Annotated in this window: 125 protein-coding genes and 2 pseudogenes (1 of these 127 cut by a window edge); 66 read left to right on the plus strand and 61 right to left on the minus strand. The window is 53.6% G+C overall.

What is annotated here, in order from left to right; translation table 11 throughout:
• Positions 1-53 precede the first annotated feature (53 nt).
• The 6 genes and pseudogenes from ABUA09_RS02640 to ABUA09_RS02665 all read right to left on the minus strand — a co-directional run.
• On the minus strand, positions 54-887 hold the full coding sequence (locus ABUA09_RS02640) for an MBL fold metallo-hydrolase (RefSeq protein ID WP_279204362.1): 834 nt from the start codon (positions 885-887) through the stop codon (positions 54-56).
• Positions 888-892: 5 nt separating this feature from the next.
• Positions 893-1099, minus strand: coding sequence for a DUF896 domain-containing protein (locus tag ABUA09_RS02645; RefSeq protein WP_033117654.1), 207 nt, complete (start codon positions 1097-1099; stop codon positions 893-895).
• A 12-nt stretch (positions 1100-1111) separates the two neighbouring features.
• Positions 1112-1909, minus strand: coding sequence for a YlmH family RNA-binding protein (locus ABUA09_RS02650; RefSeq protein WP_058116712.1), 798 nt, complete (start codon positions 1907-1909; stop codon positions 1112-1114).
• Between the two features lie 4 nt (positions 1910-1913).
• Positions 1914-2396, minus strand: a complete 483-nt coding sequence (ybaK, locus tag ABUA09_RS02655) for a Cys-tRNA(Pro) deacylase (protein ID WP_349949071.1) — start codon at positions 2394-2396, stop codon at positions 1914-1916.
• A 32-nt stretch (positions 2397-2428) separates the two neighbouring features.
• The gene (locus tag ABUA09_RS02660) at positions 2429-4648 is read right to left on the minus strand and encodes a tetratricopeptide repeat protein (RefSeq protein WP_349949072.1); all 2220 of its coding nucleotides are present in this window, start codon (positions 4646-4648) and stop codon (positions 2429-2431) included.
• A 110-nt stretch (positions 4649-4758) separates the two neighbouring features.
• Positions 4759-5829, minus strand: a pseudogene (locus ABUA09_RS02665) (SEL1-like repeat protein); the annotation flags it as partial.
• 735 nt (positions 5830-6564) lie between these two features.
• Here ABUA09_RS02665 and ABUA09_RS02670 point away from each other — a divergent pair.
• The 21 genes and pseudogenes from ABUA09_RS02670 (at position 6565) to cpaB (ending at position 29232) form a co-directional block, all read left to right on the plus strand.
• Positions 6565-7701, plus strand: a complete 1137-nt coding sequence (locus ABUA09_RS02670) for a MarR family transcriptional regulator (RefSeq protein ID WP_009258069.1) — start codon at positions 6565-6567, stop codon at positions 7699-7701.
• 16 nt (positions 7702-7717) lie between these two features.
• Positions 7718-8269, plus strand: a complete 552-nt coding sequence (locus ABUA09_RS02675; RefSeq protein ID WP_009258068.1) for a hypothetical protein — start codon at positions 7718-7720, stop codon at positions 8267-8269.
• A 249-nt stretch (positions 8270-8518) separates the two neighbouring features.
• Positions 8519-8914 (plus strand): hypothetical protein, encoded by a 396-nt coding sequence (locus tag ABUA09_RS02680; RefSeq protein ID WP_009258067.1) that lies wholly within the window; start codon positions 8519-8521, stop codon positions 8912-8914.
• 40 nt (positions 8915-8954) lie between these two features.
• The gene (locus ABUA09_RS02685) at positions 8955-9665 is read left to right on the plus strand and encodes a hypothetical protein (protein ID WP_009258066.1); all 711 of its coding nucleotides are present in this window, start codon (positions 8955-8957) and stop codon (positions 9663-9665) included.
• 11 nt (positions 9666-9676) lie between these two features.
• On the plus strand, positions 9677-10669 hold the full coding sequence (locus ABUA09_RS02690; RefSeq protein ID WP_009258065.1) for a hypothetical protein: 993 nt from the start codon (positions 9677-9679) through the stop codon (positions 10667-10669).
• Positions 10669-12045: a C39 family peptidase gene (locus ABUA09_RS02695; RefSeq protein WP_071698952.1), complete on the plus strand. Its 1377-nt coding sequence runs from the start codon at positions 10669-10671 to the stop codon at positions 12043-12045. Before ABUA09_RS02690 ends, ABUA09_RS02695 begins: the two co-directional genes overlap by 1 nt.
• A 36-nt stretch (positions 12046-12081) precedes the next feature.
• A complete protein-coding gene (locus ABUA09_RS02700) occupies positions 12082-15147 on the plus strand; it encodes a VirB4 family type IV secretion system protein (RefSeq protein WP_071698951.1) in 3066 nt (1021 codons plus the stop codon).
• Positions 15148-15432: 285 nt separating this feature from the next.
• A pseudogene (locus ABUA09_RS02705) lies at positions 15433-16179 on the plus strand (SPL family radical SAM protein); the annotation flags it as partial.
• A 150-nt stretch (positions 16180-16329) separates the two neighbouring features.
• Positions 16330-16857, plus strand: coding sequence for a DUF5697 family protein (locus tag ABUA09_RS02710; protein WP_009258061.1), 528 nt, complete (start codon positions 16330-16332; stop codon positions 16855-16857).
• Positions 16858-17520 (plus strand): DUF6100 family protein, encoded by a 663-nt coding sequence (locus ABUA09_RS02715; RefSeq protein WP_009258060.1) that lies wholly within the window; start codon positions 16858-16860, stop codon positions 17518-17520. It begins immediately after the preceding gene.
• Between the two features lie 285 nt (positions 17521-17805).
• Positions 17806-18792, plus strand: a complete 987-nt coding sequence (locus tag ABUA09_RS02720) for a hypothetical protein (protein WP_009258059.1) — start codon at positions 17806-17808, stop codon at positions 18790-18792.
• Positions 18793-18809: 17 nt separating this feature from the next.
• The gene (locus tag ABUA09_RS02725) at positions 18810-20726 is read left to right on the plus strand and encodes a VirD4-like conjugal transfer protein, CD1115 family (protein ID WP_195309070.1); all 1917 of its coding nucleotides are present in this window, start codon (positions 18810-18812) and stop codon (positions 20724-20726) included.
• A 24-nt stretch (positions 20727-20750) separates the two neighbouring features.
• Complete coding sequence (locus tag ABUA09_RS02730; protein WP_349949073.1) at positions 20751-22346, plus strand: S1 RNA-binding domain-containing protein; 1596 nt, start codon at positions 20751-20753, stop codon at positions 22344-22346.
• A gap of 180 nt (positions 22347-22526) precedes the next feature.
• Complete coding sequence (locus ABUA09_RS02735) at positions 22527-23723, plus strand: AAA family ATPase (protein ID WP_044941035.1); 1197 nt, start codon at positions 22527-22529, stop codon at positions 23721-23723.
• A 1-nt stretch (position 23724) separates the two neighbouring features.
• Positions 23725-24372, plus strand: a complete 648-nt coding sequence (locus ABUA09_RS02740) for an RloB family protein (protein ID WP_044941033.1) — start codon at positions 23725-23727, stop codon at positions 24370-24372.
• Positions 24373-24511: 139 nt separating this feature from the next.
• Complete coding sequence (locus ABUA09_RS02745; RefSeq protein WP_110503329.1) at positions 24512-24976, plus strand: DUF4320 family protein; 465 nt, start codon at positions 24512-24514, stop codon at positions 24974-24976.
• 8 nt (positions 24977-24984) lie between these two features.
• Positions 24985-25485, plus strand: a complete 501-nt coding sequence (locus tag ABUA09_RS02750) for a hypothetical protein (RefSeq protein WP_009258053.1) — start codon at positions 24985-24987, stop codon at positions 25483-25485.
• A 72-nt stretch (positions 25486-25557) separates the two neighbouring features.
• Positions 25558-26127 (plus strand): DUF6550 family protein, encoded by a 570-nt coding sequence (locus tag ABUA09_RS02755; protein ID WP_044941030.1) that lies wholly within the window; start codon positions 25558-25560, stop codon positions 26125-26127.
• Between the two features lie 80 nt (positions 26128-26207).
• Positions 26208-27902, plus strand: coding sequence for a DUF8193 domain-containing protein (locus ABUA09_RS02760; protein WP_044941027.1), 1695 nt, complete (start codon positions 26208-26210; stop codon positions 27900-27902).
• Positions 27874-28371, plus strand: coding sequence for a prepilin peptidase (locus tag ABUA09_RS02765; protein ID WP_044941025.1), 498 nt, complete (start codon positions 27874-27876; stop codon positions 28369-28371). Before ABUA09_RS02760 ends, ABUA09_RS02765 begins: the two co-directional genes overlap by 29 nt.
• A gap of 15 nt (positions 28372-28386) precedes the next feature.
• A complete protein-coding gene (gene cpaB, locus ABUA09_RS02770) occupies positions 28387-29232 on the plus strand; it encodes a Flp pilus assembly protein CpaB (protein ID WP_044941020.1) in 846 nt (281 codons plus the stop codon).
• Positions 29233-29270: 38 nt separating this feature from the next.
• Here cpaB and ABUA09_RS02775 read toward each other — a convergent pair whose 3' ends face one another.
• Positions 29271-30698, minus strand: a complete 1428-nt coding sequence (locus ABUA09_RS02775; RefSeq protein ID WP_024729870.1) for an ATP-binding protein — start codon at positions 30696-30698, stop codon at positions 29271-29273.
• A 108-nt stretch (positions 30699-30806) separates the two neighbouring features.
• Here ABUA09_RS02775 and ABUA09_RS02780 point away from each other — a divergent pair, with 108 nt between their 5' ends.
• From ABUA09_RS02780 to ABUA09_RS02970, 39 genes are all read left to right on the plus strand, one after another.
• The gene (locus ABUA09_RS02780) at positions 30807-31613 is read left to right on the plus strand and encodes a CpaE/TadZ family protein (RefSeq protein ID WP_044941019.1); all 807 of its coding nucleotides are present in this window, start codon (positions 30807-30809) and stop codon (positions 31611-31613) included.
• Positions 31606-33036, plus strand: coding sequence for an ATPase, T2SS/T4P/T4SS family (locus tag ABUA09_RS02785; RefSeq protein WP_044941016.1), 1431 nt, complete (start codon positions 31606-31608; stop codon positions 33034-33036). Before ABUA09_RS02780 ends, ABUA09_RS02785 begins: the two co-directional genes overlap by 8 nt.
• A complete protein-coding gene (locus ABUA09_RS02790) occupies positions 32985-33917 on the plus strand; it encodes a type II secretion system F family protein (protein WP_044941014.1) in 933 nt (310 codons plus the stop codon). The genes ABUA09_RS02785 and ABUA09_RS02790 overlap by 52 nt, the downstream gene beginning before the upstream one ends.
• Positions 33914-34792 carry a type II secretion system F family protein gene (locus ABUA09_RS02795; protein ID WP_024729866.1) on the plus strand — a complete coding sequence of 293 codons (879 nt, stop codon included), beginning with the start codon at positions 33914-33916 and terminating at the stop codon, positions 34790-34792. Before ABUA09_RS02790 ends, ABUA09_RS02795 begins: the two co-directional genes overlap by 4 nt.
• A gap of 329 nt (positions 34793-35121) precedes the next feature.
• Positions 35122-35268, plus strand: a complete 147-nt coding sequence (locus ABUA09_RS02800) for a hypothetical protein (RefSeq protein ID WP_169897207.1) — start codon at positions 35122-35124, stop codon at positions 35266-35268.
• Between the two features lie 64 nt (positions 35269-35332).
• Positions 35333-35554, plus strand: coding sequence for a DUF6133 family protein (locus ABUA09_RS02805; RefSeq protein WP_009258044.1), 222 nt, complete (start codon positions 35333-35335; stop codon positions 35552-35554).
• A gap of 86 nt (positions 35555-35640) precedes the next feature.
• A complete protein-coding gene (locus ABUA09_RS02810; RefSeq protein WP_044941009.1) occupies positions 35641-35979 on the plus strand; it encodes a hypothetical protein in 339 nt (112 codons plus the stop codon).
• Positions 35980-36047: 68 nt separating this feature from the next.
• Positions 36048-36464: a zinc-finger-containing protein gene (locus ABUA09_RS02815; protein WP_009258042.1), complete on the plus strand. Its 417-nt coding sequence runs from the start codon at positions 36048-36050 to the stop codon at positions 36462-36464.
• A gap of 16 nt (positions 36465-36480) precedes the next feature.
• Complete coding sequence (locus tag ABUA09_RS02820) at positions 36481-37056, plus strand: sigma-70 family RNA polymerase sigma factor (protein WP_044941006.1); 576 nt, start codon at positions 36481-36483, stop codon at positions 37054-37056.
• Between the two features lie 62 nt (positions 37057-37118).
• Positions 37119-37820 (plus strand): hypothetical protein, encoded by a 702-nt coding sequence (locus ABUA09_RS02825; protein WP_009258040.1) that lies wholly within the window; start codon positions 37119-37121, stop codon positions 37818-37820.
• Positions 37817-38305 (plus strand): hypothetical protein, encoded by a 489-nt coding sequence (locus ABUA09_RS02830; RefSeq protein ID WP_044941004.1) that lies wholly within the window; start codon positions 37817-37819, stop codon positions 38303-38305. Before ABUA09_RS02825 ends, ABUA09_RS02830 begins: the two co-directional genes overlap by 4 nt.
• Before the next feature lie 168 nt (positions 38306-38473).
• Complete coding sequence (locus ABUA09_RS02835) at positions 38474-39079, plus strand: hypothetical protein (RefSeq protein ID WP_044941001.1); 606 nt, start codon at positions 38474-38476, stop codon at positions 39077-39079.
• Between the two features lie 169 nt (positions 39080-39248).
• Positions 39249-39761, plus strand: a complete 513-nt coding sequence (locus ABUA09_RS02840; RefSeq protein WP_238723748.1) for a single-stranded DNA-binding protein — start codon at positions 39249-39251, stop codon at positions 39759-39761.
• A 109-nt stretch (positions 39762-39870) separates the two neighbouring features.
• Complete coding sequence (locus ABUA09_RS02845) at positions 39871-40686, plus strand: hypothetical protein (RefSeq protein WP_044940996.1); 816 nt, start codon at positions 39871-39873, stop codon at positions 40684-40686.
• 32 nt (positions 40687-40718) lie between these two features.
• Positions 40719-41792: a DUF932 domain-containing protein gene (locus ABUA09_RS02850; RefSeq protein WP_009258035.1), complete on the plus strand. Its 1074-nt coding sequence runs from the start codon at positions 40719-40721 to the stop codon at positions 41790-41792.
• A 41-nt stretch (positions 41793-41833) separates the two neighbouring features.
• A complete protein-coding gene (locus tag ABUA09_RS02855; RefSeq protein ID WP_349933138.1) occupies positions 41834-42679 on the plus strand; it encodes a hypothetical protein in 846 nt (281 codons plus the stop codon).
• A 98-nt stretch (positions 42680-42777) separates the two neighbouring features.
• Positions 42778-43317 (plus strand): sigma-70 RNA polymerase sigma factor region 4 domain-containing protein, encoded by a 540-nt coding sequence (locus ABUA09_RS02860; protein ID WP_044940989.1) that lies wholly within the window; start codon positions 42778-42780, stop codon positions 43315-43317.
• A 35-nt stretch (positions 43318-43352) separates the two neighbouring features.
• Complete coding sequence (locus ABUA09_RS02865; protein ID WP_044940987.1) at positions 43353-43601, plus strand: hypothetical protein; 249 nt, start codon at positions 43353-43355, stop codon at positions 43599-43601.
• A 96-nt stretch (positions 43602-43697) separates the two neighbouring features.
• Positions 43698-44381 (plus strand): YkgJ family cysteine cluster protein, encoded by a 684-nt coding sequence (locus ABUA09_RS02870; protein WP_110503322.1) that lies wholly within the window; start codon positions 43698-43700, stop codon positions 44379-44381.
• Between the two features lie 181 nt (positions 44382-44562).
• Positions 44563-45003 carry a DUF7659 family protein gene (locus tag ABUA09_RS02875; protein WP_044940982.1) on the plus strand — a complete coding sequence of 147 codons (441 nt, stop codon included), beginning with the start codon at positions 44563-44565 and terminating at the stop codon, positions 45001-45003.
• Positions 45004-45015: 12 nt separating this feature from the next.
• Positions 45016-45471, plus strand: coding sequence for a hypothetical protein (locus ABUA09_RS02880; RefSeq protein ID WP_024729853.1), 456 nt, complete (start codon positions 45016-45018; stop codon positions 45469-45471).
• Between the two features lie 32 nt (positions 45472-45503).
• Positions 45504-46274, plus strand: a complete 771-nt coding sequence (locus ABUA09_RS02885) for a methyltransferase (RefSeq protein WP_009258028.1) — start codon at positions 45504-45506, stop codon at positions 46272-46274.
• 120 nt (positions 46275-46394) lie between these two features.
• Positions 46395-47000: a DUF6809 family protein gene (locus ABUA09_RS02890; protein ID WP_044940979.1), complete on the plus strand. Its 606-nt coding sequence runs from the start codon at positions 46395-46397 to the stop codon at positions 46998-47000.
• Between the two features lie 30 nt (positions 47001-47030).
• On the plus strand, positions 47031-47387 hold the full coding sequence (locus ABUA09_RS02895) for a hypothetical protein (protein ID WP_044940976.1): 357 nt from the start codon (positions 47031-47033) through the stop codon (positions 47385-47387).
• A gap of 43 nt (positions 47388-47430) precedes the next feature.
• Positions 47431-48111, plus strand: a complete 681-nt coding sequence (locus ABUA09_RS02900; RefSeq protein ID WP_044940973.1) for a hypothetical protein — start codon at positions 47431-47433, stop codon at positions 48109-48111.
• Positions 48104-48598 carry an adenylosuccinate lyase gene (locus tag ABUA09_RS02905; protein ID WP_044940969.1) on the plus strand — a complete coding sequence of 165 codons (495 nt, stop codon included), beginning with the start codon at positions 48104-48106 and terminating at the stop codon, positions 48596-48598. Before ABUA09_RS02900 ends, ABUA09_RS02905 begins: the two co-directional genes overlap by 8 nt.
• Before the next feature lie 37 nt (positions 48599-48635).
• The gene (locus ABUA09_RS02910) at positions 48636-48797 is read left to right on the plus strand and encodes a hypothetical protein (RefSeq protein WP_157838658.1); all 162 of its coding nucleotides are present in this window, start codon (positions 48636-48638) and stop codon (positions 48795-48797) included.
• Between the two features lie 64 nt (positions 48798-48861).
• Complete coding sequence (locus ABUA09_RS02915) at positions 48862-49731, plus strand: hypothetical protein (RefSeq protein WP_044940966.1); 870 nt, start codon at positions 48862-48864, stop codon at positions 49729-49731.
• Positions 49732-49768: 37 nt separating this feature from the next.
• On the plus strand, positions 49769-50317 hold the full coding sequence (locus tag ABUA09_RS02920; RefSeq protein ID WP_009258022.1) for a hypothetical protein: 549 nt from the start codon (positions 49769-49771) through the stop codon (positions 50315-50317).
• Positions 50318-50434: 117 nt separating this feature from the next.
• Complete coding sequence (locus ABUA09_RS02925) at positions 50435-50686, plus strand: type II toxin-antitoxin system RelB/DinJ family antitoxin (protein WP_009258021.1); 252 nt, start codon at positions 50435-50437, stop codon at positions 50684-50686.
• On the plus strand, positions 50683-51072 hold the full coding sequence (locus tag ABUA09_RS02930) for a type II toxin-antitoxin system death-on-curing family toxin (RefSeq protein WP_009258020.1): 390 nt from the start codon (positions 50683-50685) through the stop codon (positions 51070-51072). The genes ABUA09_RS02925 and ABUA09_RS02930 overlap by 4 nt, the downstream gene beginning before the upstream one ends.
• Positions 51073-51246: 174 nt before the next feature.
• Positions 51247-51684: a hypothetical protein gene (locus ABUA09_RS02935; RefSeq protein ID WP_009258019.1), complete on the plus strand. Its 438-nt coding sequence runs from the start codon at positions 51247-51249 to the stop codon at positions 51682-51684.
• 18 nt (positions 51685-51702) lie between these two features.
• The gene (locus tag ABUA09_RS02940; protein WP_044940963.1) at positions 51703-51942 is read left to right on the plus strand and encodes a hypothetical protein; all 240 of its coding nucleotides are present in this window, start codon (positions 51703-51705) and stop codon (positions 51940-51942) included.
• Positions 51939-52310, plus strand: coding sequence for a hypothetical protein (locus ABUA09_RS02945; RefSeq protein ID WP_157838657.1), 372 nt, complete (start codon positions 51939-51941; stop codon positions 52308-52310). The genes ABUA09_RS02940 and ABUA09_RS02945 overlap by 4 nt, the downstream gene beginning before the upstream one ends.
• On the plus strand, positions 52279-52881 hold the full coding sequence (locus ABUA09_RS02950) for a hypothetical protein (protein WP_044940960.1): 603 nt from the start codon (positions 52279-52281) through the stop codon (positions 52879-52881). The genes ABUA09_RS02945 and ABUA09_RS02950 overlap by 32 nt, the downstream gene beginning before the upstream one ends.
• A gap of 13 nt (positions 52882-52894) precedes the next feature.
• The gene (locus ABUA09_RS02955) at positions 52895-53167 is read left to right on the plus strand and encodes a hypothetical protein (RefSeq protein ID WP_044940957.1); all 273 of its coding nucleotides are present in this window, start codon (positions 52895-52897) and stop codon (positions 53165-53167) included.
• A gap of 56 nt (positions 53168-53223) precedes the next feature.
• Positions 53224-54357: a DUF4313 domain-containing protein gene (locus ABUA09_RS02960; RefSeq protein ID WP_044940955.1), complete on the plus strand. Its 1134-nt coding sequence runs from the start codon at positions 53224-53226 to the stop codon at positions 54355-54357.
• Entirely contained in the window at positions 54354-54677 is a 324-nt protein-coding gene (locus ABUA09_RS02965; protein ID WP_044940953.1) for a hypothetical protein, read from the plus strand. The genes ABUA09_RS02960 and ABUA09_RS02965 overlap by 4 nt, the downstream gene beginning before the upstream one ends.
• 75 nt (positions 54678-54752) lie before the next feature.
• Complete coding sequence (locus ABUA09_RS02970) at positions 54753-55451, plus strand: hypothetical protein (RefSeq protein WP_192933245.1); 699 nt, start codon at positions 54753-54755, stop codon at positions 55449-55451.
• 245 nt (positions 55452-55696) lie between these two features.
• On the opposite strand, the gene ABUA09_RS02975 is transcribed toward ABUA09_RS02970, so the two are convergent.
• From ABUA09_RS02975 to ABUA09_RS03105, 27 genes are all read right to left on the minus strand, one after another.
• Positions 55697-55879, minus strand: a complete 183-nt coding sequence (locus ABUA09_RS02975; RefSeq protein ID WP_009258011.1) for a helix-turn-helix domain-containing protein — start codon at positions 55877-55879, stop codon at positions 55697-55699.
• The gene (locus ABUA09_RS02980; RefSeq protein ID WP_044940951.1) at positions 55869-56282 is read right to left on the minus strand and encodes a sigma-70 RNA polymerase sigma factor region 4 domain-containing protein; all 414 of its coding nucleotides are present in this window, start codon (positions 56280-56282) and stop codon (positions 55869-55871) included. The genes ABUA09_RS02975 and ABUA09_RS02980 overlap by 11 nt, the downstream gene beginning before the upstream one ends.
• 727 nt (positions 56283-57009) lie before the next feature.
• A complete protein-coding gene (locus tag ABUA09_RS02985) occupies positions 57010-57306 on the minus strand; it encodes a winged helix-turn-helix domain-containing protein (RefSeq protein ID WP_024729837.1) in 297 nt (98 codons plus the stop codon).
• Between the two features lie 18 nt (positions 57307-57324).
• The gene (locus ABUA09_RS02990) at positions 57325-57693 is read right to left on the minus strand and encodes a metal-dependent transcriptional regulator (RefSeq protein ID WP_080744451.1); all 369 of its coding nucleotides are present in this window, start codon (positions 57691-57693) and stop codon (positions 57325-57327) included.
• A 91-nt stretch (positions 57694-57784) separates the two neighbouring features.
• Positions 57785-59401 carry a nickel ABC transporter substrate-binding protein gene (locus ABUA09_RS02995; protein ID WP_044940945.1) on the minus strand — a complete coding sequence of 539 codons (1617 nt, stop codon included), beginning with the start codon at positions 59399-59401 and terminating at the stop codon, positions 57785-57787.
• A 16-nt stretch (positions 59402-59417) separates the two neighbouring features.
• The gene (locus tag ABUA09_RS03000) at positions 59418-60119 is read right to left on the minus strand and encodes an ATP-binding cassette domain-containing protein (protein ID WP_227127341.1); all 702 of its coding nucleotides are present in this window, start codon (positions 60117-60119) and stop codon (positions 59418-59420) included.
• The gene (locus tag ABUA09_RS03005; RefSeq protein WP_044940939.1) at positions 60107-60895 is read right to left on the minus strand and encodes an ATP-binding cassette domain-containing protein; all 789 of its coding nucleotides are present in this window, start codon (positions 60893-60895) and stop codon (positions 60107-60109) included. Before ABUA09_RS03005 ends, ABUA09_RS03000 begins: the two co-directional genes overlap by 13 nt.
• Positions 60888-61694: an ABC transporter permease gene (locus tag ABUA09_RS03010; protein WP_044940936.1), complete on the minus strand. Its 807-nt coding sequence runs from the start codon at positions 61692-61694 to the stop codon at positions 60888-60890. The genes ABUA09_RS03005 and ABUA09_RS03010 overlap by 8 nt, the downstream gene beginning before the upstream one ends.
• Positions 61691-62644, minus strand: a complete 954-nt coding sequence (locus ABUA09_RS03015) for an ABC transporter permease (RefSeq protein ID WP_044940933.1) — start codon at positions 62642-62644, stop codon at positions 61691-61693. Before ABUA09_RS03015 ends, ABUA09_RS03010 begins: the two co-directional genes overlap by 4 nt.
• A gap of 122 nt (positions 62645-62766) precedes the next feature.
• Positions 62767-63825: a helix-turn-helix domain-containing protein gene (locus ABUA09_RS03020; RefSeq protein ID WP_050001710.1), complete on the minus strand. Its 1059-nt coding sequence runs from the start codon at positions 63823-63825 to the stop codon at positions 62767-62769.
• Positions 63826-63880: 55 nt separating this feature from the next.
• The gene (locus ABUA09_RS03025; RefSeq protein WP_050001709.1) at positions 63881-64168 is read right to left on the minus strand and encodes a DUF4491 family protein; all 288 of its coding nucleotides are present in this window, start codon (positions 64166-64168) and stop codon (positions 63881-63883) included.
• A 58-nt stretch (positions 64169-64226) separates the two neighbouring features.
• Entirely contained in the window at positions 64227-65957 is a 1731-nt protein-coding gene (locus tag ABUA09_RS03030) for an ABC transporter ATP-binding protein (RefSeq protein ID WP_044940930.1), read from the minus strand.
• A 3-nt stretch (positions 65958-65960) separates the two neighbouring features.
• The gene (locus tag ABUA09_RS03035; RefSeq protein WP_044940927.1) at positions 65961-67712 is read right to left on the minus strand and encodes an ABC transporter ATP-binding protein; all 1752 of its coding nucleotides are present in this window, start codon (positions 67710-67712) and stop codon (positions 65961-65963) included.
• A 60-nt stretch (positions 67713-67772) separates the two neighbouring features.
• Positions 67773-68399, minus strand: a complete 627-nt coding sequence (locus ABUA09_RS03040; RefSeq protein ID WP_024738452.1) for a TetR/AcrR family transcriptional regulator — start codon at positions 68397-68399, stop codon at positions 67773-67775.
• A 200-nt stretch (positions 68400-68599) separates the two neighbouring features.
• The gene (locus tag ABUA09_RS03045) at positions 68600-68887 is read right to left on the minus strand and encodes a winged helix-turn-helix domain-containing protein (RefSeq protein WP_227127344.1); all 288 of its coding nucleotides are present in this window, start codon (positions 68885-68887) and stop codon (positions 68600-68602) included.
• A gap of 26 nt (positions 68888-68913) precedes the next feature.
• On the minus strand, positions 68914-69324 hold the full coding sequence (locus ABUA09_RS03050; protein ID WP_207734068.1) for a metal-dependent transcriptional regulator: 411 nt from the start codon (positions 69322-69324) through the stop codon (positions 68914-68916).
• Positions 69309-71057 carry an ABC transporter ATP-binding protein gene (locus ABUA09_RS03055; RefSeq protein WP_044940918.1) on the minus strand — a complete coding sequence of 583 codons (1749 nt, stop codon included), beginning with the start codon at positions 71055-71057 and terminating at the stop codon, positions 69309-69311. The genes ABUA09_RS03050 and ABUA09_RS03055 overlap by 16 nt, the downstream gene beginning before the upstream one ends.
• Before the next feature lies 1 nt (position 71058).
• Positions 71059-72828 carry an ABC transporter ATP-binding protein gene (locus tag ABUA09_RS03060; RefSeq protein WP_044940915.1) on the minus strand — a complete coding sequence of 590 codons (1770 nt, stop codon included), beginning with the start codon at positions 72826-72828 and terminating at the stop codon, positions 71059-71061.
• 124 nt (positions 72829-72952) lie between these two features.
• Positions 72953-73903 carry a helix-turn-helix domain-containing protein gene (locus tag ABUA09_RS03065; protein ID WP_044940914.1) on the minus strand — a complete coding sequence of 317 codons (951 nt, stop codon included), beginning with the start codon at positions 73901-73903 and terminating at the stop codon, positions 72953-72955.
• A gap of 13 nt (positions 73904-73916) precedes the next feature.
• A complete protein-coding gene (locus ABUA09_RS03070; RefSeq protein ID WP_044940911.1) occupies positions 73917-75299 on the minus strand; it encodes an ABC transporter ATP-binding protein in 1383 nt (460 codons plus the stop codon).
• A gap of 12 nt (positions 75300-75311) precedes the next feature.
• Complete coding sequence (locus ABUA09_RS03075; RefSeq protein WP_044940909.1) at positions 75312-75986, minus strand: energy-coupling factor transporter transmembrane component T; 675 nt, start codon at positions 75984-75986, stop codon at positions 75312-75314.
• Between the two features lies 1 nt (position 75987).
• The gene (locus ABUA09_RS03080; RefSeq protein WP_044940906.1) at positions 75988-76593 is read right to left on the minus strand and encodes an MptD family putative ECF transporter S component; all 606 of its coding nucleotides are present in this window, start codon (positions 76591-76593) and stop codon (positions 75988-75990) included.
• A gap of 217 nt (positions 76594-76810) precedes the next feature.
• On the minus strand, positions 76811-77098 hold the full coding sequence (locus ABUA09_RS03085) for a winged helix-turn-helix domain-containing protein (RefSeq protein ID WP_044941604.1): 288 nt from the start codon (positions 77096-77098) through the stop codon (positions 76811-76813).
• Between the two features lie 27 nt (positions 77099-77125).
• Positions 77126-77494 (minus strand): metal-dependent transcriptional regulator, encoded by a 369-nt coding sequence (locus ABUA09_RS03090; RefSeq protein WP_044941603.1) that lies wholly within the window; start codon positions 77492-77494, stop codon positions 77126-77128.
• On the minus strand, positions 77494-79248 hold the full coding sequence (locus tag ABUA09_RS03095) for an ABC transporter ATP-binding protein (protein ID WP_044940904.1): 1755 nt from the start codon (positions 79246-79248) through the stop codon (positions 77494-77496). The genes ABUA09_RS03090 and ABUA09_RS03095 overlap by 1 nt, the downstream gene beginning before the upstream one ends.
• Positions 79238-81034, minus strand: a complete 1797-nt coding sequence (locus ABUA09_RS03100; protein WP_044940902.1) for an ABC transporter ATP-binding protein — start codon at positions 81032-81034, stop codon at positions 79238-79240. Before ABUA09_RS03100 ends, ABUA09_RS03095 begins: the two co-directional genes overlap by 11 nt.
• Before the next feature lie 170 nt (positions 81035-81204).
• Positions 81205-82179: a helix-turn-helix domain-containing protein gene (locus ABUA09_RS03105; RefSeq protein WP_157838656.1), complete on the minus strand. Its 975-nt coding sequence runs from the start codon at positions 82177-82179 to the stop codon at positions 81205-81207.
• Positions 82180-82348: 169 nt separating this feature from the next.
• Here ABUA09_RS03105 and ABUA09_RS03110 point away from each other — a divergent pair, with 169 nt between their 5' ends.
• From ABUA09_RS03110 to ABUA09_RS03130, 5 genes are read left to right on the plus strand one after another with little or no spacing between them, the layout of a single operon-like run.
• Positions 82349-83299, plus strand: a complete 951-nt coding sequence (locus tag ABUA09_RS03110; protein WP_227127342.1) for an ABC transporter permease — start codon at positions 82349-82351, stop codon at positions 83297-83299.
• Positions 83296-84096, plus strand: a complete 801-nt coding sequence (locus ABUA09_RS03115; RefSeq protein ID WP_044940895.1) for an ABC transporter permease — start codon at positions 83296-83298, stop codon at positions 84094-84096. The genes ABUA09_RS03110 and ABUA09_RS03115 overlap by 4 nt, the downstream gene beginning before the upstream one ends.
• Complete coding sequence (locus ABUA09_RS03120) at positions 84089-84880, plus strand: ATP-binding cassette domain-containing protein (RefSeq protein ID WP_044940893.1); 792 nt, start codon at positions 84089-84091, stop codon at positions 84878-84880. Before ABUA09_RS03115 ends, ABUA09_RS03120 begins: the two co-directional genes overlap by 8 nt.
• Complete coding sequence (locus tag ABUA09_RS03125; protein WP_192933243.1) at positions 84865-85575, plus strand: ABC transporter ATP-binding protein; 711 nt, start codon at positions 84865-84867, stop codon at positions 85573-85575. The genes ABUA09_RS03120 and ABUA09_RS03125 overlap by 16 nt, the downstream gene beginning before the upstream one ends.
• 24 nt (positions 85576-85599) lie before the next feature.
• On the plus strand, positions 85600-87228 hold the full coding sequence (locus ABUA09_RS03130) for an ABC transporter substrate-binding protein (protein WP_044940887.1): 1629 nt from the start codon (positions 85600-85602) through the stop codon (positions 87226-87228).
• A 70-nt stretch (positions 87229-87298) separates the two neighbouring features.
• Here ABUA09_RS03130 and ABUA09_RS03135 read toward each other — a convergent pair whose 3' ends face one another.
• From ABUA09_RS03135 to ABUA09_RS03225, 19 genes are all read right to left on the minus strand, one after another.
• On the minus strand, positions 87299-87697 hold the full coding sequence (locus ABUA09_RS03135) for a winged helix-turn-helix domain-containing protein (RefSeq protein WP_050001708.1): 399 nt from the start codon (positions 87695-87697) through the stop codon (positions 87299-87301).
• A gap of 37 nt (positions 87698-87734) precedes the next feature.
• Entirely contained in the window at positions 87735-88112 is a 378-nt protein-coding gene (locus tag ABUA09_RS03140) for a metal-dependent transcriptional regulator (protein WP_044941600.1), read from the minus strand.
• A gap of 79 nt (positions 88113-88191) precedes the next feature.
• Positions 88192-89910 (minus strand): ABC transporter ATP-binding protein, encoded by a 1719-nt coding sequence (locus ABUA09_RS03145; RefSeq protein WP_044940883.1) that lies wholly within the window; start codon positions 89908-89910, stop codon positions 88192-88194.
• Positions 89904-91694, minus strand: coding sequence for an ABC transporter ATP-binding protein (locus ABUA09_RS03150; RefSeq protein ID WP_044940881.1), 1791 nt, complete (start codon positions 91692-91694; stop codon positions 89904-89906). The genes ABUA09_RS03145 and ABUA09_RS03150 overlap by 7 nt, the downstream gene beginning before the upstream one ends.
• A 175-nt stretch (positions 91695-91869) precedes the next feature.
• Entirely contained in the window at positions 91870-93528 is a 1659-nt protein-coding gene (locus ABUA09_RS03155) for a nickel ABC transporter substrate-binding protein (RefSeq protein ID WP_044940878.1), read from the minus strand.
• The gene (locus tag ABUA09_RS03160; protein ID WP_349173251.1) at positions 93525-94343 is read right to left on the minus strand and encodes an ABC transporter ATP-binding protein; all 819 of its coding nucleotides are present in this window, start codon (positions 94341-94343) and stop codon (positions 93525-93527) included. The genes ABUA09_RS03155 and ABUA09_RS03160 overlap by 4 nt, the downstream gene beginning before the upstream one ends.
• On the minus strand, positions 94334-95122 hold the full coding sequence (locus tag ABUA09_RS03165) for an ABC transporter ATP-binding protein (protein ID WP_172748790.1): 789 nt from the start codon (positions 95120-95122) through the stop codon (positions 94334-94336). The genes ABUA09_RS03160 and ABUA09_RS03165 overlap by 10 nt, the downstream gene beginning before the upstream one ends.
• Entirely contained in the window at positions 95103-95921 is an 819-nt protein-coding gene (locus tag ABUA09_RS03170; RefSeq protein WP_044940869.1) for an ABC transporter permease, read from the minus strand. The genes ABUA09_RS03165 and ABUA09_RS03170 overlap by 20 nt, the downstream gene beginning before the upstream one ends.
• Positions 95918-96871, minus strand: coding sequence for an ABC transporter permease (locus ABUA09_RS03175; protein WP_044940867.1), 954 nt, complete (start codon positions 96869-96871; stop codon positions 95918-95920). Before ABUA09_RS03175 ends, ABUA09_RS03170 begins: the two co-directional genes overlap by 4 nt.
• Positions 96872-97038: 167 nt before the next feature.
• The gene (locus ABUA09_RS03180; RefSeq protein ID WP_080744449.1) at positions 97039-98013 is read right to left on the minus strand and encodes a helix-turn-helix domain-containing protein; all 975 of its coding nucleotides are present in this window, start codon (positions 98011-98013) and stop codon (positions 97039-97041) included.
• A 207-nt stretch (positions 98014-98220) separates the two neighbouring features.
• Positions 98221-98619, minus strand: coding sequence for a winged helix-turn-helix domain-containing protein (locus tag ABUA09_RS03185; RefSeq protein WP_050001707.1), 399 nt, complete (start codon positions 98617-98619; stop codon positions 98221-98223).
• 37 nt (positions 98620-98656) lie between these two features.
• Positions 98657-99025 (minus strand): metal-dependent transcriptional regulator, encoded by a 369-nt coding sequence (locus tag ABUA09_RS03190; protein ID WP_044940864.1) that lies wholly within the window; start codon positions 99023-99025, stop codon positions 98657-98659.
• A gap of 16 nt (positions 99026-99041) precedes the next feature.
• Complete coding sequence (locus ABUA09_RS03195) at positions 99042-100790, minus strand: ABC transporter ATP-binding protein (protein ID WP_044940862.1); 1749 nt, start codon at positions 100788-100790, stop codon at positions 99042-99044.
• Positions 100791-102575 (minus strand): ABC transporter ATP-binding protein, encoded by a 1785-nt coding sequence (locus ABUA09_RS03200; RefSeq protein ID WP_044940859.1) that lies wholly within the window; start codon positions 102573-102575, stop codon positions 100791-100793.
• A gap of 15 nt (positions 102576-102590) precedes the next feature.
• Positions 102591-104057: an ABC transporter ATP-binding protein gene (locus ABUA09_RS03205; protein WP_044940857.1), complete on the minus strand. Its 1467-nt coding sequence runs from the start codon at positions 104055-104057 to the stop codon at positions 102591-102593.
• A 1-nt stretch (position 104058) separates the two neighbouring features.
• Positions 104059-104832 carry an energy-coupling factor transporter transmembrane component T gene (locus tag ABUA09_RS03210; protein WP_044940855.1) on the minus strand — a complete coding sequence of 258 codons (774 nt, stop codon included), beginning with the start codon at positions 104830-104832 and terminating at the stop codon, positions 104059-104061.
• 115 nt (positions 104833-104947) lie between these two features.
• Positions 104948-105550, minus strand: coding sequence for an MptD family putative ECF transporter S component (locus ABUA09_RS03215; protein ID WP_044940852.1), 603 nt, complete (start codon positions 105548-105550; stop codon positions 104948-104950).
• A 128-nt stretch (positions 105551-105678) separates the two neighbouring features.
• The gene (locus tag ABUA09_RS03220) at positions 105679-106659 is read right to left on the minus strand and encodes a helix-turn-helix transcriptional regulator (protein WP_044940849.1); all 981 of its coding nucleotides are present in this window, start codon (positions 106657-106659) and stop codon (positions 105679-105681) included.
• Between the two features lie 139 nt (positions 106660-106798).
• Positions 106799-107383 carry an SLOG family protein gene (locus ABUA09_RS03225; RefSeq protein ID WP_044940846.1) on the minus strand — a complete coding sequence of 195 codons (585 nt, stop codon included), beginning with the start codon at positions 107381-107383 and terminating at the stop codon, positions 106799-106801.
• Between the two features lie 103 nt (positions 107384-107486).
• On the opposite strand from ABUA09_RS03225, the gene ABUA09_RS03230 reads away from it, so the two are divergent.
• Positions 107487-107822, plus strand: coding sequence for a helix-turn-helix domain-containing protein (locus tag ABUA09_RS03230; RefSeq protein WP_009257986.1), 336 nt, complete (start codon positions 107487-107489; stop codon positions 107820-107822).
• A 33-nt stretch (positions 107823-107855) separates the two neighbouring features.
• Here the strand turns inward: ABUA09_RS03230 and ABUA09_RS03235 are convergent, their stop codons facing one another.
• From ABUA09_RS03235 to ABUA09_RS03270, 8 genes are all read right to left on the minus strand, one after another.
• Positions 107856-108269 carry a hypothetical protein gene (locus tag ABUA09_RS03235; protein WP_009257985.1) on the minus strand — a complete coding sequence of 138 codons (414 nt, stop codon included), beginning with the start codon at positions 108267-108269 and terminating at the stop codon, positions 107856-107858.
• A gap of 5 nt (positions 108270-108274) precedes the next feature.
• Positions 108275-109186 (minus strand): ParM/StbA family protein, encoded by a 912-nt coding sequence (locus ABUA09_RS03240; RefSeq protein ID WP_044940840.1) that lies wholly within the window; start codon positions 109184-109186, stop codon positions 108275-108277.
• A 195-nt stretch (positions 109187-109381) separates the two neighbouring features.
• Complete coding sequence (locus ABUA09_RS03245; RefSeq protein ID WP_044940839.1) at positions 109382-109714, minus strand: hypothetical protein; 333 nt, start codon at positions 109712-109714, stop codon at positions 109382-109384.
• A gap of 292 nt (positions 109715-110006) precedes the next feature.
• On the minus strand, positions 110007-110246 hold the full coding sequence (locus tag ABUA09_RS03250; protein WP_024729795.1) for a hypothetical protein: 240 nt from the start codon (positions 110244-110246) through the stop codon (positions 110007-110009).
• Positions 110247-110248: 2 nt separating this feature from the next.
• Entirely contained in the window at positions 110249-110785 is a 537-nt protein-coding gene (locus ABUA09_RS03255) for a hypothetical protein (protein WP_044940837.1), read from the minus strand.
• 22 nt (positions 110786-110807) lie between these two features.
• A complete protein-coding gene (locus ABUA09_RS03260) occupies positions 110808-111440 on the minus strand; it encodes a hypothetical protein (RefSeq protein ID WP_050001706.1) in 633 nt (210 codons plus the stop codon).
• 14 nt (positions 111441-111454) lie between these two features.
• On the minus strand, positions 111455-113914 hold the full coding sequence (locus ABUA09_RS03265; RefSeq protein WP_044940835.1) for a hypothetical protein: 2460 nt from the start codon (positions 113912-113914) through the stop codon (positions 111455-111457).
• On the minus strand, positions 113911-114243 hold the 3' portion of the coding sequence (locus tag ABUA09_RS03270; protein ID WP_058722707.1) for a hypothetical protein. The gene runs 1782 nt beyond the window's last position; 333 of the gene's 2115 nt are visible here — the last part of the coding sequence; its start codon lies off the right edge, out of view; the stop codon is at positions 113911-113913. The genes ABUA09_RS03265 and ABUA09_RS03270 overlap by 4 nt, the downstream gene beginning before the upstream one ends.

Here is a 114243-nt window from a genome sequence, read left to right on the forward strand (position 1 = left end):
TTGGGGACCGGCCCTCTTTCTGTTTGCCCCCGGAAAGGCGGGAACGCCGCCCCTCAGAGCTCTACCACCGAGCCTGTGGAGAGCGCGTGGAGCCGCTCCCCCAGCACGGGGCGCAGCAGCTCGAAGGCGGGGGTGCCGGTACAGTGGCCGGTCCAGATCTCACCGATTCCCAGTTCCAGGAGCCGCCGGCCCAAAGCGACCGCCTCCTCCGGCGGCACCCCCAGGGAGGCGGCGCCGGAGGCGCCCATCAGATGGAAGCCGCCCAGAAAGGCCCGGACAGGGAGGCCCGGGAAGGCGGCCATGGCCTCCTCCGTCACCGTATCCGCTCCGGCGTGGGAACAGCTGCTGAAAAGGATCAGGCCGGAGGTGGTGACGAAGACCAGGCTCTGCTCGTGGGCAAAGTCGTCAGGGGTCAGCACGGACCCGGTTTGGCGGTACATATGCACCCGCTCTCCCCGGCTCTCCAGGCCCGGCGTATTGTGGGGCAGGAGCCAGACGCCGGGAAAAAGCTCGGTGCGCGCCGTGACATAGTGAAGCCGCGCTCCGTGGGAGAGGAGCTCCTGGGGCACGCCCAGATATTTTCTGGCGTCGCCCCGCAGGACATAGCTGGGCTGCGCGGCCTCCTCCCGCAGATAGAGGGGCGCGGAGGGGTTGCGCTGGAAAAAGGCGCAGAAGCCGCCGGAGTGGTCGTAGTGCCCGTGGGAGAGGACGGCGGCGTCCACACGGGACAGATCGACGCCCAACCGGGCGGCGTTGTCCAGCAGCGCGGCGGAAGAGCCGGCATCCAGCAGGATGCTGCGTCCCCCGTGCTCAATCATGAGGGAGAGGCCGTGCTCACAGAGGAGCCCCTCCGGGGCGGTGTTCTCCATCAGAACCGTTACCCGCACGGCGCTCACTCCCCCTTCCTTCTGAGCTTTTGTTTCTCCCCTTGCCCATTGACGAGATAGGTGTTGTCCAGATGGGCCTGGAGGCTCTGCCGGACCGAAGCGCGGTATTCGCCCCGCAGCGCCTCCCGCTCTGCGGCCTCCTCGGCGGTGAGCGCCCGCTCCCGGGAGAGGCGGGAGAGTTCGCTGATACGGTCGATCTTGTGCTGTTCCATAGGGCTCCCTCCTTAAATATAACGTTCGATCACGATCATGATCCGCCCCTTTTTGGAGGGACCGGATATCGTGCTGAGCACGCATTTGCCCAGCCCCCGGCAGACGAGTACGTCCCCCTCTCCCACCGGACGGTCCGGCTTGTCGCACTCCCTCCCATTGAGCATCAGCTTTTTTGACGAGATGAGATCGGCCATTTTGGAGCGGCTTATGGAAAAGCCGGAGGCGGCCACCGCGTCCAGCCGCAGGGTGGCCACGGTGTCCCGGATCTGTTTGACCTGCCTGACCGGCGGCGTGAGGTCCGCCGGGGCCATGGGAGAGACCCTGACCCGCTGCCGCCCCACCTGATCCAGCTGGGAGAGGAGCACGTGCTCCAGCTCCCGGAGCAGAACGGCCTGACAGCCCTCCTCCCCCACCAGCAGATCCCCCACCTTTTCCCGGGTGATACCCAGGCCCAGAATGGAGCCCAGATAGTCCCGGTGGGTGAGGCCGCAGCCCGGCGGGCAGGCGATGCGCACCGCGGAGAGGGGACAGTCCGCATCCAGCCGCCAGTCCTCGGGAGACATCCAATCCGGGAGAAAGACGCACAGCTTTCGCTCCGCGTCCCCGAAGCCGCCCCAGAAGAAGTGTGCCGGGTGGCCGGAAGCGGCGATGAGCCGCTCCGCTGCGGCCTGCTCTGTCAGGGAGAGAAACTGCGTGTGAGCGGGGATGTTTCGGGTGCGGCACAGCTCCAGCTTGTCCAGCGCCCTGGCAAGGAGAAGGCGCTCCTCGGGGTCTGCGGAGAGCTTTCCCAGCAGTTCGGTCTTGTTCATGGCGTCATTCCTTTATAATATCGGCAAAGCCGGCGCCCACCAGGCCGACCAGATCCCCCGGGGCAAGCTCCACCTGACATCCGATTTTGCCCGCGCTGACCAGGATGGCGGCCTGGTCGGCGGCACTCTGGTCCAGCACGGTTTTGAACCGCTTTTTCATCCCGATGGGGGAACAGCCGCCCCGCACATAGCCGGTGAGGGGGGTGAGCTCCTTGACATGGATCATCTCAATGGACTTTTCTCCCACTGCCCTGGCCGCCTTTTTCAGGTCCAGCTCGGCCAGCACCGGCACCACAAAGACATAGTTTGCCTTTGTGGCACCCCGGGTCACCAGAGTTTTGAACACGGAGGCGGGATCGCGCCCCAGCACGGCGGCCACTGTGGCCCCGTCCACCGCCATACCCTCCTGGTGAGGGTACTGGTGGGGCGTATAAGGGACTTTTTTCTGCTCCAAAAGGCGCATGACGTTGGTTTTTTCTTCCGACATGGAAATTCCTCTTTTCTATGGCTTGACGGAGATCAGTCGCCTTTGCCGAAGAGCTTTTGGAAAAAGCCCCCGCGTTTTTCTCCGCCCTTTCCCGGGGCCTTGCCGGACAGCGCCCGTAGACAGGCGGCGGCCTCTTTCACACCTGCGTCGGCGGCCTTCCGTAGCCAGAATCGCGCTTGCTCCGGGTCGGCGCGGAGGCCCTTCCCGTCCCGATACCACTTGCCAAGGATGAACATGGCGTCCTCATCCCCCAGCCGGGCGGCCTTCTGGTAGAGCTCAGCCGCCCGGGCTATGTCCGTGGCGGTCCCACGTCCGGACGCATAACAGTCGGCCAGATGATAGACGCCGGCGGGAAAATCCTGCTCTGCGGAGCGGGAAAACCACTGAAAAGCCAGAGCATCGTCCCGTTCCACACCGGAGCCGGTATAGTAGAGGCTGCCCAGATTGCTCTGGGCGGCGGCGTCCCCCTGCTCCGCAGAGCGGCGGTAGAGCTCCGCCGCTTTTGAAAGGTCCTGCGCAAGACCGTGGAAGCCGTTTTCATAGCACAGGCCCAAATTGCACTGGGCGGGGGCATAGCCCTGCTCCGCCGCCCGGCGGAGCAGCTCCAGGCCTCTTTTCTCGTCCTTCTGCATGCCGCTTCCATCAAAACAGCACCGGCTGAGCAGACTCATGGCGCGAGACTGCCCCTTTTCCGCGGCCTTTTGCAGCCATATGACCGCCTGGGCGGGGTCCCTGTCTACGCCGATGCCCCGCAGGTAGCAGAAGCCCAGGTTGCACTGGGCATAGGTGTAGCCCATCTCCGCGGCCTTGCGGTAGAGCGCGGCGGCTTTGGGCTTATCCTCGGGGAGGCCCTGTCCCAGCTCACAGCACAGGCCCAGACTGGCAATGGAGGGAGCGTAGTCCTGCTCTGCGGCCCGGCGATAGAGCTCCACAGCCTTGGCGTCATCGGTCTCCACGCCGTCGCCGTTTTGATAGCAGTCTCCCAGCAGATCCAGTGCCCGGGGGAATCCCCTCCGGGCGGCCCGGTCCAGCCACTCCACGGCCCGGCCGCAGTCCACCTCTGTCCCACTGCCGGTGAGGTAGCAATAACCCAGATTACACTGCGCGGCCAGATCTCCTCGCTGGGCGGCCTGTGTATAGAGGGCTACGGCCCTGGCCTTGTCCTCCGGTACGCCTTCGCCCCGCTCATAGCACAGCCCCAGACTGCACAGGGCGGGGGGATACTCCAGGTCCGCCGCCTTCTGATACCACTGCACGGCCTTTTCGGCGTCCGCCTCCACGCCGTCACCGTCCCGGTAGCAGCTTCCCAGCAGGCTCATGGCCCGGGCGGAACCCTGCTCCGCAGCCCGCTCCAGCCAGGGAATGGCCTGCTCGGGGGCCGGGTCCATGCCGATGCCCGTGAGACAGCAGTACCCCAGGTTGCACTGGGCAGAGAGGTTCCCCCGTTGGGCAGCTTGGGTATAGAGGGCCACGGCCCTGGCCTTGTCCTCCGGCACGCCCTCGCCCAGCTCATAGCAGAGACCCAGCCCGCACAGCGCGGGGGGATACCCCTGATCGGCGGCCAGTTGATAAAGCCGTGCCGCCTCGGCGTCATCCCGGGGGACGCCGTCGCCATCCCGGTAGCAGTCGGCCAGGATGCTCTGGGCCCGGGGAAAGTCCAGCGCGGCGGCCCGCCGGAGCCACGCCGCCGCTTGGGCGGCGTCCTTCTCCACCCCATCCCCATTTAAATAGCACACAGCCAGATTGCATTGGCCCGGCGCATAGTCCCGCTCTCCTGAGCGGCGGTAAAGGTCGGTGGCACGCTTGAGGTCAACCTCTACCCCGGTGCCCATCTCGTAGCAGAGCCCCAGATCACACAGGGCGGGGGGATAGTCCTGTGCGGCCGCCTTCCGGAACCACTCCACCGCTTTTTGCGCATCCGCCGGCGTGCCCTCCCCGTCCCGGCAACAGCAGCCCAGCAGCCGCTGGGCCCGGGGAAAGTCCTGCTCCGCGGCCTGTGTGAGCCACCGGACAGCCTGGACGTCGTCTTCCTCCACCCCGATGCCGGTGAGGTAGCAATAGCCCAGATTGCACTGCCCGGGGGCATAGCCCAGCTCTGCTGCCCTGGTGTACCAGCGCACGGCCTGGGCCTTGTCCTCCTCCAGACCGGCCCCCATCTCATAACAGAGACCCAGCTCGCACACGGCGGGGGGATAGTCGTCCTCCGCCGCCTGGCGAAAAAGCGCCGCCGCTCCGGCCTGATCGGCCTCCACACCGTCGCCGTCCCGGAGACAGCAGCCCAGGATATACCGCGCCCGGGCGAAGTCCTGCCCGACGGGCCCTTTTGCAGCCACGCCACCGCCCGGGCTTCGTCCTTTTCCACGCCGATGCCATTGAGAAAACACACGGCCAGATTGCATTGGGCCGGGGCGTAGTCCTGCGCGGCGGCCTTTTGATAGAGCTCCGCCGCCCGGACCAGGTCTTGCTCCACGCCGTCGCCATTTTCACAGCAGAGGCCCAGATTGCACTGGGCGGGGGGATACCCCTGCCCGGCGGACGCCTCATAGAGCGCCATGGCCCGGGGCTGGTCCTGGGCCAGGCCGGAGCCGGTCTTGCAGCAGTCGGCCAGGATGCATTGGGCCCGGGCGAAGTCCTGGGCTGCAGCCCGCTCCAGCCACTCCACGCCCTGGGGGGCGTCCGCCTCCATGCCGATGCCATTGAGGCAGCACACGGCCAAGTTGCACTGGGCGGGGGCGTAGCCCTGCTCGGCGGCCTTTCGATAGAGCTCCACCGCCCGGGCCGGGTCCTGGTCCACGCCGGTGCCGTTCTCCCAGCACACACCCAGGATGCTCTGGGCCCGGGGGAAATTCTGCTCCGCCGCCTTTGTCAGCCAGTGGACGGCCTCCTCCGGGTCGCGGTCCACGCCGATGCCATTGAGACAGCATACGCCCAGATTACACTGGGCGGGCGCGTGGCCCTGCTCGGCGGCCAGAAGATAGTATTCCGCCGCCTTGACCGGGTCCTGATCCACACCGGAGCCGTTTTCCAAGCACAATCCCAGGCTGCATTGTGCCCCCGCATAGCCCTGGTCGGCGGCCTGGGTATAGAGCTCCACAGCCCTGCCCTGGTCCTCCTCCACGCCTGTGCCCATCTGATAGCAGCGGCCCAGGGCCTCTATGGCCCGGAGGTCGCCGGACTCCGCCGCCAGGGAGAACCAGTGGGCGGCCTGAACCATGTCGCTGTCCACCCCGTCCCCCTCAGCGTACCGCACGCCCAGGTCGTACTGTACGGAGGTATCTCCCAGCTCTGCCTGCTCCAGCATGGCCTGAAAGTCCTGCTGGGCCTTCTGCACATTCTGCATGGCTTTGAGAATGAGCTGCGTATTGACAAAGACGACGTCCTGGGGATTGGAAAACTCCTTCTGCTCCCCGCGGTCGTCGGATTTGGGATCCATCTGCTCCACCTGCTTTCTATGTATAGGAGTAAGAGGAACGCGGACCACGCCGCGCCTACAAAATCCATTTTACAACGAGAGCACGTGCAACACAAGATAAAAAGGGATGCCCGGCGGATCGTGCCCGGGAATCCCGGCGGGAGGAAAGCCGGGGTGAGGTAGAAGAAAAAATAACCCCGTTTGGCGACAAACCCTCGCCACCAGGCGAGGATTCGTGCCGCAAGAGGGTGCTCGGAACCGGGAGAGGCGGTTAAGGCCCAGATTTCCGGAAATAGAAAAGGCCGCCCGCAGAGCAGCCGCCAAGCCGGAGCAAGGGCGTGGGTTAATAACATCTTTTTGCTCAGAGAATAAAAAGATGTCGGAGCAAAGCGGGCTTTGCTCCGACATGGCACGCCCGAGAGGAGTCGAACCTCCGGCCTACCGCTTAGGAGAACAAATAACTCTTTGTCCTACGATTCCCTTACACTACATTCCGCTTCGTTTTGTGTCAATTTAGCCCAATGAATTTTTGGTTTCTCACGCCGTTTTGTGTCATTCTGCACAGTTTCAAGGCGCTGGAATACCTTTCGCGCAATTAGCAAAAAATTAGCAGACGGCATTTTTGAGCTTTTGTAAAAACGCAAATTAGCAGATTATTAGCAGAGCGGCCCGCCCGGGGTGTGTTATTTTTATACGCATCCCGGGCTATTTTATCATTTTTATGCAATAGAATCAATCTTAAAATAGGAGGTTTCCATGCCGGCTTATCAATTACAGATCAAACAGGTCGTGGATTACCCACGATGCCGGATTTATCGGCAATTCGTCCATCGGCTGATGGCAGACCGGAGCATTCGCACAAGCGGAGGCTCTGGTCTTTTTTATTTTACCGTACTTTGCAGCTACGCAAACTTCCGCACTTCATACCGCCGCATTGATGGTATTAGCTATACCATCTATCCGGGCGAATGGGTCTGCACACTCAAGGAAGTGTCCCAATGGTTTCGCACACGGTTTCAATGCCAGGCGTTGACAGTGCTGGAACAACTGCAGAAACAGCACTTTATCACTTTTCATACACTGGATCGCGGCAATGTGATCCGCTATAAAATTTGCGACTGGGCGCGGCATAACACGGTGCTTGAATATAATGCTCCCTGCCAAAAGGATACCGGCTTTTTCTTTCTGCCCGTTTCCGTTGTCACAGATCTCATCAGCACAAGCCGATGCTCCGAAATGGATATTATTCTGGACCTCTGGGTTTCAGCCGTCTACAACGATAATCAGGTACAGGGGTCAGACCTGGGGCCAGTAGTCTATTTCCGCAACGGCACCGGCAATCCTCTTGTTGCCTACACTGAACTGGCTGTCCGCTGGGGGGTGTCCCGGGCGACAGTCGGCCGCGTCCTCAAAAAGCTGGCCGCACTGGACTATATCTCCCTTATGTCCTTCCCGGGCCGACACGGCAGCGTGGTCTATTTGAAAAATTACCTGTCCACCATGTTTGAAATATCGGATGTTATGGTGGACAAAGAGGAGGTCGCTATGACGCTCAACATCCATTTGGAACTCCCCGATGAATCAGGCTCCAGCCAAAACACACCAAGTATAGAGCATGAGGTTATCGTTTCAAACGAACTCAATAGCGTTTCAAAATCGCACATTGAAATTATCATCCAAAAGATGGCTCAAATCCTGATGGCACAAGGGATTTCGTGCTTTGGTTGTCCCCTCTCCCGCTATAAGTTATATCCCTTATCGGGCGACTGCCGGGAAGATTTACTACCCCGCGCACGGGAACAGTCAACGCTCTGTTTTGGCTTGTCCATTCTGTGCGGGAACAGGCAGGTCACCACTTTTGAACTTACACTCTCTCCCGTCGCGGAGAATTGAATAAGGAGGTCTTACCATGAAGAAATTTGTTGAAAAAGATGTCGCAGAAAACCCGCTGTACCATGATACCTGGAAACTGTTGAAAAAATACCGCGATGTGGTGTGGAGCCTGGAAATTTCTGTCCAGCATGTGCGTTCCAAGTTTGAGATCGAATACGGCACATCCATCGAGGAATTTCTGGATTCCATCTATCTGGCCGGCGCCGATCTGAATGGGAGCGATATTGAACACCATGCTAAGTGCATTGAGCGCAGCCACAAAATGCTGAAACTTTTGGATTCAGCAGTCGAATTGCTTCGTACCCGCCACAAGAACGGCGAGGCCTATTACTGGCTGCTTTACTACTCCTTCCTCTCCCCGCAGCAACTCAAAAATGTGGAGGAGATCATCGAGAATTTGCGTCCGCATATCCGGGACATCTCATTCCGTACTTACTACCGCAGGCGCAGGGAAGCCATTGACGCACTCAGTTCCGTACTATGGGGGTACACCTCCAAAGACAGTTTGGATATGCTGGAACAGTTCTTTCCAGCGCCAAAACCAGATGAAAAGGCCAAGGGCAAATAATTGGCAGAATACGGGAATGAAATTGGCGCATTCCTGCCCTTGAGCCGTAAATCCTGGTGTGCTAAACTGAATATGCTCAAACTTGCACCCAAAACTGAATGCAGGCAGTGAACGGCACCTTTTTCAAGGTGCTTTTTTGCTGCCCTAATGACCGGCCGATTGGGGAGGGAGCCCGCATCTATTACAAGAGCTGCGGGCTCCTCTTTTGTTTGAGTCCCGCATATTACATTTGGATTGGAGGTCCGAAAATTGAAAAAACGCAAGATTCCTCACCAAAAGCGAAACGGCGATACCAGCCCTCCGCGCCGTTTTTCCATTGGCAGAATCGCTTATATGGCGTTTCTGTGTCCCACCGTCTCATTGATGTTCAGCCAGCCGGCCTTTGCCGCAACCGATGTTTGGACAAAGGCCACAGAAATCATGCAGGATGTCTACACGCAGATCCTCGCTATCTCCACGATTGCGGCCATTGTGACCGCTTCGGTAGCATTGCTGCTCATGAATTTCTCCCGTTCTGGTAAAACGGTGGATGAAAGCAGAGCTTGGCTCAAACGAATTGTTATCACCTGGGCCATCTTAAACAGTCTGGGCTTTATCATGTCCTATATCGTCCCCTTCTTTGAGGGTGGTCAGTGGGCAGGTTGATCGGCATCACATTGATACCCGACGAAAGGAGGCATGACCTATGGGTATTCTGGACGGCATTGTTGAATGGATTGCAGAGCAGGTCATGGCGGGCCTTGACTTGATAACCACCTCGGTTTTGGGGGCACTGGGCTGCGATATGGCGGTATTTCTGCGCTACTTTCCCGCGGCCGAAACGATGTACAGCGTTTTTGTGGCACTGGGCATCGGTATCATTCTCCTTAACTGGGTGTGGCAGCTGTTCAAGAACTTTGGCCTGGGAGCCGGTATTGAAGCGGAAGACCCGCTCAAATTGAGCATCCGGTCCGTCATTTTTATTCTTTTAGCGTTCTTCTCCAATGAGATTGTCAGCATGATCCTGACCATCGGCGGCACACCGTATAACTGGATTATGGATTCGGAGCTGCCGGCACTCAGTTTTGCGGATTTCAATTCTGTCATGCTGGTCATCATCGGGGTGTGCGCCAATGGGGCTGTGGCCCTTATCACTCTGATTTTAGTCATCATTCTGGCGTGGAACTACCTGAAGTTGCTGCTGGAAGCGGCAGAGCGATATGTATTGCTCGGCGTGCTGGTCTATACGGCTCCAGTAGCCTTTTCCATGGGGGCAAGCCAGACAACATCAAACATCTGGAAATCCTGGTGCCGGATGCTGGGCGGTCAGATTTTTCTTCTGCTGATGAACGCCTGGTGCCTGCGCCTGTTCACGAGCATGGTTGGTTCGTTTATCTCCAACCCGCTCTCTTTGTAAGGAGGGCCATTTTGAAAAGACTCAAGAAAATTTTGTTCCTTGCGCTGATGGTCGCAGCTCTCTCCTGTCTGTTCTGCCAGCCTGCTTTCGCTATTTCGGAGGAAGAAGTCCAGGCACAAGTGGACGCCGTAGGCAAAGAAGCCGTTTCGGGGAATGTGCTGATCTGGTTTATGTGCGCAATCGGATTTCTTAAAGTATCACAGAAGATCGATTCTTTTATGGCAAGTCTGGGCGTCAATGTCGGCCATACCGGAGGCAGTATGCTGGCGGAGGCTATGATTGCGGCCAGGGGATTCAGCGGATTTAAGAGCTTTGCCAGCAATCACTTTGCGGGAGGCCGCAGCAGTCATTCCTCCCATGTCCGTGCAAACGGTGGCGGAAAAGGCGGTGCTGGATTCGGCGCTGGTTTTGCCAGCGGTGGCTTGGCCGGCGTGATTAAAAGGAATGTTACCAATAATGCGGTCAAAACGGCCACAACGCCCCCGGATGCCAAGCCCTCCGGATTAAGTGGGCTGGTCGGCGGCGCTGCAGGCGGCATCGGTGGACATATCTACGCCTCCTCCGTAAGCAAAGGAGGCAATTTTGCCAACAATGTCATAGGATCGGTTGCTACCGGGAGTATCACCCAGATGGGAACTATGACCGGGGATAAAGCTGTAGAAGCTCTGCATTCCTACATGGGTCATGCGGCATTGGAGCCCGGGGCCGAGAATATTCCCACTTATCAGAATGTGGAGATTGGCGGCGGCCGCATTACCGGCACAGAAGTCACTCCGGAGCATCCAGAAGGCATCGCTTTTGGTATGTATCATGCAGACCAGTATGTGGCGCCGGAAGGCCAATACACAACCGTTCACGCTGTAGATGGTACTGCCTGGTATAAGCAGTATGCCGCGGATGCGGTTGAAAAATCCCCCTATATGGCACCGGACGGCTCGATTGCCTATCACGAATCCATCGTGAAGAAACTGCCGCCTACTCCCAAAAGAAAGGACAAACTCTAATGGCTGAAGAACAAAAAAACAGCTCCGCCGAAACAGTAGATGCTGCGGCCTCTGCCGCACATACGGTCAAAGGCGCTATCAAAGCTGGCAAGGCCATCTCTGGAGCAGCGAAAGGCGCTGCCGCCGCCGGCCCCTATGGGGCTGTGGCTGGGGCCGTCTGGGCCGGCCGAAAGCACATCGGCAAAATCATTGCCGTCATTGCCATTCTGCTTTTGCTGCCTGTCCTTTTCCTCCTGATGCTGCCCGGCCTGATTTTTGGAGGGCTGGTCAATGCCTTTTCACCAGCTGATCCTGACACGCCTATCCTCAACAGCGAAACCGCCATCGTAGAAAACGCCAACGACATTACCTTTGCCATCAACGCCATTCTGGGTGAGGCGCTGGATGATGTGATGGCCCGTATCGAAGTGGACTTTGCCTCTTCTGGCGCCGACAAAATGGAGGTCAAAAACCCCTATTCTTCCGGCCTGGTCTACAACGCCAACCTCATCGTTTCACAGTATTGCGCTGCCCGGGATGAAGACTTTGAGAGCATTTCGCTGGATGACCTGTCCACTGTCCTGCGGGAGAACAAAGAGCATCTATACTCTTATACCAGTGTGCGGGAGAGCCGTGAGGTCACATCCGAAGATCCGGAGACCGGTGAGGAAACCATCTCCACCGAGATCTGGATGATCTATACCATTCGCTACAACGGCGAGTCTTATCTTGCCGACCATGTTTTCGCGCTTACGGATGAGCAGAAAGAACTGGCGTCCGATTATGCCTCTAACCTAAGTCTCTTTTTAGGCGACGGCCTGCTGCAAAATGTGGACGAGTGGACAGGGAACAGTATCCCCTCCCTTGGAGATGTAACCTTTACCGACGGCGGGACCCCGGTTGTTTATTACAATCAGCTGGATGAACGCTATGCCAGTCAACCCTATGGCACCGATAACATCGGCGGCTATGGGTGCGGGCCCACCGCCATGGCAATCGTGGTTTCCTCCCTCACGGACGATATGGTAGACCCGGTGGAAATGGCAAAGTGGTCATATGACAATGGCTATTGGTGCAAAAGCAGCGGCTCTTATCACGCATTGATCCCTGCTGCTGCGGAGGAATGGGGCCTTCCGGTATCCGGCTGCACGACTTCCGAGCCCCAGCGGATTCTGGACGCTCTCGCAGATGGCAAGCTGGTCGTGGCAATTATGTCCGAAGGCCATTTTACCTCATCCGGCCACTTCATTGTTCTCCGTGGCGTAAAAGACGGCCAGATCATGGTGGCTGACCCGGCCAGTTACAAGCGAAGCGGGCAGTTGTGGGATCTGTCCATCATCTTAAATGAAGCAAGCCGCCGTGCGGCAGCAGGCGGTCCTTTCTGGATTATTGGCTGACCGCACCGCACCCCGGCATCAGAAACGAGGTAATACATGAGCAACAAGAATGACCATGATATTTATATCATACCGCCGAACTTCATAGAAACAGGCACTTTTTTTGGCGGTATGTTCCGTGCGCGGAATGTGATTGAAGCCGGCATCCTGGCACTTGCCATTGGGACGCCGGTTTTTTTGTGCCTTCCATTTGGGCTGACCGCCCGCATTATTGCTTTATGCCTGACTGCGCTCCCGGTGGCATTGGTTGCCCTCATTGGCATTTCAGGGGAAAGTCTCTCGCAGTTTCTGATCACTTTTCTGAAATACCTGCGGAATCGCCGCGTTGTCGGCGGTGACGGTGAACAGCCCTGTGAAAAAACGGCTCCCTCCAAATCAGCCGGCAAGCATCTCAAACAGAAGCCTCCAAAGGAGAGAAAGCCCAAGGCGCCGAAGCGCCGGCGGTCTGGTGAAGCAGATTTCCCCGCTGAGTTTGATGAAGTCCGCGGATATGAAATCCGTGAAAAGCTCCGGCCCAAGAAAAATGCTAAAAAGGATCGTCCTGCCAAGGGCAATAAGGCAAAAAAGAACGCAAAAAAGCGCCATGAAAAGGAACGCCTGCCCAAACGCCCCGCCCGTGTCAAGGAGCAGAAGCCCGCCTGCCTCAATCCAGTGGCGGATTATCTGCCCATTGAGAAAGTGGAGAACGGCATTATCTATACCAAAGACCATCGCTTTGTCAAGGTGGTCGAAGTTGTCCCCATCAACTTTATGCTGCGCAGCGCCCGGGAACAGAGGAATATCATCTACTCCTTCGTTTCGTACCTGAAGATCTCGCCCATCAAGCTCCAAATCAAGGTTCTGACCCGCCGTGCGGACATCAACCGCCACCTGGACACGGTGCGCCAGGAGATGGCCCATGAGGAAAACGAGCAGTGCCGCTTGATGCAGGAGGATTACCTGAACTTTGTGCAGCAGGTCGGCTCCCGGGAAGCTGTGACCCGGCGGTTTTTCCTGATTTTCGAGTATGAGCCCTGGGCCAATACCCGGCGCTCCGAACAGGAAGATGAGGCAATCCAATCTCTCCAAAGTGCTGTCCACACGGCATCCAATTACCTGCGTCAATGCGGCAACGAGGTCGTTGTCCACGAAAACGAGGACGAATTTACCGTAGATGTTTTCTATAATTTGTTGTGCCGAAATGAAAGTGCGGTCAAGCCCCTGTCGGTACGGGCACAGGAAATTGTGGCACAGTATCTCGACAAGGGGCGGGAGGGCGAGATTGACCGCATCCCGGCGGCTGAATTTGCTGCTCCCAAAAGCATCGACTTCACCCATGGACGGTATCTCTGCATAGACGGGCTGTACTATACTTATCTGCTCGTCCCATCAGATGGTTACAAAACACAGGTGCCCGCGGGCTGGCTGAGTTTGATCGTCAATGCCGGTGATGGCATTGACCTCGATATGTTTCTTTCACGCCAACCCAAAGAGCGCATTATTCAGCGGGTCGGCCAGCAGCTCCGCATCAACCGGTCAAAAATCAAGGATGCCAGCGACACGAACACGGACTTCGATGATATAGACGGCGCTATTCGGAGCGGCTATTTTCTGAAGGAGGGCCTTGCGAATAACGAAGATTTCTATTATCTCAACTTGTTGATTACTGTGACTGCCCCTTCTGTGGAGGACCTGGAGTGGAAGGCCAGCGAAATAAAAAAGCTCCTGCTTTCGCAGGATATGGATGTCTGCAACTGCCATTTTCGGGAGGAGCAGGCATTTTGTTCTGCCCTCCCGCTGGTTTCCATGGAAAAGGGACTGTTCGAGCGTGGTAAGCGCAACCTGTTGACTGGAGGCGCGGCCAGCTGCTATCCGTTCACTTCGTTTGAGATGTGCGATGACAATGGAATCCTTCTGGGGGTCAACAAATATAACAGTTCCCTCATCATCGTGGATATTTTCAACTCTGCGATTTACAAGAACGCCAATATGGCGATCCTGGGTACCAGCGGCGCAGGCAAGACCTTTACGATGCAGCTCATGGCGTTAAGAATGAGGCGGAAAAACATTCCCGTTTTCATCATTGCACCGTTGAAGGGGCACGAATTCCACCGTGCCTGTGCCAATGTAGGCGGGGAGTTTATCCAGATTTCCCCGGCCAGCCCGCACTGCATCAATGTGATGGAGATCCGCAAGGTGGATCGGTCGGTCAGTGAGCTTCTGGACGGGCCGGGAATCCAGCTCTCCGAACTGGCCGCCAAAATCCAGCAACTCCACATATTTTTCAGTCTGTTGATCCCTGATATGTCTCACGAGGAACGACAGCTGTTGGATGAGGCTCTGATCCGCACCTACAATTCCAAAGGTATCACTCATGACAACGCCTCATTGGAAGACCCGGCCAATCCGGGCTACTACCGGGAGATGCCGGTGCTGGGCGATTTATATGAGATTTTGAAGGCCGCCCCGGAAACCACTCGCATGGCCCATATCCTCAACCGTCTGGTGAATGGCTCCGCCAGTACCTTTAACAAGCAGACCAATGTGCGGCTGGATAATAAGTACACCGTACTGGATATTTCCTCGCTTACTGGTGATTTGCTGACTGTGGGGATGTTCGTGGCCCTTGATTTCGTTTGGGACCGCGCCAAAGCTGACCGCACCGAGGAAAAAGCCATTTTTATTGACGAGTGCTGGCAGCTTCTTTCCGGCGCAGGCGCCACGGGTACCAGGCTGGCCGGTGATTTCGTTTTGGAAATTTTCAAGACGATTCGCGGCTTCGGTGGATCAGCGATCTGCGCCAGCCAGGACCTTAACGACTTTTTCAATCTGGACGAAGGCCGTTTCGGGAAAGGCATCATCAACAACAGCAAGACTAAGATCATTCTCAATCTGGAGGATGACGAAGCGGAGCGTGTCCAGGAAACCCTCCATCTCTCTGACGCAGAAACGATGGAGGTCACACACTTTGAGCGCGGCAGCGGTCTGATCTCCACCAATAACAACAATATCATGGTGGAGTTCAAGGCCAGTCCATTGGAAAAAGATCTCATAACCACAGACCGCAGGGAACTGCGGGAGCTTTTGGAGCGCAAGCGCCAAGAACAAGCTGATTCCGCTTAAAAGGCATTTTCTCTGGGAGGTGCGGAAGCGCCTCCCTTTATTGCGCGGAGTAGTGTAAAGAACATGGTTGGATGCTTTACCAACAGACGGCGGGGCAGTACCGTCCTCCGCAACCATTTAGAATTTTATATGAGGTGAGTCCAATGTATTCGACAATAAAGTAATCAAACAATGAATTTAGAGGTGATATAAAGCGAGTTTAAGAGTTTCTTTAAGCAAGTTGGAGGCAATGAAGGCGACAAATGCAAATATAACACCCGTTTAGATACTTACGGCTGCGGCTGTCAACACAACTGTAACTACTGCTATGCCCGTTCATTGCTTCATTTTCGTGGATTATGGGATGCGGCGCATCCTCGTGTTGCAGACATTGAAAAGGTCCGGCGGAAAATCCGCAGTCTCCCATCCGGAAGCATCATCAGGCTTGGAGGCATGACAGACTGTTTTCAGCCCTGTGAACTCCAGTACCACACTACCTACCAGACCATCCAGGAGATGAATCTATGCAGGGTAAGCTATCTCATCGTCACGAAGTCTGCACTTCCCGCTGCCCCGGAGTATTTAGAGATCTTGGACAAGGAACTGGCCCATATTCAAATTACCGTGACCTGCCTGGACGATGCACAAACCGCCCAATTTGAAAAGGCCAGTCCTCCCAGCCAGCGCATCCGCGCAATTCAGGCTCTGCAAGCGGAAGGGTATGATGTGGCAATCCGATTAAGCCCCATCATCGAGGAATACATGGATTTCGACAAGCTGAATGATTTGGGAATTGAGCGGTGTGTGGTTGAATTTCTGCGCGTCAATTCGTGGATTAAGCAGTGGTTTCGGGGTGTTGATTTCTCTAAATATACCGTGCGGCAGGGAGGCTACCATCATCTTCCTTTGAAAGAAAAGCAGCGGATCGTGGAAAAAATCCATATTCCGCAGAAGACAATCTGTGAAGATGTAACGGAACACTATCAATTCTGGAGGGATTTTGTAAATCCCAATAAAGAGGATTGCTGTAATCTCCGGAAAACGCATCATTGACAGTTCCAATACGCCTATAAGACGCCTTTTTTTCCTACTATTCTCGAAAAACGCCGGATTGACGCTCTAATGGCGTCTTTCCACAATTCCTATTTAACAATGCGCTTTGAAGGCGTCTGATTGGCGCCTTTAATAAAGGAGGTGAGCCCCATGAAGACCAGGGCTGAAATCTATGGGAACGAGGCTACGGACTTGCTACGGATCGTGACGATGTACCCCGGCCTCTGTGAACACCAGCTTCTTTGTTTTCACCCTGGCAAAGAAGATACTACAAAGGCCCTGCTCTCTCATTTGGAGAGGCAGGGCCGCATTTTTCAAACAGACGGCGGTGGTTATTTCCTGGCAGGGCAAACACCAAAAACTGACCATGCGCTTGTCCGGGCAGTGTGGGTCCTGCTGGACTTCATCCGGCAGGTAGATTACCACGCTCCGGCTGATTTTCCCGTTAAACTCGTGTTTTTTGCCGACGGTGAATTATATGAGATTGCTTATATTGCCGCCGGGCAGGAGGCACTTGTCTGCCATGCTCTGCGGGGCAACAAAGGGGGAAGCCGCCGTATCATGCTGGTCGATACTCCGGCGCAAATCGCCCAAATCGACTGTCCGGGCATATCCGGATTTTGTACTGTAGACGAGGAAGGCCAGACAAATTATTTCAAGAAAGCAGGAGGCACATGATTGGATCGAAAACTAATATCCCACCGCATTGGAAGCATTCTCGACGATATATCCCGTCTGAGTAATGCGCTGTACGCGCTGGACACCACTGACATCCAGCGTTACCCCGACAACTATGAAACACTTTCCATAGATGCCGCTTTACGGGCAGAGCGGATTGCCTGCCGGCTGCGGCATCTGATTTATTCCAGCACAACCATCCGCAAAGGTGACTATCTCAAATCCGCCGGTGCAACGCACGGCATCACTGTCAACTGCGAGGACAGGGTGCTGGAGGTGACGCTGCCCTGTTTGCTGCCAAAGCGCAAACAGCGGCAAAGCGATGAGTTCCTGTTGGACCCGCTCTATTTTGTCCTTGATCAATACGCAAGAGAACACCCACTTCCGTATTACCGCGATTGCGTTGTCTGTTTCGCCCAGGTCTATGACCGGGCACTTCCCGACAGGCGGATACGCGATTACGATAATTTATCGGAAAAGCAATTACTGGATCTTCTCTCTTCCTTTGTGATGGCTGATGATACCGGCCTGTTGTGCGATGCCTATAACACGGCCGAACTGGGCGACCAGGATTGCACAAAAATCTATATCATGGAGAAGCAGCGTTTTCCGCAATGGCTGACGGAGCATAAAACGAGTCTACAATCCATCTCGGATTTTTGACCATTTTGGGCCTTCTCCGGCCCGACATCCAGCGAAGCGGCTGAAACGCCCGATTTTCCGGGCTTTTTCCCCTCATGGGGAGGCCCATTTTTACCGAAGTCCTCAGTCATTACGGTAAAAATCCTGTGCTTTCAAGGGAGGTGACTACTTGGGAAAAGCACCAACTATTTTCCACAGCCGGATACGCTTCCGTTCCGGCTTTTATCGCTGACCGCTATTTCGGGAGAGTTCCCCACCAGCCAGCTCAACCGCCTTCCCGCCAGCCCTTACTACTTGGAGGCGGTCGTGACTGCGCTCAAAAAGGCCGGACTGCTGCGCACCTACTACCGGGATCGGCTCCGGGGCTATCGGCTGGGGATCAAAGCCAAGTCAGCTCTGCTGGACGGATGGCCCGAGCGTTTTACATTCTGCCTTACAGGAGACGCAGAAACCAACCGGCTCAAAAGCGAAGCAAACCGGAGGTTTCGGCTCCACCGCCTCGCGGAAACCTATATTACTATGGGCAATGCCGGGGTATTGCTCTACCCGGATGAAAAGCCGAAGGTCTTTGCCCAGACCGGTTTTGGCGGCGAAACTGTAACATATCCCGCGTTTTACAGTTCACGCGAAGTCAAGGAGTTGGGGGCTGATGCCACCCAGATCCGAAGCTCCCGCTTCGCAGGGGTGCTGCTGGTCCCCACCGGCATCTTTGTGACCTACAATAGCGGGAGCGCTCTGATGAAGTGGCGCTACAAATCCGAACTGCGGGTAAAAACACTCCTCTGGAACATTCTATGCCAGCAGCGTCTGGCCCAGCAGTACCGTGTCGAACAGGTACATGGACTGGTATTGGGGGACAGCATGGACCTGGCCTACCAGATACTCACCAGTACCGGTGGGGCCAAGCATGACTACTTCATGCTGGACGGCAGCTACGACCACTTTTATTTCCTAACCAATGACCATCAGGGGGAGGTGATACTGGCGTTACTGTGTGACCCTGTGAAAACCGCGGAACTTGACCGCATTCTGTCACAGGGCCTCTACGCCGGCAATCCCGGCAGGGCCATGGAGCAGGATGCCGCAGAGCCGGATGGAACGCCGGTGCTGTTCGGTTACTTCTGCGATCTGCCGCGGATCGTGCGTTTCAACACCGCCCTCGAACTGATGGAACGCCCCGGTACGCTGATCTGCTTTGATTTTCAAGCAGATGTGCTGCGCCGCTATTGCAGTGACCGGGTACACCTGCAAACCATTGACTTTACAAAATTCGAGGGGAGGTTGTTCCCATAAACAAAAAGAAACTAATCATAGGCCTGGCAGCAGCGCCGGCCGCCGTATTTGCGATTCTATACGCAGGCGGTTTCCTGGCACAGCTGTTTGGCAATTACGCGGCGTGGAAACAGGGCGGCGGCATCCCCGGAGACGGAACTTCTCCGGCGATGGCGTCGCCTGATTTTTTTACCTGTCTGGCCTCCGTGTTTCATCCACCCTATGGAGTGTACGGTGTCCTGATCTGCATCGGCCTGTTGGCAATTTTGCTGCTCATGGTCATGCGCATGGGCTACAGCGATACCGGCGAATATGATACTGACCGGAATTTCATTTACTCGGCCAAGGGCACTTACGGTACTTCCGGCTGGATGAGCCGCAAGGAGATGGCCGGTGTGTTGGATCTGGTGCCTGACCTGCGCAAGCATAAAGGCGTTGTACTGGGAATGCTGGACAACAAGGCTGTCTGTATTCCCGAAAATCCCCATATCAACGGCAATCTGGCTGTGTATGGCTCCAGCGGCAGCATGAAAACCCGGTCCTTTTGCATGAATCGTATCCTTCAGGCGGCGGTCCGCGGAGAATCCCTGATTATTTCAGATCCGAAAAGTGAGCTCTACGAAAAATCCAGCGAGTATCTGCGGGATCAGGGGTACTGTGTCAAGGTGTTCAATTTGGTCAATCCGGAAAACTCGGACAGTTGGAACTGCCTTTCCGAAGTGGAGGGGCAGGAACTGATGGCGCAGCTTTTTGTAGATGTCATCATTAAGAACACCATCAACAACGGCAAGGGTGACCATTTCTGGGATTCCTGTGAGATGAACTTGCTGAAGGCCCTCGTCCTCTATGTGGACCAGAGTTATGCTGAACAAAACCGCAATATCGGAGAGGTGTACCGGCTGCTGACTTTAAGCGGCGAGTCCGATTTGGACAGCCTGTTTGAGAACTTGCCGCCCACCCATCCGGCCAAAGCGCCATACAGCTTGTATAAGCAGGCCAGCGATACAGTTCGTAGCGGCGTCATCATCGGCCTCGGCTCCCGTCTGCAGGTGTTCCAGTCGGAACTCATCAAGAAAATCACCACCCGGGATGAAATTGACTTGGAGCTGCCCGGCCAAGAGCGGTGCGCCTACTTCCTTGTTACCAGCGACCAGGACAGCACCTTTGACTTTCTGGCAAGCCTGTTCCTGTCCTTCTGCTTCATCAAGCTGGTGCGGTATGCAGACAAGAACTGCGAAGGAGGCAAACTGCCGGTACCGGTGCATGTCCTGGGTGAAGAATTAACAGCCTGCGGCACCATTCCAGACCTCTCCCGCCGGTTAAGCGTCATTCGTTCAAGAAATATCTCTATGAGCTGTGTGTTTCAGAACTTGGCGGGCTTGCAGAATCGGTATCCTCTCAATCTCTGGCAGGAAATTCTGGGCAACTGCGACGCGCAGTTGTTCCTGGGCTGCACAGATGAATTGACGGCGGAGTTTATTTCTTCCCGCACGGGACTGGCTTCTGTGTCGGTATCCAGCAAATCCAAGCAGCTGGGTACCTGGCGTATCTCCAACTACACGCCGGAATACCGGGAAACCTCTGGTGTCGGCAAGCGTCCTGTCCTCACCCCGGACGAAGTTCTGCGGCTCCCTATCAAGCAGGCGCTGGTCATCATCCGGGGGCAAAAAGTTCTCAAGGTAGACAAAATGGACTATTCCAAACATCCGGAGGCATCCAAGCTCCGTTCCTGCAAGGCATCCGCCCATATCCCCGAATGGCGCAGGCTGGAACAGGAGCAACCGAAACCCTCTGCGGCGCAGCCAAAGCCGCAGGCTCCCGCGCCTAAAAAGCCAGTGAAGAAAAAGCCGAAGGCGGCCAGCACATCTACCAACACCAAGCAGACCGCAGCCGTTCCTACCGCAGAGGCTCCGAATGGCATCATCACGACAGATAAGGACTCGATCCTTTCTTAATACAAAACATAGGAGGTTAATTTTATGGCAACCAAGAAAAAAGTATTGCTGGAGCAGGAAACTCCTGTTCCTGAAAACACCGCCCCCGCGGACGGTACCATTTCTTCCGCCGGCCCCCCGGCTGATGCGGCGGCGCCGCCTGACAGTGACGATTTGAGTGCGCTGCTGGCCTCTATGGGTCAGACCAATGACAGCGCCTCTACGGATCAACCTGATGGCGACGCCACTTTGGAAGGCTCTGACCCTCCCCTTGAGTTTATGGAAACGGAGGCGTCTGATGAAGCTGCCCCCGAGGGTGACGGCACGGCCTCTGGCGCCCCTTCCGATTCGGATGAGCCTGCCGGATCGGCGGCCGGTGAGGATGGCGACGGTGAGGAAGAGACTCCTTCCAATTTGTCTGCTGAAGGTGCAAATGGCATCCCGGCGGAGACGGTTTCCGAAACTGCTGGGGAGCCGGCTCCCCCCAAGCCCAAGCGGGCACCCCGGCGGAAAAAGGCGGCGCCTGTGGAAGATCCCGTACATGGCGAGAATGAGGACTCTGCGGAGGCTCCGGCTGCTGAAGAGCAGGCTGTGGAATCTTTCGCCTCTGTTGAGAATACGGCGCCGCCTGATGAGGGAGAAACACCCATTTCAGAGGATACCACTCCCCAAGAGGAGGCGCCGGTAGATACTGCGTCTGCTCTGCGCCGGACCGCCGTAACACACCGCAGTGACGCCTCTATCCTGACCATCCGCAGTCGTGAAGAGGTGGAAACACAGGAAGACCGCGAGGATGTCATTTGGCACGAGATCCACAACGCCTACCGCACCCGCCGCATCCTCACAGGTCAGCTGGGCGGCATTGAGCAGCTGGACAACCGCAAAACTGTGGCCGTAGTGGATTACAAGGGATTCCGCATCATTATCCCCATTAAGGAGATGATGATCAATCTGGGCCGCAGTCCTTCCGGCCAGGAGTATGCCGACCTGATGCTGCGTCAAAACAAGATTTTGGGGAATATGCTGGGGGCGGACATTGACTTTGTGGTGCGCGGCATCGACTCCAAGACCCGCAGCGTTGTCGCAAGCCGCCGTGAGGCTATGATGCGGAAGCGTCAGACCTTTTATTTCGATTTGGACGCCGAGGGGAAGTACCGCATCTACGAGGGGCGTATTGTTCAGGCCCGGGTCATCGCTGTTGCGGAGAAGGTCATCCGCGTCGAGGTATTCGGCGTTGAAACCTCAATTCTGGCCCGTGATTTGGCTTGGGACTGGATCGGCGATGCTCACGAGCGTTTCTCCGTGGGCGATGAAGTGCTGGTCCGCATTCTCAATGTGCGGCGCAACAGCCTTGAAGACCTCGGAATCCGTGCCGACATCAAGAGCACATCTGAAAATACCGACCGGGACAATCTCCAGAAGTGCCGAATCCAGGGTAAATACGCCGGAAAAGTGACCGATGTACACAAGGGTGTGGTTTATGTCCGGCTTGCCAATGGCGTCAATGCGGTAGCTCATTCCTGCTATGATTACCGGATGCCCGGAAAGAAGGATGATGTATCCTTTGCCGTCACCCATTTGGATGTGGAGCGCGGCATCGCTCTTGGAATCATCACCCGGATCATCCGGCAGAATCTGTAAACCGAAAACCGCCTGGGAAGTATCAAATAACTGCTTCTCGGGCGGTTATTTTATTATTTCAATCCTAACGCATATACAGCCTTCCAACCCTCTCTATTTTTAATTTTATTTTCCGTTTGCGTTGATTTTTCACAAAATGCGGGATATAATATATAAAAACGCTGAATTAGGAGGTTGTTTATGCTGATTCAATTTAGTGTAGAGAACTATCTGTCTATCAAAGATAAAGTTGTCTTATCCCTGCTGTCCAGTAGGGACAATGAGCATCCAGAGCATCTCATCGCAGATGGAAACAAAAACTATCTGAAATCCGCTGTTATCTATGGAGCCAATGCTTCTGGGAAGTCTAATGTCTTGAACGCATTCTGGTTTATGGTAAACTATGTGCTGACTTCTCATAACCAGCAGCTCCATAAAACGATTGCGCGTTCACCATTTAAGTTCGATCCTGAAACACCTGCTCGCCCCAGTAGTTTTGAGGTCATCTTTACCACAGAAGGCGTTCGATATGCGTATGGCTTTTCTGTAACAGATAAGGCTGTCACGGAGGAATACCTATACTACTATCCCAACGGCAGACAGGCGCTTATTTTCGAGAGAAAAAACACCAAGGATTTCCGTTTTACGGTCGATGTTGATGAGCAAAACACACTCAAGGAGCGCACCTCTGCAAACAAGCTCTACTTGTCAGTTGCATCAAACTGGAGTTACGCCAAAGTGATCCCTGTCCTGGAGTGGTTTGCCTCCTGTCAAATCATCACGAAGAATTCCGTGGCGGATGCCTATGGAATCGAAGCGGAGCAGTTGAAAGATGATGACTACCGGCGTGTAATCGCATCTATGCTGCGTGTTGCAGATTTGGGAATACAGGCGCTCCAAATGCGCGATTCAGACCCTGCGCCTTCTCAACGCAGTGACATTTTTGCAAATATTGATGCCATTCATACGGTACATGACGCCAACGGAAATGCGTGTTCCTATGCCTTGAATATGGCAGAGGAATCTGACGGCACCAACAGTTATTTCAAGCTGATCGGTGTTGTGAAAAAGGCTTTAGACCAGGGGACGCTTCTTGTGGCTGATGAAATGGACGCACACCTCCATCCACTTCTGACCAAGCATCTGGTGTCCCTTTTCGACAGCACAGAATTTAATCCCAAGGGTGCTCAGTTGATCTTCACATCACACAGCACCAACCTTCTTGATTTGGATTTCTTGAGAAGAGATCAGATTTGGTTTACAGAAAAAGATGAGCAGACCGCAGCCACAGACTTGTTCTCCCTTTATGATTTTTCCATTCGCAAGGACACCAAAGTAGAAAAGGGATATTTGATCGGCCGTTTTGGTGCAATTCCTTTTATCAAGGGAGGGCTGTAAAATGGCACGGGGACAGATTGAAAAGCGTGGACAGCGACGCAGGAAATTAAAACCCGTCATTCTGATTGTGACGGAGGGCTCGCAAACCGAGCCAAAGTATTTTGAACATTATCGCAGCCGCCAGACCAACATTGATATTCGCGTGGTCGGCAGCCACACCAAAGGGGGCGAAACCGATTACCTCGCTCTGATTCGGAAAGCTGTGGAATACCAAAGCAAAAATCAGCTTTCTATATCCAATGGCGATGCTGTATGGGTCGTTGCAGACGGTGATGTGAACTATAATACCCCTGATCCTATCGCGGCCAAAGACAAATTGCTCTCCAAAGCACAGAAAATGGCTGATGCAAAGGGCATTCATATTGCGCTCTCTAATCCTTGTTTTGAATTTTGGTATCTGCTTCACTTTCAGTACACCACTAAGTTTTTCAAGGATTATCCTGCAGTAAAGAATGCCTTGACCACTTACCTTCCGGATTATGAGAAAACCGGCGATGTGTATTCCCAGTTGTCTGCTCATACAACCAATGCTCTCCAGAATGCCAAGCGTGTAGAGCAATATCATCTTCAAAATGGCAGCAGCAAACCGTTTGGAATCGCCGTCAATCCATTCACCGATATTTATCAACTGGTGGAATCGCTGCTGTAATTGGCACAGGATTGTCCTTGCATTGGCACAGCCTTGCCCTTGAGCCGTAAATCCATATCTGTTATACTTGGTACAGTCAAAAATTTGTAATGCAGCCGCTCCGGCCGGGAGCGGCTGTTTTTATTTCTGAGTAAAGGTGGTGGTTTTTATCCATAGCATACTGCAAAAGCTCCGCAGTGCATTAAAAAATGAGCGGGGCGAGGCCAACTACTTTTCCACGGTGGTGTTTATCTTCATTGCCGTTGTTTTGCTGGCCTTTATCATCGACTTGTTCGGCATTATCTCTACAAAACAGGAGCTTGACCATGCAGCCGATCAGATGGTCAAGCAGATCCAGTTGTCCGGCGGCATCAACAGCGAGACGGATGCTCTCTTTGATTTCCTCTGTTCGGAGATCGAGGGGGCCGACAATATCACCTATTCGATTGACGCCACATATAAATCTCCCACACCTTCCGGGATGTCCCGGGCCATCCAGTTGGGAACGCCCTTCTATATTACCATTGAGGGGGATGCCAAGCTGGGCGGCTTCTGGAATCTGGATCTGGTCAACATCACGGTGGTGGCCCGCGGCTCCGGCGTTAGCGAACATTACTGGAAGTGAGGTGGCCTATGAAGCGTTTATTCTCACAGCTGCACCGGCCGCTCCGCAACGAGCGGGGGGAGATCACCTTCTTCGCCTGCTTCTTTGTGGTTGGAGTTGTCATGCTCATTTCTTTCCTGCTACTGTATGCTTCGGTGAGAATTACTTGCATCAACATCCGCAACGGGGCTAAAATGGAGCTGAACAATCTGAGCGCCACCATCTACGCAGATACTTACCGCTCCCAGAGGGAAACCAATTTTGAAGAGTATTTACGCACCCTCTACTCCAGCCGGGACTACACAGAAATGCTGGAGGCCACAGTTGCCGGCGGCCTTGCTGAAAAGGTCCCTCTCTCTACCGATGACTACACGGTTTCCGACATCAGCCTTGAATTCAATGTGGTGGGCGACCGTGTGGAGTACATCTTTTACTGTGATGTTGACTTCTATGTGCGGATGTTTGGACACAGTTACCCCACCATTACCCAGCGGGTAGAACTGACCGGCTACCACAACACCAAATTTTAGCCGTGCTGTTGAAAATTCAGCCAGAACTACAGTATAGGCTTTATATAACAGCAAAAAAGGAGTGTATCACACATGAAGAAGTTTTTCCAATCCAAAGGCTTTATCGTTACTTCGCTGGCCGTCCTCTGTGTTGCCATCCTGGGTGTCTGCTGGTTTGCCAGCCGGGATCGCACAGAAGATTTCAAGCCGGAAGAATCCCCGCCCAGCAGCACGACCAGCGATTGGTCGGATGGCGGCACACAGACAGACGGTGAGAGCGGCGCCGGAGCCTATGCGCCCGGCCAGTCCTCCAGTCCTGAAGAGGAGTACCCCAAGGTGACCTCCGAAACTGAGGATGAAGTCGTGATCGACTTCACGGACACGGAGAAACCGGAAACAACGCCCCCGCCCGCGCCAGAAGGGAAAACCGAGCGGGAAGACCCCGGTGAAGATCATCCGGTCAATCCTGACCCGGAAGTGCCCAAGGTCACCACTCCCCCTGCGGAAAAGGAGCCGGCCAATAATGAGCCGGCCCCCGGGGCCAGCAATGGCAGCGGCGCTGTGTATGATCCAGTGTTTGGGTGGATTGTCCCCGGTAATGGACAAGAAACTATTGGAGATAGCGATGGAGACATCAACAAGCAGGTCGGCAATATGGGCTGACCAATCTATAACTGAATATACCCCTGATTGGCCGTCACAGAATTGTGGCGGCCTTTCTATTTTAAGAAGAACGGAGTGTGATGTATTTGAAGCGACTTCTCGCCCTCCTGTGCAGCCTTGCCCTGGTATTTTGTTTGCTCCCTTCCACCGCGTTTGCAGAGGGCGGTAACGGAAATATTGACGGTGGTGGCGGCAGCATGGGCCAAGGCACATCCTCTAATTTCTGGAATCCTGGAAATGATGGTGTGCGAATCACCGTTGTGGATGCCGATAGCGGAAACGCAATATCCTCACCGATTGATTTTACAAATCGATCTCAAAATAATGTCGTTCACTTTGGAAAAGTGAACAAGTTGCAGTATCTTGCCGGCACTGCACTTACTCCCCAATCAGGCGCAGGTTATGACTATACAAGGCCAACACAGTCTATGCCCACCATCGTCAGCAGTAAGGGGCAGAGCAATATTGAGGCCATCAAGCGGTATTTTTGTTCGGAGTATGCCTGCCAGATGGTTGCCCAGGCGGCCGGTGTGGACTATGAGCGGATGATCGCTGGCGACTATAAGCTGCTGATTGAGCCCATTGCTTACTTTACGCATAACGGCCAGTATTACTGTATGACCGCTACAGAGGCGGCGCTGTATGACCAAAAATCTGGCGGGGCGCTTCGGAAAACCATGACTTCCCTCACCCACAAGAATCTGCCTCTGTCGATGTTTTTGGAATTTAGCGATCTCGGCCTGCCCGCATGGACAGGCAGCACCACAAGCAAGCAGAGCAACGCTGACATCATCAGCAGTCTGGGCGTCGGCATTGTCTGGTTTGATGAGCGCCCGCCCGAAGGGGAAATTGAAGCGCCCGATGTAGAATATCGGGTAGACACGGATGTGATCACATCCGTTACTCTGCGGACGGATACAGATTTAACACCGGACAATCCGGCCTCGGTGACCTTCCATATTCTCGGCACCACCTACCGGGTCAACGATATAGTCATCCCGGCAGACGACAGCCAGGTGGTCTGGGTCAAATGGCACACGCCCTCCACTCCACAGTCGGTAACCATCACGGTTTCCGTCAGCGGGGCCTATACCGCACAAGATACCTTTGTTGCGGAGATCGTGGACTTGAACGAACATATCCCTCCAGATCCGACAGCAACGGATACCAACCCCAACTACACCGTGTCCTCACTCCCCAATGAGCCGCAGAAGCTCACTGCCAACTGGGGTGTATGGAGCTGCTACTGGGTACCGGTTTGGGTTTGGTGTGACCACGATGACTGGGGGCACTGGGTCGATGAAGGCTATTGGGAGTACGAGTACACCGGCTATTCTGCCTCCATCAGCGGTGTGATGTCCCTGATGCCGGATGATATTGTGCCCACGGCCTCTGGGAAGTCAATGAAAAGCGGGTATGGCGTCAAGCAGGATGTGACAGCCACCCTTTCCACCGACGCGCCCACCAGCCACATCACCCATCCACAGACGGCATTTTCCGTGTTTCCCGAGTTCCAGTACGAAACATACTTACGCCTTCTGCAGCGGGTGTCCAGCGGCCGGAGTGCCAAATTCACCTTCCAGCCCAATGAGTTCTCTACCTATAACCGGACTGTGCATTTCAGTCCGTTATGGTTCCCGGATTCCACAGACTACACCGTGTTTACACAGGTGTGGGACACCTGGACCCCTGATGGAATGTTAAGCATCAACCTGAACGACTATGTTTCAATCGATGGGAGCCTTTATGATGATTGGTACACCAACCGCGAGTAGCCTGTGGCCGACATACCTGCTCACCGTTTTCTCTGTTGTGGCTGGTTTTGCTGTTTACGATATTCTATATAGGCGGGTGCCGGATCGGGCGCTCGCCTTTTTTATGCCCTTCGCCGCTCTGGCTCCGTTGCTCAAGGTCTGTTTCATTGGGGACTGCGGGCAGCTCTGGCCTGCCGTTGCCGAGGCTTTGGCGGGGGCGTTGCTTGGCTTTTGCATCCCTCTGGCTGCTGCCATGGCAACGGGTGGAACTGGGCTTGGGGGAGGCGACATTAAATTCTGTGGGATACTCGGGCTGATTTACGGTCCTTCCGGGATGGCTCTGGTTTTCTTTGTGGCCGCAGTCTTTGCCATGCCGATGGTCCTTCTGTTCCGAAGGCTCTCCCGGCCCCGCCAGCCCATCGCCATCCCGTTCTTACCTTTTCTTGCCTGCGGCTGCTCGATTGCAACGCTGGCTGAACTATTTTTATGACAGGAGAATGTGCTTATGAAACTCAACAACCGATTTATTTTCGGTATTTTGTCTCTGGTTTTGGCAGCAGTCATTGCTTTTGTGGCTCTGCCCACCATTGCCCGGCAGACCAACGGGAAAACGGAAATTGTCCGTATCACCCAGCCTGTGCTCAAAGGCGAGCAGGTCACAAAAGAAAACGCTGAGGTTGTGGAGGTAGGCGGCTACAACCTTCCCGTCAATGTGGCTCACAGTCTTGATGATGTGGAGGGCCTGTATGTGACGGCGGATCTGGCTGCGGGCGACTATATTCTCACCAGTAAGGTGAGCAGCGTCCCGGTTTCCTCCGATGTGGCGCTCAACGACATCCCCTCTGGTAAGGTTGCTATCTCTCTGACCGTAAAAACACTGGCCTCCGGGCTGTCGGATAAGCTCCAGCCCAATGATATTGTCCGCATCTATCACTTCCTGGAGACTGCGGAAGAAGTACCCGAACTGCGTTTTGTCAAGGTCCTTTCCGTCACGGATTCTGATGGCATCAATGTGGACAATACCAAGGAGCCCGCAGAAGATGAAGAGCCGCAGCAGTCTGCTACCATCACAGTGCTGGCAAGCCCGGAGCAGGCCCGCATCATCACTGAGCTGGAGAACGACGGCGTAGCTCATGTGGCCCTGATCTCCCGCAACAATGACCAGCTGGCTGAAGAACTGCTGGCCGAACAGGACAAGACGCTCCAGGAAATTTACTTCCCGGAAACGCTGGTGGAGGAAAACGCTGATGCGCAAAGCAGCGAGCCTGCCGCCGAAGGAGACGCCGAAAACACCGAAGGGGGCGAGCCTGAAACCGTCTCCCCTGAAAGCGGCCAGGAGGATAGCAAATAACCAGGGCGGTGAATCGCTTCACCGCCCTGGTTTTACCATTAGGTATTTGTTTGGATGAGTTTGTCCTCGTTGATCAGGAACAGGCTGGGATTCTGCCCGGCCATATCAAGCAGCCGTGGAGTAAAGCCGCTCTTGGAAAACACCCCGTAGAGGAACTGATAGCCTTTGAATGCTGATTGGATTTCTGCGGACACCTGCACTTTGTCCCGCAGGGCAAAGAAAACCGGCGCATCCACTGGCTTGACATGGAACTTGCATTCGCCGGCAAAGACCTGATGATTCTGGTGGTCTACCGCCATTACATCGATTTCGGTATCGCTGTCAAGGTCATTCAGCCAATAGGCCCCTATACGGGATGGCGTAAATGGAATTTCCCTGTTTCTGCACAAGTCCGCAAAAACGGCCCTGCAGACATCCTCATAAGCAAAGGCTACAAACTTTTGTTCAAAATCTTTTTCGATCTCGTCCATGACGAGCCGGGAGTTATCCAATTCCAGTTCTCCCTTATACGGGTAGACATACCGGAACCAGAAGCGCACAAAGTTATCTTGTATGAAGTAAAGCCCTTTGCGGGACTTCTCTGGATTTTTCTCCGTCACAGGCGTGTCCTTGACGATAAAGCCCAAATCGCTGAGGGTAGAGAGATAAGGCGTCAGGCCGGAAGTCTCGATCCCCATAGCGCCGGCGATTTTACCCAGCTTATGATTGCCCTCCGCTATCACTCGGATAATGGAAAAATAGTTTACGGCCGAGGTCACTTCATCTTTCAGCAGGAAGTTGGGCTCCTCATATAAAAAGCCGTTTTTCGAGAGGATAACAGATTCCACTTGCTGCAGCAAATCGTCCCGCTCATTAAAGAACTCCAGATACTTGGGTACGCCGCCTGTGATTGAGTATTGCTTCACCGCATCTTCAAACGAAAGGCTCTGTGCCGCATACACATCCGGGAATGGCAGCGGAGCAAGGCGGATCTGCGCGGTCCGGCGCCCATACAGCGGGCTGTCATATGAGAGGGCATACTTTTGCATCATTCCGATCAGTGAGCCACAGAGGATCAACATCACATTACTGTCCTTGAGGATCTCGTCCCATGCGTTTTGGAGAATGGAGGGGAACGCCGGATTCGATTTGACCAGATACGGGAACTCATCGATCACGAGCACTTTTTTCTCCTCCGGACGGTATTCCGAAATCACACGGAACAAATCCAGCCAATCAGAAAATGCGACTCTCTGCAGCATAGGATTTTTCGTGATCCGTGCGGCAACACTGGCAAGCCGCTTCATGCTCTGGGATTCTACTTCCTCTGTTGCGAGAAAGTAAAAAGCGAGCTTGTCTTTGATGAACTCTTTGATAAGCGTCGTTTTTCCCACGCGCCGTCTGCCATAGATAACAACAAAGCCGCCGTCTGTTTGATACGCGGTTTCAAGGGATTCCAACTCCCTGCGTCTGCCGATAAATTTCATATTGCTACCTCCTTTATCATAATCTATTTTATGATAATCTCATTTATATTATACACCTGACAATGAAAAAGTCAAGGGGTATCCCACCTCTTGGGAAAGGAGCTTCCTATGGGAAAAGTCATTACCGTCTGGGGCAGCCCAGGGAGCGGAAAAAGTATGTTTTCCTGCATCCTGGCAAAAGCCCTGACCCGCGACAAGCGGAAAGCGATCATCATCAATGCGGAAATCAGTGTTCCTATGCTCCCGGTTTGGCTACCGGAGCAGATCATTCAGACCAACGCCTCCGTAGGACAGGTACTGAGCAGCGTGGAGATCGACACCTCTTTGGTGGCAAGCCATGTTACCGTGCTCAAAAGTTATCCCTTCATTGGCGTGATGGGCTATGCTGCCGGTGAAAATCCGTTGAGCTACCCGGAAGTCAAGTACGCCATGGTACTCCAGCTGGTCAACGCCGCCGCAAGGCTTGTGGATTTCGTTATTCTGGACTGCAGTTCCAATATGACGAATGTGTTCACGCCTGCCGCCATTGAGTCAGGGGATCTGGTCATTCGTATCCTGACGCCTGATCTCAAGGGCGTTAATTACTTAAAGGCCCATCAGCCCCTGTTGGGAGACGGGCGTTTCCACTACGATCAGCACATGACCTTTGCCGGCATGGCCCGCCCTTTCCACGCGCTGGATGAGATGGGCCATATCATTGGCGGATGGGACGGCCTTCTGCCCTATGGCAAGGAGATCGACCGCTGCGCCACCGAAGGCGGGATGTTCCAGGCCATCAAATACTGCAATCCCAAATATACAGCTTCGCTCAACAAAGTTTTGGATGCGCTGGAGCAGATGGAGCTGGCTGACCATGCCGCAGAGGATGATGGGAACGAAACCGAGCATTTTGAGGAGGAAACTGCCGATGAATAATCTCAATGACATTTTCTTCGCTCCTGCGGCCAATCAGGACCTTACCTATGAACAGATTCTGGAAGATGTACAGCGGTATTTTGCGGAAAACCACGCCGCCACGATTGCAGAGGCCGGCGATGGAAATACCGACCGCGCCTCCTCCCTTTTGAAAGAACTGATGGTGCAGTACATCGTCAAGCGAAAATACGCCATCAAGGGGCTGACCACGGAGGAACTGTGCGAGAAGCTCTATGAGGACATGGCCGGGTACTCTTTCCTGAAAAAGTGGATTTACAAGCCTGGTATTGAGGAGGTCAACATCAATGCTTACAACGACATTGAGGTGATTGAAGCCGGCGGGCGCAGCGTTAAGATCCCGGACAAGTTTTCCTCTCCACAGCACGCTATTGATGTGGTCCGGCGTATGCTCAACGCCTGCGGCATGGTCATAGACGATACCATGCCCAGCGTGATCGGATTTCTGGATAAGAATGTGCGTATCTCTGTGGATAAGACGCCGATTGTTGACCCGGAGGTGGGGATCAACGCTTCCATCCGTATCGTAAATCAACAAACGGTTTCTGCGCAGAAGCTGCTGGACTCCGGCAGTGCAACAGCGGAAATGCTTCATTTTCTGACCGCCTGCATCCGCTATGGCGTATCCGTCTGCATTGCCGGGGCCACCGGCTCCGGCAAAACTACCATCATGGCATGGCTGTTATCCCAGGTCCCTGACAACCGGCGCCTCATCACGATTGAGGAAGGCAGCCGCGAATTTGATCTGGTCAAGCGGGACGAAAAAGGAAATATTCTGAATTCCGTAGTCCATCTGCTCACCCGGCCCAGCGAAAATCCATCCTTGAACATCAACCAGGACTTCCTGCTGGAACGGGTCCTTCGTAAGCACCCGGATGTGATCGGCGTCGGTGAGATGCGGTCTGCGGCAGAAAGCCTGTCCGCTGCAGAAAGCTCCCGTACCGGCCATACTGTCTGCACCACAATCCACTCTAACAGCTGCGCTTCTACTTACCGGCGCATGATGACGCTCGCAAAGCGAAAATATATGATGGGCGATGATGTTTTGATGCAGATCATGGTCGAAGCCTATCCAATCATCGTGTTCACAAAGCAGCTGGAAGACCGAAGCCGTAAAATCATGGAGATCATCGAGGGGGAAAGCTGTGAGGGCGAACGGCTGATTTACCGCACCCTCTATTCTTACAATGTGCTGGACAACACTGTTGATGCAGATGGACGGCCCCTTGTGGTCGGCCGCCACACAAAAGTTTCCGAGATGTCCAGCTCATTGCAGAAGCGTCTCCTGGACAATGGGATTTCCCATAAGGAGCTGGATGAATTTCTTGAGCACGACAAGGAGGTGTTGAACGGATGCCGTGGGTTTACATCATATGCTTCGCCCTCGTCGCCGCTGGACTCCTAACGCTGTTTGGTGTGCGGCCGGGCGATTTCATTGATGCGCTTTTCCGGTCACAGCGCAAGTCGGCCACTCTGACCGATGAACTGAATGTTCTGATGGGAATTCCAGCCAAAGGCTTCTTTAATCAGGACTTTGAATTGAAGCAGATTCTCAAAGGCACCGGGCGGACTGACCGGTATGAAGCAGTCAAACGGCTGTCTCTGATCCTGTTCGCGGTGGGCGGCGCCCTGGCGCTGCTGATTGGCAATGTGTACATGGTCCCGATTTTAGGGATTGGATTTTCACTTGCTCCGATTTGGTATCTGCGCAGCACCGCAGCCAGTTACAAAAAGCATCTGAATGAGGAGCTGGAAACGGCTATCTCCATCATCACCACTTCCTACCTGCGCACGGAGGATCTGATCCGGGCAGTCAAGGAAAACCTGCCCTACATCAATGAGCCGGTGAAGGCCAATTTTGAGGCATTTGTCTATGAGGCAGAGTTGATCAACGCCAATATTACCAGTGCCATCAACAGCCTCAAGATGAAGGTCCCCAACCGGGTATTCTATGAATGGTGCGACATCCTCATTCAGTGCCAGTCTGACCGGGCCATGAAAAATACGCTGCCTACCATCGCCCAGAAGTTTTCTGATGTTCGTGTGGTGCAGTCGGAGCTGGAGGCTATGATGCAGGGGCCGCGCCGGGAGGCGATCACAATGATGTTCCTTGTGATCGCCAATGTACCGCTGCTTTATTTCCTGAATGAAGATTGGTTTCACACGCTGCTCTTCACCACGCCGGGCAAAATCGCTTTGGCAATCTGCGCAGCCATTATCCTGTTTGCCCTGACCCAGATCATGAAACTGAGCAGGCCCATTGAATATGGAGGTGACAGCGCATGACACTTTTAGCTCTCACAGCAGTGATTTGTTTCGGTTTTGCCGTCTACAACCTGACTTGCGCCTTTGCAGACATTCCCACGAAGCGTACCTCCCGTATGATGCTTCTGGCCCGCAAGCAGCAGGGCGTAAAGGCCGAGAAACTGCTGGATGTCTATATCACCAAAATCGCCGGCCTGATCGCTCCGTACCTGAAGCTGGACAAGCTCAAGCGGAATAAACTGCAGCGGGCGCTGGACATTGCCGCCATGGAGCTGACACCGGAAGTCTACACCGCCCGGGCCTGGGTCACAGCCGGGGCAGTCGGCCTCAGTTCTTTGCTGATGGCGTTTTTGATACCGCTTATGGTGCCTGTTCTGATTGGTCTGGCCGTGGCGCTGTGGTTTTCAACCTATTATAAGGTTTTTGACTTTGTGAAAAAGCGGCGCAAGCTCATTGAGAATGAGATCCCTCGCTTTGCCCTTACCATCGGGCAGAATTTGGAAAATGACCGGGATGTGTTGAAGATCCTTACTTCCTACCGCCGGGTGGCGGGCAAGGACTTCGGCGCGGAGCTGGACCAGACGATTGCCGATATGAAGACCGGCAACTATGAAAACGCCCTCATCCATTTTGAAACCCGCATCGGCAGCCCCATGCTGTCCGATGTGATCCGGGGACTGATTGGCGTATTGCGAGGCGACGATCAGAGGATGTACTTTAAAATGATCTGTTTTGACATGAGACAGATTGAGCAGAACAACTTAAAAAAGGAAGCGGCCAAGCGCCCCAAGAAGATCCAGCGTTACTCCATGATGATGCTCATCTGCATCATGATCATCTACCTGGTGGTCCTCTGTACCGAGGTTATGGGCTCCTTGGGCGCTTTCTTTGGATAATCGGACTGCGAATGGAACGGCCCCACATCTGGATGTGAGGGCCGTTTCCTATAAGAGCTCTATGGTTTTCTCTGCAAGATACATCGGAAGATTCGTGATAAATGATGATGCACATTCGAGGTGTCCACATTTTTCTTTGTTTTGCAATTCATTTTTTCACATTTTTCTGAATGTATGAAGCAGAAAAAACACATTTTTCTACCTCTTGCAGTGTAAAGGAGGTAAGTGCTTGTTCTATAGCGGATTTTTGTAGCGGTAGTCAGCTGCCGTCATTTATTTCTGGGCCAGCCTGTCATATACAGGCCGGCCCTTGTTTTAAGGAGACTTTTATGCCTAAGAAAAAATTTTCCCCGTCTGGCGGCGCACGGGAAGAAAAGCGCCGTTTCCGCTGGCTTCTGTATCAAAAGCCGAAAGCCTATCCCAGCCGGCCCATTTCCAATAAAAAGGACATGCTCAAACCGATTCGTCGTTCTTGAGCGGTGAGCAGTCTTTTTATAAAACCATCAACATCAAAACAATAAAATTTCAGGAGGTCTTACCATGAGAAACTTTACCACCCGTATCCAGAACAAGGCGAATGCACTGGCCCTTCGTGCCCGTATGGCGCTTTCCAACCAGCGCGGTGATTTTTACATTTCGGACGCTGTTAAGATCATCATCGCCGTGGTGCTGGGCGCCCTTCTTCTGGCGGCCCTGACCCTCATTTTCAACGACACGGTGATTCCGCGTATCACCAGCGAGATCGAGGGCCTGTTTGGCTAAAATCACCGGCGGGGATCGGTCTGTGGGTTTCCACGGCCGGTCCCCGCTTTTTTAGTTTTTGAAAAAACGACTATTGGAGGTAGAGGATGAAATCATCCTGCAAAATTTATTCTTTCCTGCGGGCCGTTCGCGGCAACTGGCGCAACGCCATCTTTGTAAGCTGCGATTGCGGCGACTGTATGTGCGGCCGGGCAACGCCCTGTTCCGGTTTTCTTCTGGCTGTGGATGAGTGTGGACAGATTATGCTGCTCCCGGCCGAGGACATCCAAAGACTATCCGGGGAAACTGTGGATTCGTCTGAGTGCATCGCCATTTTGTCCCGGCGTGCCTTTGACGCCGCCTTTTCCAAGTACATCGAATGGCACACACCGGACCCTTCCGCCTGTGCGCTCAGACAGCTTTCTCTGGACCCGGGCTGCAATTAACACTGTTTTTTCACACTGAAAGACGCCTTTGCACCGTCATCTATACGCATTTGGAGGTGATGATTTTTATGACGAAGCAAAAACATATCCAATGCCCTTATTGCCATGCTAACGCCTCTCTTCGCCCCGCCAGCACAGTCTATGGCTGTAACCGCCGTTCCCAGGGCAAATATATCTATCTCTGTGATCGCTGGCCGGCTTGTGATGCCTATGTGAGTGCCCATGACCGGACACACCGGCCTATGGGGACTCTGGCAAATGGGGATCTCCGGCACAAACGAATCCTGGCTCACCGGGCGCTGGAACATCTGCAGCAGAGCCGTCACATGGAAAAATGGGAGGTCTACATCTGGCTCCAGGCCAAACTGGGACTAAATGACCAGCAGGCACATATTGGCATGTTTTCTGACGGGATGTGCGATGAGGTAATTCGCCTCTGTTACAAAGCCGCTGCTCCTTTGGGCAATCTGCATTCGGCCGCTTAAAGGGGGGGGTGAAACGATGACCAGTTTAACAGAACAGCAGCAGGAACTTGTTGCCCGGAATCTTCCCATCGTACATTGGGTTATTTGTGACTACATCCATGTTAATCCAACTATTTGCGGTATGGAATATGGAGACTTGTTCCAAGAGGGGTGCCTTTGGCTCTGTAAAGCCGCGTCTACTTATAAGAATGACGGACGGGCCCAGTTTTCTACCTACGCCAAAACGGTCGTTAAAAACGGGCTTCTGTCCTATTGCCGGGCGATCTGCAACAGGAAGAAAAAATTCAGCAGGCTTATTATTGGAGAACATGGAGAACTGGCGGCAGACGGAGAGGCCCTGGAGTCCCGGCCCGACGCCTTTGACACCCAAGTATCTCTGATAGAAACTCTGTCATTGCTGGATGCCTGTAAAAAAGATTACGATGGCGTAACCCGGCTTGGCATTGAGGCGCTTGCCCTCAAACTTCAAGGAATGCGGGTCACAGACATTGCGGAGCTTTATCAGGTGCCGCCCTCCCATGTGGGGGCATGGATCTCGCGTTCCACCGCAAAACTGCGCAGAGACTCCAAGTTTCTGAAAAGCCTGCTCTGAATTTGTTGAAAACCGCGGCCTTTCCGCAGTAAAGGATATATAAAAGAAGGAGGTACTGATGAATGGAACAGAATACCCTATATACTGCAATCGGCCGTCTGGACCGGGAAACGAATGGCTGTGGCCGGTCCTGCCCGGTCATTCGCTTGGGCGGGCAAACTTACATGGTGGATATGCAGGAAATGGTCGTTTGGACCGCCCTAAACTGGCGAATTTCTAAACGAGAGGATATTTCCCTCCAGTGTGACAAGCTGGTGTCCTCTCTGGGAGATTGTATTTCCCGCTCTTGGGATGCCTGCGTAAATCGGCTGCTCACCCGAGGTCTGCTGGTATCTGGCTGCGGTGAAACGGAATACGATGCTCTGTATGATTTGTTGAGTTCTCTCGGCATTATTCCAGCCAGCGGATCAATGCTGATGAGGAGCATCTCATTTGTCAAACTGGTGGCAGGCCGCCGAGTCCCTATTCAACAGGCGCTAAAATTATTCCAAAAAGACCGGCGTACCGACTATGAGACCCGTGTTATGAGGCTGGCCCAGCAAGCTCTGCTGTCCACCGCCGAGATCATCAAGTGTGTAGAGCAGGATGTTGCCTATCTTCCCAATGAGCAGTTCTTGATGGAGGCCGTGTACGGCGACGACGAAACCACCTGCTATAATATCGCCGGCATAATGAAAAACAGCCGGAGCAGTCAGGCAGTAACGCTGGCCGTTGCCAACCTCTACCTGCGCCAGCAAATCATTTTTGAGAGGATTACCACATGAAGAATCAATGGAACCAATTCCCGTTCGTGCTGCGGCGAAAGATTTTGTTGACCTTTTTGGCTGGGCTCGCAAGCATTGCCCTCAGCCTAATCATCTTCATTATTACCACAGACCATATCCTGCTGGTACTGGGCAGCATAATCTTTCTTGCCTCTCTGGTACTGGTTAGGAGCTTATGGAGCACCATCGCCCGGGGCCAGTATGAGATCGTAGAAGGCGTCTGCTCCAGCGTTATCTCTCCTGTGATAAGGCGGTATCGCAAAATCCAACTGATAGATGAACAAGGCGCGGAGCGCACTTTACTGTTAAGTAAGTCCGCCAAGTTTCAGATTGGCGCCCGATATCGTTTCTACTTTCAAACCGGCAGCCGCCCTGTGGTCGGGAATGACTATTTGGACGCGGCTCTCTCCACCAACAGCTTCCTGGGATATGAGGCCCTTGGTGAGCCGGCTGTCCCAGAGGAACAGGCTAAGGAGAACGGCTAAACCTACGGCAAAATAGGAAAGAGATACGGTGCAGGCTCCACAACCACAGCATCGTATCTCTTTTTCTTACTCTTCTATCCGCTATTTTTACAAAGTCTGATTTTGCTGCAGAAAAACGGAGGATTTTCCCTATTTAATAGGTAGAATCTAAAAAGGAGGTCTACCCCCATGTACAAGCCACACACGATTGAGCAATACAAAATCCAACAGTTTCTGGATCATACCTTTGCTATGGAACACTTTCTGGTCTCTCCATTATCCCGCTCCGCACTCATCCTGGAGGACAGATGCGGTGAGCGGATTGCCTTTTCCTTCTCAGACAACGAAGTGCGTGAAATCCCGATCCCTTCTGCGCCATCCCCGGACAAGGTGACATCGTTCATCCGCAGCTTTCGGGCGCTTGGAGCTAAACCGCATCTGCGCACCTTTGAAGATGTTACCCGCTGGTGGCTGAATCACCCAAATCCGCTGACCTACCAACAGGCTCTCGGCCTGCCGGATGAACTTTACCGCCGTTTTCTTTCCTCCACCCTGATTGAAGACGAAGACGCCCAGCGTCTGGCCGCATCAGGGCTTGTTTCGGAATATGCTTACCAGGACATTCAGCTCTGGTATCTCAACGGCAACACTGCTAACTGCTGGCTCGGCCCCCTCGGTATAGATGGAACAGGCAATCTCTATGCGCTGACCTTCAACTATGGTACACCCCGGGCCAAGGAACTGAAATTCTACCTGTTGGATGATTACTACCGCCACATGAACCACATATTGTAACTCGCCGGGCCAAAATATCTATATATAGTATTATATCACTTGACAAATACAAGATATGGTGTTAAACTTAATTTGTAATTGATTTTTGTGCGTTCCCCATGTGGGATACAGATGAAACATCTGTACCGCAAGGCCAAAAGCCCTGCATTGCACACGCAGTTAAGTTTGTATGCTGTATCAAGTGTCAGTGGTATTGCCACGCCCTTTTCGGGTTGGTATCCGCTGGCACTTTTTATATATAGATAGTAACGCCGATGGCGAAGAAAGGAGTGTTATGGCACAAATCTATGTATTTGGCCGAGTCATGCACGAGCTTACTCCCAAAGAGAGCCAGTCAAAGCAGCCGTATGTTTGTTTTGATTTGATGGAACGCTCCGGAGGTGAACATCCGAACTTCTATCAAGTATGGGCCCGCGGCGACCAGGTTGCCCGGCTCACACGGCTCAAGGTCAAAAAGGGAAGCATGATCTGGCTCACTGGATCGCAGAAACTGGTGGATGTACGGCAAAAGGACGGGGCCACAGTCAAAAAGTTGAAAGTATGGCTGACGGACTTTGGCTTTCTTCCTGGGCAATCTTCCAGAGCAAAAGCGGAACATGAGCAGCATGACTCTGACGCGGCGGCAACCGCTCCAGCCCCCTCTGAGGTAATGGACGGCGACCGCGAATCCCTGCCGGAATAAAATCCGGCACTGCAAGAGGGACCGTATCAAGTTTTCAGAATGAACTGAAGCTTGGTGCGGTCCCTTTTTTTGTTTTCAAGCAAAACTTAAAAGGAAGGACGGTAACAACATGAGTAACGACAAAGGACTTTTGAGCGGCAGCATCACAATCCTGATCGGTGCTGTCATCGCCATCATGGCTTTGGTACGCGGACCCTGGCAAGCGTGGCTTCTGATAGGGGTATTTACCCTCTGGGGGCTTTGGGTCGTGCTGATCCTCCTGCTCCCCTATATGCAGCAGGCCAAGCGCCGCCGTCAGCGTCAGCAGAGGGAACGCCAGCTCCATGCCGAGGGTATCGCGCAGAACACCTTTACGGTGCCGGAGCTTGAAGGGCCTGTACCAGACGATCTGCTGCTCCGCTATGCCAACCACCGGATTTTGACTTATCTGCGTTCCTCTTTTCCCAACGCCTGCTTTGAGTGGTGTGAAAAGAGACCGGCGGATTTGATCCGCAGCAACGGCACAGGGCGTATCCGCCTTTACAATGTGGAGGCGTTCGACCATGCGGACATCACCTTCGGTAAGGACGCAACCATTCGCTGTGACCTGCTCAAGATCGTACCGCTGTCTAAAGCGGGGACGGAACAGGGGGAACAGGCAGACATCCCGCCCAACAAGCAGCCTATCGACCCGCGTATCTGGTATGAGAACAACGGGCGCACAGTCATGGAGACGCTGATTGCTGACCTGAACTCACGCGGCCACAGCAAACTCACACTGAAAGAAAACGGGGACATCTGCATCCAGCAGGGTGAAGAGCTTGTCCCGCAGGAACATCTTTCCAACTTTCCGGCAAAGGTCTACTGGCCTCGTCTGGTGGAAGTGTTTGAGAGCAACGGTCTGGCTGCTGAAACAACAGCGCAGGGCATCCAGGTCTCCTGGTGACCGCCATCGTCATGAGAAGGGAGTGAAATAACATGAAATCAGGGATCAGTCTTGTGGAAATGGCACAGGAAATCCAGCGGCAGAACGATTTGAAGGCCGATTATATGCTGGACACCCGGAGTCTCCGATTGGAGCCTTTTGGTGGCGGGCTGTATCTCAACGCTTACGACCAATCCGGTGATTATGCCGTGGAGCCGCTGGAGGTCAACGCCATCGCACACAGGCAGATCGGAACGCACCTCAAGATCCCGGCAGCCTATTATGACAAGATGCTGGAGGAATACCCCGAGCTGCTGGCGCAGAATGTGAATGCCTGGTTCCAGCGGGAGCCGGCTGTGCGTATGGTTCGCACCATAGACGGCACAGCGCGGGCGTTTCTCAGCAACCGCTACCGGCGTATCGACAACCTCGATATTGCCGGGATTGTCCTTCCAGTCCTTCAGGAGATGGAAGGGATGCACTTCGAGAGCTGCCAGCTCACCGACAGCCGTATGTACATCAAGGTTGTCAACACCCGTTTGGAGGCAGAGGTCGTACCCGGTGACATCGTGCAGTCCGGTATTATTATCAGCAATAGCGAGGTAGGCCTGGGCTCGGTGAGCATCCAGCCGCTGGTCTATCGTCTGGTGTGCAGCAACGGTATGGTGGTAAACGACGCCCAGACGCGCCGCAACCATGTAGGCCGTGTCAATGAGGCTTCGGAGAACTACCAGCTGTATTCGGAAAAGACGCTGGAGGCCGATGACAAAGCCTTCGCCATGAAGATCCAGGACACGGTGCGGGCCGTAGTAGATGAGGTGCGCTTTACCCGTGTGGTCAACATGATGCGGGAAGCCAAGGACGCCCCCATGAATACTGCCGCTGTCCCTGGCATTGTGAAGCTCGTAAGCAAGGATTTTCACATCACGGACGATGAAAGCTCCGGTGTGCTGCAGCGGTTGATTGAAGGCAACGATCTGACCTTATATGGTCTGTCCAACGCCGTAACGCGCCACAGCCAGGATGTTAAGGACTATGACCGGGCAACCGCGCTGGAAGGCATCGGCTACAACATTCTCTCCATGCCGGCACGGCAGTGGAGCCGAATCAACCAGATGGCCGCTTAAATAGCTGCCATCCATCAAAAAATTAACAGGAGGAACGAACTATGTACGAACAGAACACTTCTATGGTGGCCGCAAACGAGCAGAACAAATTCTTGCTTCCGGCGATGGTGGAGGGCGACTTCAGCCGCGATGAGATCGCAGAAGATGCGGATGGACTTCAGATGATGAGCTTCCAGCGGGTGAAGATCCCCGCCGGCGGCGCCCTGCAGTTTGAAGTTCCCACGGAAGATCCCGACAATCCGGATTATACCCGGACGCTGGAGGGCATCATCCTCTACAACCACTCTGCCTATACTCTGTGGCCGGAAGGCAGCGAGTATGACGAAGACACCAAACCGCTCTGCTCCTCTGTGGATGGCAAAACAGGGATTGGCGTACCGGGAGGTGCGTGTGCTACCTGCCCCATGAATGCGTATGGATCGGCCAAGGATGGCGGCCGCGGCAAGGCGTGCAAGAATATGAGGCATCTCTATCTGCTGCGCAGTGGTGAGTATATGCCTCTGCTGGTCTCCCTGCCGCCCACCAGCATCAGGCCGTTCAAGGAGTTCCTGAACAGGGCTTTTGTCTATCGCCAGCGTGCCACCTATGGCAGTCTGGTCCAGATCGGCCTCAAGAAAGATAGCAACGGCAGCAATGATTACAGCGTTGCAACTTTCCGCCTTTTGCGTGATTTCCAGGGGGAAGAGCTGGCCCAGATCCGCGCCTATGCCAATGTCTTCAAGGAGCAGATCAAGGCGATCAATATTCAGCGGGCGCTGATCAATGAAGAACAGCAGACCAACGATTGCGACTATGAGATCCCGGAATCTGCCACTGCGGCCCCGGCCTCGGATGGAAGCTATGTGGTCGGCGAGATCAACGGCGACTATGAACAGTTGTCGGCGTAACTATTTTTGTTGCGGCAATGCCGCATGATACATCATCAAGGGACACCTCCGGCGTAAGTCGGAGGTATCCCTTTTTTATTTAGAACGGAGGAAAATTTATGTTGTGTGAAGTACCGTTGACAAAGGAACAGCAGGATTTTGCCGCTGAACACCATGGCCTGGTCTATAAATTTCTCAATGACAACCATCTGCCGGAGAACGAGTTCTATGATGTAGTTATTTTTCCATATTTGAAGGCTGTCAAAGATTACTTTTCTGATGAATCGGCGCAGCACTATTCATTTGCTGCTATTGCTATGCATCGAATGCGTTTATGTATCTACGACTATTTTCGTTCCCAAGCACGCCGCAAGCGTAATGCAGAAGTTATCAGTATCCATCTGGGCCTATATCCGGATGGCGTGCCGCTGGAAGAGGTGCTGCCGGGTCAGGACAGTCTCATGCAGGAATTTGAAATGCAGCAGATGCTTCATGACCTGGCTTCCCATGTTTCCGAACAACAGATGAAAATTGTCCGCATGAAGGGTTACGGCTATGGCATCAGGGAGATTTCCAGCCACGAAAAAATACCGATGAAGCGCATCCAGGAACTTCTTGATGAGGTCCATGCTGTGTTTTTGAGGTTGTGCCGCGAGTAACCATCCACTTACAAACAGAATGGAGGTCGAAGTATATGACGAAATCAAAAAAATCTATTGTGATGCACGGAGCACTTCTGCGTCCGTTGGTGATTGGGCAGGGTGCCCTTCTTCACGCGGGTGGTAAGATCTATCATACCTCCCGTGTGGTAGTCATCCACGATCAGTCGGATGATATGGTACGCTTTGAAACGCTCAACTCCAATTACTGCCTCTCAATGGCCCCTTTTCCGCTGGCGGCCTGCAACCCGCTCCCGATGGTGAGTCTGGCCGCGTGCGCGTAAAGCGGTTGTAAGAAGATACCGGGACAACAGAGCTTGTCCTATATGTTTTGGGCCGTGACGGATTTCCCGCCACGGCCCTTTTTTCGGAGGATTGTCATGGATGATCAAAAAACAATAGTAGTGTCCGTTCATGCCAAAGACTGTGTGGACTACCAGTGCCGCAGGTGTGGACAATGCTGCCGTCATATCAAGGATAGTTTGATGGTGGAGAGCCTGGATGCCTACCGGTTGGCAAACTATTTGCGTGGCTGTGATCCCAACATCTGCACTATAGACGATGTGTTGACCCGATACTGCGAGCCTATGCCGCTGACCCAAGAGTGCTTTCCCATCTTCATGCTGAAAACCACGGGGCCGGACGATTCCTGTATTTTCCTGAAGGATGGATTATGCAGCATCTACGAGGTACGCCCACGGACCTGCCGGCTCTATCCCTTTTCTGTAGGACCCGGCGAGCGGGGCCGTGATTTTGAATACTGCCTCTGCTTTGACCGCAATCAGCAGTATCATTTCAACGGCGGAAAGGTTTCCGTCAAAGACTGGTTTTATCGCAATTTCCCCAGAGTGGAGAAAGAGTATTTGAAACAGGAATATGCCGCTATCACGGAAATCGGTAAGCGGATGCGCTCGATCTCTCCGGAACTATGCAAACAGATGACCTTCCAAGTGCTGTTTTACCGATATTATAACTTCGATTTGGATCAGCCGTTCCTTGAGCAATACGCGCAGAACACCCGCCTGCTGTTAGAAAAGCTTCGGCAATTCGAGGTGGAAAGGTAGGGTGCTGTGATGATGTATGCCTTGGAGCACCTGACCCGTCAAGGGCCAGGGCCTCAGTGGAAGCAATATGCTGTTTGTGCGAATAAAGACCTTTTAGAACGGATTTGCCGCAGTCAGCCCCGCCCGGATGAATGGCGTGTCAGGCTGTCTGTACAGCGGATGAAAAAGGAGGCCGCATAATATGAAAAATCAATATCAGGAGCTGCGGAATCGCCAGCAGGAGGAAGTCAACGCTTTTCCCATGTTTTTTGCGTTCGATAAACAGCAGTTCGCAGAGGGAATGCGCCGGCTCGGCCTGCGCCCTTCCGACATGAATCAGGTGTATGCTATCGCTGGCACCGGTGGATTTTACCGCAAAAGCGATGCGCCGAAGCTACATGAAATGTTTGCCCGGCACCGCAAGGAGCTTGAGGAGGCCATTGCCGCTGATAAAGCTGGAGACAATTTCATTTATGAAATGTTCCTGACTGAACTTTCCAACCACGAATACGGCTATACCGGCGATGTTCAAGACACGCTTGATGCCCTGGGTATCACTCCCCAATACATGGAGGCCATGCCTCAGCTGAAAGCTGGTTTGGACTTGGCCTGCCAAAAAGTAATGCAGAATGACTGTTTTTAAGGAGGCCATGTGATGGAGCAGCAACACTATTTCCCACCGCTTCATGGCGCTGTGGATTGTGAAAAATGCGAGGTGCGGGATTGCTGGTGCCGGGGAAAATTCCAACGGAATCGGCGCGATATGCCCCACACATCTGGAAGGTGCCCCAGGCTGCCTGATCTCTGCGGTTTTGTAGAAAAGGAAGAACGCGAGCTGTATAAAGCGACTTTTATGCTCGTTCATGCAGAGTATGGCGTCGGCGGTCTGCATTTGACGCTCACGATTCCCGGTCACAAGAGAAATCGGAAGGTCTACCAGACCAAAAGCGGGTACTGGTACTGCAACTTGACCAGCGAGAAGGGGTGTCCAGAACGGCAGGTATTGAATTTGGAGGGCTACCAGTCCAAAGAAGATATTCTGCGGCACATGAAAAGCCTTCGGACCGACTACTGCATTCTTCGCTGCAGTATGGAAGGTTTCACTGTCTAAACTGTACCAAACCACATAAATGGAGGATACCCATGAGTAAGCTGACCAAAAGAGAAATTCAGCTCCACGATCAGGCGGTTTGTCTCCTGCAGAAAGAACACCTTTCCCACGAAGATAAGCTTTTTATCTTTGAAAATTTCCGGGAAGACGCGGAGCACATCAATAGCAAGTCCGGTGCATTTTTTACTCCTTTTGGACTTGCCAACGATTTTACTCTCCAGATTCCGTGCCTATACGGAAAGACGATCAGAATTATCGACCTGTGTGCTGGAATCGGCGTACTGAGCTATGCGGCACAGCTGGAATGCAGTGACCGCAGCCGCTGCTATGCCGATATTACCTGTGTAGAACTGAATCCGCACTATGTTGAGGTTGGTAAAAAAGTTGTGCCAGAGGCCACATGGATATGCGCGGATGTTCTTGATCCCTTTCTGCCTGACCTCTTGGGCCAATTTGACTTCGCGATTGCAAATCCGCCGTTTGGCCGAATTGCAAACAATTACCGCAAAAGCTACATGAGCGGCGAATTTGAATATATGGTAATAGAGGCGGCCTCCCGTATTGCAAAGGAAGGTGCGTTCATAATACCGCAAATGAGCGCGCCATTCGTATATAGCGGAACGGAAGACCATCGCTGGCTTCAGGAAGGGCGTGCCAGAACATTTGAAAAAAGGACTGGGATTTTATTGGAGTTTAACCAAGGGATCGACACGGCCTACTATAAAAATGACTGGCATTGCACCGCGCCAATATGCGAAATCGTATGTTGTGACTTTGCAGGGACAGATACCTCTGCCGCCTAAAGGAGCAGGCGGTTTGTCCTCATGAACAACCAAGAAGCCGGTCCCTGTTCTGGGGCCTCACATAAACCGCTACAGGCCCGAAGGCACTGGCGGTTTTTCTCTATATGGAGGTGACGAATTTTGAATTTGCACGAAACAGAATATGGCCGCAGATTTTTTAATTCCCAGCTGCCCAGTCTCATCAAGGCTCTGGAGCGAATCGCCGAAAACCTGTCTGCTCCCAAGCAGTCCTTATCAGCCGATTTTGTCGCTGATCCGGATTTCCTTCATGACCTCTACTATGGAGATTATGAGCCGAGCGTGTTCAAAACACAAAGCGAGCACCAGAAGCAGCTTAACCATAATGCTTCAATGGCAGAGGAACTCCTGCGCCAGAAAATGGGCAATTCCCCGGAAGCCATGGCCGCCTTTGAAGCGTACCAGCTTGCCGCCGGTGAGTGCAGCAGCATTGTGGCCGAGCAGGCTTTTGAGTCCGGTTTTCAGACCGCAGTACAAATGCTGGTAGCCGGGCTTATACCGCCTGAAAACAAATTTGCCGCTGAAGTTCCCCTCACCACGCAAGAGCTCCGGAAGATGGACGGGGAACAAGTATTTTGTCTTGATATGAATGAGGAAGTCAGGGTTGTGGCCCGCAAAAAAGGATTCATTCAAGTCACCAACGACAAAGAGATCCATCGCATAACAGGCTTGACCTTATACCGGCATCGGCCAAGTTGGTGCCAATAAAATTTTAAGAAATGCAATGGAGGACACAATATGAAGCTTTCTGAAGACGAAGCAAAGAGATTTCTTGAGCGTCTTTGCCCTCTGCAGGAGACGGAACAGCAGCTTCTCTGCCCGCGATGCGGCCGCAACGAATTATACTCCGGGCTGTATTTTTTCCTGAACAGTTTGAGCAGATACGCTCATGCATATATCTGCGAAAAGTGCTGGATGGATGAGGCTCTGCGGGAAATAGACGGCAATCCAGTTCCCCTGACCAGTTGGAACGCAGTTCTTCCTTTTGTTTTGAGAGGCGAGATTCCTCCATCGGATAGCCCCTGCCAAGACACCAATGCGTCTGCTGGCCCCGCGCAAACCGGAGAGATTCACAATAGCGTTCAGACTGTGTAAAGCAAAGTCTGACCTTTGTGAAAATTATGAGGCACTGAAAACTATGAAATATGAAGACTATCATCTACCCAGCGGAGTAGACCTTTCTTCCATCACCTATGAGGATATTCGCTGGCAATACGGCGTATTCCGCTGTAACAGCACGGGCTCCGGCCGGTATAAAAAGCGTTTTCCGTGGGACGGTGTAAAAACCAATCTTGGGGAGATTGAAGAAAAGGACTGGTGCAGGCTGGCGGAGGCTGTCATCGAACGCGATGGGGAGACACATCTGCTAAAGCATCTGATCCAATGGTGCAGCGAACACAATTATATCGGGGCATCAGCCGCTGAACTGCGAAAAGAAGCCCTTCAGCTACACATCGACCGGGTTTTTGACAATCCGCAATGGGGCGGCTACCTTCCTTTCAATAAGAGATACCGTCCAGAAGTCTGGCGAGCCGCTCATATCGTATATGTGCGGAACGAATGCTGCCATAAGATTTCCCCCGTTACACAAGAGCAGATCGACCATGCGTACAACGGGACAATCCCCTGCCCACACTGCGGAAGATGGAGTGAATTCATCGTTTTGGGAATCCGGCTTCAGCCGGAGCCACTGGTTCCCTGCTTGAATTGTGATTGTCATGATCCTGATATGGGATGTACCATGCCCAGCATTGATAAAAGTTACGCTTGCCCTTTGGTAAGCTGTGATGATGAGCAAACGGAGGTGCTGGATGAGTAGGTATCTAAAACCGCGGGATTACGGCTATTTGATGGAGGCGGCAGCCTGTACAAAGGTGCTGGAAGATCTGCGCCGCATAGAAGCAAAATATGCCCGGACGGTGGAGAAAGAAGGCGCTGTCCGGCAGGCTGAATTTGAGAAAGTGATGCAATACCACAGCGAGCGGGAACTCCAGGATGACTTCGGATGGGGTTTCATCACCGAGGCTCAATACGACCGGTACCGGCTTCTTTTTCAGCAGGGGCAGGCTGCCATGGAGCAGCTGCCGCCGACAAAGAGCGAACTGGCTCTGCGCCTGGTGCGCCGCATCATGGCGGATATTGACGCAGATCGCCGGGAGTGGGAGTTTTCTGCACTCTCCCCGGAAGATCAGCAAGCTGAACGGGCACGGGCCGAGCAGTCGCAGAAAGAGTGGGAGCGAAAAATCGCGGAGTTGAAACGGAAGCGCGGTATCATCGAGGCCGGCGAGGACATGGAGGAAGGGTGATCACCATTTCGCGTACAGTCTATCAAGGAGGATATGGATGATGAAAATCTTCAAAAGCCAAAAGCCTGCAGTTTGCGGTACTGCCAAGCGGCCCATCCGCCGTTGGCTGCTGCCGCCTAAAAAGCAGCAGGCATATCGCTTTTATTCCACTGCTCATTTTCATGTTTACGAGCGGTGCCGTCATTTTCGACGCGGATAATAAAGGCACATTTATTGATGAATCAAGGGGACTTGCTTTTTCCCCATCAAGGGAGGAATGAACTATGATTTATAAGAAACCGGGTGAGAAATTCTCACATGAGAACATCACCTACACAGTAGGCAGCCGCGTCCTCGCCAATGAAGCGAGTGAGTACAGCGGGCTCTTCGGGCGCATCCTTGAAATTCGCACGGATGATGACCGGGAAACTGAAAATGATACGCCGGACATCTATTGTAAATTTGACCCGCCGTGCCTTTCCGCTGCCCGCCGCGCACTGGAGCAGACTTTTTCTGAACTCTATGGTGCGCCAAAGCGTGTGGGGGATTTAGGGCTGGAACTGGTCATCATGGCGCCTGAAATGTTGACGCCTCTGGCCGTTCCCGAGCAGGCGTATCCCCAAGGTACGCTTTATGTCGTCGTCTCGCACTGGGCCACTGACGGGGAATTTGGCTCTTATGAGGCTCCGTTCACTAATTTAATGGATGCCCAGCGGCAATTTCATGACGATCTGAAAAACGAACTGGAGAGCGGCTGCATTGAGAAATGGCGTGAAAAGAGTCAGTTTGCAGAGGAAGAAACCGCAGAAAGCTATGAGTGCTATCTGGATGGGGAATACTGCGAAAACCACTTTTACCTCTCCATTGAAAAACGGCCTCTGCCGCTGGCTCCTGAATTTATACGCACCGTGGCGGCAGCCTATGAAGATGAGTGCGCACGGGAGGATTTTCTTGATAAAGCTCAAGCTTTGCCGGAGTATCTGGCTCTGACAGAAGATCAGAAAAAACAACTGTTGCACAATGCGGGCATCAAAGGGCGCATCAGCCACTACCTGGATCTCTGCGATACCTATTGGGAGTGTTACTGGGATGCAGTATCCAAGGCCGCACAGGATATTTTACAGGATGATCAGCAGGCATCCTCACAAAAATAGGACGCTGGTGATTTCTGTTGTGAAATGGAGGAAAACTATGGACGAAAAAGAATTACGCAAGGCACTTGAAATTCATTTGGATACCCTTCGGAGAAATCTGGAAGTCGTATCGCTGGAAGTGCTGAAAACAAAGTACCAAAAACCTTATGAAGAACTGCGGGGGCAAATCTGCAAAGCGGCCACCGAATACACCCGTCATGTAGCTCTATGTGATATTCGTATCCGGCGCAGCCTGTTTGACGAGGCCAAAACCTACATTGATGCAGCAATTCAGCAAACACAGTGCCTGAAAAAGATTTCCGAGGCTGCTTTTCAGCGGCAGGATATGGACGAAATTGCAGCCCTGGCCCATACCTTACGAGAGGAAATTGAAAAATCTCTTCACTATTTCTACCTCGATCACATGTGCCTGCTCGTTACCCGCGAGTGCATCGACGATCCCAATAAGGTCCCGGAGATTTACAACAAGGCAACTTCTTGTGTTTGGCGCGATGGTGCGTGGCTGTTAATGGAAGATACCGAAACGGCCATTTTACTTTCCGCTCCCATCATCAACGAGCTGCCTCCCGCAGAAGCTGCCGCATAGATGATACAGCACTCCCTCAAAGACGATTGGTTCCCGTGGCCTTCTTCAATTAAGCATCCTACTCGTTGCATTTGCACATGATATGTAGTATAATTGTAGTGCAAGGAGGTCGATTATATGGATACCAATATGACATTTAGAATAGATAGTCAGGTCAAAGCGCAAATGGCCGCCATCTGCGAGCAGCTGGGCATATCCACATCCACCGCATTCAACATTTTTGCAAATGCCTTTGTCCGCAATAATGGAATGCCGTTTCCTTTAACTCTTAACACACCATCTGCGGAAATTTCAAGGGAGCAGATGTTGGCGGATACCGATGCGGTTTTAAGTTCTTTCGCTGACGACTATAAGAGGATGGCGGAATGATTTGGGTGACGGTTGAAGATGTTATCGCCGTCCATAGCAGGATCATCAAAGCTTCAGGTGGTTTGGACGGTATTCGGGACCGAAATAGTCTGGAAGCCGCAGTCAATGCTCCGTTGCAAACCTTTGCCGGTTTTGACCTTTTTGAAACGGATCTTGCGAAAATAGCCAGAATAGGGTTTGGACTAGCCTCCAATCATGCCTTTCTTGATGGTAACAAACGGATTGGCGCAATGATGACGCAGTTGCTGCTGAAATGGAACGGCTATGTTCTTGAACTGAAGCCCGGCGAACTTGCGGATATGTTTATCTCTATTGCAAATGGCAGTGCGGGAGAACACGAGCTGCAAGCATGGATCATTCAGCACCTAAAAGATTTTTCTGATTGATCTGCCAGTATTGTATCATTGATACTTTCAATGTTGCTCCACAGAAATAAAACTCTACACTTTTTCTTATTTGACAAACGCCTTTCTATTTGGCAAGGGACACTATCACAAAGGGATCGACAAACAGTGTATTTGCTGTTTGCCGGTCCCTTGTTTTTTAAGGAGGTTACCCTGATGAAACAAGAACAACAGGTGCATATTCAAAAATCCAAAGACGCCCTCTCCTACTATCGCCAAATGCAGAGATTATATGCTGCCAGCTGCGGCGGCTATCTCGGTATCCGCGAATGTGACGATACCTACAACGACTGGAACCGCAAAATAATTGATGCCTACCGTGAACGCTATGGCGCCGCCTATTTAGGCCGTATCAACTACAGTGGGAACCAGAGACAGCGGATTGCTGATGGTACTGAAAGCGTCTTTGAAGCCTATACCGGGCAGCCGCTCTATAACTTTTGCTGTGATTTCTGTGTGTCGGCGCCAGACCGCACACTGGAAGAATTGATTCGGCACTGGAATAATGCAGCTGTCCCCCTCTCCGAAAAGAAAGTTGATGCCATTATGGACCGCATTCAGGTATTATGCGGCCAGACTTTCATCTGGTATTAACAGAAAGGGCGGGAAGCGATGAACTATATCGTCTATGGGAAGAAAATTGGAGCCCGCTGTTATGGCGCTATAAATTTGCATGAAGGAAAAGTTGGGGTCGGCCTGGTTTATGCTACGCTGATCCCAGATTGTGGCCGCGCCAAAATGTATGCTGACAAGATGGCTGAGATGGTGCCCGGTTTTATCTTCCAAGTTCGCGGTGCCGGCACTCGCAAGGTCTACTATGAAAAGGCCGGCAAGCCGGAGGAATCGGTATGAGCGCCGGGGAGTCTTCTTTTCTTCTCTGGCTTCGGGAGGTCGTTCAGCCGCAAGCAGACCCCCGTTCCGGGAATGCCGCGGCGCTGGATGATTTCTCGCCGGATGGAATGCGGGAATATTGCTATCCCAAGGAGTTTACGGTGTCCGGCGACGCCTATATGTGGTCGGTTTCAAGCGCCCACACAAAAGGGCGGCATCTCTGCACCCACTACGAAATTTGGTTTTTCGGGCCAGCGTTTGGCTCTGGCCAGAGAATCGCCACCGGCAGTCCTACCAAAGCCAAAATACGGCGCGGTCTAAGAAAAATCTATGATTATTACTACGGAGGAAACTCGAATGAAAACGATCCAGCTCACTTTTCTGTTTGAAGACACAGGCTTCTGCAAGGATGTGTTCCAATCTGTAAACCAACCCTATTACTACTGCAACCGTGATACGGTTGATGGCACATGGTACACTTCTACCCCGGATGATTATCAAAATGATTGCCGCATCCGAAAGGATGTTATCATCGAGATCATCTCGGATGGGCAGGTGATCGCTCTGGATGGAAACGGGGACTTCGAGGGCAAAAAACCATTCATCCCCTTCTATACCTTTAGGGAACGACTGGCACAAGCGTTCTTGAATAAACACCCGGGGCTCCACAGTTATGAAGATATGAAACAAAAGCTCCTGTTCCTGCCGGGCGGGGAGCCTTACTCTGACCCGAGCAGCTGTCAGGATAACTGGATTTTTGCCCTTGATTTTGGGAATGAAACCGAACAGGTCCTGGAATCTGCCGACTGGATGGGCCGGGAGTATCACATTCTTGCCGTCCAGTACACGCACAAACCCACTGGCTTTGTATTTACAAATTATCGTTTTCGGGCGGCTGTTCTCCCACCGAGGGCTTCCAGCCATGATCTTTTGCTTTATGATTGGCACGAGGACCGTTGAAGGAGGATCGTTTATGGGAGTATTGCTGATCCGAGAATTGAATGTTGATGGCTGCGGCGACTTTGCTGATGTACTGGTCCAAACTGACCAGCCGGTAACGCCAGAGCAGATGAAAGAGCTGCACCACGAGCTGACACGCCTTAACAACGAACAGGAGTGCCCAGATACGGATGATGTGGTGGAAGAAGCCGTGAAAAACACTTTGGGCGAGACGGCCCGGTGTATCGACTATGCCCTGCTGGAATATGGCGGGGCCGGCCGTCACTGCGATGAAAATTTTCATTGACTACCTTCGCCGAGTTATCGACAAGCATTTACATCAAATCAAAAAGGAGAATCACCATGAATATATTACATGACAAATCTTCTGTCAAAAGTTCCAGCGCAAAATGGATTGACCGGGGTTATGCCCGGGAAGATGTCCATTCGCTTAGACTCCAATATGTCTACACCCCAGAGCAGCGGGAGGCAAACCGTCAGATTTGCGATGACGGCCCTGACGAGGCGCACCGCAGGATCAAACGGGCAGCTGAGTCAAAAAACGCTGTGATGGCCTCTGTCATGGCGGCCATTGCCAGGGAGTTTATCTGCTATCAGTATGAATCCGAAGATCCGGCGCCTTATGGAAGTTCCCGTTGGGAATTGTTTTTCTGGTGCAACGACTTCAGCAATACACTTCACGGCTATGGGTTGTCCGGGCGTGACTATTCGTATTTCACACTGTCCTTTAATTTAGCCCAAACCGTCGAACAGCGGGCGGCAGTCTGCGGGCGTGTCCTGCAGTTTTTAGAAACCCGCTTTCATTCAAACCCTAATCTTGAGGTTGCGGTGCAGTACACCACATGGTACGACAAAGGAAAGATCAAAGCGGACGCCAAAAAGGTGCAACATCTTCTGGATGGCCGCCAGTACACCTATGGCACCAAGGAAGGCAAATTTGTTGTGGAGAACGGTCAGCTTCTCTTCCACCCCAAGTATGCCAAAAAATATAACTACCGTGTGGACGATTCTGATATTCTCGCTATATGCTGGGAACTGGATCTGACACCCAACATCAGTACAGTTCCAGCCCAAAAACCAATGCCGGCCATGGGTAGGCAAGGGCCTCTTACTTTCCCTTATGAAAAGTATGGCTCTGTCCATCCTATCCAGTTAAAGGTATCCGCCTATATGGACGGCAACCTGGCGATTGCCATGCACACATGGGAAAATGGCTATGCGGAGCCCTGGGCCTCTCTGACGGTCAATCTGGACGGGGAACGGGGGAAAGACTGCGCGTTCATCGATACCAATGGCGATGCCGATTTCCCGGTCTGGCTGATCCGCCACGGATTGGCTATCCCTACCGGAGCAACGCAGCGCAGTGGTTACTGTGAGTATCCAGAGTACCGCTTCCGGGCAGACCGCCTGCGTGAACTGGACCCGGAGGGGTACGCTGAATATCTATCATTGCAGGAAGGGAGGTGCAGCGCATGAAGTACAAGGAAGTCTATTTGGTGCTAAACCAACGCAAATTAGATGCTCCAGGCTTCCACTACTCTGATTACAGCGGGTGGCGGGCTGCCAACCAGTCTTATATGACCCGCCAGCGCCCGCTCTGGATTGTGGCAGAAGACCCGGCTGCTGGCAGACGGATGTGGATCTGCCACGACGGCTCTGCGTTGAGTGTCACCATCTGCAAAATGAATTCAGAAGGGCATAACTGTGGCGTCAGTCATCGCCTCCCCTGCAAAAACCGCACGGAACTGGCTGCAACTCTGCGAACTCTTTTTTCGATGAGCGAATCTGTTGCATAGATTGAACAATTTATGAAGCAGGGGGAAGACCTCGATATAATTTTGAACATAAATTCAAAGTCAGGAGACATTACCATGAAAATCAAATTATATCCCAAAGAATTACTGGAAGCCGCTTGGAAGCAAGACAAAAAGCTTTATGCTCATGGCGATGCAGCGGCCCCTCCCAAATGCCTGCGGTGTGGCTCTCTTCTGGCAGCCCACCTGATGGTCAATGCCCTCAGCCGCTATGCGGATGTGCAGATCTGTGAAGCCTGTGGCATGGATGAGGCCCTTCGGGATGCCGCCCATACGCCCCTGCCCCTTGCGGAGTGGGATGCCGTCAAGTCTGGACATCTGAAGAAAAGCGCAGAAAAGTCCACCTGTTATCTGGTGCAGACCTGCACTTTTTCAGAAGTGTTCAAGCACACCTACAAGCCTCCGATGCAGCTCATCGAACGCCCCGTCAGCGAACTTGCTTATTCCCGTTCGGATTACGATGGATACCGCTGGTGGACAACCTGGCACAATGAGAGCGGCAAAAAGACGCCGCCAGAACTGGTAAAGGAGATCGATGAGTTTCAAAACACCCTGTTCAAGTTACCGGCCTTTAAGACGCTGGAGACCATGAAACGCTTCTGCCGATATGCCGAGACTACCAGTGATCCGACTGAATTTAACCTCTATTCTGAAACGGCACATTTGTACATCCGGATTCGGCTGATCACTCGGTTTCGGGATTACAACGCCTATATCTACTACTATGATAAGGCTGCCGCTGGAGAGGAGCAATAAAATTGCAATAAGCATTTTGCAGAGATTCTTTTCTGAGCGATCTGGTAAAAAGGAAATCGTGGTAGGGTAAGTTTTACCGCAGTGTGGCCTCACCTTTTCGGGTGAGGCCCACAGGTTATGTCGGAATAAGCGCACAGCAGCATCCAACTACTGCTGTGCGCTTGTTTTTTTCCTCTTAGTACATCCTGTTTGAATCCACGGGAAAGGCCCCGAGATCAAAAGGTCTCGGAGCCTTTCTCATAAATTCAAATTCGGAACAGTTTGATGGCTCGCATCAATGTAATGCACTGCTCCTGGTATAGATCCTCATCCAGCCGGCCGTCAATTACAGAATATTTGAGCAGTAAGGGCCGATACATATTCAAAATATCGGTAATTGACTCCAGATCACCTTCTTTTGCCTGAAACAACAGTTGTTCAAATATCATGTTTTTCCACCCCCTCAATACTTTTTCTCAACTTTTGAACAGCACGGTAATAGACTGCAGCTGCGCCTTTATAAGTCAGGCCCAGTCTTACACCAATCAAGTCAAAAGGGCAGTTGTCCAAAACATGCGACAGGAACACATACCGCTCGCGTTCATTCAACCGCTTGAGTGCATAGAAGAGCGCATTACTTTCGATCACATCCCATAGAGGAAGGTGCTCTGTAACCTCTTGTTCCAAAGTCTGTCCTGTGGTATAGGTTGTATCGGTCAGTATTTCACTGTTGCTGTATTGGTTGAGCATGTTCAGGTAATCGCGCCGAGTGCGTTTTACTGCCTGGATTAAGTAACCTGTAAATCTGATTTGTAGTTCTTCCTCTATCTGTCCATTATTTCGATACCGCATGGTCTTGTCCTCCAAATCGTTCAAGAATTTTTGGGAATCTTGAACATTTGGAGGGGATCGGCACCGAACTAATGGGCGTCTTCGTGTTCTATATAAAACAACACAGCCGACCACACACCACAAAGGTGAGCAATCGGCTGTGTGATACACATAAAGAAGTCCGTCACGACTTCCGACGCCCGCAGGAGGAGGCTTGTCGCTTGTCTTGTGATGTTCCCGCCCTGTCCTCCGAAAAGGGCGGCAGAAGAACCATATTCGATAGTAAACTGTGTGTCGAAATGTAAGCAGATGGGCGACGAACCTTTTTATGTGCATGGTTTTCAAACTTTCCATGCGCATTTGGCTCCTTGCCATCTGAACCGCACTTTGCACACGAACCTGCATTGCCCATTAGAGCGGGCAGCAGGTCTGCCAATGATCCAGGTTCAGTAATTTGATTTTTTTGTAGAATTTTGTCGGGAATTAAAAGAAAAGGCGGCCTCATTCATTTAAGAATAAGACCGCCTAACGCAACTTAAAATTCCCTCTGCTATTTCGATTTTTAGTTTTCATACACATTCCTCCCGTTTTCGAAAGTTGCCTATATGGTTAGAATTTATCTCCATTGTATTCGGTAAATCTGACCAAATTCTGACTAAGTTTTCACTTTTTCCATTTTAATTCCAATTTTCAACACGGCAAAAGGGAGCAGCCTTCATTGATCAACAAAGGCCGCTCCCTTTTACTTCTACTTCTCAAAGCGATAACCGTATCCGTGTACCGTTTGAATCGCATTGATATTTAGTTTTTTCCGTATCTTGTAGATCCGGCTGGTAACGCTTTCAAGGCCAGAGGCAAAATCATTGGGCATTGCATACTGGTAAAGCTGCTCCCGGGTAAAAGTCCAGCCGGGGTGTAAGGCCAGATAATATAAAATATTGAACTCCATTGTAGTTAACTCCACAACTTGTTCATTTACATAGACCCTGCGTTGGTTTGGGTCAATACGCAAATTCCCATATTGCAGTACAGCTACCCCCGTCAACAGCCTCACCTCCCGCGACTATTTCTTTTTGTCCATACTTTGCTTTAGATGCCGAAAGCTATTCTCGCTAATCACATGTTCCATGCAGCAGGCCTCCTGTTCCGCTGTTTTTGGATCGACACCCGCCTCCGTCAACAAGCGGGTAAAGAAGCAGTGTTTCTCATAGGTCTGCTCGGCTACCTCGCAGCCCACATCAGTCAGGCGGAGAAAGAAGTCCCCGTCCATGGTGAGGAAACCGCCCTTTTTTAAGGTTGCTACTGCGTGGCATACACTGGGTTTAGACACCCCCATGTGCCGGGCCACATCCACGGAGCGCACCATGCCTTTCTCTTTCTGGAGCATCAATATAGCTTCCAAGTAGTCCTCGCCGGACTGGTGCAACGACAAACAAATCTGCCCCCTTTCCTTTGGAAACACATCCTTTGACAAGGAGCCGGTCTTAGCAGGCCGGCTCCTTGTCTCATATTCTGATAGTCCATCACTCCGCTGGCTGGATCAGCCGCACATCAAAGAACATGGGCGTGCTGGAAAAATCATAGCCCGCGATCTTGTCCGTGTTGTAGACAATCATATCCTTGACGAACAGCAGGGGCAGATCCAACACATTGTCGTTGTCGAAGTTCAGCAGTTCATCGAAAATCTCCTGAACCCTGGCACTGTCATCCGTAGTCTGGAACTCCTCAATCAGAGACAGAAACTCGTCGCTGCCTTCCACAGCGGGGAGACTGGGCACATGGGGAGAGCGGGACAGCATGGGAATGAAGTAGTTGTGAGGACTGGTATAGGGCTGCTCGGTGTTCCACATGATGAGGTCATAGTTTCCGGCAACGCCTTCCTGCCACCAGGTCATCATCTCCTGGCCTTCCGTCTCCACATTGATCCCTACCGCCGCCAGCTGGCTCTTGACCGCCGTAGCCAGGGACTTATTCAGCGCGTCCCCGGAGTCATAGGTGTACTTCAAAGACAGTGCCTGCCCATCCTTTTCCCGAATACCGGTGGACTCATTCAGTACCCACCCGGCTTCATCCAGGAGCGCATTGGCTTTTTCAGGGTCGTAGGTACGGACCACATTCAGCTCCACATCCGTATAGGGGATGCCGTCGGGGAACAGGTGGTCGGCGGGAGTTTCCTCGCCATAGGTCAGCCCTTCAGAAAGGGTTTCCTTGTCGATGGCGTAGGCTACGGCTTCGCGCACTTTCAAATCGGACAGAACGCCGGAGGCGTTGAGCACCAGGTTGCGGGTCTTGGAGTCGCTCTCCGCCACCGCGCCGGCGATATTGGGGAGGGAGGTGGCCTGCTGATAGTCATCCCAAGTCAGAAGTGCGCTGCCGTAGATCAGGTCGATCTCACCGCTCTGGAGCGCCTGAAGCCGGGCGGAGGCGTCGGGAATGTACTTGACAATGACTTCATCATAGTAGGGCTGTTCTCCCCAGTAGTTCTCGTTGCGGACAAAACGGACATAGTCGCCGTCCACGATCTCCTCATACACATAGGGGCCGGTGCCTACCACACCATTCATGGACTGGTAGTTCCCCTCCTCCAGTACGGCGGGAGATACCAGGACCATGGTTTCCGGATAGCAAAAGTCCATCAGATAGGCGAAGTAGGGACCGGGATAGTGGAATGTCACCGTGTACTCGTCCACGACCTCAATGCTCTCCACCTTGGCCACAGCGGAGATATTGCTGAAATTGGGATTGGGGTGTGCAAACTCAAAGTCCGTCTTGACCGCCTCCGCATTGAACGGCGTTCCGTCGTGGAAAGTAACTCCTTCTTTCAGGTGGAAGGTCAGCGCCTTCCCGCCATCAGAAAACTCCCAGCTCTCCGCCAGGCAGGGGACGATCTCCCCGTTCTCATAGTTGACAAGGCCCTCATAGCAGAGCTTTGTGCCGATGTTATTCTGCACATCCATGTTGAGGGGGTAGAGGGTGTTCAGCTCCGCGCTGACCGCAGTGGTCAGGATCTTGGGCTCCTCCGCCGTCTGGCTGGAGGACGGTTCCTGCGAGGTGGAGGGCGTCTCATTTCCACCGCAGCCTGCCAGTGCGCCGCAGAGCAGTGCGCCGCACAGGGCAAGAGAAAGCAATCTCTTTTTCATGGGTTTCTTCCTTTCATTACTGTTTTATGCCAACACGGACAATCTGTCCGGCTTGCATCGTGAGAATGGTGTCGGACAGGCGGTAGGCGCTGTCCATATCGTGGGTAATAAGCAAAAAAGCACAGTCGAACTCCCGATGGTATTGTTCCAGGACACGCATGACGGCATCGGCGGAGATCAAATCCAAACCACTGAGCACTTCATCCAGAATGAGATACTTGGGGCGGATGGACATGGCCCGCACCAGGGAGAGCCGCCGCTGCTCCCCGCCGGATAACTGCCGGGCGGGGACATCCAAAAGCCGCTCCTCCATGTGGGTCAGTTCCATGAGTTCGCCAATGCGCTCCCGGCGCTGCCGCTTTGAGAGGCAGGTCAGATTGACCATCGCCTCCTCCACATTGCTGCGGACAGAGCGCATGGGATTCAGCGTCCCGCTGGCGTCCTGAAAGACCGCCTGGAGTTTTGTACGCCGCTTTCTCCAATTCTCGGCGTTCCAGCCGGAGGTGTCCTCTCCATCCAGGGAGATCGTCCCCTGATCCGGTGGCTCCATGCCGACCAGCAGGCGGGCCAGGGTGCTTTTCCCGGAGCCGGACTCTCCCACCAGTGAGGTGAAGGAACCGGGCTCCAGGTGAAGGGACACATCCCGGAGCGCGGCAAAGGAGAGCCCATGCGCGCCGGCGTAGGTTTTGCTGATGTGCTCGGCAATCAGTCCGTCCATGTCCATCCCTCCCTGTTCACCGGGCGGTTTGCCGCGGCATATTCCTTGGTCCACGCCTGCTTTGGGTGTTCCAAAAGTTCCTGCATCGTCCCCTGTTCGGTCAGCATCCCGTGTTCCATCACATAGACCGTCCCGCAGAGGGCGCGGAGTGCGGCAACATCGTGGGAGATAAACAAGATGCCAGCGCTTTCCCGCTGCTGTTCCAGAAGCTCCAGCAAAAGCGTCCGATTTTCCGCATCCAGTGCGGAGGTGGGCTCGTCGGCTAAAATGTATCTGGGATGCAGGGCCAGCAGCAGGGCGGCCGCCGCCCGTTGCAGCATCCCGCCGGAGAGCTGGGCAGGGTAGCTGTTGAGCACCCGCCGGGGCTGGGACAATCCCAAATCCGCCAAAAGCGTTTCCGCCCGCTCCAGCGATGTTTTCCCGGAGACGCCTGTCCTCAACCGCAGGGTCTCCTCCATTTGCCGCCCCAGCTTGAGCCTGGGGTCAAAGGCGGTCATTGGGTTTTGCGGGATAAAGCCCAGGGTCGTTCCGCACAGCTCCCGACGCTTCCGAGGGGACAGGGCCCATAGCGATTGTCCGTCCACCTGGATCGTACCGCCGCTGACCTGGCAGCCGCCGCTTAAAATGCCGAGCAGGGCCTTGAGCAGCGTGGTCTTGCCCGCTCCGCTCTGCCCGGTCAGGCCCACAGCCTCTCCGGTCTCGAGTTGAAAAGAGATCTGCTTCAAAAGCTGGGCGCCGTTCCGGGCCGTTACAGATAAGTTTTGTACCTCAAGCACGAGCGGACACCCTCCTTTCGATCCAGCGCCCCAGCGTATGGAATGCCATGGTACACACCACGATCATCAAAACCGGGTACAGCGTGAGGCCGGGATAAGAGAGCAGATAGTGGTGCGTCTCCGACACCATGCTGCCCCAGTCCACTACATTGTCGCCCATGCCCAAGCCAATGAATGAAAAGCTGACGATGGACAGCGTCATATCCGCGCAGGAGAGGCAGATAAAGTGAAGGACATCCCAGACCAGATTGGGGAGGATATGGACAAACAGGATGCGGCGCGGCCTTGCACCGGAGGCCACCGCGCACATCACATAGGCTTTCCCCTGCTCAATCCCGGTCCGTGTCTGGACCAGCTTGATGACCCGCAGCATCAGGGAGGCCGACACCGCCACTACCATAGTGAACACGCTGTTGCCCCAGGCGGCAATAAAAATGATCAGGTAAGCGATGGGCGGGATTGCGGTGACCGCATTCAGTACCCCCTCCAAAATCAGGTTTTTGCCGTTCTTTCCGCCGCCCATGAGCAGGCCGGCCAGCGTTCCCAACACGGAAACCGTGACGGAGCCCACCAGGACGATCCCCAGTGTGGTCCGTCCGCCATAGAGCAGGCGGGACAGCACACATCGCCCCAGATTGTCCGTGCCGAGAGGGAACTCCGAACAGGGGGATAGAAATTTCTTGGTCAGATCCACCAGATCGGGATCATTGGGGGCGAGCAGGAATCCAAAAGCACAGACGCAGAGTACCAGAAGCGGCAGAATCAGCCCAGCCTTTGCCACAAAAGAATGTTTTCTCATGCCCGGCCTCCCACGGCCCGCATATCGCTTCTCAGGCCATATTGTAAAAGCTCCGCCGCTGTGTCCAAAAGCACCAGTGTCAGCGCCAACACCAGAACTGCGGCGTGGATCACCGGCGAGTCCCGCTTTACCACCGCGTCAATGATCAGGTAGCCCAGCCCGGACAGGGAGAACACCCGCTCTACAATGGCTGCATTGGCAAGGCACAGCCCCAGCATCTGGGCGAAGCTGGGTAAGAGGTCCACCACGGCGTGGGGGAATGCGTGAAACAGAAGGATGCGCCCTTCCCTCAGTCCGCGGCACCGTAAGTACATGGCATAGTCCTGCTCCATTTCTCGTTCCAAAGAGGCCGCCAGCATCTGCCCATAGAAGCAGATCCCCAGGACCGACAGGCAGAGCGCCACCGGAAAGTAGCGAGCAAAACCGCTGTTCCCCGAGACGCTGATCCAGCCCAGCCGCACCGCAAACAGGTCGATGAAAGCAGTCCCCAGATAGAAGCCGGGCACGGAAATGCCGATCATGGTCAGGAATGAGAGAATCATGCCTCCGGCTTTCTGCCGCCAGAGATACCCCAGCATCCCCACCCCCAGGACCCCAAGGGACATGATTACAGCGGAATAGGCCACCACCGTCAGTGTAACGGGTACTGTTTTCGCCAATTCCTCCGTCACCGGGTTTCCTGTCCCCAGGGAAATACCGAAGTCCATGTGGAGCGCGTCCACCACCCAATCGAAATACTGCACCGGCAGCGGCTTGTCCAGGCCCAGCATGACGCGTGCTTCGTCGATCTGCTCCTGGGTGACGACGGCGGAATTGCGCTTCACATACGCTGTGGCCGGATCAATGGGAGAGAGGCGCATCAGCAGAAAAGAAAGAAGCGTGACCGCAAACAAGGTCAGCAGGACGACAACAGCCCGCCGAATGAGATAGCGTCTGGTCCGCTGTGCCATAAGATCACCTCCAAAAGTTAGTTACTGCTAATCATCTGCCAAGGAAAAAGCGCACCGAACTCGATGCGCTTTCTGGCAGATACCCCCGCGTACAAGGGCATTATAGACGATTTTCTGTTGTTTCACCACTCCCGCAGGACGCTGTCTGCTCCTATCAGACAAAAAGTTTTTCGGTACTCCGTTGGGGTGTGCCCTGTGTACTGCCGGAACACCTCGGAAAACTTACTGGCGTTCTGGTACCCCACCTTGCCGGCGATTTCCGTCACATCCAGCTTCGTTTCCCGCAGAAGCCCTGCCGCTGTGTGCATACGGTAGGCTTGCAGATAAGCATTGATGGTGGTTCCGTACACCTCCTTGAAGCACTTTTTCATGGAGGTCAGCGGAAAGGAAAAGGTCTGGGAGAGTTCTTGCAGGGTAATGCGGCGATCCAGGTGCTCTACCAGATACTGCCGGACTGATTTAATCTGTTCCACCTGGGTCCGGTCTACATACGGCCGTTCTTCTCCGCGTGCCGTGATCTCCGGGGAGCCGAGGAAGAGGAACAGCTCCATCACCTTGAGCTTGAAATAGCCTGCCCGCAGATTTTCCGGCGCATGGTAAAGTTCAGAGAAAATGTGCTGAATGGACTCAGTGGCCCGCATGATGAAGCAGGAGTTGCGGGCGCACAGACGGTCCCGCATGGCGAAGAGGTCGCAGTACAGCCCTTCACCCAACGCCTCCGATACCTGACGCAGCACTCTGTCCGCCACCGGAATATCCACCGCGATGGTGATGCCGTGGTAGTGGGACAGGGGGAACCAGGTCTCGCGGGTCCGGTTGGTCATGACATTGACGGCCAGATCACCCTCTCCCAGATAGACTGCGCTCCCATCTGAAAATTCACACTCAAACCGGCCAAGCCGGCAGTGATTGATCTCCAGCAGGTCGGCCCGGGGGTCCTCCCGGTGCGCCACTCCGCAGGACATATGAATATCATCATAGAGCAATTCGATTCCGGGGAACACTGGGTAGCGGGTAATGACGCCCTCTCCGGTTTCGTTTTCCATCTTGTAGACAGAACAATTCTCTCCCTGAATGATAGTTTGAGCCGCCTCCCCCTGCAGAACCTGGGTTTTAATCAGCTCCTCGTCCGCAAAGCGGACATGATTCAAGCCGGCTCGTTTCTCTTGGCTGTACTCCATCAACCACATCACCTCCTCTGACGCGCTACAAAAAATATACCCCGGCGCTCCTGTGTTAAGTTCGCTTGGGATTTTGGGGAAACCATCCCCGCTCTACCCGCCGTGCCTGTTCTTTCAGTTCCCGGATGCTCCAAAGAAAAGCCACGCCCACAAGTCCCAAAAGAATAGAGAGCAGCCCATGTGCAAACAGCGCCAAACCCAGGCAGATCAGCCCGCACAGGAGAAACAGCGGCCAAATCTTTTGAGAAAAGTGGTATTCACACCAGATTACCAGCGGATGAAAGGCTCCAATCACCAGCAGAGAGGCCGCTCCGACTGCGATCCCCTCAAAATTCAATTCCATAGAAGTCCCTCCCCAGCCCATGATACAACGGAGTCCGGCAGGCAGATAAGCCGCCGCATCAAGCCTCCAGCTTCCAACTGTTGGCCTTGGCCCGGACATGAACAAAGTCGGCATACAGGCCAGGTTGGGCGATCAGTTCCTCATGAGTACCCCGCTGGACAATGTGCCCGCCATTGAGGACCAGGATCTGGTCGGCATTGCGCACCGTTTTCAGCCGGTGAGCGATTAGAATCAGGGTTTTTCCCTTTGTCAGAGAGGAGATCGCGGCCTGGAGTTCCGCTTCATTCTCGGGGTCTACGCTGGCCGTGGCCTCGTCCAGAATTACGATGGGCGCATCCTTGAGCATGGCCCGGGCGATGGAGATACGCTGTTTCTCGCCCCCGGAGAGGGAGCCGCCGCCCTCTCCCAATACCGTGTCGTAGCCATCCGGCAGGGCCATGATAAAATCGTGGCAGCAGGCGGCCTTGGCAGCGGCCACCACCTGCTCATGGGCGGCGTCCGGGCGGCCGAACTTGATGTTGTTCTCCACCGTGTCGTTGAAGAGATATACCGACTGAAACACCATAGAGATGTTTTTCATCAGGCTGTCCAGCTTGTACTCCCGCACATCATGGCCGCCCACGATGATCCTGCCGCCCTGAACATCCCAGAAGCGGGCGATAAGATTGCACAGAGTGGTCTTGCCGCCGCCGGAGGGGCCTACCACAGCGGTGGTGCTGCCGGCGGGGACTGTAAGGCTCACATGATCCAGGATAGTCCGCTCCCCATAGGAAAAAGAGACATCCTCAAACTGAACAGAAGCATCCTCCGGTTGGAGTTCCGCCCCGTCAATGTCCATCACCGGCGTATCGTCGATGGAGTTGGCCTTATCCATAGAGGCGCCCAGCATCTGTAGATTGTCTGCCATATTGCCGGCGCTCTCCAGCTCCGCGTAAAGCATGAAAGAGGCAACAAGCATCAGCAGGCACCGGGTCAGAGGCAGGCTCCCGCCGGAATAGAGCACCAGGGCGCACACAGCCAGCGCCACGGCGAACACCCGCACCGTAATCTGCCGCAGGCCCATCCAGGGGGCTACGGAGTGTTCCAGCCCCAGGGCCTTTTCACAGCTTTCATCCACGGTTTTCTGCACAGCCTGGCCGCTGTCCTTATCTAAGCCGTAAGCCTTTACCACACTCATGCCCTGGATGTACTCCAGCACCGCCTCCACCAGCTTCATCTGGGCGTGCTGGCGGGCAGGCCCCGTCTTGAGCAGAGACCGCTGGCTCAGTTCCGCAACCAGCAGATAGGCAAGAATCCCCCCGATAGCCAGCAGGCCGAGCCGCCAGTCTACAAGCAGGATTGCCAGACTCATGGCCAGAGTGTTGAGAAACCCGCCGATGACGCTGACCAGGCAGCGGGCGGCGTTATTCTCCACATCTCCCAGTGTGGTGGTGACTACGGCGGTAATGTTGCCCAAGGAGTTGTCATTGAAGTAGCCCATGGGGATGTAGCGCAGCCGATCTCCGATATGGACCCGTTTTTCTGCCACCATGAAGTAGCCCGTCTCTGTCTCCGCATTGGTGGACCAGTAGGAGCAGGCGGTCCGTCCCGCTACAGAGACCAGCATGACGCCGATCACCGGCCATATGCTCAAGCTCGCGCCGGCCACCAGGATCTCCAGGGTCAGCATCAGGGCCCAGAACTGGAACGCGGTGAACACAGCCCCCAGGAAAGCCACGAGCATGGATTTTTTCAAAAGCCCCCTGCGGCTGCCCGCAAAGGCGGAAATTTTCCGAAGTACGCTGAACATCTCTTATTCCTCCTCTCCGTCCCGGACGCCCAGATAGGACTGCCACATTTGCCGGTACAGCGGGCAGGAGGCCAGCAGCTCCTCCTGCTTCCCCTGAGCAACGATTCGGCCATCTTCCACCACAACGATGTTGTCCGCGCCGGCCACCGTGCCCAGCCGGTGGGCAATGACGATCAGCGTCTTACCCTCCGTCAGACGGGAGATGGCCTGCTGGATGACCGCTTCATTCTCCGGGTCGATGCTGGCGGTAGCTTCATCGAGAATGACGATGGGCGCATCCTTCAGCATGGCGCGGGCAATGGAAATGCGCTGCTTTTCGCCGCCGGAAAGGTGGCCGCCGCCCCCGCCGCAGATGGTGTCGTAGCCCTGATCTAGTTGGCGGATGAAATCATCGCACCCGGCCGCCTTGGCTACCGCCTCGACTTCCGCATCGGTGGCGTTCAGGCGGCCCATGCGGATGTTGTCCCGCACCGTGCGGTCAAAGAGATAGTTGTCCTGAGATACATAGGCAATCTGGCGGTTGAGCTGCTCCAGCGGGATCTTCCGCAGATTCACACCGCCCAAGGCGACAGAGCCGCCCGTCACATCCCAGAAGCCGGCGATGAGCTTGGCGATGGTGCTCTTGCCGGAGCCGGAGGGACCCACCAGAGCGGTGACCGTCCCCGGCCGGATGTCCAGGCTTACATCGTGGAGCACTTCACCGTCCTCCTGCTTGTAGGCAAAGGACACATGATCCAGCCGGATACCCAGCCCATTCAGCTTCGTCTCTGCCGCGGGGCGCTCCAGCTCCGGAGCCTCCAGAATGGCGGAAATCTCACCCACATTGGTACCCACCACCGCCAATTCGTCCACAAAGGTCATGGCTGATACCAGAGGACCGGTAAGCCCCAGGGACAGCACGACGATGGTGAGGAATACGGCGGTGCTCAGGCTTCCGCTGCCCCACAGCAGCAGTCCCACCGGCAGGACGGGTAGCAACACTGAGGGGATGACCGCCTGCATGACCGCCATATACTTCTGGTTGTCCGCCATCCAGTCCACATAGTATTGGGCGTTCTCGGTCACGGCATCGGAGTACCGCTTGTAAGACCCTGCGGACTGACTGAACGCCTTGACCACCTGGATGCCGCCCACATACTCCACGATGGCATTTGCCATGCGGCGGCCCACCTCCACGGCGCCCTGCCAGCGGGCGGCGTAGGTCCTGCCGCTCTGGGAGGCTACTGTGAACCCGATCACCGTGGTCACCAGGGAGGCGAGCCCCATTCGCCAATCCAGGACGAAGATATAGACCGCGATGCTCACCGGCACCAGCAGATTGGAGGTCATCTCCGGCAGCAGATGGGCCAGAGTGGGCTCCATCCCTTCCACCCGGTCAACAATGGTGGTCTTATACTGGCCGGAGGGCGTGTCCAGAATCGTCCCCATGGGCACCCGGCTCAGTTTGGAGAGCAGATTTTGCCGCACACGCCGCAGCGTGTGATAGGTGGCCGTGTGGGACAGGCTGGTAGACCATGTGGAAAACAGCGCCTTTCCCGCATAGCCCGCCAGGGCCAGACCGCACCAGGGCAGGCACTCCGCAAGGCCGCCTCCTTCCAGCAGCAGCCCAATCATAGCAGCCACGCAGAAGTATGGCGCCATACCGCAGGCCACCCCCAGCACCGCCAGGGCTACCGAAGCATAAAATCCGCCGTGCTCACCACTTGCCCAACCCCACAGCACAGCAAAGGGTGAGGGCGCTTTCTTGTTATCCATAGCTTAAAACCCCTTTCTTATAGTTAGTAAGTGCTAACTTAAAATCAAAAGGAAAACCCTTTATTCAAAGGGTATTCCAAGGAGACGGAACCAGCCCGCGGAGTAAAAATTCCGCAGGTCATCCATATAAACCATCGCTTTTTCCCGCGGCATATCATGGCGGATTGTTTCAAACATGCCGTTGAAGAGTGCGGTGGACATGATGTGGATCAGTTCATCATCCAGACGGCGAATGGGGTAGCCAGCTTCCACCATTCGATCCACCAGAAGCCGTCCAGAGTGATCCTCAATTTCCGCCAGGGTATCCAGGTAGTGCTCGTACTTTGTCCCGGAGGAACAGCAGGCGATGAGCTTGAATGCGTCAAAGTGGTCGTAGAGAAAGTCCATCATCCAGGAGGCTTCCTTGTCCGGCACCTCCGGGAGCTTTTGAAGCTGCTCCTCCAAACTCCTGCCGGCAAAGGTCTGCTGAAGGGTCCGATAACGCTCTACCAGCTCTTGGGCTGGCTCTCTCACCAATCCGTCAAACAGTGCCTCCTTGTCCGTATAGTAGCGGTAAATCGCTCCAGTTGTTACTCCAAGAGATGCTGCTATACTTTTTAAGGATGCCCCCCGGAAGCCGTTCTCCATAAACTCGCGCTTCCCGGCTTCCAGCAGATCCTTCCGCAGCTTTTCGTTTACAGGACGCATTTCGTTCACCTCTTTTCGATAATCATATTATCCAATAATGATATTATCTTAAATCAAACGATTGTATTTGTCAAGCCACAATTATAACGGCTGAACCGTATGCGGGTCGGTGTATTCTATTCATTAAACAAAAAACGCAGCTGCCTTGGTTGGCAGCTGCGTTTTTATTAAGTATATGCTATTACAATCACCAGTTTCTCTTACTTCTCAAAACGATAACCGTATCCGTGTACCGTTTGAATCGCATTGATATTTAATTTCTTCCGTATCTTGTAGATCCGGCTGGTGACGCTTTCGAGGCCGGAGGCAAAATCATCAGGCATCGCATATCGGTAAAGCTGCTCCCGGGTAAAGGTCCAGCCGGGGTGTAAAGCCAGATAATATAGAATATTGAACTCCATTGTAGTTAACTCCACAACTTGTTCATTTACATAGACCCTGCGTTGATTTGGGTCAATACGCAAATTTCCGTATTGCAGTACCGCCATCCCGATCACCAGCTTCACCTCCTCGATCATTTCTTTTCCAATATATTCTTTTTCAAATGCTGAAAACTGCCCTCACTAATCACATGCTCCATGCGGCAGGCATCCTGTTCCGCTGTTTTTGGATCGACACCTGCCTCCGTCAACAAGCGGGTAAAGAAGCAGTGTTTTTCGTAGGTCTGCTCGGCTACCTCCCGGCCCACATCTGTCAGACGGAGGAAGAAGTCCCCGTCCATGGTGAGGAAACCGCCCTCCTTCAAGATAGCCACTGCATGACTTACGCTAGGCTTGGAAACCCCAAGATGTCGTGCTACATCTGCGGAGCGCACCATTCTTTTTTCTTTTTGAAGTACCAATACGGCCTCCAAATAGTCTTCACCGGAGGCATGGAGTGATGTACCGTGCCGTTGTTTTACCCTTTTCTTCACGCCAATCTCCAACCCTCGGCCTGCTCCCGGATCTCAATAAACCGCCGGTACAAGCCGCCCTGGGCCATTAGTTCCGCATGGGTACCCCGCTGGGCGATACGGCCATCCTCCACCACCAGGATCTGATCCGCGTGCTGGATGGTAGCCAGCCGGTGGGCGATGGTGAGGATGGTTTTCCCCTTTGTCAAAGCGGACAGAGCCTGTTGGATCAGGTGTTCATTCTCCGGGTCTACGCTGGCAGTCGCTTCATCAAGGATGACAATAGGGGCGTCCTTCAAAATGGCCCGGGCGATGGAGATGCGCTGCTTCTCCCCGCCGGAGAGGGTGGAGCCACCCTCTCCAACCACGGTGTCATAGCCGTTCGGCAGGGCCGAGATGAAGTCATGGTAGCACGCAGCTTTGGCGGCAGCGACCACCTGCTCATGGGTGGCATCCGGGCAGCCGAATTTGATATTGTTCTCCACGCTGTCCTGGAAGAGATACACATTCTGAAAGACCATGGAGATATTTCGCAGCAGGCTTTCGCAGGTAAATTCTTTCACATCGTGGCCGCCCACCGACACGGCACCCCGGTCCGCGTCATAGAAGCGGGCTACCAAATTGCATATCGTGCTCTTGCCGGAGCCGGACGGCCCCACAATGGCGGTAGTGGTCCCCTGGGGTGCGGTAAAGGTCACATCGTGGAGTACCTCGCGGCTCCCATACCCGAAGGATACATGGGAGAGGGACACATCAAACCGTTCCGGCGTGACCTCTTTCCCGCCCTTGTCAATGAAATCCGTATGTTCCAGTTCCTCCAGCCGGTCCAGCACCGAATCTGTCACCGACAGGATGTGGGCCGCGTCATTGATGGCCTCCACACTGCCGAAAATAGTGAAGGAGAACAGGGCAATCATCAGGAAATACGGGAGCGGTAAAGCGCCTGCCAAAGCCTGCTGGCCCGCGGCGAGCACCAGCCCCACGGATGCCGCCCGCAGAGCGAACAGATGCAGACAGTTCCAGGGGACGAACCCAAACTCGTTTTTGATACGGATGGCCTTATTGTCCCGGCAGGCGTCCCGGAACCGCTGAACGGAAACCCCGTCCTGTCCAAAGGACTTCACCACCGGCAGGCCATGGATATATTCGACAGCCGCGCCGGACAATGCCTCCTGAGCCCGGTGGCTCACAGGAGCGGTGCGGGCGCTCTGACGGCCGATCCCCCGCAGGGCAAAGGCGGACACCAGCACGCCGATCAGCGCCACCAGCGCGGCGGGCGGGCAGAAAATCGCCACGCACAGCAGGATCACGGCCACCTGAATATAGCCGTTTACCACCGCGTCCACCATCTTCATACTCTGGAGTTCCAGTGTGCTCAACTCCGTGGTGAGCGCCGCCAAAATGTCCCCCAGATTGTTTTTGGCAAAGTACCCAAGGGACACCCGTTTCAGCACATCTCCCAGTTCCATCCGCTGCTCTGCCGCCCGTTCCGTTCCGATGCTCTCCTGAAGCCGGTTTTTCCAATAGGTGAAGAAAAACCGCAGCAGGATCAGAACGACGATGCCAGATAAGCACAGCCATGGGAGAGAGCCGGAAAGCTCATTCTCTCCCCAGGCGTTCCCGATCATCCGCCCCAGGGCCCAGGCCGCCAGCATCACCGGCCCCGCGGTACACCATGTTGCAAAAAACGAGCACACAAAGCCCAGAATCATTCGTTTTCGATAGTTCTTTGCCCATCCCATAATGCGTCCTACGCTGTGAAACATCTCAATTCCCCTCCTTTTTGCCGGATGTGACCGCCCAGTTTCGTGCCCCCACATGGGCCGTCCAAAGGGTCTGATACAGCGGGCAGCGGCCCAGCAATTCTTCCTGTGTGCCACAGTCTGCAACGCTCCCTTTCTCCAGCACCACGATCTGGTCCGCGTTCTGGATGGTGGAGAGCCGGTGGGCAATGACCAGCAGCGTTTTTCCCCTGGAAAGCGCCATAATGGAGCGTTGGATTTTGTCCTCATTCTCGGGATCAGTGAAGGCGGTCGCCTCGTCCAAAATCACAATGGGGGCGTCCTTCAAAATGGCGCGGGCGATGGCGATGCGCTGACGCTCCCCGCCGGAGAGCTGCTTGCCCGCGTCTCCGGCCGTCGTATCCCAGCCATGCTCCAGCCGGCCAATGAATTCTTCGCACTGGGCCGCCTGAGCAGCCGCCAGCACTTCCTCGTCCGAGGCCCCCGGACGCCCCAGCCGGATGTTCTCTTTCAGGGAACAGTCAAAGAGGAAGTTGTCCTGCGTGACGAAACTGATGGACTGGGAGAGCTGCTTCAGCGGGAGCTTGCGGATGTCCTGTCCGCCCAGGGTGATGGAGCCTCCCGTCACATCCCAAAACCGGGCGGTCAGCCGGGCGATGGTGGACTTGCCGCCGCCGGACGGCCCCACCAGGGCAGTGAATTTTCCCTGTGGGATGGTCAAGTTCAGATGGCGAAGCACCTCCTTGCCCTCTGTCCCGCCATAGGAAAAAGATACATCCCGCATCTGGATGCTGCTGCCTTCCAGATGGACATTCTGCTCCGCTTGCGCAAGCTGGGGCAAATTCAGCAGTTCACGGGTGTCCTTTACTGCAAACTGCATACTTTTCATGGAGTTGATGAAGGCGGTGGCGCTCATCAGGGGGGACACGATTCCCAGGGCCAGCATCAGGCAGAGCGTCACCTGGGCCGGGTCCAGTATCCCCGCCTGATAGAGCGCGACGCCCGCTGGCAGCGTCCCCAGCAGGGTGGTCGGCAGAATGGACAGGCACAGATTCATGGAAGCCCAGGTGCAGCGGAACCATCCCATAGTGAAATCCCGGAATGAGGCCACCGCCTGGGCGAATTTCTGATAGGACCGCTCCCCCTGGCTGAACGCTTTCACCACCTGAATGCCCTCTACATATTCCACGATCATGCTGTTCACATGGGCGTTGGCCTCCATGTAGGCGGCGTAATTCTTGTTATAGGTCCGCATCCCGAAGGTCATGGGGATGAGCGCCACCGGGATGGTCACCAGCAGGGCAAGGCCCATCCGCCAGTCGATGGCGAACATGGCGATGACCACGACCAGAGGCAGCAGAAGATTGGAACTGAGTTCCGGGATCATGTGAGCCAGAGGCGGCTCCACATCTTCAATACGATCCACGATGGTGCTTTTCATGGAGCCAATGGGCCGGCTTTCCACCTCGCCCAGCGGCGCCCCCATCAGCCGGTCCGCCACCTGAAGGCGCAGGCCCTCCAAAATCGTGTAGGCGGATACATGGGCCAGCATGGTGGACAGGGCATATCCCGCCACCTTGACGGCATAGCCGGCCAGACACACGCCGCACCAAAATACAATGCCCTCCCAGTCCGCCTGACGCTCCAGAAAGAGCCGGATGATCTGGTAAACGCCGAGATACGGTACGAAGCCCCCGGCCACACTGAGAATCGCCAGTACCACAGACCCGGCCATCTTCCCCCGGCAGGGTGCGGCGAAGGAGAGCAGGATACCGAGCCAAGTTCGTTCCTTCATGTGCAATACTCCTCTCAAAGAAAAATCGTTGTAGTTTGCTTGCGCTAACTACAACGATTATAAGAAATTCTTCTTCCTCTGTCCGCTCCGTCCTGCCGGTCTGGTCCCGTTTGGACGGAAAAATTTATTGGCTTTCCCGCCGGTACTCCAGAGGCGTCTTGCCCTTGACTTCCTTGAATGCGGCGGCAAATTTGCTGGAGCTGTCATAACCTACCCGTCCGGCGATCTCTGCCACTCCCATTTGAGACTCCTGCTGGAGCAGAAGCGCGGCCTGGTCCATGCGGAAATTACGCATATAGGTGTTGATGGGCTGCCCATAAATCGACTTGAAGCACTCCTTCAGCGCCGTAGCCGGGACAGAAAACCTTTCGGACAATTCCGCAATCGTATAGTGCCGCTCCAGATCCTCCGTCAACAGGCGATGGACGGCCTTCACTTTTTCCACCTGGGATTTATAGAAGTAAGGCTTTTCCGCATCCTTTGGCAGTTCCAGCGCGTCCAGATACAGGAGCAATTCCAGCACCTTGATACGGAAATAAGGGAGCTTGATCTGTTCCGGCACCGCGTAGAGCTCCTGAAAAATGTGATCAATGGAGGGCGCCCCATGGAGCACCTTGGGATGGCGGCTGGCGCAGAATTTATCCTGGAGCCGGGCCAGATCCACCGGAAATTCCCGTATCCACTCCTTCAGCGATTGGGCGGCCTGGGGGAGCGCAAAACCAACGGTGATCCCGTGATAATGGGCAAGGGGGAAGGTAAAATGGCCCTGGTGCTCCAGCCGCCGGTCCAGCTTCAGGTCGCCCGCCTCCACATAGGAGTACGCATCCGGGCCGGCAGGGTACTCCATGCGCCCCTGGCGGCAGTAATCAATGCACAGCAGATCCTCCGTTGTACGGAACGCGGAATCATAGCTCTCCATATGGAAATCGTTGTACATCAGGGATACGCCGGGGAACAGGTCGTATTGTGTCATGATCCCCTCTCCGGTACCGCTGTGAAACTGAAAGACCCGGCAGTTTCCACCCTCCACCAGCGGGACAGGGAATCCGTTGTCTGCCATTACTTGCTCCAGCATGAAATTTCTCCTTTTACAATCGCAACACCCGGTCACAGGCTCTCTGCATGAATTCCTGGTCATGGGTGACCACCAGAACAATCCGCCCATGCCTTGCCAGACTGCGGATCACCCCGGACACCTCCACCATGCGGGCATAGTCCAAACCGCTGGTAGGCTCGTCAAAAATCAGCACAGGCTTCTCCGACAGCAGCGCCGTAGCCACTGCCAGCCTCTGCTTCTGCCCCCCGGAGAGAGACATCGGATGCCGCTCCCGAAAGGACAGCAGGTGGAGGCTGTCCAGCACCTCCGAAATCTGATTGTCAGATGCCTCCGGCGCGGACATCCGGCACTCTCCCCACGCGCTGTCGGAGAACAGCTGATGGTTTACATCCTGCATGACGCAGAAAGCCGACCGCTGGCGGCCTTTTCGATCCAGAGGCTTTCCGTTCAGCAGAATTTGTCCCGCTTGTTCTTTCAGCAGCCCGCAAAGGCAGCGGGAAAGTGTGGTCTTGCCCACGCCGTTGGGTCCGGTGATTGCCACCACCTCGCCGGGGCGGGCGGAAAAAGACAGGTCCCGGAACACGGGAGCGCCTTTGCGGAAGCTGCAGGTCAAGCCCTCCACAGACAGCCCTTCTTCGCTGCCGGCCGATTCCACAGCGGGGAGCGTGCATATCGCCGGGGTCAGAGTACGCAGCCCCAGGGCTTCCCGCTCCGGGTCTGGCAGGCTGCGAAACTGCTCCCCGGTGAAGACGCGCTCCAGCACCCCGCTCCGAAGATAAAACGCCCGGTCGATGAGATCGGTGAGAAAGTACAGGCGATGCTCCGCCATCACGATTGTGCAGCCCTGCCGCTTTAAAGCGGCGATCTGGTCGTGAAGTCGGGCAATGGCCTCCCGATCCAGATTGGCTGTCGGCTCGTCCAGCACATAGATTTCAGGGTCCATGGCATAGACGGAGCCAAAGGCCAGAAGCTGCTTTTGCCCACCGGACAGAGAAAAGATGTTTTTCCCGCGCAGTTCCTGGAGGTGCAGTGTTTCCGCGACCTGCTCCACACGGCGGCGGATCTCTTCCGACGGACGGCCCTCATTTTCCAGCCCAAAGGCCAGTTCGCTGTCGGTGTCCAGATTAAAAAACTGGGACTTTGGATTTTGAAACACAGAGCCTACCCGCTGGGCCAGTTCATACATGGGGGTTTCCCGCGGCACAAGCCCGTTTACCATCACCCGCCCTTCCAGACGGCATCCGGGAGTAAAAGCCGGAATCAGGCCGTTGATCAGTTTCGTCACCGTGGTCTTTCCGCAGCCGGAGGCCCCGCACAGCAGGACGCACTCTCCGCGGGCAACAGTGGCGCTGACATGGGAAAGCGTTTCCTGTTTTTCTCCATAGCCAAAGGAAACCTGTTCCAAACCTATCACTGTCACTCCCCCTTATTGTACCACAAATGAGCCTATCAGCAAGGCCAGGACCAACAGCATCCCCGTCAGGTCTGCTGGCATTAGACGCAGGGACACGGCGCTGGTCTTCCGGGCCGGATTTTCGATTCCTCGGGTCACAGCCGCCGCGGAGAGCTCCTCCGCCGTCTCTGTAGCGGACACCATGAGGGGCATCACCGTACACTCCAAGCGGCTGAGTCCCCGGATATTCCGCAGCTTCATCGCGTCCCGGATGTGGCCGATCTCCTCCCGGATAGCGGGGAAGTACCGCAGCGTCACGGATATAGCCACGATCAGCTTCTGGGGAATATGTAACTGCCGCAGCCCTACGATCAGGTAGCGCAGAGGAGTGCATTTCAACATCAGCGATCCGGTCATCAGGCAGGGGAACATCCGGCGGGTATAGGTGGCAAAGATGGTAAAACTGGTGGCGATGATCATAGGCGACGCCGGCAGGATCACCTGTTGAAAGACCAGCAGGGCGCAATATCCAACAGCCCATTTGACTGCCATTGTAAATCTTCTGTGGACGATCATCAACGCCAGCAGCAGAGCAATCAGTGCCAGTTCCACCCACAGAGTATGGTCGCTGAACGCGATGATATTGGCGGCGATCAGAATCCACAGTCCAGCTCTCGGGTCAAAGATTGATTTCTTCCCGTTCCCCATCTTACACCAGGCCAGCCTTTTCAAAGTGCTTGCGGAACATGGCGCGGGCAAGGATGCCGCCAATGACCGCTCCAACAACAGGAGCCAGGAACAGAACGATCAGCATCCCATTGGAGGAAAGGGCCGCCAGAGTGTTCACATAGTCCGCTGGCATCCCCTGTTCTGTGATCTGCCGCAGGAAGTCTTCCCGCATCAGCCAGATCGGGAGCGGAGAGCCCACCATGCCCACAGAGAACAGCACAAAGGATACCAGGTTGCCGGCCATGCTCCGGTAGTGGGTGATGACACGGGTAATTTCAGCCAAGCCGCAGGCCAGAACGAAGGATACCAGGATTACAATGGTGAATTGCCCGGTGACATAGTAAATGAGGCCCGTGATGAGTCCCATCAGCAGGACGGAGCCCACCTTCTGCACCTTGGCGCACATCATGAGATATGGAATGCCGGTAAACAGAGCGATAAAGCCCGGCATCAAGATCCACAGCAGCGGGTGCAGCCCGCCCAGAAGCATAAAGGCAAAGTTGATGACAAAGTAAATGGCGGAGAAAATCCCCACGGTAATGACATCCTTGCCGCTCATCCCGCGGCCTTTGACTGGTTCAGACATAATGTTCTCTCCTTTTTGGTTAGATTATGCTAACTTCGTTCGTGAAAAATAGGACGCCATGCGCCCATCTCACATGATGTATTTTACCGAGGGCTTTCCTGCCTGTCTATTCCGTTTAGACGACTTTATTCCGTTTGGTTGGAATTATTGATGTTTTCCTATCCGCACAAATCGAAAACGGCCCTTGCTATAAAACAAAGACCGTTTTCTTGTTCCCTTACTTTTCAAAGCGATAACCATATCCGTGTACAGTTTGAATCGCATTGATATTTAATTTCTTCCGTATCTTGTAGATCCGGCTGGTGACGCTTTCGAGGCCGGAGGCAAAATCATCGGACATTGCATACTGGTAAAGCTGCTCCCGGGTAAAGGTCCAGCCAGGGTGTAAGGCCAGATAATATAAAATATTGAACTCCATCGTGGTCAATTCCACAACCTGTTCACTTACATAGACCTTGCGTTCATTGGGGTCAATACGCAAATTCCCGTATTGCAGTACCGCCATCCCGGTCACCAGCTTCACCTCCCGCGACTATTTCTTTTTGTCCATACTTTGCTTTAGATGCCGAAAGCTATTCTCGCTGATCACATGCTCCATGCGGCAGGCGTCCTGTTCCGCTGTCTTTGGATCGACGCCTGCCTCCGTCAACAAGCGGGTAAAGAAGCAGTGCTTCTCATAGGTCTGCTCGGCTACCTCCCGGCCCACATCGGTCAGGCGGAGAAAGAAGTCCTCGTCCATGGTGAGGAAACCGCCCTCTTTTAAGGTTGCTACTGCGTGGCATACACTGGGCTTAGACAACCCCATGTGCCGGGCCACATCCACGGAGCGCACCATTCCTTTTTCTTTTTGAAGTACCAATATGGCCTCCAGATAATCTTCGCCTGACGCGTACAGCTTCATCATGCGCCACCCCGGTTTCCGCCGACCTGCCAGCTGGAGGTCTCTCTTTGCAGTTCCACCATGCGGCGGAACATCCCGCCCCGCTCCATCAGCTGTTCCGGCGTGCCTTCTTCCGCCACATGACCATCTGCCAGCACCACCACATGATCGGCTCCCATCACCGTCCGCATCCGGTGCGCGATAACCAAAACCGTCTTATCCTTGAGCAGCGCGGAGAGCGCAGTCTGGAGGCTGGTTTCGTTTTCTACATCCAGAGAGGCGGTCGCCTCGTCCAACAGAACAATGGGGGCATTTTTCAACAGAGCGCGGGCAATAGAAATACGCTGGCGTTCACCCCCGGACAGAGTAGAGCCGTTTTCGCCCACTACCGTCTGGTATCCCTCCGGCAGACGCTGAACAAACTCATCGCACTGGGAGGCCCTGGCCGCGGCCATGACCTCCTCATCCGTGGCGTCCTTGCGGCCCAGACGGATATTTCCCATGATGGTATCGTTAAACAACACCACATCCTGGAACACAATGGCATAGTCCTTCAACAGTGTTTCCGGGTCCACCGTGGAGATGTCCACCCCGCCCATGGTGATGGTCCCTTTCTGAATATCCCAAAAGCGGGCGGCCAGCTTCGCCGTGGTGCTCTTGCCGCCTCCAGAGGGGCCGACCAGTGCGGTCACTTCGCCCTGCTTGGCGGTGAAGGTAACATCGGACAGCACATCCTCACCGTCCTGATACCGGAAGCCCACATGGTCAAAGCAAATATCGTGGCCTTTGACCTGATACTCCGCTGTACCCCCCTGCGCGGGCTCCTGTTCAATGGCCTTCATGCGGCGGAGCTGGAGCATTGCGTTGAAGATCTCACTGAGCTGCATCATCACACCGCTGAGTGGGTCATAAATGCGGGAAGCGGCCACCAGGAACATGAGGAAAAAGAACAGATTCAGTTCGCCCTGTGTCAACAGCAGGGTTCCCACCAGCACCGTGGCCGGAAATCCCAATCGAAGGAGCATCTGCGAGGAAGTAATCATCAGGCCGCTGGTCATTTCATAGCAGACGGAGGTATGTACGATCTTCTCCAGCTTTTTATCCAGCCCTGCCAAGTAGGTATCCTCCTGATTGTTGGCTTTCAAATCCCGGATGCTCTCCAGAAACTCCTGTATTCCATCGGCGGCGTCCAGCTTGGATTGGATCTTTTTCAGGTCCATGTGGTTTTGCAGGCGCTTGCTCCCCGCAAGGACAAGGATCGCTAGGACAAAGGGCGACAAAATTGCCAGCGCCATTCTCCAGTCCATGAAAAACAGGCACAGGCAGACGATCACGCAGCTGATGGCCGTTCCGAAAATTTGGGGAATCGTATAGGCAAAAACCCGTTCCAGGTCATTGCAGTCGCTCATCATGGTAGTGGTCAGGTCGGAAAGGTCCCGCTTGCCAAAGAAAGACAGCGGCAGGGTGCGTAATTTTTCGGCCAGGCCGATCCGCCGCTGGGCGCTTTCGGCATAAGCCGCAATGTAAGTACAGCGGTACTGGATGTAGTGGGTCAGGAAAATAATTACCAACAGCACCAGACACATTCCCGTATAGGCGCCCAGCGAGGGGGCGGCCGCTTCCATTCCCAAAAGCGGCTGGAGTAGCTGCATCACCAGCATTAAAAGCAGTCCCATGGGCAGCATCAGACTGAGTGAGGTGAAGACCGAGGCGATGATTCCTTTTTTCATATCCTTTGCGCCCTGTTCGGTCAGGGCAAAGAGTTTACGAAGCATGGTGTCCCTCCTTTCCAATATTCCAGGCAACCGAGGTCTGATAATCTCTCCACATGGAGGCGTAGATCCCGTTCCGCGCCATCAGCGAATCATGGGTGCCCCGCTCCGCTGCGGTGCCCTGTTCCAACACCAAAATCTCGTCGGCATTCTGAATGGTGGGAAGCCGGTGGGCAATCATCAGGACGGTTTTTCCTTGGGTCAGGCGCTCAAATGCCATCTGAATTTTATGCTCGTTCTCGGGATCAGCGAAAGCGGTCGCCTCGTCCAGCAGAACGATGGGGGCATCCTTGAGGATGGCCCGTGCAAGAGCGATGCGCTGCTGTTCCCCACCGGAGAGATAGACGCCCTTGGTCCCCAGCACCGTGTCCACGCCCTTTGGCAGCTTTTCCAAAATATCGTCGCACTGGGCAGACCGGAGCGCCTCCACCACCTGTTCTCTGGTCGCATCCGGCCGGGAGGCGCGGACATTTTCAAGAATGCTGGCCTTCAGCAGCTGACTGTCCTGAAACACAAAGGCGATGCGATTCATCAGCTCCTGCTTGGGGATTTGAGAAACCGGAACGCCTCCAATGCAGACCGCCCCCTCCTGCACATCCCAAAACCGGGGAATCAGAGTGGCGGCGGTGGTTTTTCCGCTGCCCGAAGCACCTACCAAAGCCACAGTTTTCCCCTCCGGGACTTGGAACGACAGGTGAAAGAGCGCGGGCGCTTTGGTGCCCGGATAGGTAAAGGTCACATCCCGGAACTCCACATCATTCCGATCCGGTATCCGTGTAAGCGCGTCCTCCACCACGGAAGCCTCTGCCAACAGGGAGTCAACCCGCCGCACCGCTTCCTGCGCCATCATCCGGTATGTGCCGGAAAACAGGATTTTATTGAGGATGCCGGCACTTCCGGAAGTAAACAGGATGTAAAAAATCAAATCCAGCAGGAACTCGCTGTACTGTTCCGGGCCAATCAGGAGGATACCTGCCGGAATCAGCACAGCAAAGGAGGCGTTGATGATGACATTAAAGGCCACCATCGGCCCCTGGCAGGAGAGCGCGTATTCCGTTACATTGTCCTTGTAGTACATGATAGCGGCGTAAAAGCTCTTAAAGGAGTAGATCGTCTGCTGGAACACCTTGACCACCGGGATACCGCGTACATACTCCACCGCCTCATTGTTCATCTGTTCCGAAGCGTCCTGGTATTTCCGCATATAGGACATGGATTTCTCGCTGGTCATCAGCATCTGTACCATAAACCCCGCAATCAGCAGAAGAATGGACAAGCCGCCTAATCTCCAATCAAAGAACAGGAGCATGACCAGCATCGTCACAGCGGTCACGGCTGATCCGGTCATATCCGGAAGCTGGTGCGCCAGGAAGTTTTCCGTCTGCGCCGTGTTCTCATGGATAATTTTCCGCAGTTTGCCGCTGCTGTTCTGGGAGAAAAAGCCCAACGGGAGCGAAGCCAGATGGTGCAGGATCTGGGACTGCATATTTTTGGCCGTGTGGAACGCACCCAGATGGGAAAACAGAAGAGCCAGTGAATAGAGAAGGAAGCCTCCTACGGCCAGACCCAGAGCGGCCCAGCCATAAAGGGTCATCGCCTTCACATCCACCGTGCTCAAATCCGGCAGGGCTGCCAACACATCCCGCAGGACCAGCCAAATGCACAAAAAGGGACACAGCATAAGCACAGAGCTGAGTCCGGATAATATGCAGGCCACTACCGTCATCCAGCGATAACGCCCTCCAAACTCCAAAAGTCTGGAGATCCCTGCTTTTTTCTTCTGGGTCATCACACCATCTCCTTATCCATTAAAAGTTTGCACTAACTAACCAAATGATACTGTCCACCTGTAAAAAGCGCAATCGCTTCTGCCCAAGTCTGGAACATTCCGAAACAGATTTGGCCGATTGCAAAAAAAGCACGCCGCAATCGCGGCGTGCTTCCAGACGGTATTCTGTTTTACTGACTCCAGAATTGGCGGCGGAACTCATTGGGCGTGATGCCCGTTTTCTGATGGAACGCGGCGGAGAAGCTGCTTTGCCGCTCATACCCAACCAGGGCCGCAATCTCGCTGATTTTCTTTTCCCGGTCAGCCAGCAGTTCTTTTGCCCGGTCGATCCGGCAGGCCAGGATAAACTCATAAATCGTGGTGCCGTAAAGCATACGGAACAGATAGGTCAGTTTCGACTTGCTCATATAGCACATCTGGGCCAGACGCTGGAGATCCACTTGGGCGGAGTAATTCTGAAGCAGGAAATGCTTGAGGCTTTGCAGCGCCTCCTGATCCTTTGCGGATATACAGGCGGCAGCCGGGGTAGATAGGGTCAGGTCGTTCCACTCCAGAAGGGCGGCGAGCAGGTCGAACACCTTTGCCTCATAGCGCAGGCCCGCGGTCCCTGCCTGCGGCAGATAGGCCGCCATCTGGTGGAGAAGGCCCTCCACCTCGGGGAGCGACACCGTTCCATCCAGCGCACAAGCCGCTTTCCGCACCTGCGTGGCATCCTGCCCCATCAGCGCGGGGAGCTGCTGTTCATAGAACTCCGGCATCAGGCCAATCCCAATACTTCGGACTGGAGTGTTTTTGGGGATTGTATGTCCAAAGGTCCCCTCCTCCAAAAAGTAGCCCACCAGATTTTCCGGGTTGGTGCAGGGCTTTGTCAGCGCAGGCTCCGCGCTGCCTGGAGAACTGACCGCAACCGTCAGCGCAGCGGGGTGGTGGTAGCGAAAGGACATATCTTGGTGGAACACCACATCGTAAATAGTCAATGAGCAGACAGCGTTGATGGGATAGGTCCACAGATAGCCCTCTCCAACCTCTGGCTCCGGGACAAAGGTGAAGCCCACCCCGTTTTTTTCCTCCTGTCCCTTCTTAGCTAGCTTCAACCCCAACTGGGGCAGATGGGAGAGACATAATTGCTCAAATCCTGTACGCACCGGTGTCACCTCCTTTTTGCAATCGGCCAAATGTTTTTCGCAATCGGCCAAACGAACGGGTAATCCCTTGTTTTCATGGATGAAGGCATTATAATTTTGTTGGATGGTTAGCGCCATCTAACTGATAATAGCACACAAACAAGGAAAAAGCAAGGGAGGGCAATATGCGTTGAAAAGACTGGTTCATTCGTTCACAGCAAGAAAAATCATGGAACTTCTGCTGACCTTGCTGATTGTGACCTTTCTCTCTTTTTTACTGGTAAAGCTCTCTCCGGTGGATGCGGCGGAAGCCTATGCCCGGAGAACTTTTATGTTATACACGCCGGAGCAGCTTGACGAGCTGCGGGATGAGATGGGACTCAATCAGCCGCTTCTGGTCCAGTACGGAACATGGGTGGGGGATGTGCTCCACCTTGACTTTGGGACCTCACTGGTCAACGGACGCTCTGTTTTAGGCGAGGTGTCCCGCGCAATGGGCGTCACATTGAGCATTGTACTGATGGCTGCGGTTATTGAAGCGGCCGGTATTCTTCTGGTCGGGAGCCTGTGCTATTGGTGCAGGCGGAAATGGGCGCACCTGCTTTTGGTTTTTGTGTGCATCGTGGGCGTATCCATCCCTCCATTCTTCCTTGCCAGTTCCTTTCTCGATGTGTTTGCAGTCCGTTTCGGGTGGATCTCCGTGGCCTCCAGTACGGGGCTGATGCGGTATCTGCCCGCGGCCATCTGCCTGGCCGTGGGTGGGATCGCCCTCTACTCTCAACTTCTCTCCAAAAATATTGAGCGGGAGATGAACGAGGATTATGCGGTGTACGCCCGTTGCCGGGGGCTTTCCGACATGAGGATTCTGTGGACCCATGCGTTGCCCCATGCGCTGGCCGGCCTGGCGCCCAGTTTTTTGCAGATGGTCGGTATCTCTCTGGCTGGCTCCGCCATTGTGGAGAAAATCTTTTCCCTGCCCGGCCTTGGGTATTCCATCGTGGACAGCGTACTCTACCGGGACACGCCTATGATACATGCCACGATCCTGTTTTTGGCCTTCTTTCTGGTGATCTGCAACACGGTTTCCGACATTCTGCAGCGGATATTCCAGCGCGGCCATGCTGAGGGGGTGGTCCAATGAAAAAGTTACATATCCTTTTTTTAAGCATTTTGCCGGCTTTGGTGATCCTGTTCTGCTTTTTGGGTTTTCTGACTGCTCCCAACGACCCGGAGGAGGTCGTGATTACACAGTCCTTTTTGGCCCCCTGCGCGGAATACCCGCTGGGAACTGACCAGTATGGCCGGTGCGTTCTCTCCCGCATCCTGTATGGCGGCTATACCACACTGGGCATCGTTCTGATGGGCTCCGCCATTGTCATGACGGTCGGTATCCTGCTCGGTCTTCTGCTGGGCCAGGGAAAAGCCGGACGCAATGTATTGTTTGAGAGTATTCTGAACGCAGTTACCGCCATTCCGCCCATCGCCTACCTCATTATTTTCATCAGCACCTGGGGCAACAGTGTTTCCACTATGGTGGTGGCTCTCACAGTCTCCCTCATTCTGCGGATGATTAAGCTGGTAAAGACCAAGACGGAGCTGGAATACAGCAAGGCGTATGTCCTGTGCGCGGTGGCCTCCGGCGCTTCCCGTTTTCGTATTCTGCTGGTCCACATTCTGCCAAACCTCATTCGGGATGCATTCCGCTTCTCCTGCCTCTCCGCGGGAGAGATGATCCTCTCCATTTCAGGTTTCTCCTTTATTGGCCTGAGTTTGGGAGAAGGGGTCATCGACTGGGGCAGCATGGTGTCCGAAGGACGGACCTCGTTTGGACTGGCGCCGGGGCTGGTACTCTATCCCATGCTGTTTATCTTTTTGTGCGTCCTGTCGTTCAACCTTCTGGGCCGCCAACTGGAGGCAGGAGGGCGAATCGATGCTTGAAGTAAAACATCTTACAGTTCGTTCCAAAGAGGGCCGGCTGCTGGTGCGGGATGTCTCCTTTACTCTCACCCCCGGAGAGCCGCTGGGCCTGACCGGAGCCAGCGGCTCGGGCAAGACCACAATCATCAAGGCGGTCATGGGGATTCTGCCCTATGGCTGTGCCATTGAGGAGGGCGAGATTCTGCTGGATGGGCAGTCTCTGGAAGGGCTGTCTGCCCGAAAGCGGCGGGAATACTGCGGGACAGTGCTTGGCTTTATTCCGCAAAGCCCAATGACCGCCTTTGATCCTCACATGAGAATCGGCGCGCAGATGGTGCAGACCTTCCGCCTCCGCCTGAATTTATCGAAAGACAAGGCACAGGCGCTGGCCCGGGAACAGCTGCTGGCCGTCAACCTGGAAGATGCGGAACGGATTTTGAATGCCTTTCCCAGCCAACTCTCCGGCGGAATGCTCCAGCGGGTGTCCATGGCCTGTCTGGGCGGGCTTGCTCCGCGCTATATCCTTGCGGATGAACCTACCTCGGCTTTGGATGAAGAGAACCGGGATCACCTGCTCACACTGCTGCGGAAGATTTATCACTCTGCCGGCATCCTGTTCGTATCACACGATGTATCGGCTTTGAAAATGCTTTGCCGGGAGACAGTGATTTTAGAACAGGGCGCCATGATTGAGCGGCAGAATACCGAAGCGTTGTTTGCCCATCCGCAGCAGGCGTGGACGCAGGCGTTTGTTCATGCTGCGGAAACCCGGAAAGGAGGAGGTTGGTCATGGAAGGCTTTGTAGTGGATCAGGTGTCCAAAACTTATATGGACGAAAAACAGCGGCCATTCCAGGTCCTCCATGATGTGTCTTTCTCCTGGTCTGCTGGAGAAAATATCGCTGTTCTGGGGGAGAGCGGCAGCGGAAAAAGTACCCTGGCCCGGCTTCTGATCGGCATTGAAAAACCGAACAGCGGGACCATTACATGGAATGGGGAAGATATTACCCGCTGGAAGGCGTCCGCATGGCGGGAAAAGCGCAGGCATATCCAAGCGGTCTTTCAGGACGCCTCCGGAACGCTTAACCCGGCCCGTTCCGTCTACCACAATGTGGAGGAGGCCCTGCGCAACCTGACGCAGCTGGACAAGCGGCAGAGACGGGCGAGGATTGGCGAATTGATGGAGTTGACCCACATGGACTCCCATCTTCTTCAAGTCCCGGTCCGCCAGCTCTCCGGCGGCGAACAGCGCCGCCTTTCTCTGCTCCGGGCCCTCTCCATTCATCCGCAATTCCTGGTGCTGGATGAAGTCACCAGCGGGCTGGACCTTCTTTCCGCAGATGCGGTGCTGCAGGTCCTGGAGCGTTACCACGAGGAATTTGGCTGTGCCTATCTGCTGATCACCCATGACCGGCAGACAGCGTATCGCATATCCAGCCGGATTCTCGAATTAAACCAAGGGGTATTCGTGCGGGAAGCAGTCCGCACTGAATCCATATAACATCCAAAGAAAGGAACACAAACCATGAAAAAGAAACTGATTTCTCTGATTTCAGCGGCGCTCTGCCTCTGCATGGTGTTGAGCGCCTGCGGCGGGCCGGCCAACAGCGATCCGTCCCCCTCCGCATCCGGCAGCCAAAGCGGAGACGACACCCAAGACAAAACGCTTACCATCGCAACCATGACCGAGACAACCTCTCTGTCCCCGCTTTACATGGGTGTTTATAACTACTCCATGTGTACCATGCTCTACGAAACCCTTCTGAAATATGAGGATGGAGAGGTCAAGGGCAATCTGGCCGAATCCTATTCGTTCAATGAGGACGGGACGGTGATGACGCTGACGCTCCGCCAGGGAATCACCTTCCATGACGGCGCACCCTTTAACGCCGAGGCAGTGAAAAAGAACCTGGATTTCATGCACAGCAACCCCCAGTATATGGCCTGCCCCGGCATTTACGACATTGAGAGCGTGGAGGCCACAGACGAGTACACCGTCACCATCACCTATCCGCATCCCTACTACGCTTATGCCTATGACTTCTGCTGGCCGGATGTGGGCGGAATGCAGTCGCCCAATCAAATCGTGGAGGGCGACTTCCAGACGGTCCAAGGTTATGTTGGCACTGGCCCCTACATCTATGAAGAATATGTGCCGGGCGAATACACCCGCTTTGTCCGCAACGAGAACTACTGGGGCGAGGCGCCCTATTTTGATGAGATCATCGCCCGGTATATTCCCGATTCCACTTCCCGCCTGCAGGCGCTCCAGACTGGCGAGATCGACCTGGTTTACGGCAGCTCTATGATTTCCTATCAGGACTACCAGCAGGCCACCGCTCTGGATGGAGTTGCGGGGGCGATTGCCGAAAAGGACACCCGCGCCCGTGATATTACCCTCAACGCCTCCAGCGGCCCTCTGGTGGATGCAAAAGTCCGTCAGGCGGTGTCCCATGCTATCAACAAAGAAGAGTTTTCCGAGGGCCTGACCTACGGCTATGAGCAGATTGCGGAGATGCCTTTCCCGGAGGGGACGCCCTACACTGACATTGAGCTGACGGAAACATACCCCTATGATCCCGAAAAAGCTGCCGCCCTTCTGGATGAGGCTGGCTGGGTCATGAATGAAGAGACTGGTATTCGGGAAAAAGATGGTGTGGCGCTCAACCTGACCTTTATCTATGACACAGCGCAGGACTCTCTTGTTTCCTCCTATGCTACTCTGCTCAAGAGCCAGCTGGAGAAGGTCGGCATCGGCCTGGAGCTCAAGGGCAGCGAGAAGATGGAGTGGTACGCCGAGATGATGGCCGGCAACTTCGACATCACTTATTGGATTGGCGAGTATGAGTATTCCTCTCCCCACTGCTTCTTCGGCGCTATGCCCTCCATGACCCCACACACCTTCTCTCTGAGCCAGGTGGACGGCTCCCAGGAGTTCTTTGACGCTATCACCGCCGTTAAGCAGACGGACGATCCCACCGAGGTGCAGGAGCTCTACAACTACCTCATCAACTATGACCTGGGCAATGTGATTGACATTCCGCTGACCTACTACAAAGACCTGATTCTCTATAGAACCGATAAAATCGCCGGTTACGAATTTAGTGATGTGCCTGCCTTCTTTGATGTGGCGGGGTTACAGGCTACAAAATAACGAAATACTATGGAGCGAATGGGGAGCCTCTGGTTTAGAGGCTCCCCATTTAGGTGCTTTAATGATGATGTCACGGCGGCAAGAATTTATAGCCCTTCCCATACACGGTTTGGATAAAGTCAGCGTTCAGCTTATGGCGCAGCTTGTAAATGATGCTGGAGATCCCCGTCCAGCTACTGTCAAACGAATCAGGGGCGGCGAACTCATAGATCTCCCTTTGTGAAAATACCCGTCCGGGCCGTCGGGCAAGCAAATGAAACACATCGAACTCCATAGGAGTCAGCTCTATGAATTTGCCCTGCCAAAACACTTGACGGCACGCAGCGTCGATACACAAAGCCTTGTAGCGCAGAGGGGCAGAGGAAACATCCGTACATATGGCAAGTTCTGTTGATGCTATGAGAGCCATGATTTTCTCAACGGTTTCAAGGTCATCTTCTTCGACCGATAATATGAACAGTTTTCCCACTATATCCCCCCAATAACCTCGACTGATAGAGGACCTTTTACTTGCCCTGTAGCCCCGATTTTATTTTCTGAAAACTGTCGTCACTGATTGCGTGTTCCATCCGGCAGGCGTCCTGCTCGGCGGTCTTTGGCTCTACACCTGCATCCACCAACAGTTGGGTGAAAAAGCAGTGTTTTTCATAGGTACGCTCTGCTACCTCCCGGCCTATATCAGTCAGTCGGATAAAGCCTTCTTTGTCTTTCTCTACAAAGCCTCCTCGCTGAAGCGTTGTAATGGCGTGAGTAATGCTTGGCTTACTGAACTCCATATGGCGCGCTATATCTACCGGGCGTACCAGCCCTTTCTGCCGCTGAAGGATCAGTATGGCTTCTAAATAATCCTCACCCGAAGGTGTAGTGTTCTTTTCCTTTTTCATCTGATCCTCCCATGCAAGTCGTACAAGTAGAGAAAACATACCGCCCACCTTCATTTTCAATGGGCGCAGAAGATAGAAACTACCGTCCCTGCTGAAGCTCCACAAGATGAGCGTACAATCCGCCCTTTGCCATCAGTTCTGTTGGGGTACCCATCTCACTGACCTTACCATCATCCAGTACAACAATCTTATCGGCATTCGCCACCGTCCTCATACGATGGGCAATCACCATGACCGTTTTATCTTTCAGCAGTACTGATAATGCGTCCTGCACCAGCGTTTCGCTCTCGGCATCCATGGAAGCTGTTGCCTCATCCAGCAGGACAATAGGCGCATTTTTGAGCAGGGCGCGAGCAATCGAAATCCGCTGGCGCTCACCTCCAGACAGGGCGCTGCCGTTTTCTCCGATATTGGTCTGGTAGCCCTGGGGCAGCCGCTTGATAAACTCCTCACACTGGGCGGCCCTGGCCGCAGCCATGACTTCTTCATCTGTGGCATCACCCCGGCCCAGCCGGATGTTCTCCATAACACTTTCGTCAAAGAGCATCACATCCTGGAATACAATGGCATAGTTTTTGAACAAGGTTTCTGGCTCCACCGTCTTTACATCTACACCGCCCAGGGTAATCGAACCGGAGTCGGCGTCCCAGAAACGGGCCGCCAACTTGGAGGCCGTGGACTTGCCGCTGCCGGAGGGTCCCACCAAGGCCGTAACCTCGCCCTGCTTTGCCACAAAGGACACGCCTTTTAAGACAGGCTCTTTATTGTACGAGAAAACCACATTCTTAAATTCAATGTCATAGCCCTTATTATTGCAGACATTCGTTCCCGTCTGTTCCGGGGTGGCGTCGATCTGCTTCATGCGTGTTACGCTGACCAGGGAAGAGAAAATCTCTGCCATCAGCATAAAACAACTGGTAAAGGGGTCATAAATACGGCCGGCAAACAGTAGATACAGGACGAACATGGGAATAGAGAGGGAGCCGGCCGCCACCAGCCAGCCGCCCACCAGCAAGACAGCCACCAGACCGAAACGAAGGATAAACTGAGCTGTAGTCGTTGCCGCTCCGGGGGCGATCTCATTGCGGAAGGAACAGCGAACAACATAATCCAGCTTTTTCTCCAGCCCCTCCAGATATTCATCTTCACGGGAACAAGACTTCAGCTCTTGAATCGTGTCCAGATACTCCTGCACACCATCGTAGGCAGCACGCTTGGCATCCATATTGGCGCTCTCCGCATTGGATTGAGCTTTCCGCGCCGCAAAGACTACCAGGGCCGCCACAGGCACCGGCGCTACGATACACAACCCCATTCGCCAGTCGAGTATCAGCAGGCCGATGGCCGTAATGATAAACATGAACACGGTCCCGAACAACTGCGGAATAGCGTTAGAGAATACACGCTCCAGTGCGGTACAGTCCCCCATGATGGTAGTTGTTAAGTCAGAGAGGTCACGCTTTCCAAAGAAGGACAACGGTAGTTTCCGCAGCTTCTCCGCCAAAACAATGCGGCGGTTGGCACTTTCCTCATAGGCCACTGTATAGGTCTTGTTGTACTGGAGCCACTGGGTCAAAAACACGACGATGAACAGCACTACCGTCATGCCGATAAACAGTGGAATGTTATCCTGTATGCTGCTCTCGGAGCCAGAAATCACATTCAACAGTTCCCACACCACCATAACCAGCAGACTGACTGGCGCAATCAGGCACAGGTTGCTGAGTGTAGTAGCAGCAATCCCTTTGTTCAAATCTTTTGCCCCCTGATCGCTCAGGGCAAACATACGCTTCAGCATACTTTCACCTCATTTCCGATGTGCCACTTGGTTGTCTTGGTGTAGTTCGCCCACATCTTGGCATACTCGCCGTTCTGCTGTACTAACGCGTCGTGTGTGCCGCTCTCCGTCAGTTCGCCGTTTTTCATTACCAAGATGAGGTTGGCATCCTGAACAGTGGAGAGCCGGTGAGCGATCATAATAACGGTTTTCCCCGTTACAAGGCCCTCAAACGCCTGCTGAATCTGCTGCTCATTCTCGGGATCAGCGTAGGCGGTCGCCTCGTCCAAGACCACGATGGGCGCGTCCTTGAGAATTGCGCGGGCAATGGCAATACGCTGTGTCTCACCGCCGGACAGATATACGCCCTTGCTTCCTACCACCGTGTCAATACCATCAGGGAATTTCTCCAGAATATCGTCACACTGGGCCATGTGCGCCGCCCGCAGGACCTCCTCCCGCGTAGCCGTGGGCCGGCCAGCCCGGATATTTTCCAGCAGACTGTCCTTGAACAGCTTGGGGTCTTGGAACACGAAAGCCACCATCTTCATCAAATCAGCATGGGCAATCTCACGGATGTCCACACCACCGATTTTGACTGCCCCTTCCTGCACATCATAGAAACGGGGGATCAGGCTGGCCGTAGTGCTCTTACCAGAGCCAGAGTGCCCTACAAGAGCGGTGGTTGTCCCTGCTTTGGCGGTAAAGTTCAAATGAGAAACAGCCGGGTGATCTGTATTTTCGTATGCAAAGGTCACATTTTCAAAGGATACATCGTAGATCTTCGGATGCTTCGGGACGGGCGCTTCCGCTTGCGGCTCCGCAGTCAAGATCATATCAATGCGCCGCATGGATTCCTCCGCCTGCATTTTGTAGCTGGTCATATACATGATCTTGTTGAGCATAACCGCGCACGCCGGGGAAAAAATCAGGTAGAATAGGAAGCTCTGCATAAAGCCCGCCAAATCCGCAGACACGAGGCCGATAATGAGTGCCGTAGGGACCAGCACCAAAAAGCTGGAGTTAATAACTGAGTTAAATGCTACCATCCCCTTCTTGCAGGACATGGTATAGGCCAACGCAAACTTCCGATAGGATTTGATGGCGTTATGGAATTTAGTGATGGACTGCACCGTTTGGCCGAATACCTTGACCACGGAAATCCCTCGTATGTACTCCACCGCCTCATGATTCATTGTTTCCAGGGAATCCTGATAAGTCTGCATGAATTTCATGCCGTCTTTCCCCATCAGGGAGCCTTGCAGGAAGAATCCAATGCCAAAAAGCAGCAGGAGGGGAACGCCTACCCGCCAGTCAAAGGCCAGCATCAGGATCAGGCTGATGACCATTGTGACCTGCGCACCTACCAGATCCGGAAGCTGGTGAGCGATAAAGGTTTCTGTCTGGAAGCTGTTTTCATCAATGATTTTCCGCAGTTTACCGCTGGGGTTTAAGTCAAAATAACCCATCGGCATTTTGGCAAGGTGCCGCAGCGCCGCCATTTTCAGATTTTTCTCGGTATGGAACGCCACCACATGGGAGCAGAGCAGGGCACCGAAGTAGAGCAGCAGCCCAATCAGCTCCAGGATCAGGGCAAGGATGCCCCAGCGTACCAGTCCTTGGGTGTCCAATGGCGTTCCAGTAAAGACGGCCACCAACTCACGCGCTGCAAAATAGACGCAGAGGAATGGCCCCAAGATAAAAACGGAACTGACGCCAGATAGAATGCGGGAAACGGTTAACAATCCACGGTGTTTTCCTGTGAACTCCATCAGCCGTTTGATCCCGCCGGATTTTTGTTTCATGGATACAAAGCCCTCCTTTTCAAATCTTGATTAGTCCTTGCTAACCTTATGCTTTAAGTTTAACTGTTTCGCTTGTCAGAGTCTACGACCTTTCGGGTATATTCATGCTCCAATCAGGCCAAGCCAAAAGGAGCAGACTTTTGGCAGTCTGCTCCTTTTGGCGTATAATGATGAATTACTTCAGATGGATATTTTGCACAGAGGTAAAGCTGGCGTCAGTCGGGAAGGTATAACTTGACACGGTATCGCTGTACACAGTCAACTGCCGGGTATAAATTAGCGGTGTGGTCAAGCACTGGTCCGCCATAGTAGTCAAAATAGTGCTGTAAATCTCCTGAATGCGAGCTTCATCGGCGGAAGAGTCCAGTTCATCCACTAAAGCGGCAATCTCCGGCTGGGAAACGCCAATTTGCATCAGGATGGGGTCCATAGAGGTGGCGGGATTGATGTTCGTCACCACGCTGGCCGGGTCATAATAGCCGCCCTGGGTCTTGAAGATCGTAAGGCCATACTCGCCACTCTGAACCATGGCATACCAATCCATCATCTGGGCGGATTGCGGTGTCAGTTCAATGCCGATTTTGCTTGCTTGGTCGCAGATATACACAACAAGGTTGTCATCCGAAGCGGAGCCTGTCTGATACATGAACGAGGCCGACAGCTTCACACCATCCTTTTCACGAATACCGTCGCCATCGGTATCAGTATAACCCGCTTCATCCAGGATCTGATTGGCGTGGTCCAGGTCAAAATTATATACCGTCTGCTCCACATCACAATAGGGCAGGCTGCGTGAAAAGAAGGTGTCTGCCTTGTCGTACAGGCCGCCATAGATGCTCTCGACAATAGCATCCTTATCAACGGCAGAAGAAATTGCTTCACGAACTGTTTGGTCGCCAAAGATGGGATCGCTCAGATTGTATCCTACATAGTAGGTCTGGAGAGACTTTTCATCCGCCTGAGCTTGGAAGCCTTCGGTCTGCTCCATCTGCTCAAAACTTTCAGCAGAGATATTCTTGATGCCGGAGAGGAAATCCACCTCGCCGTTCTGCATCGCCAGAATCTTTGCATCATTATCGGGAATATACTTGATGGAGAAGCTGTCTACATCAGGTGCCTCGCCCCAGTAATTGGGGTTGCGGCCAAAATTCCAGGTCTGCCCATCGTTATCACCAGCGTACATATAGGGCCCAGTGCCATAGGTCGCTGTCCGGAAGGTATCTTTTGCGGTCAAATCTTCATTGAATTGCTCGCTGGATACAATGCCAAAGGGATTGGCAAGACACAGTTCACGCAGAGTATTATAGTAGGGCTGGGTCAGGTGAAGCTCCACAGTATATTCGTCTACAACTACTGCATCTTCAATGATGGTAGACAGGCGGCCATAGGAGCCATTATACTGTCCCAGATTCACCGGGACAGCCAGAATAGATTTCGCCACATCTTCCGCAGTCAAGTCAGAGCCATCGGAGAATTTTACCCCCTGCTTAATCTGGAAAGTATAGGTTTTTCCATCTTCGCTCATAGCCCAATCCTCGGCCAGTACACCTACCACCTCACCGTCCGTATTGTACTCAAACAGGGTATCGTAAAAACTGGTCAGATAATAGGTAATGTCGTATCCGCTGGAAGAGGAAACTTCTGGGGTGATGATGGTATAGAAATACTGGAAGTCCCAGCTTTCCGCCAAGTTCAGATGGACCGCTTGGGATTCTGTATCGGTCTGTGAGGGCTGGCTGCTTTCACCTACAGGGTCGGCGTTGTTGGAGCAGGCGGCCAGCGAGACCGCCATGACTGCCGCCGTCAGTGCAGCGGTAATTCGTTTCATTCTCATTGCAAAACAATCCTTTCTTTCATTTTATTATTCCGATCTGACGGAACATCAGTCAAGCCGCTGGCCTCCAGCAACATCCTGCTGTATGGATTCTGGAATACAGAATAGTCACCAGAGAAGGCTGTGTGCTCCACCAGATTAGAATTTCTCATAACAAAGATTTCGTCCGCCACCACTACGGCCAATTCCATGTCGTGGGTAATGAAGATCAGCGTAAAGCCAAGTCGATGCTGTAGGTCAATAATCTCGTCGATGATCTTCTTTCGCAAAGGCAAATCGAAACCATTGGTCGCCTCATCAAAGATGAGGCATTGCGGCTCTGCGGCCAGCGCCCGAGCGATTGCCACCCGTTTCTGTTCGCCGCCCGACAACTCGGAGGGCAGTCGGGTGTAGTAGTCCCCCGGAAGGTTACAGAGCTCCATGAGCTGTCTGCACCGCTCCCGCCGCTGTACTTTTCCCATCTGAAAGAAGCACAGTAGCGGCTCCTCAATAGATCGCCCTATCGGAAGTTTGGGGTCCAGCGCCGAAGCGGAGTTTTGCTGGATAATCTGCACTTTTTTGAAATGTTCTTTTCCCGCCCTTGTCCGCCCATAGACCAGAGAACCATCCACAGAAATCGTCCCGGTGCTGGGGCGCTGCAGCCCGGCAATCATTCGGGCCAAGGTCGTCTTGCCGGAACCAGACTCCCCAACAATAGCATATCGGCCGCCATCTTCAAAGTTTGCTGTCATAGAAGAAACAGCGGTAAAACAGCCCTTGTGTGCCAAACGGTCGGAAAAGGAACAGCTCACATCTTTTAATTCAATCAAATCCACTCCCTCCTTTCTAACTGGCAAGCATTTAGCAAATGTTTGGTATAGTCTTTTTGGGGCGCGGTTAAGATCTGTTCTGCCGCGCCCTGTTCAACGACTTGTCCATGATCCATGACAAGAATACGGTCTGATACTGAGGCTGAACGCAGGTCATGGGTTACAAACAGAACTGACATTCCCTCACGACAGAAGCCTTTCAGTTCCCGCATCAGCCCGATCCGATTACATGCGTCAATGGCAGTGGTAGCCTCATCTGCTACCAGAAGCGACGGCTTATTCATCAGAGCAGCCGCTATCATCAGCCGCTGGAGCATTCCGCCGGACAGGGTAAACGGGTAACTGTTCAAGATACGGGTTGTATCCTCCAGTCCAAGTCGCTGCAAGAGATTTGAGAAAATTTCATACATTTCTTTCCGGGAGGTCTTACTGTGATGAAGCTGATAGGTTTTTTCCAGTTGACGGGCTACACGGATAGAGGGATTGAAGGCGGTCATAGGATTCTGCATAATCAGGCAAATCTCTTTTCCGTAGATGGTACGCCGCTCCCTGTCCAGCAGGGTGAGCAGTTCCCGCCCATGAAATAAAATAGATCCCTTGGCGCGATAAGCGTTGCCCAGCAATCCCATGACCGCTTTGCAGATGGTGGTCTTGCCTGCGCCGGAACTGCCAACGATGGAGAGCATTTCACCTTTTTCGAGCTGGAAGGATATATTTTCTACGACCGGATCATCGGAAGACAGGGTGATGTTCAGATCTTTAATTTCAAGCGACACGAATATCATCCTCCTTCCCGATGGCGTCCCGGAGGCCCTCGCCCAACAAATTGAAGCCCGCACAGCAGACGATCAGGCAGATGCCGGGGTAAATCAGGAGTGCAGGATTGGAGTAGACACTATTCCGGGCCTCGTTGAGCATGGCGCCCCATTCCGGCGTTCCGGCAATCAGGCCCACACCCAAGAAGGCAAAGCTGGAGACAGACATGATGGCTGTGGCGATTCCAGTCGTAAAATATACCACGAATTGCGGAAAGACATTAGGGAGCAGGTGCTGGAGAACAATACGGAGGCTGGAGGCCCCTGAAATCCGGGCCGCCTCGATGTACTCTTTGCCGCACTCCGTTTTGGCGTAAGAACGCACCATTCGCAGAAACCATGCCAGCATGGAAACCCCAATGGCAATCATTACACTGGCAACCGAGTTGTCCACCGCCGATACAAGAGCCATGGCGATTACAATAAGGGGGAAAGCCATAAGAATATCACAGAGTATCCGCATGACCTCATCCAACAACCCGCCTTTGTAGCTGGAATAGCATCCTACCAAGAGGGCAACAGCCGCCAGAAAAACTAAAACCGGAATAGATAACCCCAGGGAATACCGCGCCCCATAGAGTAGCCTGGATAATTCACACCGTCCCATCTGGTCACAGCCGAGGGGATATTCCGCAGAGGGAGCTGCGTTCTTCAGCGCAAGGTTTGTGGCATTGGGGTCATTGGGAGCCAGCAGAGGAGCCGCCAATGCCATGAATACAAAAATAAGGATCAGCACTAGGCCGACGATGATTTGCCCTTTCCGTTTCATGCAGTTCTCCTCCTATATGCCGGGCAAATGACGCAGGAAAGCACATCCGCCAGAGTGTTGAATAAGACAAATAGTACGCCGCATACCAAAATAGAGCCGGAGATTCCGTAAACATCCATACTTTCACAGGATTCCATTAGGTAAATGCCAAGCCCTTGAATGGAGAAAACGCTCTCCACCAGTGCGGAGGTTCCAAAGAGGGCAGCGCAATACTGGGCAAACAAAGTAATGGCGGCCGGGAGAGCATTCCGCAGCACCTCGCCATAGACAATCTGCGTGTTAGAGAGACCTCTTGCTCTGGCGTAGGTCACATAGTCGCTTTTTAACTCGCTCAGTACCGCGGCCCGAAGTACACGGGTGGCAATGCAGATAATAGGGACCGCCATTGCCGCGGAGGGCAAGATCAGCGATTTGAAGCTGCCATCCGATATAACATCAAAAATAGGAATCTGGACGGCGAAAGCCGCCAGCAGAAGGAGGGCCAGCCAAAAACTCGGAACACATATCCCGATGATGCAGACGATACGGGTTACATTGTCGAAAATGCCGCCTTTTCGTATGACCGAGATTGCAGAGAGCAGCACCGTAAAAAGAATTACCCAGACCATCGCCATTACAATCAATGTACAGGTCACAGGAAGCGCGTCTTTGATATTCTCAATGACTGGCTGGCGGTTAGTAATGGCCGTCCCCAAATCCCCTGTCAGCACTCCTTTTATGTAGTCGGTATAGCGTTCCAGAAAGGGCGCATCCAGTCCCAGGCTCTCGCGCACTGCTTGAATCTGCTCTTCAGTTGCCAACACATTGACTTTACGGACAATCATCTCTGCTGGGTCTGTCCCTGTAAAAACCTGTAGGCAAAAACTGAGGGTAACAACGCCCCAGACAACGAGAATAAAATTGAGAAGCCGTTTTCCAATGCGTCTGCCCAACTCTCCCACATTCCCCACTTCAAATCCTCCCTTTTTGGTTAGGTTTCGCTAACTGTCAATTAAAAAAAGGAGCCGCAGTACAGCGGCTCCTTACCAGTTGTACTATCTGTTGGCACGCAATCTATGATAACACACCAAAGAAGTACAGTATATAACCAGACGGGTCGGTTTTTGCTCCAATCAGGTCAAATGTGTTTGTAACGGTATGCCTGCGGCGTCACGCCGAGGACAGACTTAAAAGCGGCGGAGAACTTGCTTTGATTTTCGTAACCTGCAGCACTGCCGACTTCTCCAATACTCAAAGTGGGCTCTGAAATCAACATTTCCGCGGCCGCCTCTATTCGTTTGGACTTGACAAAGGCGCCGATGGAGATTCCGGCGATGGACTTAAAACATCTTTTCAGACTGGACTCCGCTACACCAAACATACAGGCCAAATCTGGAATAGTTTCTTTCATAAAGGGATTTTCAATAATGTACTGATAGACTTCCTGGGTCCTCTTGGATATATCAGCGGAAAACTGCTGCGGATGCCGAACTGAACTGCCGTCCAGAAGACTCAAAAACAACAAAAGCTCAATGACCTTGATCCAGAAGTACGGGATTTGAATACGCTCATCCACCGAGTACAGCTCGCTGAAAATATGGTCGATCTCATGCTTGGACTTGATGATGAGAGAACGGCCATCGGAACATAGGCGGTCTTTGATCTGCTCCAAATTGATGTTTGCCTGCTGGAATCCATTGTCCAGGGTCTTCTGCGCCGTTTCCATCTCCAGAAGCACCGTGATACCCCGGTATTTTTTCAGAGGGATACGGGAGCCAAGGAATACCTGTTTATCTTTGGATAGGTAATCCACACAGAGGTCACCTTCCCCCAAGAAGCTGACTGCGCCACCTTCCAGTTCACATTCGTAGCACCCTTCCAGACAGTGGTTGATCTGCAAAAAATTTTTCTCAAAGCGGAGGGGACGGAAACAAGAGTCCATATTCAAATCGTTATATGTTATCTGTATGCCTGGTGCAATCTCAAAGCATTGCATTACCCCTTCGCCTGATTCGTTACCTTCGCAAAGAAGTGACTTTATATTTTCTGGCGTATCCCTGGTTTTATATATATTGTAGAACGCAGTCGGGTCCACATTAAAATCGCTAATCACGCATTTTCCCTCCTTGCAAACACCCTTTATATGCAAAGTATTATATAATGCTTTATCCAAAAACGCAATTTCTTCTATATTATCACTACCATTGAACAAGCTCCCTATTCTCGATAAATAGATGAAGCATAAGGATGTGCCTATCTATGCTAAAAGAGGGAGTCTTCTGATCTGAAGGCTCCCCATTTAGGTGCTTTAATGATGATGTCACGGCGGCAAGAATTTATAGCCCTTCCCATACACGGTTTGGATGAAGTCAGCGTTCAGTTTATGGCGCAGCTTGTAAATGATGCTGGAGATCCCCGTCCAGCTACTATCAAACGAATCAGGGGCGGCGAACTCATAGATCTCCCTTTGTGAAAATACCCGTCCGGGCCGCCGGGCAAGCAAATGAAATACATCGAACTCCATAGGGGTCAGCTCTATGAATTTGCCCTGCCAAAACACTTGACGGCACGCAGCGTCGATACATAAAGCCTTGTAGCGCAGAGGGGCAGAGGGAATATCCGTACACATGACCAGTTCTGTTGACTCTATGAAGGCCATGATTTTCTCTGCGGTTTCAAGATCATCTTCTTCGACTGATAATATGAACAGTTTTCCCACTACATCACCTCCGATAACCTCGACTGCCAGACCACTTTTACTTGTCCTGTAGCCCTGATTTAATTTTTTGAAAACTGTCATCGCTGATTGCGTGCTCCATGCGGCAGGCATCCTGCTCGGCGGCCTTTGGCTCTACACCTGCATCCACCAGCAGACGGGTGAAAAAGCAGTGCTTCTCATAAGTTTTTTCGGCAACCTCTCGGCCCAAATCTGTCAGGTGCAGGAAAGAGTCTTCGTCCATGGTGAGAAACCCACCCTCTTTCAAGGTGGCTACCGCATGACACACGCTGGGTTTCGATACTTCAAGGTGCCGAGCCACATCTACGGAGCGCACCATGCCTTTCTTCCTCTTTAAGACAAGGATTGCTTCCAGATAATCTTCGCCAGATGCGTGTAATTGTTTCATGGGGAGCTCCTCTCCATCAAGACAGGCTCCAACCGGCAGAGTTCATACGGATACGGACGAAATCCTGATAAATACCGGGTTGTTCCATCAATTCCTCATGGGTGCCATGCTGCGAGATCCGTCCGTCGCTGATGACCAAAATCTGGTCGGCGTTCCGGATGGTATTCAAACGGTGGGCAATGACCAGCAGGGTCTTACCCTTTACCAGTTCGGAGATAGCCTCCTGAATATAGCTCTCATTGTCAGTGTCCACGCTGGCGGTCGCCTCGTCCAAAATTACAATGGGAGCGTCTTTCAAAATACAGCGGGCGATAGAAATGCGCTGTTTCTCACCGCCGGAGAGGGTTGCGCCGCCCTCTCCCACCACAGTCTGAAATCCATCGGGCAGAGCCATGATGAAATCGTAGCAGCGGGCTTTCCTCGCCGCCTCATAGACCTCATCCTCGGTGGCGTCTGGCTTGCCCATACTGATGTTGTTATAGATTGTGTCCTGAAAGAGATACACGCGTTGAAAGACCATGCTGATGTGGTCCATCAGCTCCGCAAGGGGGACTTGTCGGGTGTCCACGCCCCGGATGGCAACACTGCCGCTTTTCACATCCCACAGCCGGGCCAGCAGATTGGCGATGGTGGACTTCCCGCCGCCGGAGGGCCCCACAAGAGCGGTCATGCTATTTGGGCGCATAGAGAAGCTGATGTGGTGCAGCACCTCCTTGTCCTGGTAGGCAAAGGCCACATCATGAAACCGCACTTCCGGCTGTCCGGGCTGTGTCTGGGGCGGGATATGCTGTCTTCCTGTGTCCGGGAGCTCCGGCTCCTCCAATACAGCCTCAATGCGGTCCAGGGCAGCGTTCATCACGGTCAGACGGGACGCCTCGCCATAGAGCGCCTTGAGCGGCCCGAACAGGTCAAAGACGAACAGGAGGACGCCCAGCACATAGGCCAGAGAAAGAATGCCGCTCCGCTCCAGAAAGACCGACAGGCCAAAAATCGCGGCTATCCCGATTCCATAAAGGACATTCAGCCCCATGGTCCACGGGGTCATCTTCCGTTCAAAGGCGAGGGATGTATTTCTGGACCGCTTGAAATTGCCGGTCAGTTCTTCCGACTTCTCACCCAGCAGGTTATAGCTCTTGATGACTCCGATGCCCTCCACAAAGGACAGCACCGCGTCCGTCAGCCGTTCGCTCTGCTCCTGACGGCCAGCGGCTTCCCGCAGGGAAACCTTGTTCATCCCTCTGGAAACCAGCCACGCCAGGATGGTCACAAGGGCCGCGATCAAGCCCAGCTGCCAATTCAGATAGAACATGAACGCCAGCAGGACCAGGGATGAGAGCAGATAGCTCATCATGTTGCCCAGCGTGCTCATGGCGACTTCTTCAATAAACACCATGTCGGTGCTGAGGACAGAACTGATTTTGCCGATATTGCCGGAGGTGAAGTAGCCCATGGGCAGTTTCCGCAGGTGTCCGCCCAGCTCCATGCGCTTCTCGGCAAACATCAGGTAGCCCGCCGCACTCTGGAGGCTGTCGCTGAGATAGTGGACCAGCATCTGCACCAGCACGGCCGCCGCGAGGCCAAGGCCCACATAGAGGCAGGTCTGTCCGGTCAATGTTCCGGCGGCAAAGCCGCTCAACACCACAAAGGCCAGGAAGATCGGCATTTTAGACAGGATCGACTCCACAAACGCGCAGGCAAAAGCGCCCTGAATACGCCCTTTATATGGACCGGCAAGTTTCAAAATCCTTGAAAACAGTGCAAACATTTAGTTTCCCTCCTTTGCGGTATGTATGTTCCATTCGGCGCTGTCCTGGGCCGCCTTCCACAGCTTTTGATATTCCGGGCAGGACTGGATCAGATCCTGATGCTTTCCTGCCGCAACCAGTTTGCCGTGGTCTACGACGCAAATTTGATCGGCGTTCATAATCGCGGGCAGCTTATGGGCGATGACCACCAGAGTCTTGCCCTTCACCAGCTCCGCAATCGCCGCCTCCATCTTTTCCTCGTTCTCGGGATCGGCGTAGGCGGTGGCCTCGTCAAGCACCACAATAGGGGCGTCCTTCAGGATGGCACGGGCCAGAGATATGCGCTGGCGCTGACCGCCGGAGAGCATCTTACCCGCATCGCCCGCCATGGAGTGAATTCCTTGGGGCAGCTTCTCCAGAAACTCCATGCACTGGGCCTTGCGCGCTGCCTCCAAGACCTCCTCATCGGTAGCGTTCAACCGTCCAATGCGGATATTCTCCAGCAGAGAGGTGTTGAACAGGTATTGATCCTGCGCCACATAGGAAATACGGCTGTTCAGGGCTTCCAGACTCATGTCGCACAGCTTCTGCCCGCCGATAGAGATGCTGCCTTTCTGCGGGTCATAGTAGTGGATCAGCAGTTTTGCCAGAGTGCTCTTGCCCGAGCCGGACTCTCCCACCAGGGCCGTTTTCTGTCCGGCCTTGGCCGTAAAGCTGATGTCGTGGAGTACCTCATCCTCCACCACCATGGGCTTTCCGTCCGGGCCGGGCTGTGTCTTGGTGTAGCCAAAGGAAACATGGTCATAAACGATGGTATCGTCCTTGCCGTGGAAGCTGTCCGGCGTCTGCTGAAGCTCCGGCGCATCCAAAACCTGCTCCAGCGCAGAAATTTTGTAGTTGAGCTGGGGCATGGTGGGCAGGAAACCCAGGGATTTGAGGAGCGGCATCCCGATGCTCAGGGAGAGGCACAGCACCAAAATCAGGTCCGGCAGAGCTGACCAGCCGGAGAGGACAAACCACGCCCCCAGCGGCAGGGTCAAAATCACAGTGCAGGGCAGGAGGCTGCTATAAATTGCCATCCAGGGCCATGCCGCCTTGTACCAGGCCAGAGTATAATCCCGGTAATCCGAAACATCCTTGCGAAACCGCTCATAGGAGTCCGCGTCCTTGTTGAATACCTTGACAACCTCCATGCCGTTGATGTACTCAATGATAGTGTTGTTCATCTTCTGGCCGGCCATATAGTAGGGCCCCATTTTCTTCATGCCAACCGAGTACATGGTCATCATGGCGATCAGGCTGATAGGGATGGAGGCCAGGGACAGCAGCGCCAGCTTCCAGTCCACGAAAAACATAGCCACATAGACCGCGATGGGGACCATCAGGTTTGCGATCCCCTCCGGCATGGAGTGGGCCAGCAGGACCTCCAGACTGTCCACATCATCGACAAACAGCTTTTTGACTGTGCCGGTGCCCTTGTCTTGGATCACGCCCAGAGGCAGCTTCTCAAACCGCTTTTGCAGGGCGGTCCGCAGCCGGAGCAGCGTGTCATAGGCGGCCTTGTGCGAAAGATTGAGCCCCCAGCCATAGAGAACAGCCTGCAAGACCAGGCACACCAGCACCAAAGCCACCCGCAGGATGAGAAATGAAGCGTCAAGTTCCGCTCCCATCACCAGCGGAGCAATCACTTGGTAGGCCAGCACAAAGGGCAGGACGCCCATCAAAACGCTGACCAGCACCACCACTGTGGCCGCGTAGAGGCCCTTTTTATGCGGCCCTGCGTATTCAAATACCTTTTGAAACATGATTTCAACCTCCCATCAATGAAAATACTGTTCCGACAGAGCTTTCAATATCTCCGGTGTGAGCCGGTGGTTTTGAATAGCCCCCTGGTCATCCAGCTGGACCACCTCCGTACAGGTCCGGACGATAAACTCGAAGTCGTGGGAAACCACAAACACGATCACGCCGGAAGCGGACAACTGCTCAATCAGCCGGCTGACCCGCACCATGGAGTCATAGTCCAGGCCGCTGGTGGGCTCGTCAAAATAGATCACCGGGCTGTCCTTGACGATGGCCGCGCCAATGGTGACCCGCTGCTTCTGCCCGCCGGAGAGGGCCGCCGGGTGCTGCTCCCGGTATTCGGACAGCTCCAGCGCCTCCAGCGCGGCGTCCACCTTCTCTTTGCAGTTCTCCCGAATCCCCAGGGAGAGTTCTTCCTCCACACTGCTGGCAAAGAGCTGGTAATCCGTGTCCTGCATGACCAGATAGGACAGCGCCCGGCGCTGGCGTGGAGTGAGCTTCCTGCCGTCAAAGGTGATCTCGCCGTTCCGCTGCTTCAAGAGGCCGGTCAGGATGGACAAGAGGGTGGTCTTGCCCGCTCCATTATGGCCCAGGATGCCGATCACATCCCCAGCGTGGGCTTCAAAGCTGACATTCCGAAAGACCTCCTGCTCTTTCGGATAAGCAAAGGAAAGACCCTGCACACTCAGCAGGTGTTTCCCCATGGGGCGGCGTTCTTTCTCCTGATCATGCTCTGCATCCCGCTCCGGATATGCAGTCCGCAGCCCATAGGATATGCGCGTTTCCTCCGGTAAGGAACAGAACTGCTCCCTTGTAAATTCCTGTTCGATTTTCCCGTTTTGTATGAGAAATACCCGGTCGATTAAATCACGCAGATAGTAAAAGCGGTGCTCCACCACAAAGATGGTGTATCCGTCCCGCTTCAATTTTCCCATAATCTCCGCAAGCCGTTTGGTGGCCGCGTAGTCCAGATTTGCGGAGGGCTCGTCGAAGATATAGACCCTCGGTGAAAGCGCATAGACCGAGCCCACGGCGATCTGCTGCTTCTCTCCGCTGGACAGGGCAAAGATACTCCGGTTTAGGTAGTCCGCCAGTTCCAGATCCTTTGCGGCTTTTGCGATGCGGTCAATGGTTTCCTCACGGGGGAGGCCCATATTTTCACAGCCAAAGGCCAGTTCCCGCGTAGTGTCCGTCATGAAGAACTGGGAGCGCGGGTCCTGAAATACCGTCCCCACCTGCCCGGCCAGCTGTGCGGGCTTCATTTCCAGCAGGGAGCGCCCATCCATCACAAGGTCGCCCTGTATCTCACCGGGATAAAAGTGCGGGATCAGGCCGTTGAGTGAGCGGATCAGCGTGGTCTTGCCACAGCCGCTTCGCCCGGTCAGGAGGATAAATTCGCCGGTCTGCACCGTCATATCAATGCCACGGAGGGTAAAGTCCTTGCTCTCTTCATAGCGAAAGCTGAAATTCTGAAACGAGATCATGTCACACCCTCCACAAGATGATTTCCCCGATTCGGGTCTGGTCCAGGAACAGCAGCGCCGCCAGAAAGAGGACGCCCAGCAGGGACACCAGAATCTCCGGCCAGGAGAAGCGAATGGGGCGCAGGGCGTACCGTTTGCACTCCAGTTCCAGCCCCCGGGTGGTACCGGAGGCAGCCAACTCGTCCGTGACCTTCAGACACCGCATCAGCAGGGGAATTAAAATATACTCGATGGTGGCAAGAGGATGAGATACCCGTTTCCACCAGGTATCGCTGATCCCCCGGATGTCCATGGTGCTGCGGATCTGCCGGTATTCAATCCGCAGGGTGGGAATATAGCGGAACATGACCACCAACGGGATCGTCACCGCCTGGGGAAGCCGCATCCGCTGGAGCGCCACCATCAGGTCGTCCATATAGGTGGTCCGCAAAATCCAAAGGCCCATCATCACAATGGGGATCAGCTTCAAAAGCGTCACGCCGAACACGCTCATAATCACACTCAGTACCGGCACCTGCACATAGCGGAGCAGGGCGTTGAGATAGGCAACGATGATGTAGACCACAATCATCTTCAAGGCCCACTTTCCGCCGTTCCCCACGGCAATAAACAGGCCATACACCAGCATGAGCGCAAGGCTGACCACCTCCCCGGCCAAAAAGTAACTGACAAACCCGATACAGACCAAAAGTAAAATCTTGCAGCGGGGATCTAACAGTGCTGACCCATGAAGGGGCTGCTGTTCAATGATTTGTTTGATTTGTGATTCTTCCATTCCAATGCCTCCCTATCCAAATCAAAGCGCGGGGCTGAAAATGGCCCCGCGCCCTGAGATCAGGCAGCCCGCTTGCCTGCGTTCGTCTGATTGACTGCCGAGGGGCTGTGCCTTGTTATTTGACTGAAACGAGCCCGGCTTTTATAAAGTGCTTCTTCAAAGCCTTCTGCCCAATCACGGCGCCGATCAGGCCACCCACCAAACCGGCCGCAACGATGACCACCAGCATGGGGACGGAGGTGATATTCAGCATCCCGTCTATGTACTCCTGGGCAATGTTGTTCTTCTCCATGGCGCCCACAAAGGCACTCTGGAGGAACTTGATGGGGCAGATGGCGCTGAAGGCAAAAATGGCGCTGAACAGGGCGTAGGCCACGGTCATGGACTTCATGGTGATTTCTTTCCGGCCCATGACCAGGAAATCGCAGATCACACCGCCAATGACCAAGCCGATGGGGATAAACCAGAAAGCGCCCACCAGCAGGAACAGGATAGCCTGGATTGCGGAGCAGATGGTGAAAACGCCCTTTTTCGGTACCTTTGCCAGTAAGAGCATCATCACGATGCCATTGGGGATCGCGACAACGGATGGATAGAACACATTGGTCACTGGGCCGGCCACACTCATAATGGTGCTGATAATCATGCAGATGATCCACATGAGGGCGGTCAGGACGCCAATCAGGATAAAATCTTTCGCATTCAACTTCTGTTTCATGCTTTGCCTCCTCTAAACAACAATATGCGTTGAGGTTAGCACTTACTAACCTCAACGCATATTGTATCAGTTATGCCTTTCTAATTCGACCCAAAACCTGCCCATTTTCACCCAAAAGCAGTTAAAGGTCACTGCTTTGTGTGGTTGAAGCGTGTCTCCCTGTAATGTTTGGGTGCAACACCGTATTTTTTCTTGAAGGCCGCCGCAAAGTTGCTCGGTTTTCCATACCCTACAATCGCAGCGACCTCCCCCACATTCCAGTCTCCGTCTAACAGCAGTTGCGCCGCCTGTGTCAATCGCTGCTCAATAACATATTGATGGATCGGCATACCGTAGAAGGAAGAGAATCCCCGTGTCAGCTTGGTCAGACTCAGATGTACCTGTTGAGACAGTTCTTCACAAGAGGGGGCAAAGGCGAGCTGGCTGTCGATGATCCGTTTCGCTTCCATGATGGCAGTCCGCTCCGTCCGGGACATGGAAATATTTTTGCCCATCAGAATGTCCAATTCCAAAACTTCTCCCAGATAGATGGACAGCAGCTCCAACAGTTTGCCGTCCAAATAGAGATAGCCCAGCCCCCCGCGGTATTGAGAAAATTTGCTTGTTTCCGACAGTATTTGCTCCATAATTGGTGTGACAGAGACTTTGGCAATACCATTCAGGAGCTTCTTTTCATAGACTGTAATTTCCTGTCCGTCAAAGTAATCAGCAAGGAGTTGTGAAAAGTAGGGAATTGGGATTTTAATGCTTTTGAATGAGAAGTTACTGTCTTTTTTGTAGCAGATGTATTCTGTGCCATCATGTCCAGCATAGATACAAGACTCATTTTTCTGTATAGTAATAGAACGATTCTCATTCATTATCCCCCATGAAATTCCATCATTCAGGCAGAAAATGATTTGCATATATTCTCCACTAACAGGACCCTGCACATTCATATCGGATTGATAGCACATTTTCCAGTCTGAGAGGATAACGCCGTGCTTGATTTTTGTTTGAGAAATTTGGCCTTGCCCGACTTCTGAAGGAATGTCCATAGTGATTGTCTGAGGGGTATTGGTTATCAAATCGTTATAAAGATTGGTAAGATATAGACTGCTATGTGACATAACCCACCTCTTTCTAACTCGTCCAAGTTAGCTATCGCTAATCAGATGATACCCGATTTTTCCTCGACAGTCAAGGTGGCTTCGTATTACCAAAACCGCACACCTTTTTAGTTTTTTGGAGAACAGTAACATATTTTGCCTAATCCGTATGCCTCTCTCTGTAATGATCTACTATGTTTATAATTCCTGTGTCTGGATGAATCAACACTATTGACAAGTTTCTTTTTTCAGCGATCCCTATCGCTGTCTCCACTCCGCTGTAATGTTTCGGATCATTATCATAAACAGCTACAACATAGTCGGCCTGCCCCATCATATATTCCGTGCGTTTTTTATACCCTTCGGCTCCTGGGTGTTCTGATCCCATCAGCACCTTGGCACAGCCCTCTCGGAGTTTTCGCTGCCGTGCCTGGCTCTTTGGGTCCCATCGGACATCATGGCCGGAGAAGGGGCAGACCATCACAACATCCAATTCCCGATATTCTACCTGGCGCTGCATATCCAACAGGATTTCGCCTGCCCACATGTCTACTCCCAGAGCGCCCCCAACGAAAAAGCAGCGCACACCGCGCTGGTAAAGTGACACAAATACATCATGCATCCGCTTTTTTATGCGCTTGCATGAGGTCATATATTCATTGTATTTGAATTTGAAGCGGGTAGGGTGTTGACCAATCACCGCACACGAACATATTTTCACTTGTTTTTCCTCCAAATTTTTCATCTTACGATCATTATATATGCTATGGTTGATTAAACTCAACCATAGTCGCTTAATTTTTCATGCTATAGTGGATAAAATGTAACTATAGTATGGAGGATTGCGAATGAGTGAGCTTTTGAAAGAAATGGGCCAGCGGATTCTGGAGCGAAGAAAACAATTAAATATGACACAGGAGACTTTGGCAAATTTGACGCATCTCACATCGCAAACCATCTCGTATGCGGAAATGGGGCAAAAAGCGATGCGCCCGGAAACCATGCTGAAGATCTGTGAAGCACTTGGCATCAGCGCAGACTATTTACTGCGTGGTAAAATTCTTGAAGCAGACACTTCGTTGCTCCAGCAGAAGATTTCCACATTGACACCCAGCCAATACCGCCACTTGGAACAGATTATCGATCACTTTATTGCTGCCATACAGGAAAAGGAAGAGGTATGAGAGTCGGCACAGCTTCGCTCCCATACCTCTTTTTTAGCCATTTCTACGGAAAGCCGCCATGGTGCTGGCGATCAGATTGCGGGTCATATCATCAACTTCGGATGCTCCCTCTGATGGCTCTGTCGTCTGTTCCTGCGGCGGCAGGGCTATTTTATTTTTCTTTGGAGGAGAGGATTCCCCGGTCGAAACTGCCTTATCCGAAGCCTGCTCATCCTGACGCATAATTTCTCGCACTATCGCTTCAATGGCCGCACGGTCAATGGCTGGCACTTTTAACGGCTGCGGATCGTCAGAAAAATGAGTGTTATAGTACACAAGCGCATTTGCAATATACTGGGCTTTACTGTGGGGCGGTTGTAGTTCCAGCAGTTCAACTGCGGCTCGCTGCACTGGGTCACCGATATTGAACCGCAGGGAGAAGCGCCCCCTTTCTTTTTTGGCCGTCATGATTGTCACCTGCCCACTGTTTCAAGCCGGTACAGGTATTCAAATCCAGCTGCATTGGCGTTGATGTTCGTGACGAACAGAGGCGTTCCCACCTTGCCGGAATCCTCGATCTGCCGGCGCAGCAGAATAGCGCCGCCGCCCACAAACACCACTTTGCAATAGCGCAAATCCAACATCCGCTCTCGTAAAGTGCTGAACAAGTCGTTGACAAACTCCTGCGCCAGTCGCTCCACAAGCTGTACGGCCTCGGCCGGGTACTGTGTCCGTCTGCCCATGAGGATGGCATCCACATCGCCCTCATCCAACAGCAAATCCAGCTCTGCATTTCCTCTGGACCTGATCTTATTGTATAACAGGATAACGCCGTTTTCCAGCGAATCGCAGGAAGCGAGGTCGGCTTTTCCGTTTTTCAACAACAGATAATCCGCTGTAAAGCCTCCAATATCCAATACGACTGCCTTTGGGTCATCCAGCAGGGCGTGCAGCATTGTGGCCGCAGCTGCGTATGCCTGGGGATAGCAGGCCACATCCTCAATGCTGATGGTGTAGTGTTTGTCTCCATACATAAACTCAACAAGCCCGCGGCCTTGAAAGTAGACGGTGAATTTCTCTGCTTGAGAGCCAAAATGTGCCGGGGGCAGACCAACAGCCAACTGGATGTGCTGCTGTTCTTTTTCACCAATTCCCCGGGCGGTTATCTCTTCTGCAATAGCAATCAGTGTAAGGACAAAAAATCGGTCATCCTCCGTCTTATCCTTGTGGAACGGAATACGCTCATTGGACAGTGTGTAATAAGTACCACAGTATTGCAGGCTCTGGCCGAACGGCCGGGTCAGGCTCTGCTGCAGTCCAGACACAAAGGGCTCGCCATGAACGGTTTTGATTTGTTTGTTGCCATGATCGACACCAATTAACATAGATAATTGCCTCCTTTTTTGCTTTATACATATCCTTTACGCCTGTATGACGCCTTTCTCAACAAAAAAGCAGGAAAGTTTTTATCTACAACGGTATCATCGAAAAATCAGGGGCGTGGAATAGTCGGCCTGCACCATAAAAAGCAGCATCGTCCTGATACATTCGAGGCGATGCTGCTTTTCTATCAAAACTGTTTAGCTTTCAACTTCCACATGGAGCTGGCTGGCGACTTCCTCTACCGACATACCATTTTTCATTGCCAGCTTCACAATCTCTTGAATTTTCTGCTTTTTCGTCTTACGGGGCTTTCGGGGAGCCTTGGGAGCAAGGATCTCCTGCTTTTTTGCCTCCAGAGATTTGATGCGTTCCTTTGCTGCGGTGATCTTCGCATCGTACTCTTCTACAACAGTTTTCTTTTTCTCCTCCAGCTCATTGATGGACTGATTTATCTTCGTGATTTTTTCATCCAGTTCATTCGCTCTCTCTTGCGGGGTACGGCGCTGACGCTTGTTCTCGGCTTCTGCCATTTTAAGATCACCTTTCCTTTGTGCATAAATAAGATGTGCGTATGGTAAAAGAGTACCACACAGCATATCAAAACACAAGAAGATGAGGTCGAAGTATAATAGAAAATTGAGACCAAAAGAGCATACGGCCGTCCGATTATGAAATACCGTAAAATGATTTCGCTTGATTTGACACGGGCCATGTCAGCCCCAAAAAGAAGGGCCGGGTAGAGGAATTTTCCTCCGCCCGGCCCTGTTACGAATTTACACGGATTCTGCCCTATGCTTTTGATAAGGGCAGACAAAGCACTTTTCAGTCATCCGTCTTAATCAGGATATAAAAACTGTCGCCGGCATCGCGGGCTTCTTCTCTGCGCCAGTCCTCTCTATAGGGAAGACTATAGAAGCCGCATATATAGCGAACATCATCGTTATTCACTCCCGTTTGGCCCAAAGAGCCGAAACAGTGGATCACACAATCTCCATCCTCATTTCGACGCTCCAGAAGCCTGAAGCGGCCAGCGAGTTTCCTGTGGACTTTGCTCCAATCCATTGTTAAACCTCCCATTGGCCGCGGTCGATAAGCACCGCTTTCTTTCCTGCCTTTTCCGGGATCGGAAGTTCAATGCGCATATTTGCGCCGTCACCTTCGACTTTCCCCTTCGGCAGAACATATCGCGCAAAACACTCCCACTGGGGTTGTCTATAACGGCCAGTCAGTCCGCAGAGCCCGCTGGCAGCCGACCACTGGTTGCACTCGCTGCACGGGAAGCAGACTTTCCTCTCGTCCTGGTATGCCTGTGTGGCCTTGTTGTCCGCCACCAGGCGCTCAAAACGCTGGATCAGTTCTTCCTCATCGGTGACGATATAGAAAAAGTTCCCATAATGCAGAAACCGTCCCGAAATTACCGTGCAGCCCTGATAAGCCTGACGCTCTTCTGACCGCTGCCACTCCGGCTTCCGATTTACAAAATTCCCGTACCACTCATAGATCGGGTCCAATGTGTACTGTTCAAACAGCGGATAAAGCCGCTCCAGCGTCTCTATTGGCTCCCATCCCCAGAAGCCGCCATTTATTTTAATGATCGTCATGGTATGTACCTCCCTGTTATAATTAGGTGTGGACGCTGTACTGGGCTTTCTGCAGGTTATCCGCACCATGCAGAATGATGCCGCCGCAGATTCCCGTGCCCCGGGGCGTGACCTCTTCAAAGAAGAAGCTGTACGGCGCACCGTCATCATAAATGAGGATCTTCTCCGCATCCCGCCACTGGAAATGGTGTTCCAGAGTTTTCCCCAGCTTGTGCCGCAGGAGCGGCCGCTGGGCGATTTGATGGAGATTCTGCCTGCTGTGAAATTCAAAGCGGCGAGTCACCTTCTCCGGCACGGAGAGCTGGCTCCAGTTCCATCCGGCCATATCCGTCCCGGCCTCCACACACTCGTGGAAGCGGCGGTAGGGCAGCCGCACCCACTCCTCGTAGCCGCGCAAACTGTCCGCGCCGGCGCTTTGCAGCCAGGAAAAGCGGATCACCAGCATCTCGCCGTCCAGTGCCCGTGTGAGCCGAAGGGCGGCATAGCAGCCGCAGTCAGCCACGATGATCTGACGCCCCGGCTCCCGCTCCAACTGCTCCAGCGTATCACGCAGGATTGCAAAGCGGTACGGGGATTTATGCCTCCGGGATATGGTGTGGAGATACAGCAGTTCTTCACTGCAGGATACTTTTACCAAAACACTGTCAAACATCATAAAGAAACCTCCTGTCATGCCGCATGGGCTCGGTCCAGTGCGGCCCGTTCTACCAAAAACGATTCTTGCTTATACTGTTCCTCTGCCAAAGTCACTGCAGCGCCTCCCAGAGAATCAAGATACTGGCGCCCATTTTTGGACTTTGAGATGTAGATATAGATTGGGGCGCTGACATACCGCCCACTGGGATAGCATCCGCGATACTGATTTGACAGCACCGCAACTGCGTCGAGTTCTTCCGCTTTCTGCGTTGCCAGTGCCACTACCATTTCTTTTGCCGCCGTCTCTTCACTTTTCTTCAATCCAGAGGTATAAATGTGTTCCAGAAACAGCACCAGCTTCTCACTGTATGCGTGACTGCCTGTGGGAACATCTTCTTTGGACAGATCAGCAAATTCAAAATTGAGCGTTGATGGCTGCTGGAAAGAGCCTTTCGTCAGCCGGAGACACGCCCGTGCTACTACGCTCTCGTCTTTGTAAACCAGAATGATTTTTTTGTTGCTATCGAATGCGGCCAAAAGGCAGTCCCTCTGGCTGCCCTGATAGCAGGATAAGCAGGTAAAGTGCGGAAGCTCGCCCATGCGGATTGTGTGGTAAAAATCATCCACCTCTTTCGCCATAAGGCCCAGTCTGGTCAAAGAGAGATTCTGTTTCCAGACATCTTCCCGCGCCTCTTGAATTGGGTAATGGATTTCCTGCTTTAAATCACCAGCAAAGTATTTCAGTTTATAGAACTGGCCCATCAGCTCTGCCTGTACAATACGCCGGAGCGCCTCGCAGTTTTTTTCACTTTCGTTCCTATACTGCAATTCGTTATACAGCGGGCGGACCATCGAGCTGCCGCCCCGGAGCAGGAAATTCACAATCCCCGGCTGATACTCGCGGACGAACTCCTCGGAAAATCCCATGTTTTCTTTCAGATAGGCCCAATTCTGATCGGTAACCAGTATTGAGCCGCACACCTGACTCCAGTTTGAAAAGCCTGTGATCTTGGAAGCGTTGCTGACCGCGAAAACCGCATCCGCCTCTGCCCGAAATTCCGGGATAAATGCCTGAATCTCCGGATAGTGCTGCAGCATAAGCATTGCAGTCTGCCGCGTCAGTCCCCGGATATGCCCGAAATCTTTCTCATACCAAGCTCCAAACGGCTTTTCCAGCAAGCATTGAGTTACCTGTTCCAGCGCCTCATCTCCGATATTCTGGCTGACAAGATCCCGCTTTATCAGCTGCCGGATCGTGAGCATCCTCTGGTCCACGGAGAGCGGGGAGAGTTTGGCGTACAGTCTTACATATACTTCCTCTTGGTGCCACAGCAGACGCAGTTCCTCAAAGGTATATTGCTGGCCCTCTTCCAAAAGTTCAAAGTAGCTGGTTGTCCGTTCAATAGAATCACTGTCCTTTAAGTTCTTAACCGTCAGTGAATTGAGATTACAGCGTTCGCAGAAGCCACTCACAAATAAGAGCGAATACCGCCCCAGCGAGAAAAATAGTTCGCTGTTCTGATTCACCAGATTCAAAAAATGCTTTTTCTTATGCTCCACCGCATAGATAAGGAGCTGGACTTGAAAATACTCTACTTGTTCAAAATTGATGTGAAGGCAGCCAGCGTAAAGGGCATTGAGATAACTCAGCCTGCTTTGCAGGATTTTCTGCCGCCGCTCTTTGCTGATGGGCAACAGCTGACTCAGCCACCATTCGACATCATATTGTCCGGCCCGGTTTTCCAGCCAGAGCGTCCAGAATTCCGATAAATCTTCCGCATCATACTCGAAGGCTTCCATCAGCCGGCGGAATTTTTCTACATCCGGCATTTGCAGCCATTTGAGATTTTTCAGACTGTCCGCATCCAGAAACAACTCCACTCCCCACACATAGTTCATCATCAGGATTTTCTGGAGGGGCAGATTCTGCTCCAACAGCTCTACAGCCTTCCGCTCATGGTCGTGCCAGTTGAATAGATAAGTGCCAAGAAACGGCAGACGCATCATTGAACGCTGATGTTCCGTCAGCGGAGAGATTTCCTGCCACTCCAGAACAGGGAAGGTATCCAGGTTGTCTGCGACGGCCTGCTCCTCTTCTTCATACCGCACCAGCGGCTGGTAGTGTTTCATGTACTCAAATTTCAGGGAAGGCTTGAGATCCAGCACCGCCGCCTCCAGCACCTGCTCCTTCGGATATTGGGACAAGTGCTCCTGATAGCTGCTTGCCGCATGGAGCATCGTCTGAATAACAGATACCGCTATTCCATGTGCGCACAGAGCCTGATATAATTCCGCAAATTCTGGAACTTGAATCAATTCCCTCTGGATTTGCGTGGCTTCTTCCTTGCGAATCTGCTCTTGCAGACCCATATCTTCGATTTTTTTACAGGTCTGATCCAGTATTTCTTCTGGAAATTCTCCAGTGAAACGCAGCTGCAGCCCATCGCGCCCCATTCGGGACAACAAAGATAAATGCTTTTCCGCATAGATCATGCCGCAAGACCTCCCATCATTGTTCTTGCCATATTCAAAATTTTCTGTTCGTCTCCTGGATTGTATCGTGCCAAATCACCGCACAACTTGAAAAATTGTTCTAATTCGTCCGCTGCAAATGCCGCCGCGCAGCCCGCAGGCTGTTCCCGTAGCTTTTCGTACACCATATCCAGGGCTTCTTTCACATCCCTGTCGTAATAGAAACTTTTTGTAAACTCTTTTAGAGAAGACATCGTACCGTCATAGGTCTGCTCCAACCGTTCGCATTTCTTCTGGTGCTCCTGCTCCCGGCGAAGGCGTTCCTCCCGTTCCGCTTTTTCAGCGTCGGC

The organism is Intestinimonas sp. RTP31139st1_F5_RTP31139_211217 (genome assembly GCF_040226735.1).
In the GTDB taxonomy this organism is placed as follows: Bacteria; Bacillota; Clostridia; order Oscillospirales; family Oscillospiraceae; genus Intestinimonas; species Intestinimonas butyriciproducens.

Bases quoted from the DNA above. Each gene is read 5' to 3' on its own strand.
- ABUA09_RS02645 (WP_033117654.1), bottom strand. From the start codon at position 1,099: ATGGAACAGCACAAGATCGACCGTATCAGCGAACTCTCCCGCCTCTCC.
- ABUA09_RS02650 (WP_058116712.1), bottom strand. From the start codon at position 1,909: ATGAACAAGACCGAACTGCTGGGAAAGCTCTCCGCAGACCCCGAGGAG.
- ybaK (WP_349949071.1), bottom strand. From the start codon at position 2,396: ATGTCGGAAGAAAAAACCAACGTCATGCGCCTTTTGGAGCAGAAAAAA.
- ABUA09_RS02670 (WP_009258069.1), top strand. From the start codon at position 6,565: ATGCCGGCTTATCAATTACAGATCAAACAGGTCGTGGATTACCCACGA.
- ABUA09_RS02675 (WP_009258068.1), top strand. From the start codon at position 7,718: ATGAAGAAATTTGTTGAAAAAGATGTCGCAGAAAACCCGCTGTACCAT.
- ABUA09_RS02685 (WP_009258066.1), top strand. From the start codon at position 8,955: ATGGGTATTCTGGACGGCATTGTTGAATGGATTGCAGAGCAGGTCATG.
- ABUA09_RS02695 (WP_071698952.1), top strand. From the start codon at position 10,669: ATGGCTGAAGAACAAAAAAACAGCTCCGCCGAAACAGTAGATGCTGCG.
- ABUA09_RS02700 (WP_071698951.1), top strand. From the start codon at position 12,082: ATGAGCAACAAGAATGACCATGATATTTATATCATACCGCCGAACTTC.
- ABUA09_RS02710 (WP_009258061.1), top strand. From the start codon at position 16,330: ATGAAGACCAGGGCTGAAATCTATGGGAACGAGGCTACGGACTTGCTA.
- ABUA09_RS02730 (WP_349949073.1), top strand. From the start codon at position 20,751: ATGGCAACCAAGAAAAAAGTATTGCTGGAGCAGGAAACTCCTGTTCCT.
- ABUA09_RS02735 (WP_044941035.1), top strand. From the start codon at position 22,527: ATGCTGATTCAATTTAGTGTAGAGAACTATCTGTCTATCAAAGATAAA.
- ABUA09_RS02740 (WP_044941033.1), top strand. From the start codon at position 23,725: ATGGCACGGGGACAGATTGAAAAGCGTGGACAGCGACGCAGGAAATTA.
- ABUA09_RS02750 (WP_009258053.1), top strand. From the start codon at position 24,985: ATGAAGCGTTTATTCTCACAGCTGCACCGGCCGCTCCGCAACGAGCGG.
- ABUA09_RS02755 (WP_044941030.1), top strand. From the start codon at position 25,558: ATGAAGAAGTTTTTCCAATCCAAAGGCTTTATCGTTACTTCGCTGGCC.
- ABUA09_RS02760 (WP_044941027.1), top strand. From the start codon at position 26,208: ATGTATTTGAAGCGACTTCTCGCCCTCCTGTGCAGCCTTGCCCTGGTA.
- ABUA09_RS02765 (WP_044941025.1), top strand. From the start codon at position 27,874: ATGATGATTGGTACACCAACCGCGAGTAGCCTGTGGCCGACATACCTG.
- cpaB (WP_044941020.1), top strand. From the start codon at position 28,387: ATGAAACTCAACAACCGATTTATTTTCGGTATTTTGTCTCTGGTTTTG.
- ABUA09_RS02775 (WP_024729870.1), bottom strand. From the start codon at position 30,698: ATGAAATTTATCGGCAGACGCAGGGAGTTGGAATCCCTTGAAACCGCG.
- ABUA09_RS02780 (WP_044941019.1), top strand. From the start codon at position 30,807: ATGGGAAAAGTCATTACCGTCTGGGGCAGCCCAGGGAGCGGAAAAAGT.
- ABUA09_RS02785 (WP_044941016.1), top strand. From the start codon at position 31,606: ATGAATAATCTCAATGACATTTTCTTCGCTCCTGCGGCCAATCAGGAC.
- ABUA09_RS02790 (WP_044941014.1), top strand. From the start codon at position 32,985: ATGCCGTGGGTTTACATCATATGCTTCGCCCTCGTCGCCGCTGGACTC.
- ABUA09_RS02795 (WP_024729866.1), top strand. From the start codon at position 33,914: ATGACACTTTTAGCTCTCACAGCAGTGATTTGTTTCGGTTTTGCCGTC.
- ABUA09_RS02800 (WP_169897207.1), top strand. From the start codon at position 35,122: ATGCCTAAGAAAAAATTTTCCCCGTCTGGCGGCGCACGGGAAGAAAAG.
- ABUA09_RS02805 (WP_009258044.1), top strand. From the start codon at position 35,333: ATGAGAAACTTTACCACCCGTATCCAGAACAAGGCGAATGCACTGGCC.
- ABUA09_RS02810 (WP_044941009.1), top strand. From the start codon at position 35,641: ATGAAATCATCCTGCAAAATTTATTCTTTCCTGCGGGCCGTTCGCGGC.
- ABUA09_RS02815 (WP_009258042.1), top strand. From the start codon at position 36,048: ATGACGAAGCAAAAACATATCCAATGCCCTTATTGCCATGCTAACGCC.
- ABUA09_RS02820 (WP_044941006.1), top strand. From the start codon at position 36,481: ATGACCAGTTTAACAGAACAGCAGCAGGAACTTGTTGCCCGGAATCTT.
- ABUA09_RS02825 (WP_009258040.1), top strand. From the start codon at position 37,119: ATGGAACAGAATACCCTATATACTGCAATCGGCCGTCTGGACCGGGAA.
- ABUA09_RS02830 (WP_044941004.1), top strand. From the start codon at position 37,817: ATGAAGAATCAATGGAACCAATTCCCGTTCGTGCTGCGGCGAAAGATT.
- ABUA09_RS02835 (WP_044941001.1), top strand. From the start codon at position 38,474: ATGTACAAGCCACACACGATTGAGCAATACAAAATCCAACAGTTTCTG.
- ABUA09_RS02840 (WP_238723748.1), top strand. From the start codon at position 39,249: ATGCTGTATCAAGTGTCAGTGGTATTGCCACGCCCTTTTCGGGTTGGT.
- ABUA09_RS02845 (WP_044940996.1), top strand. From the start codon at position 39,871: ATGAGTAACGACAAAGGACTTTTGAGCGGCAGCATCACAATCCTGATC.
- ABUA09_RS02850 (WP_009258035.1), top strand. From the start codon at position 40,719: ATGAAATCAGGGATCAGTCTTGTGGAAATGGCACAGGAAATCCAGCGG.
- ABUA09_RS02855 (WP_349933138.1), top strand. From the start codon at position 41,834: ATGTACGAACAGAACACTTCTATGGTGGCCGCAAACGAGCAGAACAAA.
- ABUA09_RS02860 (WP_044940989.1), top strand. From the start codon at position 42,778: ATGTTGTGTGAAGTACCGTTGACAAAGGAACAGCAGGATTTTGCCGCT.
- ABUA09_RS02865 (WP_044940987.1), top strand. From the start codon at position 43,353: ATGACGAAATCAAAAAAATCTATTGTGATGCACGGAGCACTTCTGCGT.
- ABUA09_RS02870 (WP_110503322.1), top strand. From the start codon at position 43,698: ATGGATGATCAAAAAACAATAGTAGTGTCCGTTCATGCCAAAGACTGT.
- ABUA09_RS02875 (WP_044940982.1), top strand. From the start codon at position 44,563: ATGAAAAATCAATATCAGGAGCTGCGGAATCGCCAGCAGGAGGAAGTC.
- ABUA09_RS02880 (WP_024729853.1), top strand. From the start codon at position 45,016: ATGGAGCAGCAACACTATTTCCCACCGCTTCATGGCGCTGTGGATTGT.
- ABUA09_RS02885 (WP_009258028.1), top strand. From the start codon at position 45,504: ATGAGTAAGCTGACCAAAAGAGAAATTCAGCTCCACGATCAGGCGGTT.
- ABUA09_RS02895 (WP_044940976.1), top strand. From the start codon at position 47,031: ATGAAGCTTTCTGAAGACGAAGCAAAGAGATTTCTTGAGCGTCTTTGC.
- ABUA09_RS02900 (WP_044940973.1), top strand. From the start codon at position 47,431: ATGAAATATGAAGACTATCATCTACCCAGCGGAGTAGACCTTTCTTCC.
- ABUA09_RS02905 (WP_044940969.1), top strand. From the start codon at position 48,104: ATGAGTAGGTATCTAAAACCGCGGGATTACGGCTATTTGATGGAGGCG.
- ABUA09_RS02910 (WP_157838658.1), top strand. From the start codon at position 48,636: ATGATGAAAATCTTCAAAAGCCAAAAGCCTGCAGTTTGCGGTACTGCC.
- ABUA09_RS02915 (WP_044940966.1), top strand. From the start codon at position 48,862: ATGATTTATAAGAAACCGGGTGAGAAATTCTCACATGAGAACATCACC.
- ABUA09_RS02920 (WP_009258022.1), top strand. From the start codon at position 49,769: ATGGACGAAAAAGAATTACGCAAGGCACTTGAAATTCATTTGGATACC.
- ABUA09_RS02925 (WP_009258021.1), top strand. From the start codon at position 50,435: ATGGATACCAATATGACATTTAGAATAGATAGTCAGGTCAAAGCGCAA.
- ABUA09_RS02930 (WP_009258020.1), top strand. From the start codon at position 50,683: ATGATTTGGGTGACGGTTGAAGATGTTATCGCCGTCCATAGCAGGATC.
- ABUA09_RS02935 (WP_009258019.1), top strand. From the start codon at position 51,247: ATGAAACAAGAACAACAGGTGCATATTCAAAAATCCAAAGACGCCCTC.
- ABUA09_RS02940 (WP_044940963.1), top strand. From the start codon at position 51,703: ATGAACTATATCGTCTATGGGAAGAAAATTGGAGCCCGCTGTTATGGC.
- ABUA09_RS02945 (WP_157838657.1), top strand. From the start codon at position 51,939: ATGAGCGCCGGGGAGTCTTCTTTTCTTCTCTGGCTTCGGGAGGTCGTT.
- ABUA09_RS02950 (WP_044940960.1), top strand. From the start codon at position 52,279: ATGAAAACGATCCAGCTCACTTTTCTGTTTGAAGACACAGGCTTCTGC.
- ABUA09_RS02955 (WP_044940957.1), top strand. From the start codon at position 52,895: ATGGGAGTATTGCTGATCCGAGAATTGAATGTTGATGGCTGCGGCGAC.
- ABUA09_RS02960 (WP_044940955.1), top strand. From the start codon at position 53,224: ATGAATATATTACATGACAAATCTTCTGTCAAAAGTTCCAGCGCAAAA.
- ABUA09_RS02965 (WP_044940953.1), top strand. From the start codon at position 54,354: ATGAAGTACAAGGAAGTCTATTTGGTGCTAAACCAACGCAAATTAGAT.
- ABUA09_RS02970 (WP_192933245.1), top strand. From the start codon at position 54,753: ATGAAAATCAAATTATATCCCAAAGAATTACTGGAAGCCGCTTGGAAG.
- ABUA09_RS02975 (WP_009258011.1), bottom strand. From the start codon at position 55,879: ATGATATTTGAACAACTGTTGTTTCAGGCAAAAGAAGGTGATCTGGAG.
- ABUA09_RS02980 (WP_044940951.1), bottom strand. From the start codon at position 56,282: ATGCGGTATCGAAATAATGGACAGATAGAGGAAGAACTACAAATCAGA.
- ABUA09_RS02995 (WP_044940945.1), bottom strand. From the start codon at position 59,401: ATGAAAAAGAGATTGCTTTCTCTTGCCCTGTGCGGCGCACTGCTCTGC.
- ABUA09_RS03000 (WP_227127341.1), bottom strand. From the start codon at position 60,119: ATGGACGGACTGATTGCCGAGCACATCAGCAAAACCTACGCCGGCGCG.
- ABUA09_RS03010 (WP_044940936.1), bottom strand. From the start codon at position 61,694: ATGAGAAAACATTCTTTTGTGGCAAAGGCTGGGCTGATTCTGCCGCTT.
- ABUA09_RS03015 (WP_044940933.1), bottom strand. From the start codon at position 62,644: ATGGCACAGCGGACCAGACGCTATCTCATTCGGCGGGCTGTTGTCGTC.
- ABUA09_RS03020 (WP_050001710.1), bottom strand. From the start codon at position 63,825: ATGGAGTACAGCCAAGAGAAACGAGCCGGCTTGAATCATGTCCGCTTT.
- ABUA09_RS03025 (WP_050001709.1), bottom strand. From the start codon at position 64,168: ATGGAATTGAATTTTGAGGGGATCGCAGTCGGAGCGGCCTCTCTGCTG.
- ABUA09_RS03030 (WP_044940930.1), bottom strand. From the start codon at position 65,957: ATGTTCAGCGTACTTCGGAAAATTTCCGCCTTTGCGGGCAGCCGCAGG.
- ABUA09_RS03035 (WP_044940927.1), bottom strand. From the start codon at position 67,712: ATGGATAACAAGAAAGCGCCCTCACCCTTTGCTGTGCTGTGGGGTTGG.
- ABUA09_RS03040 (WP_024738452.1), bottom strand. From the start codon at position 68,399: ATGCGTCCTGTAAACGAAAAGCTGCGGAAGGATCTGCTGGAAGCCGGG.
- ABUA09_RS03045 (WP_227127344.1), bottom strand. From the start codon at position 68,887: ATGGCGGTACTGCAATACGGAAATTTGCGTATTGACCCAAATCAACGC.
- ABUA09_RS03055 (WP_044940918.1), bottom strand. From the start codon at position 71,057: ATGTTTCACAGCGTAGGACGCATTATGGGATGGGCAAAGAACTATCGA.
- ABUA09_RS03060 (WP_044940915.1), bottom strand. From the start codon at position 72,828: ATGAAGGAACGAACTTGGCTCGGTATCCTGCTCTCCTTCGCCGCACCC.
- ABUA09_RS03065 (WP_044940914.1), bottom strand. From the start codon at position 73,903: ATGCTGGAGCAAGTAATGGCAGACAACGGATTCCCTGTCCCGCTGGTG.
- ABUA09_RS03075 (WP_044940909.1), bottom strand. From the start codon at position 75,986: ATGGGGAACGGGAAGAAATCAATCTTTGACCCGAGAGCTGGACTGTGG.
- ABUA09_RS03080 (WP_044940906.1), bottom strand. From the start codon at position 76,593: ATGTCTGAACCAGTCAAAGGCCGCGGGATGAGCGGCAAGGATGTCATT.
- ABUA09_RS03085 (WP_044941604.1), bottom strand. From the start codon at position 77,098: ATGGCGGTACTGCAATACGGGAATTTGCGTATTGACCCCAATGAACGC.
- ABUA09_RS03090 (WP_044941603.1), bottom strand. From the start codon at position 77,494: ATGAAGCTGTACGCGTCAGGCGAAGATTATCTGGAGGCCATATTGGTA.
- ABUA09_RS03095 (WP_044940904.1), bottom strand. From the start codon at position 79,248: ATGCTTCGTAAACTCTTTGCCCTGACCGAACAGGGCGCAAAGGATATG.
- ABUA09_RS03100 (WP_044940902.1), bottom strand. From the start codon at position 81,034: ATGACCCAGAAGAAAAAAGCAGGGATCTCCAGACTTTTGGAGTTTGGA.
- ABUA09_RS03115 (WP_044940895.1), top strand. From the start codon at position 83,296: ATGAAAAAGTTACATATCCTTTTTTTAAGCATTTTGCCGGCTTTGGTG.
- ABUA09_RS03120 (WP_044940893.1), top strand. From the start codon at position 84,089: ATGCTTGAAGTAAAACATCTTACAGTTCGTTCCAAAGAGGGCCGGCTG.
- ABUA09_RS03125 (WP_192933243.1), top strand. From the start codon at position 84,865: ATGGAAGGCTTTGTAGTGGATCAGGTGTCCAAAACTTATATGGACGAA.
- ABUA09_RS03130 (WP_044940887.1), top strand. From the start codon at position 85,600: ATGAAAAAGAAACTGATTTCTCTGATTTCAGCGGCGCTCTGCCTCTGC.
- ABUA09_RS03140 (WP_044941600.1), bottom strand. From the start codon at position 88,112: ATGAAAAAGGAAAAGAACACTACACCTTCGGGTGAGGATTATTTAGAA.
- ABUA09_RS03145 (WP_044940883.1), bottom strand. From the start codon at position 89,910: ATGCTGAAGCGTATGTTTGCCCTGAGCGATCAGGGGGCAAAAGATTTG.
- ABUA09_RS03150 (WP_044940881.1), bottom strand. From the start codon at position 91,694: ATGAAACAAAAATCCGGCGGGATCAAACGGCTGATGGAGTTCACAGGA.
- ABUA09_RS03155 (WP_044940878.1), bottom strand. From the start codon at position 93,528: ATGAGAATGAAACGAATTACCGCTGCACTGACGGCGGCAGTCATGGCG.
- ABUA09_RS03165 (WP_172748790.1), bottom strand. From the start codon at position 95,122: ATGATATTCGTGTCGCTTGAAATTAAAGATCTGAACATCACCCTGTCT.
- ABUA09_RS03170 (WP_044940869.1), bottom strand. From the start codon at position 95,921: ATGAAACGGAAAGGGCAAATCATCGTCGGCCTAGTGCTGATCCTTATT.
- ABUA09_RS03190 (WP_044940864.1), bottom strand. From the start codon at position 99,025: ATGAAACAATTACACGCATCTGGCGAAGATTATCTGGAAGCAATCCTT.
- ABUA09_RS03195 (WP_044940862.1), bottom strand. From the start codon at position 100,790: ATGTTTGCACTGTTTTCAAGGATTTTGAAACTTGCCGGTCCATATAAA.
- ABUA09_RS03200 (WP_044940859.1), bottom strand. From the start codon at position 102,575: ATGTTTCAAAAGGTATTTGAATACGCAGGGCCGCATAAAAAGGGCCTC.
- ABUA09_RS03205 (WP_044940857.1), bottom strand. From the start codon at position 104,057: ATGATCTCGTTTCAGAATTTCAGCTTTCGCTATGAAGAGAGCAAGGAC.
- ABUA09_RS03210 (WP_044940855.1), bottom strand. From the start codon at position 104,832: ATGGAAGAATCACAAATCAAACAAATCATTGAACAGCAGCCCCTTCAT.
- ABUA09_RS03215 (WP_044940852.1), bottom strand. From the start codon at position 105,550: ATGAAACAGAAGTTGAATGCGAAAGATTTTATCCTGATTGGCGTCCTG.
- ABUA09_RS03220 (WP_044940849.1), bottom strand. From the start codon at position 106,659: ATGTCACATAGCAGTCTATATCTTACCAATCTTTATAACGATTTGATA.
- ABUA09_RS03225 (WP_044940846.1), bottom strand. From the start codon at position 107,383: ATGAAAAATTTGGAGGAAAAACAAGTGAAAATATGTTCGTGTGCGGTG.
- ABUA09_RS03230 (WP_009257986.1), top strand. From the start codon at position 107,487: ATGAGTGAGCTTTTGAAAGAAATGGGCCAGCGGATTCTGGAGCGAAGA.
- ABUA09_RS03235 (WP_009257985.1), bottom strand. From the start codon at position 108,269: ATGACGGCCAAAAAAGAAAGGGGGCGCTTCTCCCTGCGGTTCAATATC.
- ABUA09_RS03240 (WP_044940840.1), bottom strand. From the start codon at position 109,186: ATGTTAATTGGTGTCGATCATGGCAACAAACAAATCAAAACCGTTCAT.
- ABUA09_RS03245 (WP_044940839.1), bottom strand. From the start codon at position 109,714: ATGGCAGAAGCCGAGAACAAGCGTCAGCGCCGTACCCCGCAAGAGAGA.
- ABUA09_RS03250 (WP_024729795.1), bottom strand. From the start codon at position 110,246: ATGGATTGGAGCAAAGTCCACAGGAAACTCGCTGGCCGCTTCAGGCTT.
- ABUA09_RS03255 (WP_044940837.1), bottom strand. From the start codon at position 110,785: ATGACGATCATTAAAATAAATGGCGGCTTCTGGGGATGGGAGCCAATA.
- ABUA09_RS03260 (WP_050001706.1), bottom strand. From the start codon at position 111,440: ATGATGTTTGACAGTGTTTTGGTAAAAGTATCCTGCAGTGAAGAACTG.
- ABUA09_RS03265 (WP_044940835.1), bottom strand. From the start codon at position 113,914: ATGATCTATGCGGAAAAGCATTTATCTTTGTTGTCCCGAATGGGGCGC.